We start from the raw sequence: 114486 nt of genomic DNA, 5'->3' as shown, positions 1-114486 counted from the left end.
CACCCGAGGTGGTCGCGCTGCGCGTGCTCCAGGAGGAGGCGGACCTGTCCGGCGTGCCGGACGTACTGCGGCTGATCGTCAAGCGGGCCTCCGACAAGGAACCGCACTACCGGCCGCACGCCCGCGAGTTGCTGGCTTCGGTCACCCACGTGTGGCGCGGCGCGCTCGGCAACGCGGCGGCGCCCTCACTCGACCCGGTCGCCGATGCCACGTCGCTGATCGGGCAGTTGTGGACCACGCCGGCGTCCGGCGGCGGCCCCTGGCAGGTGCAGCAGAACCAACAACAGGCGCCGCAGCCCCCGCAGCCGCGGGTGTACGAGCCGCCGCGCGGTCCCGCGCGCTCGGGCGGCACCGCCGCGTTCGGCGCACCGGCCGTACCGCCGCCGCCGGGCCCGGGCCGACCCTCGCACGACCCCTACGGCGCGTCCCCGACCCAACCGCCGCTGTACCGCGACACGCCGACCTCGGGCGCGCACGGCGTCCCGCCGCAGTCCTCCGGGCAGTACGGGGCGCCCTCGGGCCAGTACGGCGCGCCCTCGGGCCAGTACGGCGCACCGTCCGGTCAATACGGGGCGCCCTCGGGCCAGTACGGCGCGCCCTCCGGTCAGTACGGCACCGCCGGACAGGGTCACCCGACGAATCAGCACCAGGCGCCCACCGCCCACGGTGCCCACACCCCGCCGCCCACCGGTCGGGCGGCGGCTCGGCAAAGCGGGCCCGGTGGCGGCGCCGGCCGCAAGCGGCTGCTCGTCGTGGTCGGCGGCGTGGTGGCGGTCCTGGCGATCGGGGCCGGCGCCGTGCTCGCGCTGCGCGGCGGCGGCGACGAGGACAAGAAGAAGCCGGAGACGAAGAAGAGTCCGACCGCCGAGACGCCCAGGCTCTCCGGCAAGGCCGGCCCCTTCACCCAGGACCTCAAGGGGATGAAGTTCGCCGTGCCGGCCACGTGGGAGCTCAAGCAGGTCAGCGACACCGAGGTGTGCGTGCTCCCGAGCGCGACGCCGGCCGCGCAGCGCACCACGTGCGAGCGCGCGGGTCTGCGGATCTGGGTCGGCAAGAACAGCGAGCGCAAGGTCGACTTCAAGGATCAGGCGGGCTGGACCCTCGGTGCGACACCGACCTGTGTGCCCCGGACCGACGACGCGGTGGCGACCAGCAAGAGCGACGGGAAGAAGTACCCCGCACCGGGCAAGGGCAGCCTGACGTTCGAGTACGCGTCCTACAGCGTGACCTGCAAGAGCGGCGACTCGTTCCAGCCCCAGCTGTGGTGGTTGCCGCAGTCGATGATCTCGTTCTCCACGGCGGGGCTGTCCCGCGAGTACGACGCGGACCTGAACAAGATCCTGGCGTCGGTGAACGTGGCGGGTTACAAGAAGCCTGCCGCGTAACCCGCCACGCCGAGCCGGAAGGAGAGGCCGGCCGGCGCCTAGAAGTCGGCCGCCGCGGCGACCGGCAGGAACGGGTTCTCCGGTCCGGCCGGGAACGAACTCCAGCTCTGCTCCTCGTACAGGTTCATCAACTCGTGCTCGGACTCCTCGGTGTCCGGCCACTCGGCGTTGACGACCACGTGTACCGAGGGCTGGGGATACTGCTCCCACCACTGGACTATGTGGCCCTCGCCGTCCACGGGGACCGGGTGGTGCTCGACCCGGTGGACCATCATGTACGGACCGCCGGTCCACGGCCCTATGTGCGCGCCGCCCAGCGGGATCGCCGAGATCGAGTCGCCGCCGCGCGGCAGCGCCGGTCCGGCGAAGTCGCCCGAGAGCAACGAGCCCACGTACCCCGTCGGGGGACGGTCCGGTGGGACGTCCTGGTAGAAGTCCACCCGGACCCTGTACCGGATCACTCGCGTCCCCTCCGCTTCCACTTCGTGTCGTGCCCGCATCGAGCCCGGCCGGCTTGTTGCGATCGGTAATACGTATACCAGCCGGCGATGGTTCCGTTCCCACGATCGTGTGGGGGCTGGACTTCCCGACGGGGCGCGGGCAGGATCACGCGCACCGGAGGCGGCAGGCAGCGCCCGGATCTCTCCGTGCGCCCACGCTCGCCGGGACGACGCGGGGAGGCACGATGGGCGGCACCCGGGACGAGGCGGCACTCGCACGGAGCGGACCGATCGGCGACGATGTGGGCGCCTGGGTGCGCCGATTCACCGAGTGGACGATGGTGGACGGCGATCTGATCTGTCGGTACGTCTGGTTCAACCTGCCGGACCCCACCGGTGGCGCCGTGCGCTACACGGTGCCCGGCACCGAGATCGTGCGCCGGCTCGGCGAGGGTGATCGCGTCGAGACGGTGGGCGAGTTCCGCAACGGCGACGAAGCGGACGCGATGATCGCGCGTTGGCGGGCGGCGGGCGGCCCGGTCGCCGGGTACGACGGCGCGGAACTGCGCGGCATCGTCGGCTGGGCGCCGGAACCACTGCCGGTGCCGATCCCACGGGAGGAGATCGAGCGGGCCTTCGGCGACTTCGCGGCGCGCGTGGCCTCGGCCTCGGCCGGCGGCGAGTGGGCGCCGGTCGCCGCGGTGTTCACCGACAAGGTGCGCGTGCGCGACCACGCGGTCGGCTTCGTCGAGGGCAGGCACGCGTTGAGCGCGTACATCCGGGACGGCGTTCGGCGTTCGCCGTTCAGGCGCTACCGGGTCCGGCTGCGGATCATCGACGGCAACCGGGTCTCGACGGTGCTGCGCGCCGAGGGACCATCCGGTGGCCTGGACGTCAACGTGGTGCTGCACTACGCGGGCGGGCGTCGCTGGTCGTATGTGGAGATCGTGTACAACCCGCAGGAGATCGTTCGCCCCGGGGCCTGACAGGGTGTCGGTTCATGAACGACGTACAGCGGCTGCCGGCCCATGAACAGATCCGTCAACTCGCCGCGCGCTACGCGCTGGCCCTGGACAGCCGGGACCTGGACACGCTGTGCGGGCTGTTCGTGCCCGACGTGCGGGTGAGTCGCGAGGAGCGCGGACGCGCCGCGCTGCGGGCCGCGTTCGCGGCCCAACTGGCTCCGCTGGGGGTGACCATCCTCAATGTCGGCACGCACGTGATCGACCTGTTGGACGCGGAGCACGCGACCGGACACGTGTATTGCAAGGCCGAGATCCAGGAGGGACCGCGCTGGTTGCACCAGGCGATCCTGTACCGCGACGTGTACGAACGACGGGACGGCGTGTGGTACTTCGCGCGTCGTCGGCACGACCTGTGGTACGGCGCGAACGTCGGCGCGAACCCCGCGGGGCTGCCGCCGGCGAACTGGCCGGAGCGCTCCTTCGGCTCGGGCACGGTGCCCGAGATCTGGGAGACGTGGCGCGAGTTCCATCGATCCCCGGACGAGACGGGCGGATCGGGTTCCGTCGAGGCATGACGGGGCAGGCGAGGAGCAACCGGTTACTCGGCGGCAGACTGCCTGTTCCGCGGCAGGCTGCTCGGGCGGAGGCAGGAGGGTCGGCCATGGCGCGCGACAGGCTTCCGGACGGCGCGAGGAACGCGGCGGCGCGTACCGGCGTGCTCCTGGCGCTGACCATTGTCGCGGCGATGGTCGCGCTGCTCGGCGTGTGGGCGCACACCTGGTTCTGGGTGTGGGCGATGCTCTTCGTCGGCCTGGGCATGCTCGGCATGGCGTGGAGCGCGCTGGAGATCCTGATCGCGCTCCAGGTGGCCGAGGAGCAGCAGGACCGGGACCGGGGTGTCTATCAGGTCCGGCCGGTCGAAATGCGTCCTCGGCGGCGCACCGGCCGCTGATCGGGCCCCGGCCCCGGGCGGGCGCAGTCGGGGCGCGGCACCGGGGTCGGCGCCGCGCCCCGTGGGGTGCCCGTGGTCAGGGGACGATGCGTTCGACCGCGGCCGGCCCCAGTTCGGCCAGCCTGCGGCGGGCGTCCTCGATGTTCTTCTCGGTCAGGTCCTTGCCCTCCGCGAGCACCAGGTCCTCGGGGTCGACGGGGGTTTCGGCGCCACTTCGCAGGTCCATCCGCGGCCGGTCGCCCTCGGGGATCTCGTTCACGGGAATCCGCTCGTCACTCATCTCGCCGTCCTTCGTTCGGGAGTGGGGTCGGTGCCCCCGCACCGCACCCGACTACCCGCTGCGCCGGGAGCGGGAACGCGCCGGCCACGGCCAACATCGACTCGCGCCCGGCAGCGCACCCGACCACCCGCGCCGGGAGGGGGAATCCCGCGGCAAACTTTTTATACGAGCGTCCTAGACATGTGTCTTATACGCTCGTACAGTTCCTGTCATGACCTCCCCCACAGCCAAGGCCGGCCGCAAGGAATGGATCGCCCTGACGGTCCTGCTCCTCCCGCTCCTGCTCGTGTCGATGGACATGGGCGTGCTCTACTTCGCGCTTCCCTTCATCAGCGAGGACCTGGAGCCCACGGCTCCGCAGCAGCTGTGGATGATGGACGTCTACGGCTTCCTGCTCGCGGGCCTGCTGATCACGATGGGCGCGCTCGGCGACCGGATCGGGCGGCGCAGGCTGTTGCTCATCGGTGCGGCGGCCTTCGGGGCCACCTCGGTGGCCGCGTCCTTCGCGAACAGCGCCGAGATGCTGATCGCCACTCGCGCGCTGCTCGGCGTGGCCGGTGCCACGCTGATGCCCTCGACGCTGGCGCTGATCCGGAACATGTTCCACGACCCCGCCCAGCGGCGGACCGCGATCGGGGTGTGGACCGCCGCACTGACCGCGGGCGCCACCCTCGGCCCGGTGGCGGGCGGCCTGCTGCTCGACCACTTCTGGTGGGGCTCGGCGTTCCTGCTCAACGTGCCCGCGATGGTGCTGCTGCTCGCGGTCGGTCCGTTCCTGCTCCCGGAGTTCAAGGACCCCGCCGCCGGTCGGCTGGACCTGATCAGCGCCGGACTCTCGCTGGTGGCGGTGCTCACCGTGATCTACGGGATCAAGGAGATCGCGGCCGAGGGCGTCGCGCCGCTCCACGTGATCAGCATCGCGGTCGGCCTGGTCGTGGGCTTCCTCTTCGTCCGCCGCCAGCGCACCATCGCCAACCCGTTGATCGACCTCGAACTGTTCCGCAATCGGGCCTACAGCGCCTCGATCGCGGTCAACGTGATCGCGAGCATCGCGTTGCTGGGCTCCGCGCTGTTCAACACGCAGTACATGCAACTCGTGCTCGGCATGCGGCCGTTGGAAGCCGCCCTGTGGTCGCTGACGGTGATGCCGGTGATCATGGTCGCGCTCACCGTGTCCGGCATCCTGGCCAAGCGGGTGCGACCCGGATTCCTGATCGGTGCGGGACTGCTGCTCTCGGTGGCCGGTTTCCTGGTGATGAGCTCGGCCCGGCCGGGCTCGCCGCTGGTTCTGGTGCTGGCGGGCGCGGGTCTGGTGGCCGCCGGGGTGCTGATCGCGACCACGCTGACCGCCGAGATGGTCCTGACCGCCGCCCCGCCCGAGCGGGCCGGTGCGGCGGGGGCCACCTCGGAGACCGGCAGCGAACTGGGTGGGGCGCTGGGCATCGCGATCCTGGGCAGCATCGCGGACGCGGTGTACGGGCGGGACATGCGGGACGCGACCCTGGACGGAGTGCCCACCGACGCGGCGAACGCGGCGAACGACACGCTGGCGGCGGCGAGTGCGACCGCCGAGCGACTCTCGGGCCGGGCCGGCGACCAACTCCTGGACACCGCGCGGCACGCCTTCACGCACGGCATGCAGTACGCCACCCTGGGCGGCGCGGTCCTGCTGACGCTGGCCGCGGTCGTCGCCACCGTGGTACTGCGCGGGGTGCCCATCGCCGCCGACGCGGAGACGCGGGCGGAGACGGAAGGGGAGGCGGCGGCGGAGCCGGAGACGGACGCGCGGGTACGGGCGCAGGCCGCCGGGCTCGCCGTCCCGGTCGAGGTCGAGCCGGTCCCGACGCGCTGACCAGGCGTCCATCCACACCGCCCGTGGTGGAGGCGGGCGACACCCGAAGGCGACCCCGTCAGGGGTCGCCTTCGTGGTGAATGCGGGAAATGGCATCGGGCGGAAAGCGAATGGGTGTGCGGGCAAACGGATAAACGCGTCCGATCAGGTCGAATCAGCATTGATTCTCACCATTTCGGGCGGCGCGTTACGCCGAAAGCTCTTTGCCCACAAGTTTTCCACAGGATGTGGATCTTCCTTGTGGAAGATCAGCGCGCTGCCCGGCTCCGGCTGTGGATAAACGCCTCCAGCTCGAGGTTTTCGGCGTCCGAAAAGGCTCGGCGGGGAACGGTCACCGCCTGGGTGGGGCCGAACTCGAAGATCCACTGGGTGTCCACGCGGCGCACCTTGCGGAAGGTGTCCCACGGGGTCGCGCTGCGGCTGCCGCCGAGCGTGGTCACGAACTCCTCGTCGGTCAGCGTGACCTCACACGGAACTCCGTGCATGTGCTTGTTCTGCCGAGCCGCCTGGATCGGCGCCCAGAATCGCAGCGCGAGCATCGCCACACCGAAACCGACGAACGCGAGCGGCCACAACACGGTCGTACCGGACAGCAGCGCCTTCGTCACCAGGACGACGCCCAACACCGAGAGCACCGCCCCGGCCCCGAACAGGCCCCGGAAGAGGCCGCGCCGAAAGGCGAGCACGCCTTCCGCGATATCGGCCTCGGTGGGGACGTAGGTGGTCGAGATATGCACCCGGCCATGGTCGCATGCGGGCCGGCCGGGGCCGGCTACGGCTAGGACTCCCGGGGTTCGGTGGGCGTCGCCTCGGGCGGTGGTGGTTGCGGGGTGTCGCCGGGGCGGGCGTACCACGTGGGCGGGCCCAGCGGGCCGGCCTGCGCGGGCACCGCGCCGGCGGCCGACGCCGGCGGCGGACCCCACGGTGCGCCGGGCCGCGCTGACGGGTCGCTCCACGGACCGTTTGCCGCGTGCCGAGGCGGCTCCCACGCCGTGGGTGCGCCGTACGGCAGCGCGGGCCCCCAGGCGGGATGCGCGTCCGGATGCCGACCCGGCGGCGTCCACCCGGGCGGCGGCGGGCCGAACGGGCCCGGGCCCGGCGGCGGTCCCCAGCCGGCCGGTGCTCCGTACGGCGCGGTCCCGTACGGCGCCGTGCCCGGCGGGCCGAACGGCATCATCCCCGGCGCCCATCCGGGCGGCGGTTTGATGTAGCGCCACCTCGGCGACGGCATCGTGTGGTCGATGACCCGGGCCAGGATCGGCTTCGCGGCCCACACCCGGTCCAGCAACTCGCGCTCCTGCTCCGGGTACTCCGGCGCCGGACCCCTGCGCGAGCGGCTCGCCCGCCGGCGCAGTTCGGCGAGCAGCGTGGCGTCCGCCTGATACGCGCGCAGTCGCGCCGCCCCGGTCGGGCCGAGCATGGCCTTCGCGGTTCGCAACGCGCGGGAGCGGTCGGCCATCGAGGACAGCAGCAGCGGCTCGTGCGGTCGGAACCAGCCCGCCGCGACATAGCCCGGCAACTCGTCCTCGACCGCGCGCAACTGGTCGCGCCGCACGATCACCACGTACCAGACGAGCCCGCCCAGGATCGGCATCATGACCAGGAAGTACACCCCCAGGAAGGCCAGACCCTGGGTGGCCGAGCCGTTCCAGGCCGCGTGCAGGCCGACCGCACACACATAGCCGCCGAGCGGGAGCAGGATCCGCGCAGGTCGGGAGCGGACCGCCAACGAGAGGCCGAAGCCGAGACCGATCATCGAGGTGAACAGCGGATGGGCGAACGGCGACATGATGCCGCGGGCGATGAAGGTGCCCCACGTGGTGCCCAGACCGTTGCCACTGTCCTCGCTCGCGGCGAACTCGCGCCCGAAGTACAGGATGTTCTCGGTGAACGCGAAACCCGCCGCGCTGACCGCCGCCGGAATCAGTCCGTCCAGGACGCCGCGGAAGCTCTGTCGGATGGTCAGGAACAGGAGCAGGACCGCGAGCCCCTTGACGCACTCCTCGACCACCGGCGCCACGATGGTCAGGCCGAGCAGCTCGGCGTCCTCTTCCCCCTTGAGATCCATCAGCTTGTCGAAGGACCAACTGTTCGCGAGCAGCGCCACCAGCGCGCCCGCACACGAACCCCACGCGAACGCGAAGAGCAGGCTCTTCCACGGCAACGGCCGGACCCGGCCCAGCCACACGATCGCGCTCACCACCAGCGGGGCGGGCACCAGCGCCAACAACGCCCCGACGAGCAGTCCCTGTATCCCGATGGTGTCGCCGAGCATGACCGCGACGGCGACCGCACAGCCCAGCAGTGCGGTGACGAGCACGGTTATTCGCGTGGTCTGGTTCGCCGCGAGCGTGCGCACCCGCGACTTCTCGACCGGCCCGGGCTGGTACAGGGCGAACTCGTACGCGGCCCGGTCCGGGGGGACGGGACCGGCCGGCGCGTCGGGTCCTTGCGATGCGTCCATATGGGGTGACGATAACGCCGCGCGGTGGCGCGGTGCCCCTCTCTCGGGTCGGCTGTGACGTGGTCGGTACCGGCTGTCCGACGGGGTCGCGGCGGGCTGCCCCGGTGGGGGGAGACCGGGTTCGGGCCGCCGCCCGGCTCAGCGGCGCCGGAAGAGCAGATCCGCGACCTCGTGGCCCTTGTCCAGTCCCTGCCGTTCGAAGCGGGTGACCGGTCGCCAGCTCGGCCGGGGCGCGTAGCCCTCGACCGTGTTGATCAGTTCGGGCTCGTCGGAGAGCACTTCGAGCATCCATTGCGCGTAGTGCGCCCAGTCGGTCGCGCAGTGCAGAATTCCGCCCGGCACCAGTCGCGACGCGGCCAGCGCGGCGAACGCGGGCTGGATCAGCCGGCGCTTGTGGTGGCGGGTCTTGGGCCACGGGTCGGAGAAGAAGACCCGGATGCCGGCGAGGCAGGCCGGCGGCAACATGTCCCGAAGCAACTCGATCGCGTCGCCGTTGGCCACCCGTATGTTCGTCAGGCCCCGGCGCTCGGCGTCGTGCAGCAGGCTGCCCTGACCCGGGGTGTGCACGTCGATGGCGAGCACGTTGGTGCCCGGGTCGGCCTCGGCCATCGCCGCGGTCGCCTCGCCCATGCCGAAGCCGATCTCCAGCACCACCGGGCGGTCGTCGCCGAACAGCTCGCCGAGGTCGAGCCGACGGTCCGCGACGTCGAACCCCCACCGCTCCCACAGCCGATCCAGCGCGTCGCGCTGGGCGAGCGTGACCCGGCCCCGCCGCGGGGTGAAGCTGCGCACGGTCGCGAGATGACGGATCGGGCGATCGGTGGTCGAGACGCCGGAGGCGGTCGAGGCGCCGGGAAGAGGGGACATAAGACAAGGATTTTACGGCGAATCCCGGGGCCGGCCGATCGTCGGGGGAACAGTCGGCATCGCCGGCGGCGGGCCCGACGGCCCGGGCAGCGTCGATCCGGCGGGCACGGGCGGCGCTCCCGGCGGGCCCGTCGGCGTTGCCGGGCGCAGCCGGAACACCGTCCAGAACAGCACCGAAGCCATCAGGAAGGCGCCGAACAGCCACACCGCGCGCAGCCACATCTCGCGTGTGGCACCGGTGGTCACCCCGGTCGGGTCGAGCAGCGTGAGCAGGAACAGGAACACCGCGACCGCGTACACCGCCGCCCAGCCCCACCTGCTCCACCGCCACAGCAGGTGCCCGTCCAGGAAGCGGAGCGGCAACAGGCCGAAGACCAGACCGATCACCGCGGCGACATAGGTCTGGGTGAGCACGTTCTCGACCAGTACCCAGCCGAAGGCCGGCGTGTCGTCGCCGGCCGTCACGTGTTCGACCGGGATCCGCCACACCCAGGCGCTCACGCCCAACCCGGCCAGCGCCCACGCGCCCAGCGCGGTGGCCCGCCCGTCCTCGCGGGCGGACAACCGGCGCAGGCCGGCGTGGGTGAAGGCGAGGAACAGGCCGTAGACGTAGCCCGGCACCAGGTGCGCGAGCCGGGATCCGATGCCCAGGAGCAGGGCGACCACCAGGGCCCCGGGGACCAGATGCGGGAAGGCGCGGATCCGCGAGACGTGTCGGCGATACGCCTCGGACACACCCGCGTAGGCGAGCACGGTGAGCGGGATGGCGATCAGCAGGGACAGCGCGAGCGCGGACGTGCTCGTGTCCAGGGCCACGTTCGGCTCGACCGCGACGGTACCCAGTGTGGACAGCACGACGAAGGCGAGCACCTGCAGCCGCGGCGCCCGGGGCAGCGAGCGGGGTCGGGCCGCGCCCGGTCGCAGCCGGCGACGGATGCGCAGGCGGTTCTCCTCCACGGTTTTGTTGAACAGTTCGGCCGCGAAGCCCACCAGCGGGAGCGAGAGCACGGCACCGACGCCGGCTCCGGCGAGTGGTGCGGGGTGGTCGAGCAGGTCGCCGGGGGAGGGCAGGTCGAGCGCGGAGTCGGCGCGGTCGCCGGGCCGGCTCGCCAGGGCCGAAGTCGGATGCCGGGTGGGCAACACGGTGAACGCGAGCCGCACCTCGCCGTCCAGGCGGTCGTCGGCGCACGCCGCGATCAGGTCGGCCGGCCCCTCGGGCAGGCCGTCGGGCACGGTCAGCTCGGCGTCGACGCGACCGTCCGGGCCGACCGGCACCCGGGCCAACTCCCGGTCGCCGCGGCGGATCGCCAGCTCGGCCGGCGTGGCGCCGGTCGCGCCGGCGCAACCGATGAAGCCGGACCCGGTCGCGCGGATCCGGTCGCCGCCGCCGGCCCGCGCGGTGGACAGGCCGAACCCGACGGGCGCAAGCGTGAGGTCGGCGTCGAGGACGACGCCGGCGTCCACCACGCCGAACCCACCGGAATCGGCCAGGCAGGACACGGTGATCCGGTGTGTGCCGCGGGTGGGTGTCTGCGGGACGCGCAGGCGCAGCGGCTGGTACTCGACCAGCGCCTGCGGCCCGTTCGGCTCGGCCGGGGCGTAGAACGTGGTGACGAAGCGGCCGTCCCAGAAGAGCCCGCCGTTGTGCGTCGCGGTGGCCGGCCCGCAGCGCAGGTCCGTCCAGACGGTGACGATGCCGTCGGGTGTGGTCCGGGCCGGTTCGAGCACCAGTCGCCGGCTCGCCAGGTTCGCCGGCGGCGGACCCGGGGCCGGGAAGCCGTTGGGGTTGCCGGGTTCGGTCGACGGATAGTCGAACGTGGTCTGGGCCATCGGCTCCGGGAACACCTCTCTGCCCCGGTTCGTGCACACCGTGCGGAAGCCCTGAACGCCGACGAAGACGGGCGGGTCCAGGGTGAAGCGCACGGTGAAGCCGTGGTCGCGCGCGGGGTCGATCGGTACGTCCGCCGCGATCATCCGGTCGGTGCCCATCACGTTCGTGCGCAGTCGCGCGTCGTATGCGATCACGTCGACCCGACCGGTGGGACACCCGGTGTGCCCGGTTGCCCGGAGCGTGACCACGTCGCCGGGACGCAGCGGCCCGCTCGGCGAGATCACCAGCCGGGCGCCCGGGGTGTCGGCGCGGGCGGGCGCGATCCCGCCGAGCAGCGCGCACAGTACGACTACGGCGCCCACGAGCAGGACCCGCGGTACGACGGATTTCATGGCCACTGCAGTCCCCCGATCGACCGGCCGGCGACCATGATCGCGTGCCGGGTCAGCGGCCGGCGAGGGTACCCAGCCGGTCCGCGACCCGAGCGGCGATCTCGTCGCCGATCGGCAGCGCCGCGGTCGCGGCGGGCGAGGGCGCGTTCAGTACGTGGATCGTGCGCGGGCCGCCGGTGATCAGGAAGTCGTCGACCAGTTCGCCGTCCGGTCGGACCGCCTGCGCGCGCACTCCCGCCGGCGCCCGGACCAGGTCGTTCGCGGTGACCTCGGGCAGCAGCCGCTGCACCTCGCGCACCATCGCGGGCTTGGCCACCGAGCGCAGCAACTCGCCCGCGCCGTAGCGCCAGTGCCGGCGCGCGATGTGCCACATCCCCGGGTAGGCCAGAGTCGCGGCCAGCTCGCGCGGTGCGATCCGCGACCACGAGTAGCCCTCGCGACGCAGCGCCAGGACCGCGTTCGGCCCCACGTGCACGTCGCCGTGGATGCCCCGGGTCAGATGTACGCCCAGGAACGGGAAGGCCGGATCGGGCACCGGGTAGACCAGCCCGCGCACCAGTCCGCGTCGCGAGGGCACCAGCTCGTGGTACTCGCCGCGGAACGGCACGATCCGCACCGGCGGCGGATCGCCCGCCAGCGCGGCGATCCGGTCGCTGTACAGCCCCGCGCAGTTGACCAGGACCCGCCCGCGCAACTCGCCGAGCCGGGTCTGCACGACCACCTCGTCCGGGTGCACGGCGAGGTCGACCACACCCGCACCGGTGCGCAGCGCGACGCCGCGCTCGTGCAGCAGGTCGACCAGGGTGCGGCACACCTGGGCGTAGTCGACGATGCCGGTGGAGGCCACGTGCAGACCGCCGACGGACAACACGTGCGGCTCGCGTTCGCGGACCTGCTCGGTGGTCAGCTCGGTGACCGGCACGCCGTTCGCCCGCCCGCGCTCGAACAACGTGCGCAGCCGCGGGAGTTCATGCACGCTGGTGGCGACCACGAGCTTCCCGGTGACATCGTGCGCGATGTCGTGCCGGGCGCAGAAGTCCGTCATCCGGCGGGCGCCCTCGACGGCGAAGCGGGCCTTGAGGCTGCCCGGTCGGTAGTACAGGCCGGAGTGGATCACCCCCGAGTTGCGGCCGGTCTGGTGGACCGCCCACGAGGTCTCCTTCTCGACCACGGCCACGGTGCATCCGGGGTCGCGTTCGGTGAGCGCGTACGCGGTGGCCAGACCGACGATCCCGCCACCGATCACCACCACGTCGTAGGTCAACGTCATGAGCACACCTCCGGCCTCGAACCCACCCTAGGGCGTGCGACCCGGGCCCGGACGGGTTGCGCGTGCGCCGTCACCGGCCGCGACGCCACCGTGCCGGGGACCACCACGCGGTGGACGCGGCCGGGGGCGGGGTCGGGTCCACGGACGGTGCGGGTTCGGGCGAAGCGGGCGCGGGTTCGGGCGTCGGTGTCGGCGGTGCGGGAGCCGGCTCCGGACTCGGCGGCGGTGGCGGGGCGGGAGCGGGCCAGGGGGCGCCGCCGTGGATCGGGTCGTCGGGGCTGAAGGCGACCGGCAGTGTGGCGAGGGCGCGGATCCATGGGGACGGGCGCCACGTGAGCGCCTCCGGGGGGACGGCCAGGTGCAGGTCGGGCAGCCGGTCGAGCAGCGTGTCCACGGCGGTCTTGGCGATCAGTCGTGCGTGGTCCTGGGCGGGGCACATGTGCGGGCCGCCGCCCCAGGCCAAGTGGGCTCGGTTGCCCGCCAGTTCGGTATCGGCCGTACGGACCGAGGGATCGGCGTTGGCGGCTGCGATGCCCAGCAGCAGGAAGTCGCCGCGGCGAATCAGGGTGCCGCCGAGCAGGGCGTCCTCGGTGGCCCAGCGGCCGGCCGCGTTCTGCATCGGTGGGTCCTGCCACAGCACCTCGTCGAGCGCCTCGTCGGTGGTGCGACGGCCGCCGGTGAGGGACGCGTGCAGGGTGTGGTCGGTCAGCAGGATGCGCAGCGAGTTGCCGATCCAGTTGGCGGTGGGCTCGGTCGGGGTGATCACGAGCAGGTCCTCGATCACCTCGGCGTCGGTCAGCTCGGCGGGGTGCGCGATCATCCAGGATGTGACGTCCGCGCCCGGCGTGCTCCGCTTGGCCGCGACCAGGTCGGTCATCATCCGGTGGAAGACCGCCTGATGCGCGAGAGCGTCCGGGCCACCGTCGAACATCCCGTTGATCGCCCGGACCAGGTGCGGTCCGTCCGGGGCGGGCATGCCGACCATCCGACCCATCGCCAACAGCGGCAACCGCTGCGCGTACTCGGTGAGCAGGTCCGCCTCGCCCCGGGTGACGAACGTGTCGATCAGCGAGTCCGCCATGTGCTCGATCTCGCCGCGCAGAGCCCGCCGATCGACCCGACCCAGGCTGTGCGCGACGGCCGCGCTGCGCCGTCGGTGCTCGGGGCCGTCGGCGCACAGGATCGACGGGCGATACTCGACCATCGGTGACAACGGCCAGTCGGCCGGGACCAGACCCTCGATCCGGTCGCGCCACAACCGCGAGTCGTGCGAGAACCGGTCCGGATCGCGCAGCACGGCCAGCAGTTCGGCGTACCCCAGGACCAGCCACGCCCGCACGCCGCCGTCCAGCACGACTGGTGCCACCGCACCGTGACGTTCGCGCAGCTCGCGGTACACCCCGGCCGGGTCGCTCTCGAAGCGCGGGCCGGACAGGACCGCGAACGGACAGCCGGATCTCTCGGTCATCTCAGGACACATCCCGCTCTGCCGCTGCCACGGCTGTCGCCGGCGCACATCGGCCCACCCCGGTGGGCGGCCCGCCCCCTCTACGGCCCGGAACCATATCGTGCCCGCGGCCGTCTGCCACCGGTTCGAATCGGACACGAACGGCCTTTTCCCGTAGGGAAATCGATCCACGGCCCGAGTGCCTCGGCCAAGGGTGCGCGCTCGGGTTCGGCCGCCCCTCGCGGTAATTGGTCGTGGGCACGGCCGCGATGGCGTACAGTTGTGTCTACCGACGCGGGGTGGAGCAGCTCGGTAGCTCGCTGGGCTCATAACCCAGAGGTCGCAGGTTCAAATCCTGTCCCCGCTACTTGGATCACAGGCCCGACATGAAAATGTCGGGCCTGTGGCGTTTTTCCGAGGTTTTTCGCGGGCCGCGGGTCCGGTGCGGCTCAGGCGGTGATTCCGCCGACCAGCCTGGCCCGTTCGGTGAAGTCCTTGACCGCGCGCACGTCGGCGTACGGCTTGAGGCCGATCATCAGGTCGTTCAGGTAGGCCGCGTTGCGCGACGAGTGCACCCGGTCGGCGATCTCCAGCGCCTGCCTGCCGCTCGCGCACGCCGCCTCGATCTCGCCCGCACGCAGCTCGGCCTGCGCCCCCACGGCCAGTCGCAGTCCGTGCGAGCGCTGGTACGCCTCGCCGCGCAGGCCCGCGAGCGCCTGCACGGTGAAGTAGCGGGTGCGCTCGGGCACGCCCAGGTCGCGGTAGCACTCGGCGCCGTCCGCGCACAGCCGGTCCCAGGTGAAGAAGTCGATCCACTCCGGGTCGGCGTCGCCCGGGCGGGCCCGCTCCAGGTGCGCCTCGGCCGCGTTGAGCGCGCGCCCGCAGCCCGCCGCGTCGCCGGCGCGGGCCTGGGCGCGGGCCTCGACCAGGTGCAGGAAGCCGGTCACCCGGGAGGTCGCGATGCCCCTGTTCCGCTCGATGGCGGCCTGGGCCAGGTCGACCGCGATGTCGGGGTTGCCGCGGTAGGTCGCCTGCAGGCTCATCGACGCGAGCACGTAGCCGCCGAGCGGTACGTCCGCCGCCGCGCGGGCCAGCCGCAGTGCCTGGATGTAGTAGCGCTGCGCGACCTCGTGTCGGCCGGTGTCGAAGGCCATCCACCCGGCCAGCCGGGAGAGTTCGGCGGTGGCGCCGAACAGCCTGCGGCCCACGTCGTCGTGGTAGCTGCCCCGCAGCAGCGGGGTCGCGTCGCAGCGCAGACACTCCGGCACCATCGACGCCCGCCAGTCGCCGCCGCCGTACTTGCTGTCCCAGCGCCGGGCCTCCTCGGCCGCCTCGCGCAGCTTGGTCACATCGCTGTGTCCCACGTGCGGCCCGGCGCCGCGATGCTCGGCGCGGGCATCCGCGGGGGTGATCAACCAGCGGGCCATCGGGGTGCCGTAGGCGGTGACGGCGAACGTCCCGGCGAGCAACTCGCGTCGATTCACGTGGTCGTGCCTCCACAGGTCGGTGGCGGTGCGAACTGCCTCCCCGACATCGCGTGGGAAGGCCAGGCCGAGATCGGGATCCACCGGCTGACTGTCGTCAAGGCCGATCTCCTCCAGCGGCACCGGACGCCCGAGGCGTTCCGCGAGCACGGCCGCGATCAGGTGCGGCACGGGGCCCTGTGGAGTCATCCCCTTGCCGACCCAGCGGGCCACGGAGGTCTTGTCGTAGCGGAGGGAGAGACCGCGCCGGGCGCCCAGGTCGTTGACCCGGCGGGCGAGCCCGGCATTGCTGACCCCGGCGACGCCGAGCAACTCGCCGAGCCGGCCGTTGGGTCCGCGCTCGCGCGGGGACCGGGGGCGGGGGTCGGCGGGCTCCGGGGCCGGATGGTCGGCAAAGGTGTGGAGGGCGGTGGGGCGCTCGTGGGGCGCCTGCTCGGCGCCGGCCGGGAAATCGCCGAAGGAGCCGTCGGACCCGGCGCCGACGCCTCCGCTCACCACCCCCGGATCCGGGACCTCCCGGTCCCCGTCATCGGGACTCGAACGCCCCGACTGATCCTTCTTGGGACTGCCGCGCATAGTTTGCCCCCAAAGGCAACCCTCCGTCCGCCTCAGCGTAACCGGACCGGCCATCCGCGGTAAGGGAGATATTCGCCAATCCGGGGTCTCGGGCGACCCGATTTCACGGGTCGTTCCCGGCCGAGCCGTCGCCGGGGCAACCCTTGGCCAAGCCATCGCCAAGGCCGGCTCGCAATCATTGACAGAACGTACTTGACGCCGCGTCAGTACGCAGGCACGGTCAAAAGGAACCATGCGCCGGGTGTGTGTCCCCGTGCGCCGTCGGATGCGCTCTACTCAGGCTTGCCTAACCTTGGTTCCATGGAAACGTCGGAGCACGTACGGCCGATATCCATGGTGGTTTGCGCGAGACCGTAACCCGAAGGGGGTCGAGATGCGCTGGTTCGCAGGGACGTCCGAGAGCCGGAGCGTGGCCCGGCCGACCGGGGCCAGGACGCTGTGGGACGGCTCGGATCCGCTGTGGCTGGTGGGGAATTGGCCTGCGGACGAGGTCCGGGTGGTCAGCCGGGGCGGGATGCGGATGGCGGTGCTGGGAGTCTGCGGCGCCACCGACGCCGAGCTGGAGGTGGGCCTGGCGATCGCCCGAGGCGGCGCGCTGCGACACCTGACCGGGTGGGCCGGCAGCTACCACGTGGTGCTGCGTACCGGCCTGCGCACGGTGGTGCTCGGTGATCTCGCGGGCGTGCGCCAGGTGTTCCACACCGAGCCGGCCGACGGAGTGGTCTACGCCTCGCACGCGCTCCCGCTCGCCGACCTGACCCGGGCCGGCCTGGACACCGAGGCATTCGCGGCCCGTCTCGCCTGCCCCGATGTGCCCGAACTGGTGTCCGGTCGCTCGATGTTCGCGGGGGTACACCGGCTCGAACCCGGCCACGCCCTGGACGTGGCGCACGGCGTGGCCCGGGTGCGGCTCTACGAACAGCACCGCCCCCCGCTCGACTTCCCCGGCGCGGCCGACGCGCTGGGCCGGGCGCTGTCCGACGCGGTCGGCCGACGAGTGGCCGGATCCAAGCGCCCCGGCGCGGATCTGTCCGGCGGACGCGACTCGGCGGTGCTCGCGCTGCTGGGTGCCCGCTCGGTGTCGATGGCCAAGTCGCGCGACCTGATCGCGGTCACGTGGGCCGAGCCGTGCGCCCCCGGCGACCCGGAGTCCGCGGCCGACATCGTGGCCCGTTCGGCGCGGCTGCGCCACCTGGTCGTCCCCGGCGACGTCGACCACCTGCCCTACACCGGCCTGGAGGACGTGCTCAGCGGCGGGGTGATGCCCGACGAACCGGGCTTCTCACTGATCGGCATGGCTCGAACCACCCGTACGTTCAACGCCATTCGCGACGCCGGTATCGACATGCACATCACCGGCTACGGCGGTGACGCGGTGCTGGGCACCCCGCTCGCCTACCTCGCCGACCTGGCCATGGACCGTCGCCGGATGACCACCGCCCGGCACGCCCGCACCTGGGCGCGCAATCTGGGCATCCGCGGCCACGACCTGGCCGGCACCGCCAACCGGGTCGCCCGCACCACCTTCCCCCAGGCGCTCGACCAACTCGCGGAGGTCTTCGCGGGATCCGGCCGGGTGGACGCGGGCCCGGCCGCCGCGATCGCGTGGTGCACCGCGGCCCCCACGGCGGTCTGGACGACGCCGGACATGCGCCGCCGGCTCGCCGTGTTGCTGCGCCGCCTCGCGGGCGAGTCGGTGGTCTCCGCCGGATCCGTCGTCGCCGCGGACCCGGCGGTCCATGGTCGTCCGGGGGACCGCGCCGCATGGGTCGCGGTCCGCCGGGCGGCGGAACGCCAACGCGCGTGCCAACAACTCGCCGAGCGCATCGGCGTACGGATCCAGGCGCCCTATCTGGACACCGCCGTGGTGCGTGCCGGACTGTCCCTGCCGGCGTGGGCGCGGGACCGGGACGACGGGCCCAGGGCACTGCTCACCGCGGCCGTGCAGGGTCTGATCCCGCGACACACCCTCGGCACGGTGCACCGGGCCGACTACACCGAGGCCGAGCGACGCGGGCTGCGCCTGAACGCCCGCGTGCTGCGCGACCTGTTCGCCGACCCGCTGCTGGCCGAGTTGGGCGTGCTCGACCCGGTCGAGGTACGCAGCACCCTCGACCACGCGATCGGCGGCCCGAACCTCGGCAAGGGCGAACCGACCGCCCCCCGCCCCGATCTTCCCCTGGGCGCGCTCGCCGACATCGTCTCGGCCGAACTATGGCTGCGCGGCGTCTGGGAGGGCCGGGTGATGCGCTGGGACGCGACTCCGAGCTCGGCCCCGGGCGTCCGGATCGCGGCGGTCGCGTAGGCCGCGGGCACGGACCGACACCCCGAACCGGGCAAGCCCCGCGGCCACGCGGCTCGCCCGGTTCTCCGCGGCGGGCGGGCGGCGGCGCAGGCACGTCGGGAGGGGAGTCGGAGGGGGTCGGGGGGAGCCGAACCGCCGCCCGGGCGCGGCCCGGCGGCGGGCGCGGGCGCGGCGGGCCGGATCGGCCACCGGGTCCGAGTCGGTCGAGTCGAGCACGGCCGGGCCGACCGCGTGGCGGACGGTCGACACGGATGCGAAGCACCGGGCTGAAACCCCGGCCGCGGAGCGGATGTGCGACCCGCCGCACCACGACTCACCTGCGCCTCGGGGCCGGCAGGACCGGCGCCCGCTTCGCCGGTTCGGGTCAGACCCATTCCAGGAGCCGGGCCGCGTGTGCCCGCACCGGGCACGGTCCGGGCACGCCGCAGTCGCACCCGCCGGTGTCGAGCGGCCGGTGTCGGATCAGCGTGCGGGTGACGACCATGCGGTAGTCGAGCAGCGATTCCTCGACCGGGCGCGGGCCCCTCGGGCGCGGCGCGCGCAGGACGCGCGGGGCCGGCCTGGACAGGCCCGCGGGCAGCGGTCGGTCCAGCCGCTCGATGTCCGCGCGTTGCCTCGGAATGCGCACTCGCATGTGTCCGGTCCCCTTCTCGTCCGGTGTCCCGCCGTGGCGGTGCACCCGAGCGTGGCAGCGCTCGGGGCCCGCCGGTTCACTCCGTGTCCAGGCGCCCGCCCGCGTCCGGCTGGGATTCCTCGACCCGTGCCAGCATGCCGCGCAGGCCGGCCGCGAGCGCCTGCCGTTCGGCCGGACCCAGGTCCTGGAGCAGGCCGGCCTCGAAGACCGCGGCCTCGCGGACCACGCGCAGCCACACGTCCCGACCGGTGCCGGTCAATTCGACGATCACCCGCACCCGGTTCTGCTCGTCCCGGGTCCGGGTGACCAGTTCCTCGGCGACCATGCGGTCCAGCCGGTGGGTCATCGCCGCGGGCGTCAGGCCCAGCCGGCGGGCCAGGTCGCCGGGGCTGAGCCGGTAGGGACGGCCGACCAGCACCAGGGCCTTGAGCACCTCCCACTCGGCGTTGGTGATGCCCAGCGCGGTGAGTTGGCGGCCGTACGCGACGCTCATCCGGCGGTTGAGCTTGGACAGCGCCGCCACGATCGTCTCGACCTGCGGGTCCACCTCGGGGAATTCGCGCTGGAAGACGGCGAGGTACTCCTCGATGTCGCCTTCGTCCGCTGTTGCCTGCTCGGCCCCCTCTGTCATGCCGGGAAGTATCGCACCTCGCACCCGCCCGATCGTCGCCCTTGTGTCCTTGCCCCGCCGACGCCGTGGGACGCACGCCGTTAAGCATTGGACGGCGACGCTATAGATCCGTATAGTTTAGCTCTGAAGTCTTCAGGCTTGAGGACTCGGACTCATCGGATCAGGCACGGCAACGACGCCGGCGTGGGCCCGGGCACATGCCCGGCCGCCCCCGGCGCGCCCGCCTCGACGCGGATACAGGCGATCACCTCGCCGGACCCCGGCATGCCAGGGCGCCGGTACGGGTCGGGTCGGCCGCTTTCGCGCGCCTTCGGATGCCCGAGCCCGGCCTGCGGACCGATCCCCGCGGGCCGGAACGCCGGCCCGCGCGACCGGTAGTCGGGAGGTGTGTGGTGGCGACCCAAGGCGCTCTGCGTCGGATCCAGCTCGGTAACGCGCTCAGTGCGTTCGGCAGTGGATTCACGGTGCCGTTCCTGTTCGTATACGTGACGCGGGTGCGAAACCTGTCGGCCGGTCAGGCCGGCCTGATGTTCAGCGTGCTCGCCATCGCCGCGCTGTGCGCACTCCCGATGGTCGGTCCGGCGATCGACCGGCGCGGTCCGCGCCCGGTGGTCGCGGTCGGTTCGGTGGTGGCCGCACTCGGCGCGCTGACCCTGGGCCTGGCCCGCGGCGAGGCGCTGGTCATGGTGGGCGCCGCGCTGCTCGGGGCCGGTGTGGCCGCGATCCAGCCCGCGCTGGCGACGATGATCGTGCGGTGTACGACGGCGCTCACCCGCGCTCGCGCGTTCGCGCTCCAGTTCACCTTCAACAACCTGGGCCTGGGCATCGGCGGGCTGATCGGCGGCATGATCGTCGACCCGTCCCGGCCGGCCAGCTTCACCCTGCTGTTCGCCGTCGAGACCGCGATGTTCCTGGTGCTCGGCGCGGTGTGCGGCACGGTCCGGCTGCCGGCGGTGCCGGCCGCTGCGGGCGGGGCGGTGCCGGGCGCGGGTTTCCGGCATCTGCTGAAGAACCGCGCGATGGTCCGGCTGTGTGTGGTCAGCGCGGTCATCTTCTTCACCTGCTACGGCCAGTTCGAGTCGGGCCTGGCCGCGTTCGCGACCGAGGTCAGCCGGATCTCGCCGAGCATGCTGGGCGTCGCGCTCGCGGCCAACACCGCGGTGATCGTGCTCGGTCAGCTCACCGTGCTGCGGATCACCCAGCGCCGTCGGCGCAGCACGGTGATCGCGGCCACCGGCCTGGTCTGGCTGCTCGCCTGGATCGTGACCGCGCTGTCCGGTCTGCTGCACGACGACAAGGCCGCGGCGGCGGTCACCATCATCACCACGTTCGCGCTGCTCGGCGTGGGCGAGTCGCTGCTCGCGCCGACCCTGGGGCCGATGGTCGCGGACCTGGCGCCCGCGCACCTGCTCGGGCAGTACAACGCGGCCCTGTCGCTGGTGAAGCAACTCGCCATGGCAGCGGGACCGGCCTTCGCCGGTGTCATGGTCGGCGCCGGCCTGTACGGCCCGTACCTGGCGGTCCTGATGGCCTGCTCGGTACTGATCACCGTCCTCGGCCTACGCATGCGCCACACCCTGAACCCGACCCAAAACGGAGTCGTCATCGCCGAGTCGACCCCGCCCCGCCGGCCAACCCCCCAGGCCCTGACAGCCTGACCCTCCGCCGGCCGGGCCCCGGGCCCGGCCGGCGCTCGACGTCACCCGAGCCGAGCCGTACCCGGGGTCGAACAACACCGAGTCGGCCCGGCCGGCGCTCGAGGCCAAACCCCCCGTCATCCCAACGGGAACTCGCACCAGACCGTCTTGCCCTCGTCGGTGAGCCGACTCCCCCACGACTTGGCAATCGTCGCCACGATCGCCACGCCGCGCCCGCTCTCGTCGTCGGCCGCCGCCCGCCGCCGACGCGGGACGTGGTCGTCCGCGTCGGACACCTCCACGATCAGCCGCTTGTCGGTGCGCCGAAGGCGCAACCGCATCGGCGCGGCGCCATGCGTGAGCGCGTTCGCCACGAACTCGCTGACCGCGAGCACGCCCATCTCCCGCAGCTCCTCACCGACCTGCCAACTGGCCAGCACCCCCGAGGTGAACGCCCGCCCGCGCGCGGCCACCTCGCTGCCGCCCAGCAGGTCCAGCGACGCGGTCCGGAACAGCCGGGCCTGGGCACCGTCGCGGCGCGGCAGTTGCAGCACCAGCATCGCCATGTCGTCGTCGTGTTCCTCGGGCAACTGCATGTGCGCGATGAGGTGGTCGCGGACCGCCTCGGGTTCGCCCACCGACGACAGCAGCGCGGCGCCCAGCGTGTCGATGCCCTCGTCCAGGTCCTCGCCGCGGCGTTCGACCAGGCCGTCCGTGTACAGCACCACGGTCGAGCCCGGCTCCAGGGTGATCCGACCGGAGGTGTGCGGCCAGCTCGCGCCGGTGCCCAGCGGCGGCCCGTTCGCGTCGTCGAGCTTGTGGATCACGTCCTCGCCGTCGCGGACCAGCGGTGGCAGATGGCCGGCCGTCGAGTAGGTCAGCACGCCCTCGCCCGGGTCGTAGACCGCGTAGGCGCACGTGGCGATCTGGGTCGCGTCGATCTCCATCGCGGTCTCGTCGAGCAGTTGCAGAATCTCGTGCGGCGGCAGGTCCAGGCGCGCGTACGCCCTTACCGCCGTGCGCAGTTGACCCATCACCGCCGCAGCGCGCACACCCCGGCCCATCACGTCGCCGATCACCAGCGCGGTCCGCCCCGCGCCCAGGGTGATCACGTCGTACCAGTCGCCGCCGACCGCGGCGTCCGTGCCGCCGGGCAGGTACTTGGCGGCCACGATCAGGTCGTCGGGGTTCTCCAACCGCTGCGGCAGCAGGCTGCGTTGCAGGGTGACCGCGGCCTGCCGGTGCCGCCGCTCGCTCTCCCGCAGCCGGTCGGTGGCCTGGACCTGGTCGGTGACGTCGACCGCGAAGACCAGGACGCCTCGGGTGTCGCCGCCGCGGCCGGCCGCCTCGGGGCGGACCGGCGTGCAGACGAACGTGTAGTAGCCGTGCCTGCGCTCGCTCTCCGGCATGCCGGGGTAGGTCTCGCCGCGATGGTCGACCCGGCGGGCCCGCACGGTTCGCCCCCGTCCGGTCCGATAGACCTGATCCATCAGCGTCAGCAACCCGTGCTCGGCGAGTTCGGGCAGCGCGTCCCGGGCCGGAACACCCGACGTGCGCGCGCCGAAGACCGCCCGGTAGGCGTCGTTGACGTAACACAGCTCGTGGTTCGACCCTCGGGTGACCGCGATCAGCGCGGGCGCGTGGGCGAGCACGTCGCGCAACGGGAAGGTGTCGTTCGATTCCTGGCTGCGTGCCGCCGGCACCGAGCGCCGCCGGTCACCGGCCAGCCGGGCGCCCCACCGAGTGATGTTCAACCGCTCGCTTCCTGGAGAGTTCGTTCACGCAAAGCGCATGGAGGTTTACCGCAGGTGACATCACCAGTGTGGGCGAAAGTCGGCCATGAGGGAATCACGTCCCGTGACCGGGCCCCCGTTCGGGGTACCACAGGAGTGCGCTGTGGCAATGTACGGGACCCGGTCGCGACCCACTCGACCCTCGGGCAACGCTTCAGCCTACGAGCCCCCAGGCGGATCGTGACTACCCGGTGGGCTTGCGGGCGCCTCGGGTGGCGTACTCGAACTCGGCGCGCGGGTGTTCGATCGAACCGAGCGAGACGATCTCGCGCCGGAACATCAGGGCCAGGGTCCACTCCGCCATGATGCGCATCTTGCGGTTCATCGTGGGCACTCGGCTGAGGTGATACGTGCGGTGCATGAACCAGGCCGGAAAGCCCTTGGTCTTGATCCCGTAGACCTGGGCGACGCCCTTGTGCAGACCGAGCGAGGCCACCGAGCCCGCGTACTTGTGCCGGTACTGCTGCTGCGGCCGGTGGCGCAGACCGGCGATGATGTTGTCGGCGAGCACCCGCGCCTGGCGCACCGCGTGTTGCGCGCTGGGACCGGTGAACTCCTCGCCCTGCTTGGTCAGATCGGGCACCGCCGCGCAGTCGCCCGCGGTCCACACCCCCGGGACCCCCTCCACCTCCAGCGTCGCGCGCGCCTTGAGCCGGCCCTTGTCGTCCAGCGGCAGATCGGTGGACATCAACATCGGGCTGGGCTTGACGCCCGCCGTCCACACCAGCGTGCTCGCGTCGACCTCGGTGCCGTCGGAAAGCACCACGTGCCGGTCGCGGGCCGACTCCAGCCGGGTGTTCAGGCGTACGTCGATGCCGCGTCGGCGCAACTCGGCGACCGTGTACCGGCCCATGTCCTCGCCCACCTCGGGCAGGATCCGCGGCGATGCCTCGACCAGGATCCAGCGCATGTCCGCCGGAGTGATGTTGTGGTAGTACCGGCACGCGTAGCGGGCCATGTCCTCCAGCTCCGCGAGCGCCTCCACACCCGCGTAGCCGCCGCCGACGAAGACGAAGGTCAGCGCGTGGTCGCGGATCGAGGGGTCGCGGGTCGAGGAGGCGGTGTCCATCTGTTCGAGCACGTGGTTGCGCAGCGCGATGGCCTCCTCGACGGTCTTGAAGCCGATGCCCCACTCGGCGAGCCCGGGTATCGGCAGGGTCCGCGCGACCGAGCCGGGCGCGACCACGAGCAGGTCGTAGGGGGCGTCGTAGGTCTCGCCGCCGAGCAGCTCGATGGTCGCGGTCTTCTTCGCGTGGTTCACGTGCTCCACCGTCCCGGTGACGATGCGGCACTTGGGCAGTACCGAGCGGAGCGGGACGACCACGTGGCGCGGCGAGATGGCGCCGGCCGCGGCCTCCGGGAGGAACGGCTGGTAGGTCATGTACGACTGCGGTTCGACGACGGTCACGGTCGCCTCCCCCGCCTTGAGTTTCCGTTGCAGGCGAAGGGCCGTGTACATGCCGACGTAGCCGCCGCCGACGATCAGGATGCGCTCGGGCCGAGTCGAGGTCGTCATGCGTCCCACTCTGCCCCTTTCCGGCCGCCACATACAGATGTTCGGCGGGTTTGCGTGCCCCGCACGGGTGGTGACGAGAGGTCAGCGGTCAGCGATATCTTCACAACCGTGCTGTCGGATTCCGCTTCTGGGGTGGGGTCGGTTCGGGTAGTCTCGACGCCCTGGGCAAAGCGGGGTCTGGTGGGGGAATCGACACACTTGCCTTCCGGGGGAGACGCTATGAGCGGCGCTTCGCGTACGCGAACCACGAAGACGCAGGACACCGGCGGCGACGGCGTCGGAGGTCGACACGCGACGACGATTCCGCCGGCTCGCAAGCCGCAACGGAGCAGGCCGGCCGAGCCGTCGCCGCAGTTGCGCACCGATGCCAGGCGCAATCTGGAGCAGGTGCTCCGGGCGGCCCGCGAGGTGTTCGGCGAGCTGGGTTACGACGCTCCGATGGAGGAGATAGCCCGCCGCGCCGGCGTGGGGGTGGGCACCATCTACCGCCGCTTCACCGGCAAGGAGGCACTGGTCCAACGCATCATGATCGCCGAGACCAACCGACTGACCGCCGAGGCGGTCAACGCGCTGGACGAGGAACCGGACGCGTGGTCCGCGCTCGCCAGGTACTTACGCCGCGCGGTCGGCTCGGGTGCCGGCCGATTGTTCCCCGCGCTCAGCGGGCGGGTCCCGGTGACCGAGGAGATGAGTTCCTCGCGCGCCGAACTCAACGACGCGGTGGGCGTGCTGGTCGATCGGGCCAAGGCGTGCGGGCTGCTCAGGGCGGACGTCTCGGACGCCGACATATCGCTGATGATGTCGTGCCTGCTGCCCCCGTCCGGACTTCCGCACCCACAACGACTGACCATCGCCGGTCGATATCTGGAGATCCTGCTCGACGGCCTGCACGCGGGACACTCGTCCCCGCTGCCCGGGAAGCCGTTCACGCAGGACGAGTTGGACACGCTTTTCCTCAGTTGAACCGGGCCGAGGCCGAACCGGGCTCCGAGCGGACCGAAGCCCGAGTCGAACCGGGCCCGGGCTCGCCCCAGCCCGAGTCGACCACAGCCCGAGCCGACCGAAGCCCGGAGCCGAACCGCGCCGGCCGCAGGCGACCGGCACCGATTCAGCCGCGCACCACGAGCACCGGACAGGCCGCGTGGTGCACCACCGCCGTGCTGACCGAGCCGAGCAGCAGCCGGGAGAAACCGCCGGAGCCACGCGAGCCCACCACGACCATCTCGTGCCGCTCGGACATTCCGAGCAGCACCTCCGTCGCCGTCCCCGAATACACCTGGACCACGGCATGCCCGCCGAACGGCCGCTCGCGTTCGCCGTTCACCTCGGTCACCATGGTCTCGGTCCGGATCCGCAATTCGGCGAGCACCCGTTCCAGGTCCTCCTGGTAGTGCGGGCCGGGTGCGAGCACCGCGTATCCGGGGGTCGCGGGTTGCGCGGTCACCACGTACAGCGGCAGCCCGCGCAGCTCGGCCTCGGTCATCGCCCAGCCCAACGCCCGCCGGGCCGGCTCCGACCCGTCCACGCCGACCACGACGCCCTTCGGCTCAGTGTCGGCCATGGGCCCTCCTCGTCACCGAATCCGGATGTGGAGGGCCCCATACCACCCGGATGTCCCGCGCTCACCTCCGCGCGGGAACGCCACCCGGACGGCGGTCAGGCGTGCGCGAGGATCTCCTGCGCGCGATCGGCCAGCGCACGCAGACCGTCACCGGTGAACCGCCCGGCCGCGTCCTGTTCGCCCATCGCTCCCGCGGTGTAGCGATCGAGCACGCCGGCCAGGATGCAGGCGAGCCGCCAGCACGCGAACGCCTGGTACCAGCGGATCTGCGACAGGTCCCGACCGGTGGCCGCCGCGTAGCGCGCGGCGAACGCGGCCCGGTCGATGAAGCCCTCGCTCGCGGTGCCGTCGGCGGGCAACAGCGCGCCGTCCTCGCCCGCCTCGACCCAGTACATGAGCGTGGTGCCCACGTCGGCGAGCGGGTCGCCGAGCGTGCACAGCTCCCAGTCCAGTACCGCGCGCACGGAGCCGTCCGGGCCCAGGATGACGTTGTCCAGGCGGAAGTCGCCGTGCACGATCGTGGCACCCTGCTGCGCCGGGATTGATGCCGCGAGTGCGTCGTGCACGTCGTCGATCGCGTCGATTCCGGGCACTCGGGTGGCCTCCCACTGGCGGTGCCAGCGGCGCAACTGGCGCCCGATGTAGTCCTCGCGTCGGCCGAGCTCACCCAGGCCCACCGCGTCCACGTCCACCGCGTGAATCGCCGCGAGCACGTCCGCGAGCTGCTCGCCGGCCCTCTTGCGGGCCTGCGGCGTGAGCAGCGCGCCGGCGTCCTCGGCGGAGCGGAGCACATGCCCGTCGACGAAGTCCATCACGAAGAACGGCGCACCGTTGACCGCCTCGTCCGTGCACAGGCCGAGCACCGGCGGCACCGGCACGTCGGTCCGCCCGGAGCCCAGCGCCGCCAGGATCCGGTGCTCGCGCCCCATGTCGTGCGCGGTCGCGAGCACGTGTCCGAGCGGGGGCCGGCGCAGTACCCAGCGGCGCGCGTCGGCGTCCGAGACCACATAGGTGAGGTTCGAACGCCCGCCGAGCACGAGGTCGAAACGCAGCGGCGGGTGCACCGCGGTCCGCTCGGCCAGCCACTTCGTGATCGCTTCGGGCCGCAACGCCTCGGCCATGGGACTCTCCGTCATGTTCGCGCTCCGCTTCGGATGCCGAGGTTCGGATGCCTGGGTTCGGATGCCGACATTCAGATGCCGAGGGAGCGGCCGATGATTTCCTTCATGATCTCGTTCGTCCCCCCGTAGATCGATTGCACCCGCGTGTCGATGAACGCCTTGGCCACCGGGTATTCGAGCATGTAGCCGTATCCGCCGTGCAGTTGCAGACAGCGGTCGACCACGCGCTTTTGCAGGTCGGTGGTCCACCACTTGGCCTTCGAGGCGGCGACCGCGTCCAACTCGCCCGCGATGTGCTTCATGACGCAGTCGTCGACGTAGGTACGAGCGATGTCCAACTCGGTGTCCATCTCGGCGAGTTCGAACCTGGTGTTCTGGAACGAGCCGATCGGACGGCCGAACGCGGTACGCGTCTTGACGTACTCCAGCGTGTGCGCGAACACCGTCTCGGCGCCGGCGACCGCCGCACACGCGATGCCCAGGCGTTCCTGCGGCAGGTTGTTCATCAGGTGGTAGAAGCCGCGATTCTCCTCACCGAGCAGATTGTTCACCGGCACCCGGACGTCGGAGAAGAACAACTCGGCGGTGTCCTGCGCCTTCATCCCGATCTTGTCCAGGTTGCGACCACGCTCGAAGCCCGGCATGTCCCGCTCGACCACGATCAGGCTGATCCCCTTGCTGCCCTTGGCCGCGGGGTCGGTCTTGGCCACCACGACCACCAGGTCGGCGTTGATGCCGTTGGTGATGAAGGTCTTCGCGCCGTTGAGCACGTAGTGGTCACCGTCCCGGATAGCGGTCGTTCGCACCCCCTGGAGGTCGCTGCCCGCGCCGGGTTCGGTCATCGCGATCGCGGTGATGATCTCGCCGGAGCAGAAGCCGGGCAGCCAACGCTGCTTCTGCTCGTCCGTGGCCAGGTCGTTGAGGTACGGCGCGACCACCTCGTTGTGCAGCCCGAACCCCACCCCGGACGCGGCCACCCGGATCAGTTCCTCGGACAACGTCGCGAAGTAGCGGAAGTCGGACACCCCGCCGCCGCCGTAGCGCTCGTCCACGTCGATGCCCAGCAGCCCCTGCTTGCCGGCCTTGAGCCAGACCGAGCGATCGACGATGCCGTCCTTCTCCCACTGATCGTGGAACGGGACCACCTCACGCTGAAAAAACTCACGCGCGGATTCGCGAAAGGCGATGTGCTCGGGTTCGAGGTGCCGGTCCCTCATGTGTGCTCCCCCTGCGGTCAGCGGTGTCGCGGTGGACGGTGGATCGAGCCGGATCGGACATTCCTACCGGTCGGTAGGTTCCACGTGCTCGCATGCTAGGTCCGCACGGAAAGGGGATCAAGCCCCGGTCGCGGAGCGCACGGCCGAAACGACCCCGAGTGGGGGCGCGTGGGGACGCCGCCGGGGGCGGCCGAGCCCGCGGCTGGGGAGCGCCGGCCTGAGACGTCCCCGGCATGGGGTGCACGAGGGCCCCGCCGGGGGAGCGGCCGAGCTTCCGGGCCCAAGGCGCCTCGTGGTGCGGCGGGGCGAAAATCCGAGGCCGTGGCACCGAGCCCCGACTAGGGTGTCGCCCATGCACCACACCTGGGCCGTCTGCCCGCCGCCCCGCCACTGAGCGGGGTGCCCCCGGGTCCGATCCGGTAAGCCCGGGTCGCGACCCCTGATCGGCCTGGCCCGAACCGGGTGCCGCCCCGCTCCGACGTTGTCCTGTAGGCGTCGAAGTCGGAGCTTTCGCATGTCTGTTCGTACCTTTCTGCACGCTGCCCGGAACACCCGATCCGGGCTCGATCTGTTCGTTCTCGCCGGCGTCCTGTGGGGGACCGGCGGGATCGCCGGTTCGGTCCTGGCCACCCGGGCCGGGTTGCACCCGGTGGCCGTCGCGGCCTATCGGCTGCTCGCCGGCGGTCTGTTCGTCACCGCCTACGCGCTCGCCTCCGGGCGGCTGCGGGTGCGCCGCCCGAGTCGGGCCGAACTTGCCCGGATCGCAGGCACCGGGGCGCTGTTCACGGTGTTCCAGGCGGCCTATTTCGCCGCCGTGGCCGCCACTTCGGTGAGCCTGGCCACGCTCACCACCATGGTCGCGGTACACATCCTGGTCACCACCGGCTCGGCCGTGCAGGAGCGGCGCCGACCCGGGCCGACCGCGATCGCGAGCCTGGTCGTGGCCGCCCTGGGCCTGGCCCTGCTGCTCGGCTCACCCGCCGGCGGCACGCGCGGCGCACTCGTCGGCATCTGCTTCGCGCTGGTGGCGGCCGGCGGGTTCGCCGTGTTGACCCTGGACACCCGGCCGACTCTGCCCACGCTCGACCGAGTCGCCGTCACCGGGCTCGGATTCCTGTGCGGCGGGTGCATGTTGCTGCCCGCCGGGCTCATGGTCGGGATGGCCGTGCCGATGCGCACCGACATCCTGGGCGCGGTGCTCTTCCTCGGTGTGGTGCCCACCGCGGGCGCGTACGTCGCCTACTTCAGCGCGCTCGGCCGAGGGCACGCGGGCGGCGGCATCGTGGCGGTGCTGCTCGAACCGCTGACCGCGACCGTGCTCGCCGCGTTCCTTCAGGGTGAGCGGCCGGGCCCGGAACGGCTGCTCGGCGGGGTCTTGGTGCTCACCTCGATCGCCGTGCACCACCGCGCGGCCGGCACGCCCGCGCGCGGCTGAACCCCGCGGCCCCGTCGGCCCTTCGGGCGGAAACCGTCCCGAACCACCCGTTCCGACCGCGAATCTCGGCTAGCGTGCGGCGCACAGCGGCACATGGCCGGCAGACAGAGGAGGTGCGCATGAGCGTGTCCGAGGGGATCTTCGACGGGGCCGCGTATTCGCCGTTCGACCCGACCGCGCTACCGGCGACCGGGGGCTACTACAAGAAGCTGCCGCCCACGCCGTGCACCTACGACACGGTGCCCCTACCGATCGAGGCGGTCGACGGCCACCCGATCGTCTGCAAGAACCGCGCGTGCAGGTACTACCGCAAGTCCGACAAGGTGGAATACAAGTCCGGTCCGCGCGCCTACCGTTGCGAAGAATGCATGACGTGGACGGACTGATCGATGCGAACGGCATCAACAGGGCCATGCCGCCCCGCACATGGTGGGTCGGGCCGATCGCCGGGTCACCGTACGGCCACGCGGCGACCAGGCCCGGCCACGATCAAGGGGCGCCCTCGACGAAGGTGCGCACGCACATCATTCCCCGTCCGGGAGCCGCTGATTCCGCTTCGGGGCAGGTGAATCGGGTGATTCGGCGCCGGCCGCCCGCGCGGCCTTCGCCGCGGCCCGGCGCAACCACCACCAGAACACCCATCCCACCGCGACCAGCAGGATCATCACCACGAAACCGAACGACACCCAGAACGCGGTGGGGGAGGGCAACTGTCCCGGCGGGGTGTCCGGCCACGCGTGCGGCAGATCGTCGGGGTCGCCCAGCATCGAGCGCATCGCCAGGGCCGAGTGGTGGTAGGTGACCTCGTCGGGCCAGTCCTTGCCGCTCGCCAGCGCGGCCAGCCCGGTGGCGAGCCAGATCACCGCCGTGCCCGCTATCAGCAGCACCAGGCCCGCGATCAGCAGGCCGTCCGGGACGCCCTCCGAGGGCGCCCGGCCCGGCGTGGGCTCGCGCGGCTGCGGCGGGCGTCCGTAGGACCCCATCTATGCCGCCGGATCGTCGGCCAACGCCGCCTCGGCACGCACTCGTTCCTCCACCGCGTCCTCGGTCATCGCGCGGTCGGTGTAGACCATCGGCCGCTCGGTGTCGGTGATCAGGTGCTTGACCACCTGCACGTTGCCGTTGACGTCCCAGACCGCGATGCCCGGGGTCAGGGTCGGGATGATCTCCACCGCCCACCGGGGCAGACCGAGCACCTTTCCGGTCGCGCGTGCCTCGTCCGCCTTCTGCATGTACACGGTTCTGGTCGAGGCCATCTTCAGGATCGCCGACGCCTCCTTGGCCGCCGCGCCGTCCACCACGTCGGAGAGGTGGTGGACCACCGCGACGAAGGACAGACCCAGACGCCGGCCGAACTTGAGCAGGCGCTGGAACAACTGGGCCACGAACGGGCTGTTGATGATGTGCCACGCCTCTTCGACCAGGAAGATCCGCTTGACCCGGTCCGGCCTGATCCAGGTGTGCTCCAGCCACACGCCGACGATCGCCATCAGGATCGGCATCGCGATCGAGTTCCGGTCGATATGCGACAGGTCGAAGATGATCAGCGGCGAGTCCAGGTCGATGCCGTCCGTGGTCGGCCCCTCGAACATGCCCTGGAGGTCACCGTCGGTGAGCCGGTCCAGGACCAGTGCGACGTCCAAGCCCCAGACCCGGACGTCCTTGACATCCAGACTGAGCAGTTCACACGACTCGGGGGTCGGATTGCGCAGCGCCTCGACGATGTCCGGGAGGATCGGCTGCCTGCCGTGCACGGTGCGCATCACGTGCGTGTGCGCGGCCTTGAGCGCGTAGCCGGCCCGCTCCTGGAGCGAGTGGCCCATCGCCACCTCGATGATGGTGCGCAGCAGCGCCAGTTGGCCGGTGACCGCGATCGCCGGGTCCAGCGGGTTGAGTCGCACCGCGTCGCCGGAGAGGTCGTTGGGGTCCAGCCGGACCGGCTTGACGCCCAGCGCCTCGGCGATCAGGTTCCACTCGCCGACGCCGTCCTCGCCCTGCGCGTCCAGAACCACCACCTGGCGGTCGCGAAAGCGCAATTGGCGCAGTACGTAGGTCTTCTCCAGCGCCGACTTGCCGTTCCCGGACTCGCCCAGGACCAGCCAGTGCGGCGCGGGCAGTTGCTGGCCGTACAGCTGGAAGGGGTCGTAGATGTAGCCCTTGCCGGAGTACACCTCGCGGCCGATGATCACGCCCGAGTCGCCGAGCCCGGGCGCGGCCGTGGGCAGATAGATCGCCTGGGCCTGTCCGGTGGATGTGCGCACCGGCAGCCGCTGGGTCTCGCCCCGGCCGAAGATGATGCCGGAGAAGCCCTGGGTCAACGTGGACATCAGACCCGACACGTGATCACCTCATCCGTCCCGTCCGCGGCGGTGACACCGCCGACGCTCACTTTCGAATACCCGTCGCGAACGGCAGCGTGTTGACGAACGCGCGGTGTTGCTCGCGGTCGCACCACTCCAGCTTGAGGAAACACTTGCCCGCCGAGGCGCGGATGGTGCGCTTGTCCCGGGAGAGTTGGTCGGGATTGCGCGAGGAGACCGTGATGTAGCCGACGATGTTCACCCCCGCCGCGCCGCCCGCCAGGTCCTCGCCGCGCTGGTCGACCCGGCCGGTGTGGGCCATGTCGCGCGGGTCGACCACGCGGTTCATCTTGGCCGCGCGGGCCGCGTCCGCGTCGTCGTTGGTCTTCTCGGTGAGCATGCGCTCGATCGCGATGTCGGTGGGCTCCAGGTCCATCGTCACCGCGACGGTGCGGATCACGTCCGGGGTGTGCACCAGGAGCGGGGCCAGGAAGTTGACGCCGACCGGGGTCAGCGGCCACTCCTTGATCCACGCGGTGGCGTGGCACCACGGCTCGGCCGAGTCCGACTCGCGGGTCTTGGCCTCCAGGTAGTTGGGGTGCGTCGCGTCCAACTCGGCGGGCCACGCGTAGCGCGCCTGCATGCCCTCGAACGCGTCGATCTGATGCTCGGGGTCGTACATCGAGTGGATCAGCGAGGCCAGCCGCGCCTCGTTCAGCGGCTGCCGGACCCGGATGTCCGCCTCGGTCAACCGGGCGCATACGTCGGTGAGTTCACGCGCCATCACCACGCCGATGCCCTTGTCGCCCTTGCCCATCACAATGGCCTCGGCGGCCAGTTCACGGGTGTAGTGCATGCACGCGATCAGATAGGCGCGGTGCTGCTCCGACGAGGTGGACACCATCGACTGGAGCTGCTCGTACGAGTCCTGGACCCACATCGGCGCCTTGTGGTTGCCGCGCCGGGCCACGTCCTTGGCGTGTGCGTCCGGATCGGCGGGCAGCGTCCGGGCCAGCACCTGGAGCCGGGTGACGAAGCCGTCGCCGTTGGCCACGTGCTTGAGCAGCGTGCCGAACCGCTCGACCAGCGCCTCCTGGTCCTCCGAGTCGCGCAGCCCCACGCCCGGGCCCTCGATCTCGATCGCGGCGGTGACCGTGCGCCGTTCCAGGTGCAGCAGCACGGTCAGCTCGTCCGGGCCGAACGGCACGCTCGACCAGGCCACCCGACCGACCCCGGGCGGCGCGCCGACCGCGACACCCTGCCCGGTCAGTTTGGTGCCCGCCTCGGTGACCGCCGATCGGTACGTGGCGCCGCGCTTGATGGTGCGCTTGTAGGTGCGGTTGATCTCCCACCACTTGTAGAACGTGCGCTTTTTGTACGGCAGGTACACGGCGGCGAACGCGAGCAGCGGGAAGCCGACCAGGCCGGCGATGCGGATCACCAGGATCGGCATCAACAGGCCCCACAGCAGGGCGAGTCCGCCGGCCGCGATGATCAGGAAGATCTCGCCGGGCTCGCGGTTCTTGCCGATGACCGCCGTGGGTTTGGCCTTGCCGATCAGGAAGGTTCGGCGTCGGGCGACCGGTTGCGTAGTCATTACTCTTTACCGTTCCTCGCGTGAGGCGTTGCCGCGGGATTGGCCGGAGGCGATGGTGCCGGCGTCGGGGCGCCGCCCGAACCTCCGCCCCTGGTGCCATGGGCCGCAATGCCCGACGATACGGCGTTCGCGGTCACCGGGGCAGAGCCGGAACCGGTCGATCCCCGCGAGGCGTGTGCCTGGATGCCCTGCTTCATATACGTGGCCGGACCGTTGACCATCGAGGCCGGACCGGCCGACTGCATCGCCTTGCGACTGCTGTGCAGCGCGGCCATGTCGTCGCCGATGCTGGGCACGAATCGGTAGATGAGCACGCTGGCGAAGATGGACAGGAACAGGATCGCCAGCCCGGAGAGCACCGAGGAGAACGCGTCGTTCTTGCCGCCGGAGGTGACCGCCGTGGCCAGCCCGAGCACGATCACGATCACCGGCTTGGCGAGCAGCACCGCGATCATGAGCCCGGCCCAGCGCCGGACGTGGTGCCACATCGCCTTGTCCACCAGGCCCGAGTACACCGCCGTGCCCAGGATCGCGCCGACGTACAACATCGCCGCGCGGACCAGGAGTTCGACCCACAGCACGGCCGCGGCGGCCATCGAGAGCAGCGACACGAAGATGAGCATCACCGGCCCGCCGCCGAGGTCGCCGGCGGGATCGAGCGCCTTGGAGAAGCCGCCGAGGAACTTGTTGGTGTCCTGCTGGGTGCCGGTCGCGATGGCCGCGGTGATCGCGTCGGTCATCGAGACGGCCAAATACAGGATCAGCGGGGTGAACGCGGACGCGATCACCGCGAGCCACAGGTAGCCGATCGCCTCGCTGATCGCGGTGCCGATCGGGACCCCGCGCACGGCGCGTTTGGTGACGGCCAATATCCACAGGATCAGGGTCAGGAACGTGGACGCGGCGAACACCACCGCGTACTGGCGCAGGAAGCCGGGGTTGGTGAAGTCCACCTGGGTGGTGTCGTTGACCGCGCCGGCCAGCTTGTCGATGATCCAGGTCGCCGCGTCGGCACAACCCTTGGCGATCGAGCCGAGCGGGTCGGTGACGGTGCCCAGTGTGCCGGTGCCCGGGGCGCCGGGGCCGCCGTTGTTGCAGATGTCCTTCGCCGGGCCGGTGAGCAGTTCGCACTCCGGCTTGTTCGCGGGTGCGGTCGCGCTGGGCGTGGTGGCGGGCGGTGTCGTGGCACCGGGTGTGGGCTCGGCCCATACGCGTGTGGCACCGAGCACGACGACGGCCTGAACCGCGGTCAGTGCCCCGCCGAGGGTCAGGAATCGGTTGCGAAGGCTGCGGCGTTCCCGGTCAGCGTGCATGGCGCAATTCCCCGAACTCTCCGTCGGCCTTGGCGATGTCGTTGGCGCTGGACGGATCCTGCAGCCCGGAGATCGGAGTCGGGCCCTCCTTCTGGCTGAACTCGACCAGCTTCCAGTCGCCGGCCACCCACGACAGTTTCATCGTGGTGGTGTTCCACGCCTCGGCAACCGGCTTGGTGGAGCCGGTCCCGGCGAGGCCCACCACGCCCACGCTCCAGACCTCCACGGTTGCCGAAGTAGGCGTGAAGGCAACAGATTTGGTGCCCATCGGCACGGCCCGACAAACGAAGGTCTGCCCCTTGGGCGGGTTCCCGTCGGGCTGTAGGCCGAATGTCGTGGTCTGCGCGCGGAACGCCTGGTCGACGCGCGCGAGCAGACCGTCGCGGATCGCCGGGTCGGTGATCGCGGTGATGATCGCGGCCCGCGGCTGGGCCTGGAACATCCGGTCCGAGCCGTACGCGACGACGAAGTTGGCCGCGGCCGACTGGGCGCCCTCGGCGGTCTGCGGGTAGCCCACCGGCACGCCCGACTCGGTGCGTTCGGGCAACTGCGCGGCGGACAGCGGCGGTCCACCGGGTGTTCCGGTGCCGGCCGCGGAGGTCTGTCCGGCGTCCTTGGCAGGCGAGCCGCCGTCGTCGGAGCGGTTCGCGGCGAACAACAGGGACACGATGACCACGGCGATCACCACGACGACGCCGATCCCGGACAGTATGGGGTTGCGCCTGGGCTCCGGACTCTCCGGTGAGGAGGTGGGTCTGGGCAGGCGGGTACGCGTGGCGGGTTCCTCGTCGCTCATGGCCTGTCCCCCTTACCGCGGCAGGCCGGAAGATACGGACGACCTGCGCGCACAACACTGTTCCCGGGGGCGGAGCGCCGCCGGGTTCGGTTGCAGCCGGAACGATCTTCCCAGACGGGAAGTCATTCCGGTGGCACGGCGCTGTTGTGTGAACACAGGCTCGATTGTCCGGTAAAGGTGCCGGAATTGCTGCTTTGCCTCGCATGCGGAATGGGGCATTCCGCTTTCGGGGCGCACGGCGCACCGAAGTGCGCCGCGCCCGGGACAAAACACCACGGGATTCGCCACCTTGGGGACGGCAGGGTGCGAATCGGTCTAGATCGCCATTCCGTACACAATCGTGAACAGCGTCCCGAGCGATCCGATGATGAAGACGCCGGTCAGGCCGGCGATGATGAGGCCCTTGCCCTGCTCCGCGCTGAACGTGTCGCGCATCGCGGTGGCGCCTATGCGCTGCTTCGCCGCACCCCAGATCGCAATGGCCAGGCAGAGCAGCAGGGCCACGGCCATGATCACCTCGACCATGATCCGGGCTTCGCCGCCCAGCCTTGCGAACGGGCCCCAGTTCGGAGCTATGCCGCCGATGATCGTATTGATGTCGCCGTTGCCGTTGCCGTTGCCTTCGCCAAGAAACACGTTGTTCACCGCCCCCGAGGTCGGGCTTTTGGTTGCCTCCGGTCACATTCGACAGGAGGAGTGGGTCGTTCGTTTATTGTGCTGTGGGGAAGCCGATCGGGCTACCACCTCGGCAAGTGTGTCTGCTCACTGTGTGTATCACGGGTGATTGCGCTGAGCAATCGTGGCGCGCACAATGTGCTCGGAGTGTCCGTCGCGACCCGTCCCGGTCGCGGAGAAACGGGGGTGCCTGCGATGCGCAAAGCCTGGGTGGCCGGTGGCATCGCATTCGCGATCCCCTTCGGTCTGGTGGGTCTGCTCACTGTAGGCGTCGGCGCGATGCAGTCCGCGTCCGGCAGCCAGACCGGCCTCGGCGGCACGATGGCACTCGCGCCCGGCACCGTGCCGGCCGCGTACGCGGCTGCGATAGACAAGTGGGGTCGGCTCTGCCCGGAGATCTCGCCGGCGCTGTTGGCCGCGCAGCTCTACCAGGAGAGTGGATTCGACCCGAACGCGGTGAGCAACGTCGGGGCCCAGGGCATCGCCCAGTTCATGCCCACCACGTGGCCCGAGTGGGCCACCGACGGCAACGGGGACGGCAAGGCGAGTCCGTGGGATCCCGCCGACGCGATCCCGGCCGCGGCGCGCTACGACTGCTCGTTGGCCAAATATGTCGCCTCGGTGCCCGGCGACCGGACCAACAACATGCTCGCCGCGTACAACGCGGGCGCGTACCGGGTGATGCAGTACAAGGGCATTCCGCCGTACACGCAGACCCAGGATTACGTGAAGTCGATCCGCTCGCTGGAGCAGAGCTTCGGCGTGGTGCAGACCCCGCTGCAGCCGATGGCGCTCGCGGCGGGGGCGGTCAACTGGGCGCAGACCAAGCTCGGTACCGAATACCTGTGGGGCGGTGAGGGCACCGCGGCCGACGGCGGTCGGTTCGACTGTTCGGGGCTGACCCAGGCCGCCTACGACACCGTGGGCATCAAGTTGCCCCGGGTGGCCAACGACCAGTGGAACGCCGGCCGGCATCCCTCGCGCGACCAACTGCTGCCGGGTGACCTGGTGTTCTTCGCCACCGACCTGCGCGACCCGCGCAGCATCCACCACGTGGGGATGTACGTCGGCAACGGCCAGATGATCCACGCGCCGTACACCGGCACGGTGATCAAGTTCGGCCCGATCGACAAGCCGGACTACATCGGCGCGACCCGGGTCACCCCCGAGGGGGCGAAGTCGCTGCCGGATCGCAGCCCCGGTTCGGCCAACAACGACTCGGGGGCGGGCAGTCCGGCCGCCGACCCCGGTCGGTCCACCGCCGCGGGCGCGAAGGTGCCGGCCCGACTGCCCGCCGCGGCCGAACCGCGCGCCGCGAGGACGGGCGGCGCGCGGGGGCGCTGACCGCCGGCGCGCTCGGGCACGTGTGCCGGGGCGGACCGCGTCGGGTGCGCCGGGTGCGGGTCGCGGTCGCCGACCGGCGATGATGGGGCCGGTTCGCCCGCGACGGCAGAAAGGCCCCGCCACATGGCGATGATCCCCGGCACCGGCAGGTTCACCATGGTGGTCGGCGTCCTGGCGCTCGGCTTCGCGCTCGCGGTGGTGAAGGTGACCGGGCCCTACGGGTCGCCCCCGTATCACGCTCCGACGTCGCCGATCGGGATCGAGACCCTGGCGCCGCGGCCCGGCACGACCGGTGCGGTGATGCAGGTGGTCGCGCATCAGGACGACGACCTCTACTTCATGAACCCCGACGTCGACCGGGCGGTGCGCACCGGCACGGACAGCGTGACGGTCTTCCTCACCGCCGGCGAGGCGGACGGACGCAACGGCCCCGGCGGGCGCCCGGATCCGCAGGCGTACGCGGCCGCGCGCAACAACGGCTCGCGCGCCGCGTACGCGTTCATGGCGCTGGGCGACCGCGCGGCCCGATGGGAGCGGCACAGCGTGCGGTTGCGCGACGGCGCGCACGCCGAGCTCGACCACCTGGTGGACGCCCCGAACATCAAGCTCGTGTTCCTCAACACGCGCAAGGAGGAGGGCATCGGCGCGCACGGGCGGCTGCGCACGTTGTGGAACGGCAGCGAACGCGAACTCGACACGCTGGCGGCCCGAGACGAGCCGGCCGGCGGGCCCTACTCGTACACCCGGGACGGCCTGATCGACTCGCTCGCGGACCTGATGCGGGCCCAAGCGCCGAGCGTGGTGCGCACACTCGACCCGGACCCGGATCGACAGCGGCACGACGGGGCGCACCCCGTGCACGCGGACAACGGCGGCGTCTCGGACCACCAGGACCACACCGCCGCCGCGCGATTCACCTGGGAGGCGCTGCGCCGGTACAACGCCGCGCGGCCGGCCGCGAGCGCGGCGGCGATCGCCTACCGGGGCTATTACAACGAGCGTTGGCCGCACAATCTCGCGCCGGCGGCCCGCGAGCGCAAGGACGAGATCACCCGGGTGTACGGCTGGACCGACCGGGTGCACCACTGCCCGGGACGGGTGGATTGCGGCGACCTCAAGGTGCGCGACACCGCCGCGCGGACCAACTGGCCACAGAGCACCACGTATCGCTTTCCGGACGCCGGGCCCCGGCCGGTGCTCGGCGCGGACGGCCGGCTGACCGCGTGGGCCGTGCTCGGCGGCCGGGTCACCCGGTGGACCCAGGAGGGCGTCGGCACCCGGACCTGGTCCCCGGCGCAGTCGATGCCCGGTCCCGGCGACGGCGAACTCGCCCCGGGGCCGGCCGCGGTGCGCACGGCGGACGGCCGGATCGCGGTGTTCGCGCTGCGGATCGGCGGCGCCCGGCGCTCCGATCGGGACCGGTTCGAGATCGTCACCGCGACCGAGGCGACGCCCGGCGGCGCCTTGGGCCCGTGGCGGGGGCTGGGCGGCCCCGACGACGGCGGGCGTGGGCCGGGCACACCGGTGGTCCAGGCCGACGGGGCGGGCGGACTGCACCTGTTCGTGCGCAATCGGGACAAGGGGCTCAGCACCCGCTTTCGGCCGGCCGGCAGCGAGGTGTGGTCGGCCTGGCAGGACCTCGGCGGCGGCGAGATCGTCGAGGGGCCGAGCGCGGTGACCCGACCGGACGGCCGGGTGACCGTGTTCGGCACGGCCCGCGAGGGCATCCGGTACTGGGACTTCGCCGGCGACCGGACGGGGCCGCCCGGCACCATCGCGGCCGAACGGCCGGTGGGACCACCCGCGGCGGCGGTGGGCGCCGACGGCCGGGTGAGCGTCGCCTACCGGCGGGCCGGCACGGCGGAGATCGCGAGTGCGGTCGAAGTCGGGCCCGGCGCCTGGGCGTCGGGGGGCACACGCGGCGCGGGGGAGGGCTACGAGGCGCTGTTCCCGCTGCCCCGCCCGGACGGCACGACGGCCGTCTGTACCCGGGACGCCGTGGGCCGCCCGGTCGTGGTCGGCGCGGCCGGCCCGCCGATCGTGCTGGACGAGCACGCGGTCGCGGTCGGGCCCACCGGTGCGACGGACGGCGCCGGGCGGCCGGTCGCCCTGTGGCTCGGGCCGGACGGCGCGCTGCGCACCGCACCTTCGTCCTGACGACGCGCCGCGCACCGCACGCCGTGTCGACGACACGATCCGGCCGGCCGCGCGGGCACCCGCCCGGACACGCGAACGGCGGGCGCTCCCCGAAGGGAACGCCCGCCGGACGGCGCGGGAGTGCGGTGGATCAGACGCTCACGCCGTGGCTGCGCAGCCACGTCATCGGGTTGACCGCCGAGCCGTAGTTCGGCGTGGTGCGGACCTCGAAGTGCAGGTGCGGGCCGGTCACGTTGCCGGTCGCGCCGGAGAGCGCGATCTTCTGGCCGGTCTGCACCTTCATCCCGGCCTTGACCGAGATCGAGGAAAGGTGCGCGTACTGGGTGTACTTGCCGTCCGCGTGCCGGATGACGACCTCGTTGCCGTACGCGCCGCCCCAACCTGCCGACACGACGGTGCCCGAGGTGACCGCGCGCACCGTGGTGCCGGTCGAGACCGCGAAGTCCTGGCCGGTGTGGCTGCCGCTGGACCAGCGCGAGCCGCCGGCGCCGAAGCTCGAGGTGAGCGTGGCGCCGGAGACCGGGGCGACGTACGAGCCGGACGCCTTCTCGGTGCTCGCGGCGGGCTTGGCGTCGGACTTGGCGGCCTCGGTCTTGACCGAGGTCTTCGGCGCGGCCGGCTTGGTCTCCGCCTTCGGGGTCTCCGGCTTCTGCACCTCGACCTTGGGCGCGGCCTCGGTCTTGGCGGTGGTCGGCGCGACCTTGCCGTCGACCGTGAGCTTTTGGCCCGGGAAGATCAGGTCGGGGTTCTCGCCGACGACGCTCTTGTTGGCCTCGTACAGCTTCGGCCAACCGCCGGGCACGTGCGCGGCGCCGGCGATCTTCGAGAGCGTGTCGCCGGCGACCACGACGTAGGACGACGTCGGGGTGGAGTCCGCCTTGGCGACCGGCTCGGTCTTCGGGGTCTCGGTCTTGGGTGCCTCGGCCTTGGGGGCCTCGGACTTGACCTCGATCTTGGGCTCGGCGACCGTCTTCTTCGGGGTCGCGGCCTTGGGAGTCTCGGTCTTGGGCGCCGTCTTCGGCGCGGTCTTGCCGGCCGAGGAGCCGGTGTCGACGTCGGGGGTCCCGCCGCCGCGAGTCAGACCCGCCTTGATCGAGCACACCGGCCAGGCGCCGGGGCCCTGGCTCTTGAGCACCTTCTCGGCGATCGTGATCTGCTGACCCTTGGTCGCCAGGTCGGCCCGCGCGGCGTACTGCGTGCCGCCGAACTCGTTCCAGGTGCTCTGGGTGAACTGCAGGCCACCGTAGAAGCCGTTGCCGGTGTTGATCTGCCAGTTGCCCGTGCTCTCGCACATGGCGACCTTGTCCCAGGTGCTCACGGAGGCGGCCTGAGCCGTGCCCGCGCCGATGATCGGCATGGCGACGCCGACTCCGGCGACACCCGCCGCGGCGATCAGACGCGTGGTCCTACTGGTGCTGCGACGGCGATGACGCCCGGTTCCGGACAGCATGGCTGGATCCTCTCCCACGCCTACGAGGTGAGCTGTCGGATTCGGGCCGGAGATCGATAGCCCGGCCACATCCCGAAGGACGTGGCTTCACCCCAAGCCGTTCGCGGCGTCCGATCGTTGTGATCGGGGCCGTTCACGGCGGTTCACCTGTGGTTCCCCCGCTCCTGTCGTGTGGTGCTCGTCAGCCTCCCGAACGGCCGGCGACAGGATTCGGCGTACCGGCGATCGGGGTCCGTGTGGGATACGGACGGATCGAACGCTAAGCAGGCCCGGACGTAGATCACAAGTCCGTGTCGGATAGACGTCGAATATCCGATTTGCGGATGAGCGCAATGTAGATGATCCCTTACGGAAAGGACCGTAGTTGGCGTTCCGTGGTGGATGCGTCGGAAATGCGTGACAGGGGCTCCCGGTTGCCGTGCAGGCGGATCGTCCGGAAACGAACACCTACGCCCCGCTTGTCACATCGGCATCGCGCGTAGCGTCGCGCGGGGGCGCTCATGCCCAGCCGGGCGGGCATCCGCACTCGCGGCCGGCGTGATCTACCCCACACATGAAATGCCGCATGTCCGATTCGTCCCAGGCGACTTCGTGCCCGCCGACCTCGGCCCGAGCGGCCCCGGCGGCTCGAGAAACCCCGGTCCGCCGCGCCGACGGCCGACGACCCACCGGCGCGGCGCGCCGCACTCGCCTCAGCCGCGCAGCGCCTGCCAGCCGGCCCATGCGCTCTGCACCATGTCCGACGTGCCGTACCGGGCCTTCCAGCCCAACTCGGTGGTGATCAGGTCGGCGCTCGCGACCACCCGGGCCGGGTCGCCCGCGCGCCGCGGGTGGTGCTCCGGCGCGGCGTCGGGCAAACCGGTGACCTCGCCGATGAGTTCCACCATCTCGCGCACCGACGTGCCCTCGCCGCGCCCCACATTCAACACCAGGCGCGCGTCCGGGTCGGTCGCGAGCCGACGGGTGGCGGCCACGTGCGCCTCGGCCAGATCCACCACGTGGATGAAGTCGCGCACGCACGTGCCGTCCGGGGTGTCGTAGTCGTCCCCGAAGATCACCGGCGCCTGATTGGCCGTCAATTTCTCCAGCACCATCGGCACGAGGTTGAACACGCCCTTGTCCGCGAGCTCCGGCGCGCCCGCGCCCGCGACGTTGAAGTAGCGCAACGAGGCGTACGAGATCCCGTGCGCGCGCGCCGTGGCCTTGATCATCCACTCGCCGACGAGCTTGCTCTCGCCGTACGGGTTGATCGGCAGACACGGGGTGTCCTCGTCGACGAGGTCGACGTCGGGCATGCCGTACACGGCGGCGCTGGAGGAGAACACGATGCGGGTGACGTCGGCCGCCACCACGGCCGCGAGCAGGGTGCGCAGACCCTCGACGTTCTCCTCGTAGTAGAAGAGGGGGCGCGCGACCGATTCGGGCACCTGCTTGCGGCCCGCGATGTGCACCACCCCGTCCACGGCGTGCGCCCGGAAGACCTCGTCGAGCAGCGCCCGATCCAGCACCGAGCCGACCACCAGCGGCACCCCTTCGGGAACCCGCTCGCGCGAGCCCGAGGACAGGTCGTCGACCACGACCACGTCCTCGCCGACCGCGAGCAGCGCCCGCACGACATGCGTCCCGATGTATCCGGCACCGCCGGTGACAAGCCACTTCATGGATTCAGCGTATCCGCCGAGCCCGCCTCCCGGGACGAGGCCGGGCCGATCAGGACACAGGTGTCGAACGGGACTCGGAGACGCGGGGCTGCGGTTCCGTGCCGGGGATCATCACCTTGCGCGAGACCACGAACGTCACCGGGATCGCCGCGGCGGCGGCGACGAGCGGCGCGATCCGCTCGTCCATCGACACCCACGACACCAGCGCGTACACGCCGACCGTGGTGATCACGAAGTTCGTCACGTTGGTCAGCGGGAACAGCAGGAACTTCTTCCACGTGGGCTTCACCTTGTAGGTGAAGTACGTGTTCATGAAGAACGAGCCGATCATGCTCAGGATGAAGGCGGTGATGTGAGCCACCAGATACGGCACCACATGACGCAACCCGAGGTAGAGCAGGTAGTAGGTGCCGGTGTTGACGACACCCACCAGCGCGAACCGGATGGCCTGGCGCAGCATCAGCGACCAGCCCCCCGCGCGGACATGTCCGCGGACGTCTCCCGGATCGAGACGGTCGCGGCGGTCTGCGGCACCGGGACGCGGTGGTCCTCGGCGCTCTCGCGAACCAGGTAGTGCGGCCGGTTCTTGGTCTCGTAGTAGATACGGCCGATGTACTCGCCGATCAGCCCCAGCATGGTCATCTGCAACCCGCCGAGACCGGTCACGGCCGCGATGATCGTGATGTAACCGGGCGTCTGGACACCTTGGACGATGGCCATGCCGACCAGGACCATGGTGTAGACGAGTGACAGCGCCGAGAGCATCAGACCGAAGTAGATGGCCACGCGCAGCGGGCGGTTGTTGAACGAGATCAGACCGTCGAGCGCGTAGTTGAGGAGCTTGCCGAAGCTCCACTTGGTCTGTCCGAGTTCGCGCGTGACGTTCTTGTACTCGAACAGGACCGAGTCGTACCCGATCCAGGAGTAGAGCCCCTTGGAGAAGCGGTTGTACTCGCGCATCGACAACAGCGCGTCCAGCGCCTTGCGCGACAGCAATCGGAAGTCGCCGACGCCGTCCACGAGTTCGACGTCGACCCAGCGGTTGACGAGCTTGTAGTAGGAGCTGCTCAGGAAGCTGCGGAAGCGCTTGTCGCCCTCACGGCTGCGCCGCGCGATCACCTGATCGTGACCCTTGAGGTGCAGGTCGAGCATGCGCGGAATCAGCTCCGGGGGGTGCTGGAGGTCCGCGTCCATGATCACGACCGCGTCGCCGGTAGCCTGTTCGAGGCCGGCGAGCATGGCCGCTTCCTTGCCGAAGTTGCGGCTGAACGACACGTACTTGGCGGCCGGGTCCTTCGCGGCCAACTCGCGCAGGATACGAAGGGTGCCGTCCGAGCTGCCGTCGTCCACGTAGCAGATCTCGACGTCGGCACCGATGTCCTTCAGTTCCTCGCGGATCGTCTCGTGGAATGTGGAGAGGACGGCTTCTTCGTTGAAGCACGGCACCACGAGAGACAAGAGCATCGACTTCACCGGTTTCTCGTCTGAAGACACAGGCCGCGCCCTGGTCGCAACCATATGGTCGGGGAGCCTACCCACCCCCGGGGTGACCTCGGGAGGAGGCGACGATGTTCGAGACGCGCGCCTGCCCGAGCGTCGATCATTGTTGCATGATTCGGCCGCGATCCGGGTCTGGGAAGACCGCCTGAAAACCCGCTCATCAGCCGATCGGCGCCTGGGTCCAGGCACCGAACGCTGCTGCCGCGCCCGCTCGTTCCTGGCGGGCGGAGGACATCCTCCCGTCGGGGCCGAGCACGGTGATCAACACCCGGCCGGCGGCGTCGGCGGTCACGGCGGGCAGATGCACGGACTTGCCGCCGAGATCGGTCCAGGTCGGCGCCCCGGTCGGGGTGGACGGCAGGCGGGCCACGCTGACCCCCAGACCGTCGTTGCGGTGCGCCAGCAGCACGCCCTCGACGCCCTGTACGCGCAGCGCGGCCGGTGCGCCGGTACCGCCCTGCCCGCCCAGATCGATCGGATCGGTCTTGGCCCACGACGCTCCGGGAGCACTCTGCCGGTACAGCAGGATGCGCCCGGAGTCGACCTGACGGGTCAGTAGCGCGACGCGACCGTCGGCCTCGGCGTACGCCGTCAACGGTCCGCCCGGTGCGGGGTAGGGCATCGACGAGTCCAGGGTGAGCGGGTCGCCGCCGCGCGACTGGCTCCAGCGGGCGATCCCGGTCCGAGTCGAGGCGTAGACCTCGATTCGACCGTCCTTGAGGGCCACCGCGGACACGCCGTCCTGGATCTCCGTCCCGCCCAGCGACCGCCAGGGCTGCCAGGTCCCGTCCGTATTCTGTACCCGCTCGCTCAGGCTGCGGACCTTGTTGCGGGCGAACAGATGCAGCCGGCCCGCTCCGTCGGCGATCACCGTGGGCGACCCGGTCTCGCGGACGGCGACCGGATCCGCCTCGTCCGGTGCACCCAGCGAGGTCCACGAGCCGAACGAACCGCCCGCGTTCTGCACGCACGTGACGATTTCCCGGCGCTGCGCGGCCGGGTCCGCCGCGAGGTTCATCCGCAACGAGAACAGCTGGAGTCGACCGTCTCCCCGCTTGAGCACCTCCAGTCGGGGCGCGAGCAGGCCGCCGCCGAGGGTGGCGGCCTTTTGCCATGATCCGTCGGCGCCGGTCGCCCAGACGACGGCCTGCCCGTCCAGCACCGCGAACGAGTAGAGCGCCCCATTGGGGCCGGCCTGCGTCCAGTTCGCCGTTCCGGGGTAACGCGGGTAGGTGCTTTCCGCCCAGTTGTAGACGGCGACGTTCGAACCGACCTTGCGGTCGCCGCACCCGATCGGATCACCGCAGTCCCACGCGTCCACCCAGCCGTAGGTCTCCAGCACCTTCTTCTTGCGGCCGAAGCCTTCGGAGCCGAGGTTGTGCGGCCAGTGCGCGTTGCAGTACGCCCGGTAGGACTCGACGACGGTGGGCGGACGGCCCGGCGCGCCGCCCTCCTGATAGCGGCGCAGCGCCTCCAACGCGAACAGAGCCGCAGCGGTGTGGTCCTGATGGTCGTCGGGGGTCGGCACGTGATCGGGGCCCTGCGGGCTCGTCTCCGGATCCGGGTCCAGGGTGCGCAGCAGGGTCGGCCGGAAGTGGCCCATCAGATCGGTGAGGGTCTCCAGCAGCGAATCGCGCGTGAACGAGGACGCGGTGGTCACCAGGCCGCCCTTGGCGGGGAGCGTACCGAGGCGGGGCAACGTGTTCTCCCAGAGCGCACGCAGGCTGTTCCGGCTGAAGGCCGTGATCATTCCCGCCTCGTGCATGCTCAGGAAGACGAGTTGCACGCCGGGTGCGTCGATCAGGGTGTTCAATTCGGCGACGGCGCCGCGGGTGTCCAGTCGCTCGCGTTTCCAACGCGCCGTGCGGTCGCCCAGCGCCATCAGGGCGTAGGCGCCCCGCGCCCCGTTCTGCCGGGCGCCGGTGAAACCGGCCCGGTCCGGAGCTCCTTTGGTACGTCTGGGGTCGTCTCGTCCGAAATTGCGCCCGTCCGACTCGCCGGCGGTGAGTACCACTGTCACGCTGCGCGCGTCGGGGCCCAACGTGGCCAGCACGTCCGGGTTCATGAAGTAGAGGTCGTCGTCGGCGTGCGCGATCACGTGCATCACCGAGGCGGGGACCTTCGCGGGTGCGGGTGTCTTCGTCGCGATGTCCTGCGCCCGGCGGTTGCGCCGGGGTTCGTCCCGCCGGTCCAGTCCCCACCAGGTCAGCGGTGCCACCGCGGCGGCGAGCACGCCACCGGCGGTCACAAGCAGCCCCCGTCGAGTCGGCGACGGCATCGGCATGGGTGGCACCCTTCCTTCCGGGAACTCGTGTCATCACACGCGCGGAACAACCCCATCGGTTGCGCGCGGTACGCGGCGCCGGGCGATCGGCCATGTCCGCGCGGGGCTGCGGCGACCGAAACCGTCGATGCGCCGGGGCTCTACAGTATGACCTTGGAGAATGGTGGCTCCGGCACGGGGCGCCGGCCCGCCCCCGGCGGTGTGGTCACGCGAGGTTCCACCGGTACGCGACATGTCTGAAAAGGGAACAGAGGCTTTGACGCACACCGCAGAAGTCGATCAGGACGGCCAAGCGGCCGGAAGCGGAGAGGATCTCGTCGACACCGCCTCCGGCAATGACGGCCGATTCCCGGGTCCGCGGCTGCGCCGGTTCGCGAACGCCGGGCGAGGACCGCTCCTGGCGGCGTTTCTCGCCTTCGCGTCCTACTGTGCGGCCTGCGCGGTGCGCGGCACGTCCCCCTTCGGATCCCGCTCCCGGGCGATCAACGACTTGGCGAACCAGTTCGTCCCGTTTCACGCGCACTTTTGGGACCTGGTGCACGGCCGCACCTCCGGAGACCTGTTCTTCAACTGGGACAGCGCGTACGGGACCGGTTACCTGCCGGACTTCTACACCTACCTGATGAACCCGTTCTCGTGGCTGGTCGCGCTGTTCCCGCGGGACCAGATCGACTTGGCGGTATTCCTGATCACCCCCTTGAGCATGGCGCTCGGGGCCGCGCTGATGACGCGCTACCTCGGCATGATCTCGAACGGACCGTGGTGGCAGCGCGCCGTGCTCGGCGCCGCTTTCGGGATGTGCGCGTGGGCGCTGGACGACGCCTCGCCGGACCCGATGTGGATGTGGGGCCTGGCCTCGTTCCCGTTGATGTGCATCGCCGTCGAGTGGAGCCTGCAGGGGCGCCGATGGGTCTGGGCGACGCTGTTCGTCGCGTTCTCGTGGGGTGGCAACTTCTACACCGCGATAATGGCGACGATCGGTGCGGGCGTGCTCTTCACCGTCCGCGCCATGGCCGAGGACGTGACCTGGCGACACCGTGCGGAGCGCGCGGTCCGGGCGATGTCCTCGGTCGGCGTCGGGGTGTTGCTGACCCTGCCTCTGCTCGTGCCGTCGTATCTCGCCAGCAAGGATGCCCAGCCGGCGCCGATGTCGATGTTCAAGGCGATCCCGGGCGACGTCTACGTCACCCAGATGTTGCCGGCCACCCGTCCGCTGGTGACCGCGCCCAAGTTCTTCGTCGGCACGTTCGCGTTGCTCCTGGTGCTGACCATGCCGTTCAACAAGGCGCTGGCGAAGCGGGTGCGGGCGAGCTGGAGCATCGCCCTGGTCCTGGTGGGCGCCTCCTACGTATGGGAGCCCACGCAGAAGCTCTGGCACGGGATGGACATCCCGAACGGCAGCCCCTATCGAGCGATGTTCGTGCTCAGCGGGTTGATCGTGATCGCCGCCTGGTTGTCGTTGTCGCATCGCCCCGGTCTGTTCGCCGTGCTCGGCGCGGGCGCTGTCGTGCTGGCGGTCGCGTTGTACGCGAGCGGCGTCAAGGACGTGCAGATGGAGTACACGTGGTGGGCGCTGCTGATCGGTGGCCTCGTGGCGCTGGTGGTGCTGATCGTGCCCAACCTGTCGGTGGGTCGGATCGGCGGCGGAGCCGGCCGCGCACTCGGAGCCGGGCTCGCGGTACTCCTGGTCGGCGGATTCGCCACGGAGGCCACGATTTCCGCGGTCGCGGTCGACGACTACCGCAATCGCCTGGACTTCTTCGAGCCCAAGCCCGAATGGAACTCGTCCTACGCCGCCAAGTACGCGGCGACACGCGAGGCGGACGGCTGGCCGGCCTATCGCACCGACACCGCGCCGAACTCCTCCGTCAACAACGACGTGTTGTTGATGGACGGCCAGAACGCGCAGTACTACAGCAGCTACGTGACGTCCCGCTCGGCGACGGTCCTTCAGCGCTTCGGCTACCCGTGGTGGATCAACGGACGGTACCTGGACTCGGTCGAGAACCCGGTCACCGACGCGATCTTCAGTGTTGGCGCCCGGGTGCTGGCGCCGGAGAAGGGGACGTCGGTCTCCCGCGTCGACCGCTACTCGGCGCCGCCTCTGGTCACGGTGCAGCCCAAAACCGCGACCTCGGTGCGCGGCAGCGCGTTCGCCTGGCAGAACGCCGCGCTGGGCACGGACGTGTACACCGTGCCGCAGGTGCGCGTGTCCGGCCTGGAGACCGCGAAGTCGCACAGCGGGACCGATCCGGTCCGGGTCGTGCCGGTCAAGGGCAAGACCAACGTGCGCCTGGACGCCCAGTGCACGCCGGGTTCGACCGCCTACCTCTACGCACCGTGGTTGTCGGCGACCGTGTCCGCGTTCGACAACGAGTCCAAGATCTCCGGGCGGGCGCCGGGCACGAGTGCCCCGGTGATCCCGCTGGGCACGGTCCCGACGTCGGGCGCCGTCTCGGTCGTGCTGAAGCCGAGCGAGACCGGCAACGTCCCGCGTGAGCCGATCGGCTGCCTGGACAACGCCCGCCTGAACCAGGCGGTGGCCGGACTCAAGGCCACCGGTGCCCGGTCGTTGTCCGTGGGCGGACACGACGTCAAGGCGAAGCTGCCCAAGGGCAGCACCGGTACCGCGGTGGTGGCCACGCCCGCCAACAAGGGCTGGACCTGTGAGCGCGACGGATCCTCGGTCAAGGCGACGAACCGCTACGGACTGCTTGCGGTGCCGCTCGGATCCGGGGCCTCGGAGATCTCCTGCTCGTACACCCCGCCGGGCTTGGCGAAGGGTGCCGTCGCGGGCGGTGTGGGCTTCGTGGCGTTGCTGGCGATTCCGCTGATCGGCCGCTGGATGCGGCGCCGGGCCGAGACGTCCGCAGCCAACCTGCCGTAGGCCGACACATCGCCTTGCCACGAAGGCGGCGGCCGCCCGGAAACCGGGTGGCCGCCGCCTTCGTGTCGGGTTTGCTCAGCTCTTCTTGCCCGGAGCCTTCCGTCGCTTCATCCGGGCCGATGCCACCGCCGCCGCACCCCGCGGGCCGTCCGCCACGCGCACGCCCAGCGAATGGCTCGACGTGCGGTACGGCTGGACCAGCAGCACGCCGCGGCGCAGGTCGGGCACCAGGTGTCGACCGAGTCCGGAACCGCCGCCGGCGCGCACCCGCACCTCGCGGAACGTGCCGTCCCGGAACGAGATCCGGGCCCAGATGTCCCACGTCGCGAACGCCTCCAGGCCGCGCAGCGTGCCGCCCTCCAGAGTCGCCTTGCCGTGCAGGAACCCGTCTCGGGCCACCGTCTCCAACTGCGCGGCCCGGCGCCGCTCGGCACGACCGTGCCGATCCCGCAGGATGATGTCCGCACCGACCGCACCGGCCCTCGAAAGCAACCCGTACAGGTCGGCCACCCGCAACACCAACGCGAGCCGGGGCCCGCTCATCGTCACCGCGGCCTCGATGTTGATGGGCAGCCGATCGGGCGACTCGGTGGTCAGCCCGGTCAGTGGCACCGACGGCTCCTCGTCGTCCCACAGGGGACGGTTCGGCGTGCCGGCGTACGGCGGGACGAGTCGCGCGGGCTCGGCGGCCAACTCGGCCAGCCGAGGCAGGGCGGTCGGTTGCCCGCGCAGCGCGATCAGTGCCGAGATCCAGCGCATCGGCGCGTTGGCCGTCTCGATCCCGCGGTAACCGAACGTGTCCAGATGTGCGCGCGTGGCGTCCCACCACTGCTGCTGGTAATCGGCGTCCTTGGTGTGCAGGTCGCGCAGGTACAGCGCCAGATCGTGCTCGACGAACTTGCGTTCGGCGGCGTCCACGAGCCGGGTCTCGCCGGTGGCGCGCATCGTCTTCAGGACGTGGGTATGCGCCTTGAGCCGGTCCTGCCAGTTCTTCAGCTGATCCCGGCGCAACGAGATCGACGGCGCGGCCGAGCGACGCCGCACGTTCCAGGTGTAGACGTGATCCGGGATCACCGCGAAGCGGGTCGCCGCCGCGTACACGTCGGCGGTGAAGACGAAGTCCTCGTAGTGCTCGTCGCCGTCCGGGAACTGGATCTTGTTCGCGGTCAGGAACGAGCGCCGGTAGAGCTTGTTGACCGCCAACGTGTCCCAGAGCGTCTCCGGGCGGAGGGCCAGCGAATACACGCCCCGGTTCGTGAACAGTTCGCGCTGCCACGGTACATCGCGATTCTCCGGGAGTTCGTGCCGCACGCACGCGCCGACGGCGAAGTCCGCGTCGGCGGCCTCGGCCGCGGCCAGCAACTTCTGCACCGCCCCGGGGGGCAACACGTCATCGCTGTCCAGGTAGAGCACCCACGGGGCCCGCGCGAACGCGGTTCCGTCGTTGCGGGGCGCCCCACACCCACCGCTGTTCACGGTCCGTCGCACCACGCGCACCCGATCGCGGGGCCAGCGTCCGAGGACCTGGGGAGTGTCGTCGGTCGAGGCGTCGTCGACCACGACGACCTCGTGCACGATCTCGCCTTGGGCCAGTGCCGACTCGATGGCATCCGGTAGGTGCACGGCGTCGTTGTACGTGATGACGACGACGCTCACTGCGTCCTTCGCTGCCATCCCTCACCCAATCGTGTCCACCCCTGCCGGGGTCTTCCTGTTCCTGCGTTGTCGCAACCATACGGTGGCGGGTACGGCGAGGACGGCCAGGAGTGCCGCACCGCCGCCCGCGAGTCCGGCACGCAGCCCGGGCGGGGTGAAGGAACACGCGATGCGAGTGGTCCCCGGTTCCACCGGAATGGCGATCAGGCCGTACCGGTTGTCGGGCTTCTTCATCGCGCCACCCTGTCGCGAGCACACCCAGCCGTCGGTGGCGGTCGTGGCGATCACCGCGGTACCGGTGCTGCCCGCGGGCAATCGGGCTTCGATCGAATGCCCGCCGACGGACACCGCCGTCGCGCCTGTCGTGGTGAGCTGTCGCACCGACTTCGCCAGCAGTCCGGGGTCGAGACAGCCGATCGGGCGAGCCGGGATGTCGGCGTCGGCCGTGGTCGACACCTTGACCTCGACGATGCCCGAAGCGGGCACCGTGCCCACCGGGACGACACCGGCCTGGGCGTCGCCGGTGCTGCCTTCGCTCAGGGCCTCCGCGCCGTTCTGGTTCACCGGGCCGTACAGGGTCGGGCTGTACCAGTAGACACCGTTGCCCGGCGTGCATTTCGCGGTGAAGGTGAGCGTCGTTCCCGACTCGCGCGGAGCCAAGCGGTACGGCCCGGTACCGGTGACCGAAATCGCGGTTTCCTGGCCGGACACCACGGGAGTGGGCACCTGGTAGACGGTGCTTCCCAGGACGGCTTCCTGCCGTGCGTAGACGCTGTCGAAGGCGGTGCCGGTGGGCGCGTTCCCGCCGGGGTGGACCGTGACGAGCGGAGTGGTCGAAAACCGCGACGCCTCGAAGCGGGTGGCGGCGGCGTTGGTCGGGCGAACGCGTGCGCCGACCGAGAAGATCGCGTCGAGCACCGGATTGTCCGCACCGAAAATGGTCCGCCCGCCGTTCATCCAGCCGTATCCCAGCGGAGCGAGCGCGTCGAAGGTCACCTTGGGCGTGTAACTGCTGTAGTACTCCGGACCCTCACCGCGCATGCGCAGCGGATCGTTGTACGCGAAGTACTGGGTGCCGGTGTCGGTGCGGTACCGCGGCCACCCGTCGGCTTCCCCGGTCGCCCGGAACTTGTTGTCGAAGGCCGTGCCGGAGGTGGCGACCGGCCAGGCCCATCGCTCGCGTCCGCGACGCACATCGGCGACGGCGGTGGCCATCGCCGACTCGGCGACCACCACGCCGACCATCAGGACGGTGGCGACGATCATCAGAAGGGGTCGGCCGCGGTCCCTTCGGTGCATTCTGCCCACGTTCATGTCGGGGCGGGACAACTTGAGCAACCACAGCGCGAACACCGAGATGCCGCCGCCTCCGAGCACCGCCCACCAGGTGTACCGGCCGAAGTCGTCGACGTCGCGGACCAGGAAGGTGAGCAGGACCAGGGACAGGGCCGCTCCCGCCACCGGCAACATCCCGGGCCGGTTGGCCAGGCACATCCAGGCCAGCATCGCCAGCATCGCGCTGAAGACGAAGGTCTCGCGGTAGGGGTTGCCGTTGGGCACGGCGAGCCCGTGCCAGAGGTACTGGGTGGGCGACCACTGGAAGGACGCGGCCAGCAGGACCATCGCGCCGCCCCACACCGCTCGGGTGCGTGGTGCCACCGCCCGATTCGCCAGGAAGGCGAGGGCGAGGATCATGCCCAGGCTCGCGATGTACAGCTTCGGGCGGCCACCCCAGAGATGCGTCGCCGGAAGCATCGACGCGAAGAAGATCTCCGAGCGCTCGGCGACGAATTCGCCCGCCTCGGTCGGCTGGGACGCCTTGCTCGACAGGTACGACGGCAGCAGCAGCGGCAGGGTCACCGCGGCTCCCAGCATGAAGGCGCTGCCCGCTCGCACGGTGGCGTCCACCCGTCGGCGCCAGTCGACGTCCAGCGTGGCGAGCCGGATCAGCAACAGGATTCCGCCGGCGAGGGTGGCCATGATCGCGGTGTAGTAGTTGCCGGTCCAGGCGATCGCGACGAACGCGGTCGCGCCCACCCAACGGCGACCCTGGATACACCACTCGACCGCGAGTCCGATCAGCGGAAGCGAGACCAGGCCCCATGTCCACATCGGGATGTAGGAGGCGTCGCTCACCGACCATCCGCACAGCGCGTACGCGACTCCGAGCGCGGCGCGCATCCACCGCGACCCGGGTGCCAGATGTTTGAGGTAGACGGTCATTGCCGCCGCCGCGATGCCCATGGTCAGTGGACTCACCAGGTAAACGGCGAAGTCGACGTGCTCACGCGGGACGAGGATGGCGATCAGCGATACCGGATTGCCCAGATAAGTATGGTAATCGGAGAGGAATTGCTGGCCGAAGCCGCTGCGCCAATTGAAGAACGGATCGCCGGCGGCCTGTCCGTGCGCCAGATCCCACAGGTTCTGGTGGAAAGGCACGTACTGGTTCGCCAGGTCGTTGACGCCCCGGGGTATGTCGCCGAACGGATAGACGCCACGGGCCACCCACGCGGTGCAGTAGGCGGTCACCGTGGCGACGAAAGCCAGCAGCGGCCCGGAGAGGCGGATCGCGAAGCGCCGCAGCCGAAAGCCCCGGCGAAGCCCCGGCCCCGCCGGTTCGCCGGGATCACCGATGTCGGTCACTCCGGCCGGCGTACCATCGGCGACTTTCTGCATGCACAATCCTGTCCGGTGCCCCGGAGCGGCGTCCGGCAACTCGAATGGTGTTCGAGATCCTCAGCGGTAGACGAACTCGAAAAGTTGTTCCCAGCGCTGGAGGATCGAACTGGGAGCGTACCGTTGCACGTCCTTCAACGCCTGCTCGCCCAGCCGGTCGCGCAACTCCGCGTCCGCCATGAGCGTGCGCACGGCACCCGCGAAGCTTTCCGTGTTGCCGCGCGCGACGAGCAGTCCGTTGTTCTCGTGGGAGATGATCTCACGAACGCCCGGCGCGCAGTCGAAGGCCACACACGGAATGCCCATCGACATCGCCTCCAGCAGCGACATCGGGAAACCCTCCGCCCGTGAGGACAACGCGAAGATCGCCCCCTCGCGCAGCGCACCCTCGACGTCCGCCGTCGGCCCGGGGAACTCAACGCTCCCGGCTACACCCAAGCGCAGCGCCTGCGCCCGCAGCGCCGCGTCCTCGGATCCGCCGCCGTACAGGCGCAGCTTCCAGTCCGGGTGCTTCGGCGCGATCTCCCCCCACGCCTCCAGCAGCAGGTCGTAGCCCTTCTCGTAGGAGAAACGGCCCAGACTCACCACGACCTTGTGGCGACGGTCGGAGGAGGTGGTCGGGTCGATCGGCAACGGGTTCGGCAGCGCGCCCGTGTTGTTCATCCCGGCGCGCGCCCACGCCTCGGCGTCCTCGCGGGTGAGCAGGAGCAACCGGTCGACATCGCTGAAATAGCGCTGGACCCGGGCGAATCGGGAGGAAGCCTTGGACGCCTCGAACGACTCGTGGCTCATGCCGATCACCCGCAGCCCGGTGGTGTCGGCGAGCGCGACCCATTCCATGGCCCACACCTGGGGCACGATCACGATCGCACCGGGTCGGGCCGCGCGGAACATCTCGGTCAGCCGGTCCGCGACCTCGTGTGCCTCTTCCCGGCGTCGGGTCTCGCGGACCCGGGCCGGGACGTTGGCGTGATCGCGCAACCGCTTGGGCGACCACGCGCTCGGCGGGTGAACGTCGTACAGGACACTCGTGCGGTACGAGTGCCCGGGCTTGAAGTCGTGCGGTTCGTTCGGGTGCACGATGCCCACGAGATGCACGTCGTGGCCCTGCCCGGCGAGCAGGCCCGCGGTGTGGTGCGCCCAGCGCTGCAGGCCGCCGAGCTCCTCGATGTTGTTGCAGACGATGAAGATGTCACGTCGTGCCTTGGGGCCGGGCACGCTGTCACGGGGCTTCACGCTGTTCCTCCGGGTCCGAAGAAGCGTTCCACGATGGCCTTTGCCGCCGTGCCGGTGTCGTATTCGCCGAACTCCTCGACGAATCGCTGCCGCCGGTCCGCGTGCGCGAGCTGGGTCGCGTCGAGATCGTCCAGCACCTCGAACAGGGCGTCCTCGTCGTGTACGAGCGGGCCCGGGGCATGCTCGGCCAGATCGAAGTACGCCCCGCGGGACTGGCCGGTGTACTCGTCGTAGTCGTAGGTGAAGAGCACCAACGGTCGCGCCAGCAGGGCGTAGTCGAACATCATCGACGAATAGTCCGTGACGAGGGCGTCCGCGAGCAGGAGCAGCGGCGTGATGTCGTGGACCCGCGAGGCGTCGCGCACCACGGCGGCCAGCGACGGCGGGACCTCGACGGTGTTGCGGTAGTGAGTGCGGATCAAGAGTACGTACCGGTCGCCGAAGCGCTCGGCGAACCGTTCCAGGTCGAACGGCATTTCGAACGGCATGATCGATCCCTCCGGCGCCTGCCGGAAGGTCGGGGCGTAGAGCAGCACCCGCCGAGTGTCGTCCGCGTCCAGTCCCAATTCCGTGCGCAAGCGGGTGAGTTCGTCGTCCATGTGCGACGGGTCCACCAGGGCGTCGTTGCGCGGGTAGCCCACTCGAAGGATTTCGGCGCGCAGTCGATACGCGGCGACCAGCGTGCGCACGTCGTGCTCGGAGCGGACCACGAAGTGGTCGAACCGGTCGACGGCGGTCTGCAGCCGGTCGCGTTCGGCCTCGCTCGCCTGCTTCACGGTCGGGATGTCGAAGCCCATCCGCTTGAGCGCCGAGCCGTGCCAGGTCTGGATGTAGGTGGTGCCCTTGTTCTTGACCGCGTCCGCGGGGAAGCCCTGATTGTCGATCCAGAACTCGGCCTGCGCCAATGCCTTGTAGTAGGCCCAGGAATGACGCTTGACCAGTTTCGCGTCCTTGGGGAAGCCCTCGGTGCTGCCGGAATACGACCAGATCGCATTGATCTCGATCCCGGAGCGGCGCAGTTCCTCATAGATGTACTTGGGATTGTCGCTGTACTGCTGTCCCAGGTGGCTCTCGAAGACGATCGTCCCCTTGTGCACAGGCAACTGGGAGAGGGTGCGCTTGCCCAGATCGAGAATGCTCTTCTTGCGCGCCTTGCCCTGCTTGAGCTGGTCCTTGAGCGAACGGATGGCCTTGTGCCCGAGCGGACTGTGCGCGGAGCGCAACATCAACTCCTGGCTCTTGCGGGCCAGTTCGCTCTCGCTGACGACGGCGAAGGCGAGATGCCCCTTGGAAGTCAGGTGCGGCAGCAGGTTGTCGCCGGCCAGCCGGCTCAACCGCGGCCGGATCGGAATGGAGGTGGTGCCTTCCGGCAGCGAGGTCGCGAACAGTCGGGTCGAGGTGATCTCGCCGTCCACGCGCAGCTGTAGGCGGACGTCCCACACCGGGTCGATCAATCCGATCGGCCGAACGTGCTCGGCGAGGTCGAACTCCGAGGTCCAGGTGAGGACGGAGCCCTCGTGTCGCACGGTAGTGACCGGGACGCGCACGGCGATCTTGGCCAACTTCTTGCGACGGGCCCGGAATTCCAGGGTCGCCGCGATGGCCGACTGCGGATCGAGCCGCCCCAGCGCATTGTTGATCTCTCCCGACATCGTCAGGACCGAGCCGGAGCTGCGGAACGAGGTGAGTCGGTTGCCGAACCATGTCTGGAAGAGCGGCTTCGACCACGGCAGTGTGTCCGTGACGTCGAGGACCTGTCGACCGAGCTCGTCGTCGAGGTGATCGGCGCACCAGTAGACCCGCTCGCCCTCCCGATGCAATTCGGTCGCCAGCTTGTTCGGGTTGAGCACCGTGTCCAGTGCCGGGAGCAGGTTGTCCCAGTCGTCGCGCATGATCAGGTACGCGGCCAGAGCGGGGATCGGTTTGCTGTCCAGGAACGCGCTGCGATCGAGCGTTTCCACGTAGGGCTTCGCGAGGGCGAGAAACTCCCGACGGTAGGTCTCGTCCTGGAACGGAAGACCCCACAGATACAGGACGAGGTCGTGCTTGACGAACTTCTTGTCCTTGTGGACCTTGAGCAGGTGCGCTTGCTCGGCGGGAAGACGTTCGACCAGCTGTCGGTCGATCAGTTTGTGGATCCGAATGCGGTCCACGAAATTTCCGATCTCGTCCCGGCGATTCGAGATCGACTTGGCGTCCGTCTTGTCGATGACGTGCCAGTAATAGACCGTATACGGGACCAGTGCGATGCGCTCGGCAGCCAGATATGCCTGTGCGGAGAACAGCAGGTCCTCGTAGTGATACCCCTCCGGAAAACGCAGCGCGTTATCGTTCAGGAAATCCCGCCGATAGCATTTATTCGTCGACAGGGTGTCGTAGAGAAGGTCCGGCTGCTCGCTCAGGGACTCGTACACCGCATGCTGTTCATAAAGGTGCGGGTACCACTTCGTCATCTTGTTCTGCTTGTCCACGTGCAGTCGAACACACAAACCGGAGACCAGGTCCGCGCCGGTCTCCTCGGCGGCAGCCAACATGTTCTTGCAGGCGTGGCGGTCCAGAGTGTCGTCGCTGTCGAGGAACATCACATAGGTGCCGCGGGCCGCGTCGATTCCCACATTGCGGGGTCGGCTGCAGCCACCACTGTTCTCCGGGAGGCGCATGGCCGAAACCTTGTCCGGGTTTTGCGCGGCCAGGCTTTCGGCGACCGAGAAACTGTGGTCGGTGCTGGCGTCGTCCACGATCAGGACTTCGATATTGTCGAGCGTCTGAGCCAGCAGCGAGTCCACCGCTCGGGGCAGGCGGTCCGCATCGTTGTAAACGATGACGACGATGCTGACGTCCGGTGCCGGCGTCATGGACAAGCGGCCACCTCCAAAGGCAAGGATCTCGAAGTCGTATGCGGCGCGAGAGACCTCCGCCGCCGGCCGTGGGCCAATCCCCGCGTGTCGCGGACGGTTTTGCCACAGGGCTCGGACTCGAACGTGAATCGTATCGACTGTATCAATCACAGTATGGCCTCGGTCAAAGCGCTCGAATCGCCGACGCGCGGGATCTGCGCCCATCAGGACGCGCAGCCGGGTCCGGTCGGTTCCGTCGCCGGCCCACTGGCTCCGTCTTCGAGAGTCGGCCCGCCCGCCCGCTCGCTCGGGGGCGGAGGAGCGTGTTCCGGCGGCGGTTGATCGGCTAGCCTGTCTCGTTGTTCAGGGGCTCGGCCCCCGATTTCTTCCTGCGCCAGGGCGTCGCTGTGGCGGACGCCGATAAGGAGTGATGGCGCATGTCCACGGCTCTGGTGATTACGGTGCTCTCGCCGTCCTCCGGGACAACCGTGACCGATTGCGCACCGCTGCTCGGCGATCTCGCCGGGCTGACCCGTAGCGTGCCGGAGATCCGGAGCACGACGAATCGGGCACTCGACCTTCTCGACGGGGACGACCAGCGGATCGCTCTCGTCGACGAGCGGTTCGTCGGGCATCGGCACGCGTTGCGGCTGGCGATCGCCGACACGCGCTTCGCGGCCACCCACGTTCCGGGCGTGCTCGTCGTGGAAGGTGAGGCGCGGGCCGCGGCCGCGCGTATCGCGGCCGCGCTGCGGCCGGCCGACGAGGACTGTCTCCCCGACCTGATCGCCGAGCGCCTGGTCGCCGCCGGTGTGACGCTGCGCGAGGTGCCGTTGGGCGACCTGGTCGCCGCGGTCCCGCGTGATCGTGCCGAACGCGAGCACGCGCTGGCCGCGGTGGCGGCCGTGGACGAGGAACGCATCCGGCTGGATTCGGCGGTCAAGGCCCGTGACGGGTTCTTCACCACCTTCGCGGTGAGCACCTGGTCGCGCCATCTCGCGCGTTGGTGCGCCCGCCGGGCCCTGACGCCCAACCAGGTCACCGTCGCCTCGCTGTTCGTCGCGCTCGCCGCGGCCGCGGGCGCCGCCACCGGTACCCGGGCGGGCTACATCGGTGCCGCCCTGGGCCTGTACCTGTCCTTCGTGCTGGACTGCACCGACGGCCAACTCGCCCGCTACGCGGTGAGTTACTCGCGGATCGGCTCGTGGCTGGACGCCACCTTCGACCGGGCCAAGGAGTACGCGGTCTACGCGGGCCTGGCCCTGGGCGCGGCTCGGCACGACGACGACGTGTGGACCCTCGCGCTGGTCGCCATGGTCGTGATGACCACCCGACACATCGTCGACTTCGCCTTCAACGAGACCCGGCGCGGCATCGGCGGCGGGGACGACGACAGCGCCGACGGCGGCGCCGGCGCCAAGCTCTCCGGCAAGCTGAACTCGGTCGGCTGGACCGTGTGGGCGCGGCGGATGATCATCCTGCCGATCGGCGAGCGCTGGGCGCTGATCGCCGTGCTCACCGCGACCACCACGCCGCGGATCACCTTCGTCGTGCTGATCGTCGGCTGCGTGCTGGCCGCCTGCTACACCTCGCTGGGCCGGATCCTGCGCTCGCTGCCGCGCCGCACGGCGTTCGTCCCGCAGGTGGGCGAACACCTCGCCGCGCTCGCCGACAGCGGCCCGCTCGCCGAGGCGGTGGCCCGACTGCGGCTGCGGGTGCCCGCTCCCGCCGCGGCGCTGGCCGGCACCGCCGCACTGCTTGCCGTACTGCTCGCGGGCGGCGCGGGCGAGTGGTGGGGCCTGGCCGGTGCCGGTGTGTACGCACTGTGCGCCGGCGTGGCGATCGGCCGGCCGCTGGTGCGTCGGCTCGACTGGGTGGTGCCGCCGGTGTTCCGGGCCGCCGAGTACGCCGCGATCACCATCCTGGCCGCGAAGGTCGCGCCCACCGCGGTGGCGGCGGCGTTCGGCTTGGTCGCGGCCACGGCCTACCATCACTACGACACGGTGTACCGCCTGCGTGGCGGCTACGGGGCACCGCCCCGGGCACTGGTGTGGCTGGTCCTGGGTCACGAGGGGCGTGTGCTCCTGGTGACCGTGCTTGCCGCACTGGGTTCGGGGACCCTGCGCACCGGCCTGATCGTGACGGCCGTCGTGCTCGCGGCGATCGTGCTCACCGAGAGTGTCACGTTCTGGGTGCGCGGTGCGCGCCCGGACATCGAGGACGCGACTCCGGTGGGTCCGGCTCCCACGGCCTCGACGCCGTCGTACCGCCCCCTGGAGGCCGCCGCGGCGGCCTTCGATCGAACTGGAGACCTTTCATGATCGGCCTCGTTCTCGCAGCCGGCGCCGGCCGCCGGCTGCGCCCGCATACCGACACGTTGCCCAAGGCGCTGGTGCCGGTGGGCGCGCCCGGTGCGCCGGACAGCGAACGGTCGATCCTGGAGGTCACGCTGTCGCACTACGCCTCGGTCGGGCTGACCGAGGCCGCGATCGTGGTCGGCTACTGCGGCGACGCGATCCGCGAGCGGCAGAGCGTGCTCGAGCGTCGGTACGGCCTGAAGCTGCACATGGTCGACAACGACAAGGCCGAGGAGTGGAACAACGCCTACTCCCTGTGGTGCGCGCGCGAGCACCTCGCGGACGGCGTGCTGCTGGCCAACGGCGACACGTTGCACCCGGTCTCGGTCCAGGAGACCATGCTGGCCGCTCGGGACGGCGTCAAGGGCATAATCCTGGCCCTGGACACCGCCAAGCCGCTCGCCGACGAGGAAATGAAGGTCACCCTCGGCGAGGACGGCCGGATGAGCCGGATCACCAAGCTGATGGACCCGGCCGACGCGGCCGGCGAGTACATCGGCGTCACGCTGATCGAGGGCCACGCGGCGCCCGCGCTGATCGAGTCGCTCCGGGTGACCTTCGAGCGCGACCCGCAGCTGTACTACGAGGACGGCTACCAGGAACTGGTGAACGGCGGCGGCCGGGTCGACGTGCAGCCGATCAGTGCGCCGGACACCCGGGTGCCGTGGACCGAGATCGACACCACCGAGGACCTCATGGTCGCGCGGGAGATCGCGTGCCGGTACTGACCCGACTGGTTCCCACACCGCTCACCGTCGACATCCGCGCGGGCGCGGTCGACGACCTCGCGGCCATCCTGGCCGACCGGCGGGTCTCCACCTCGGGCCGGATCGCGGTCGTGGTCAGCGAGGGTTCCGGCGCGCGGCTGCGCGAACGGTTCGCGCCGCAACTGCCGGGCGCCGAGTGGTACAGCGTCGCCGGCGGCACGCTGACCGCCGCCGTGGACCTGGCCGACCGGATGCGCGGCGGGGCCTACGACGCGGTGGTCGGCCTCGGCGGCGGCCGGGTCCTGGACGCGACCAAGTACGCCGCCGCGCGCGTGGGCCTGCCCATGGTCGCGGTCGCCACCAACCTCGCCCACGACGGCATCGCCTCGCCGGTGAGCATCCTCGACAACGACGCGGGCCGCGGCTCCTACGGCGTGCCCACGCCGATCGCGCTGGTGGTGGACCTGGACCTGGTCCGCGCCGCGCCGCAGCGCTTCGTGCGCTCGGGCATCGGCGAGTCGCTGTCCAACCTGTGCGCGGTCGCCGACTGGGAGCTCTCCCAGCGGGAGACCGGCGAGCCGGTGGACGGCCTGGCGGTCGCGCTGGCCCGCACCTCCGGCGACTCGATACTGCACCGCCCCGGCGGCATCGAGGACGACGACTTCCTCGTGGCCTTGGCCGAGGGCCTCGTACTCTCCGGCATCGCGATGTCCGTGGCCGGCACCACGCGCCCCTGCAGCGGGGCCTGTCACGAGATCTCGCACGCGATCGACCTGCTCTACGGCGAGCGCGACGGCCACGACGGGCTGCACGGCGAACAGGTCGGCCTGGGAGCCGCGTTCGCCACCCACCTGCGCGGCGACGTCGAGCTGACGAAGCTCTTGACGAGCACCCTCGATCGGCACAAGCTGCCGGTCGTGCCGGAGCATCTCGGCCTGACCATCGACGAATTCGTGGCGGCGGTGAGTCACGCGCCCCAGACCCGTCCGGGACGCTTCACCGTCCTCGAACATCTCGACCTCGACAATGACGCCATCCGGGATTCGGTGACCGAATATGTCCACACCTACGGCGGCTGAGCTTCGCTCGGTCGTACACCCCGAGGGCCTGCTCGACCGGCGCAGTGGCGAGCACTGGGCCGGACGCATCTACATGCGGCAGATCTCCCTCCAGGTCACCCGACGCATCGTCGGGACCCGGGTGACGCCCAACGGGCTCACCTACATGATGATCCTCGCGGGCATCGCCGCGGGCGCCGCGCTGATCCTGCCCGGGATCGCCGGGCCGCTCGCGGCGCTGATCCTGGTGCAGCTCTACCTGCTGCTCGACTGCGTCGACGGCGAGGTGGCCCGCTGGCGTCGGCAGACCTCGGTCACCGGTGTCTACCTCGACCGGGTCGGCCACTACCTCTCCGAGGCGGCACTGCTCTCCGGCGCCGGCCTGCACGCCGCGGGCGTCCTGGACGGCGGCGGCTTCAACGGCTACGCGACGCTGGGTGTGGTCGCCGCGCTGGGCGCGATCCTGATCAAGTCGGAGACCGACCTGGTCGACGGCGCCCGGGCCAAGAGCGGCCTGCCGCCGGTGCAGGACGCCGCCGCCGTGCCGCGTTCCTCGGGTGCGGCATCGGCCCGCAAGCTGGTCGCCTCGCTCAAGTTCCACCGCCTGGTCGGCGCCGTCGAGGCGTCGATCTTCCTGCTTCTGGCAGGCGTGCTCGACCTGGTGGCCGACGACGGCGGCCTGCTGTACAGCAGGATCGCGGTCGGCGCGCTCGCCGCCATCGCGCTCCTGCAGACCGTGCTGCACCTGGTCAGCGTGCTCATGTCGAGCAGGCTCCGGTGACCGCCGAGGCTGCCGAGGGGCAGCGCGCCGGCGACGTCGCCGCGGCGGAGCGCATCACACTCGGCGCGGTCGTGTTGACCATGGGCGACCGCCCGGTCGAGCTGGACCGGCTGCTGCGCTCGGTCGCCGACCAGGTCGGCGACCCGATGGCGGTGGTCGTGGTGGCCAACGGCGGTCCGCTGCCGGAACTGCCCGAGGGCGCGGTGGGCATCCCCCTGCCGAAGAACGTGGGCATCCCCGCCGGCCGCAACGTGGGCACCGCGGGCCTGCCGGCCGGCACCGACGTGGTGCTCTTCCTCGACGACGACGGCCGCCTCGGCGGTACCGACGCCGGTCGGCTGTTGCGCGAGGCGTTCGCGGCGAACCCGCGCCTGGGCATCGTCAGCTTCCGGATCGTGGACCCGGAGAGCGGTGAGACCCAGCGCCGACACGTGCCCAGGATCCGGGTCGGCGACCCGCTGCGCTCGGGCCCGGTGACCACCTTCCTCGGCGGCGCGAGCGCGGTCCGTGCGGCCGTGCTGGAGGAGGTCGGCGGGCTGCCCGACGACTTCTTCTACGCGCACGAGGAGACCGACCTCGCGTGGCGCGCGCTCGATGCCGGATGGGAGATCGAGTACCGCGCGGACATCGTGCTGGAGCACCCCAAGACCAGCCCGGCGCGGCACGCGGCCTTCTTCCGGATGAACGCGCGCAACCGCGTCTACCTGGCCCGCCGCAACCTGCCGTGGCCGATCGTGCCCGCCTACCTGGGCACCTGGGTCGTCCTGACCGCCGCCCGCCGGCCGTCCAGGGAGAACGCCCAGGCGTGGCTGGGCGGCTTCCGCGAGGGGTGGAAGACCCCGAGCGGCCCGCGCAAGCCGATGTCCTGGCGGACCGTCTGGCGGATGACCAGGCTCGGCCGTCCGCCCGTCATCTGACAGGCTGGAATTCTCGTACCGTTTCGATTTCGATCCGACGCAGACGAAAGTGTCAACGTGGCCAACAGCGCGCAGGCCGACACCCTGAGCCCACAGGGGACGTCGGCGCCCCCCGGTTCGTCCGAACCTCTGGCGGATCTCGCCGCCCGCTACAAGCTGACGGTCAGCGGCGCCCGACCGGGGCTGCTCTCGTACACGAAGCAGCTCTGGGCCCGGCGCCACTTCGTGGTGGCCTTCGCCAACGCCAAGACCCGGGCGACCTACAGCACCGCCAAACTCGGCCAGGTCTGGCAGGTGCTCACCCCGCTGCTGAACGCGGCCGTGTACTACCTGATCTTCGGCTACCTGGTGAAGACCAAGGGCGGCATCGACAACTACGTCGCCTTCCTGGTCACCGGCGTCTTCGTGTTCACGTTCACGCAGAGCGCGGTCCTCGCGGGCAGCCGGGCGATCAGCGATCAGCTCAACCTGATCCGCGCGCTGCACTTCCCGCGCGCGTGTCTGCCGATCTCGTTCACCATCGTGCAGCTCCAGCAACTGCTGTTCTCCATGGTCGTGTTGTGCGCGATCGTGTTGGGCACCGGTGAGCCGCTTACGCTGAAATGGCTGCTCATCCTGCCCGCGCTGATGCTGCAGTTCGTCTTCAACGTCGGCCTGAGCCTGGTGCTGGCCCGCATCGGCGCCGTGATGGTGGACATCAAGCAGCTGCTGCCGTTCATCCTGCGCACCTGGCTCTACATCAGCGGCGTCTTCTACAGCCTGGACAACTACACCAAGACGGCGCCGTCCTGGGTGGCCCGCGTGCTGGAGGCGAACCCGGGCGCGGTGTACATCGAGCTGGTGCGCGACGCGCTGATCGACAGCCACACCAAGGTGCCCCCGCACACCTGGGCCTACGCCATCGGCTGGGCGTTCGTGATGGGCTTCGGCGGCTACGTGTACTTCTGGAAGGCGGAAGAGAGGTACGGCCGTGGCTGAGCAGCCGGCAATCATGAGTTGGAGCGAGGTCACCGAGAAGCCCGAGGTCGAGGTGCCCGAACAGAGCCAACCGCACGAACCCGAGCAAGCCCCGAAGCAGGAGGAGGTCCCGCCGACCGTCGTGGTCGACGACGTGCACCTGATCTACCGGGTGCACGGTGCCTCCTCGGGCAAGGGCAGCGCGACCTCCGCGCTGTCCCGGCTGGCGTTGCGCAAGAAGGCCACCGGCGTCACCGAGGTGCACGCGGTGCGCGGCGTCAGCTTCGTCGCCTACAAGGGCCAGGCGATCGGCCTGATCGGCCGCAACGGCTCCGGCAAGAGCACGCTGCTCAAGTGCATCGCCGGCCTGCTGCCGCCCACCAAGGGCAAGATCTACAGCGACGGCCAGCCGTCGCTGCTGGGCGTCAACGCCGCGATGATGAACGACCTCACCGGTGAGCGGAACATCATCCTGGGCTGCCTGGCGATGGGCATGACCCAGCGGGAGGCCGAGGAGAACTACGACGAGATCGCCACGTTCTCCGGCCTCAACAACTACAACGGCAAGGACTTCACCAAGCTGCCGATGCGTACGTACTCGTCCGGCATGGCGGCCCGGCTGCGGTTCTCCATCGCCGCCGCGCGCACGCACGACGTGCTGATGATCGACGAGGCGCTGGCCACCGGCGACCGTGAGTTCCAGCTCAAGAGCGAGGCCCGGATTCGCGAGCTGCGCAAGGAGGCCGGCACGGTCTTCCTGGTCAGCCACAGCATGAAGTCGATCCGGGACACCTGCGACCGGGTGATCTGGCTCGATCAGGGCGTGATCAAGATGGACGGGCCGATGGCGGAGGTCGTCAACGCCTACGAGGGCAAGTAGCGACACCGCTGCACGGCACCACCCGCACCACGCGCACCACCCGCACCACAATGCACCACGCGAAGGGGTTCACCGGTGTCCTTGCAGGTCCTGGCGGAGAGTACCGACGACAATCTCGACATCGAGGTCCTGCGGGACGTCAACGGGCTCACCGAACACACCTCATGGGCACACGGGGGCATGGAGTTCATGGGCGAGTACGGCATGTTCGCCGTACTCGCCGTACTCGCCCTGCTCGCGTGGTGGCGGGCCCGGAGTCGGGCCGACCACACCGCGGCGATGGCCGGCCTCGTGTGGGCTCCGCTCGCGGCCCTGGTCGCCGAGTTGGCGAACGCCCCGCTGCGCGACTGGGTGGACCGGCCGCGTCCGTTCCTGAGCCACGACGGGCTGCATGTGCTCGTCGAGGGCAAGACCGATCCGTCCTTCGCCTCCGACCACGCGCTGACCACGATGGCGCTGGCGGTCGGGATCCTGCTGGTGGATCGCCGGATCGGGATCCTGGCGGTGCTCGCGTCGGTGTTCACCGGTTTCTCCCGGCTGTACGTGGGTGTGCACTACCCGACCGACGTGCTCGCCGGGTTCGCGCTGGGCGCGCTGGTCGCCCTGGTGGGGTCGCTGTTCATGGGTCGTGTCCTGGAACCGGTGGTGCGGCTGGTCGAACGCGGACCGCTGCGTCCGCTGGTGACGGCCGAGCCGCGCCCGGCGGGATGACGGCGACGCGGCCGAGGGGGCGGACACGATGGGGACGGACAGCGAGGGCGGCCGCGACGCCGGACGCCTGGGCGAGCGGCTGAGCCTGCGCGAACAGGTGGCGCGCGCGGTCCGGGCCGCGCTGGTGGCGGGCCGGATGCAGCCCGGCGTGGTCTACTCGGCGCCCGCCCTGGCCACCCGATTCGGGGTGTCCGCGACGCCGGTCCGCGAGGCGCTGCTCGATCTGGCCAAGGACGGTCTGGTCGAGCCGGTCCGCAACAAGGGCTTTCGGATCCGCAGCATGTCCGCCGCCGACCTGGACGACATCCACGACCTGCGCGAACTCCTGGAGATACCGATCATCGGGCGGATCGCCCGGGACGGTTGCGCGCACGCGTTGCCGGCCCTGCGGGCACTGGTCGACGAACTCGCCGACGCGGTCGCCCGCGTCGACGCGCCGGCCTACGTGGACGCCGACGATCGTTTCCACGCCCACCTGCTCGGCCTGGCCGGCAACGCGCGCCTGGTCCGGATGGTCGCCGAACTGCGGGCCCAGGCCCGGCTGCATGGTCCGCACCCGCTGGCCGACCCGGCCGACCGGAGCCGGATCGCCGCCGAGCACCACCGGTTGCTCGACCTGATCGAGGCCGGTGATCGGGCCGGCGCCGAGGAGTTGACCCGGCGGCATCTGGCCTGGTCGCGCCGCCCGGCCCCGGACGTGCTGCCCGCGCCCGCCGACCCGCCGTCCCCCGAACGGCCGTAACCCGGCGTCGCCTCGCTCGTTGTCCCGTCGAGCCGCCGCCGCGTGGCCGGCCGTCACGCGAGGATTCCGAGCATCCGGGAGAACCCCACATGTTGGTCCGTACCGCGCTCACGGGTGTCTGCTGTGCGCTCCTCCTGGCCGGGGCCGCCGGCTGTCAGGGCGACGACGTGCAACCTCAGGGAGCGCAGGTCAAGGGCAGCGCCGGGGCATCGAACGGCCCGCCCGCAGCGGTCCTGGCGGTCCGCAGGGCGGCCGATGTCACGACCGGCGCGAAGAGTTCGCGCACCCGCACCACGATGACCATGCAAAACGCCGACCGGGTGGTCAAGCTCACCGGGCAGGGCATGTTCGACTACGTCCGGCACATCGGCTCGCTCACGGTGGACGCGCCCAAGGACTCCGGCATCGCCGGCCCGCTCCAGGAGATCCTCACCCCCGACGCGCTCTACATGAAGAACGGGTCGCCGGGCGTGCCCAAGGACAAGTGGGTGCGGCTGGCGATCGACGGGCTGGCCGACGGCAACCTGGTCAGCGGCGGTGCGACCGACCCCGGGACGTCCTTCGAGATACTGCGCGGGGTCAACGACGACGTGGTGCTCGTGGGGACCGAGAAGCTGGGCGCGGACACGGTGCGGCACTACAAGGGAACCCTCGACATCCGCAAGGCGCACGACCTGACCGCGCCGGAGGTGCGCGGCCCGCTGGCCGCCGCGCTCAAGACCTTCGACGGCGCGCCGATTCCGTTCGACGCCTACCTCGACGACGCCGGGCGGCTGCGCAAGGTCGAGGAGTCGTTCGCCTTCGCGATGGGCCCGGATCAGGGCAAGGCGGCACCGACCGCGAAGGTGCTCTCCGCGGCGGAGCTGTACGACTTCGGCGTGGTGGTCGACGTCAAGCCGCCCGAGGCCAAGGACCTGTACGTCGCGCCGAGCCCGTCCCGGACACCCGCGCGACGCGGCTGAGTCACTCGCGCGGAGTCGTTCCGGGCGGTCCCCATATGACCCAGGCGTGCCATGTCGGCGCCGCGGAGCCACCCCTACGCTGGATGGGCCGAGGCCCGTCCGGGGTGCGCACGAGGAGGTGATGTGGGTGTCACGATTCTCCGATCGCGGTGTGCACGACCACGTCGTCCTCGACGAGATCGAGCTCTACGGCGACCTGATGATCGCGGCGTCGGCGAGCGAGGGTCCGCTCACGCAGGCTCAGATCGACGCCGTGCTCGGACTCGTCGGCGGCTGGGGGACAGGGACCCACACCCGGGCCGGCCCCCGTCGCCGCGGCCTCAGGAGCGCACCAGGCGTGCGATCGCCTGGGACGCCTCCTTGACCTTTTCGTCCGCTTCCGGGCCGCCCTTTTCCACCGCGTTCGCGACGCAGTGCGCCAAGTGTTCCTCCAGCAGGCTGAGCGCGAACGATTGCAGCGCCTTGGTGGCCGCCGAGACCTGCGTCAGGATGTCGATGCAGTATTCGTCCTCGGAGACCATCCGCTGCAACCCGCGCACCTGCCCCTCGACCCGGCGCAGCCGCTTGAGGTGCTCGTCCTTGCGCCCGCTGTAGCCGTGCCCGTGCCCCGATGCGCCGTGCGCCGCCGTCGTATCCGGCTTCTGCGGATCCTGTTCCACCGTCGTCTCCCGTATCTCTGCGGCCGTTCCCCACGTGTCCATGGCCCGATGGGTGACCGTCCATTATCCGAATTTACCCCCGGGGGGTATATCCGGCAAGCATTGCGATTCCGCGCCGGTGGTGTCGGTCGCTCGCGCCCGTCTCAGGTGCGAACATCGCGGCCGATCCCTCGGATTCGTTCATGTGATGTGGACGACATGGATCGAGCCTAGGTCGCACTGTCACTCGAATGCCGCCCTGGCCCATACTCTGGCCGTGTGACGGGCGTCCTAGGCGGCGGAACGGGTGGTTCCGCATGCCCGTTCGTCGCTGTGAGCGCGCGTCTCGTTACCGCCGGGTACGGTCGCGGTTCGCGTCGACTCCCCGGCTTGCGTGCACGACCGCCGGAGCGCCTAGCATCGACGCCGACCACTTTCATTATCCCGGAGACCTCCAGTGCGATTGCGTCTGACCCCCAGGGAGACGAGCTTCTACGACATGTTCGCCGCAGCGGCGAGCAACCTGGTCACCGCATCCAAGCTCCTGACGGAGTTGCTCGGCGCAGAGGTCTCCGCTCGTCCGGAGATCGCCGAACGGATGCGCGCGGCCGAGCATGCCGGTGACGACACCACGCATGCGATCATGCGCCAGCTCAACGCCTCCTTCATCACCCCGTTCGACCGCGAGGACATCTACGCCCTCGCCTCGCAACTGGACGATGTCATGGACTACATGGAAGAGGCCGTCGACCTGGTCGTGCTGTATCAGCTCGACGAGCTTCCGCCGCAGGTGGCCGATCAGATCGAGGTGCTGGTCCGGGCCTCGGAGCTGACCGCCGAGGCGATGCCCCGGCTGCGCACGATGAAGGACCTGACCGAGTACTGGATCGAGATCAACCGACTCGAGAACCAGGCCGACCAGATCCACCGCAAGCTCCTGGCCCATTTGTTCAGTGGCGCGTACGACGCGCTGACCGTGCTCAAGCTCAAGGGCATCGTCGACGTGCTCGAAGAGGCCGCCGACGGGTTCGAGCACGTGGCGAACACGGTCGAGACGATCGCCGTCAAGGAGTCCTGACCCAGTGGAACTCACTGGTCTGATCATCGTCATCGGCGTCGCGCTCTTCTTCACCTACACCAACGGCTTCCACGACTCGGCCAACGCCATCGCGACCTCGGTGTCCACTCGGGCACTGACGCCGCGGGCGGCGCTGGCCATGGCCGCGGTGATGAACCTCGCGGGCGCCTTTCTCGGCGAAGGCGTCGCCAAGACCGTCAGCGAAGGGCTGATCGCCACCCCCGAAGGCAAGGATGGCCTGGTCATCCTGTTCGCGGCGCTGGTCGGCGCGATCTTCTGGAATTTGCTGACCTGGTACTTCGGACTGCCCTCGTCCTCGTCGCACGCGCTGTTCGGTGGCCTGGTCGGCGCCGCGCTCGCGGGCTCCAGCACCGTCTACTGGAACGGTGTGCTCGACAAAGTCGTCATCCCGATGTTCCTGTCGCCGGTGGTCGGCCTGGTCGCCGGCTATCTGGTGATGGTCGGGATCATCTGGTTGTTCCGTAAGTCCAACCCGCACAAGGCCAAGCGCGGCTTCCGGCTGGCGCAGACCGTCTCGGCGGCCGGCATGGCGCTCGGGCACGGTATCCAGGATGCCCAGAAGACGATGGGCATCGTGGTGATGGCGCTGGTGATCAGCGGTCATCAGCAGGGCGACGGCATCCCGGTGTGGGTCAAGCTCGCGTGCGCCATCACGCTGTCGCTGGGCACCTACGCGGGCGGGTGGCGGATCATGCGCACGCTCGGCCGCAAGATCATCGAGCTGGACCCGCCGCAGGGTTTCGCGGCCGAGACCACGGCCGCCTCGATCCTGTACACCACGGCTTACGTCTTCAAGGCGCCGATCTCCACCACGCACATCATCACCTCGGCGATCATGGGCGTGGGCGCGACCAAGCGGGTCAAGGCGGTGCGCTGGGGCGTCGCCAAGAACATCCTGATCGGCTGGTTCACCACGATGCCGGCCGCCGGGTTGGTCGCGGCCGGCGTGTACTGGATTGCCCACCTGATCGTGGGCTGATCCGCGGACCACGCGCCGCGTACGTAATGCAGGACGTACGGGGCATCCGGCCCGCGGGCGAGACATCGAACGTGAGGGCCCACACCCGTCCCGGTGTGGGCCCTCACGCATGTCCATCGCCGCCGTCCGTCGACGCTTCCGCGCTCAGCCGAACCGGCCGGCGATGTAGTCCGCCGTCGATTCCTCGGTGGGTGCCGAGAAGATCGTCTCGGTGTCGCCGATCTCCACCAGCCGACCGGGCTGACCCGGACCGGCGAGGTTGAAGAACGCGGTCTTGTCCGAGACGCGCGCGGCCTGCTGCATGTTGTGGGTCACGATGACGATCGTGTACCGCTCCTTGAGCAGCGCGATCAGGTCCTCGATCGCGAGCGTGGAGATCGGGTCGAGTGCCGAGCACGGCTCGTCCATCAGCAGCACCTGCGGCTCGACGGCGATCGCCCGCGCGATGCACAGTCGCTGCTGCTGGCCGCCGGACAGGCCCGCGCCGGGCTTGTTCAGCCGGTCCTTGACCTCGGTCCACAGGTTCGCGCCGCGCAGCGAACGCTCGACGATCGCGTCCAGGTCGCCCTTGCGCTTGATCCCCGCGAGCTTGAGCCCGGCCGCGACGTTGTCGTAGATCGACATGGTCGGGAACGGGTTGGGCCGCTGGAAGACCATGCCGACCGTGCGGCGGACCGCGACCGGGTCGATCTCGCTGCCGTACAGGTCCTGACCGTCCAGCGCGACCGACCCGTCCACCGAGGCGCCCGGAATCAGCTCGTGCATGCGGTTCAGGGTGCGGATGAAGGTGGACTTGCCACAGCCGGAGGGACCGATGAAGGCCGTGACCGAACGCGGCTCCATGGTCATCGAGATGTCCTCGACGGCCTTGTGCGAGCCGTAGTAGGCGTTGAGTCCGGAAACTTCGATGCGCTTGGTCATTCCTGCCTCTGGATCGGTGCGGATGTCGGTGCCGCGGTCGGCCGTTCGGGTCGTCGTCGCCTTCATCGGCCCGCCTTCGGTGCCTTCCAGCGGGCGATCAGCCGCGCCGCCAGGTTGAGGATCATGACGATGACGATCAGCGTGAGCGCCGCGGCCCAGGCCCGGTCCTCGGCGAACTGGTTGCCGGCGTGGTTCTGGTCGAACACGTACAGCGGCAGCGCCGATTGCCACCCCGAGAAGGGGTCGGTGTTGATCGACTGGGTGAGTCCGACGAGCAGCAACAGCGGGGCGGTCTCGCCGATCACGCGGGCGATGGAGAGCATCACGCCGGTGACGATGCCGCCGAACGCGGTGGGCAGCACCACCTTGAGCACGGTGCGCCACTTCGGGATGCCCAGCGCCAGGCTGGCCTCGCGCAGCTCGTTCGGGACCAGCTTGAGCATCTCCTCGGCGGAGCGCACCACCGTCGGCAACATCAGGATCATCAGCGCCAGCGACCCGGCGAAGCCGGAGGCCTGGAAGCCGAGCATCATGATCCAGAAGGCGTAGATGAACAGACCCGCGACGATCGACGGCAGACCGGTCATCACGTCGACGAAGAACGTCACCGTCTTGGCCAGTCGACCGCGCCCGTACTCGACCAGGTAGATCGCGGTGAGCAGACCGATGGGAACCGCGATCAGGGCGGCCAGGCCGACCTGCTCCAGGGTGCCGATGATCGCGTGGTAGATGCCGCCGGTGTCGTCCCGGGCGCCCACGCCGCGCATCGAGTGGGACAGGAAGTACGGCGACAGCTTGCCGTAGCCGCGCTGGATCGTGTAGCCGAGCACCGACACCAGCGGCAGCACGGCGAGCACGAACGCGGTGGAGATCAGGCTGGTGGCGAACCGGTCCCGGGCCCGGCGGGCGTCCTCGAACCGCCACGAGACGGCGGACAGGACGCCGATGAAGATCACCCCGGCGAGGAAGACCGCGAGTGCCCAGTTGTCCAGGGTCAGCTTGAACACGATCGTCAGCAGCACGCCGCCGCCGGCGATCGCCCACGGCACCTGGCGCGGCAGGGTCCGGCGGGTCAGCGACGCCGCCCGCGGATCCGCCAGACCCGCGCGACCGACCTCGACCGCGTCCGTACCGATGCCCGGGCGCTTGTCGCCCGTGTCCAGGACGGTCATGAGTTCGCTCCAGAGAACGCCTTGCGCCGGTTGATGACGACGCGCGCGGCGCCGTTGACGAGCAGCGTCATGATGAACAGGACCAGGCCGGAGGCGATCAACGCGCCGCGGCCGATCTCGTTGGACTCACCGAACTGGTTCGCGATGTTCGCCGCGATCGTGGTGTTGCCCGGGTCCAGGATGTGGATCGAGAGGTCGAAGCTGGGCGAGAGCACCATCGCGACCGCGATCGTCTCGCCGACCGCGCGGCCGAGGCCGAGCATCGACGCGCTGATGATGCCGGGCTTGCCGTAGGGCAGCACCGCGACCCGGATCATCTCCCAGCGGGTGGCGCCGAGCGCGAGCGCGGCCTCCTCGTGGGCGCGGGGCACCTGGAGGAAGACCTCACGGGTGACCGCCGCGATGATCGGCAGGATCATGATGGCCAGCACGATGCCGACGGTGAACAGCGTGCGCGCGGTGACGCCCGCCTGCTCCTTGTCGAACACCGGGATCCAACCGAGGTAGTCGGACAACCACGAGTGCAGGCCGAGCAGTTTGGGGGCCAGGAAGATGTAGCCCCACAGGCCGTAGACCACGCTGGGCACCGCGGCCAGCAGGTCGATGATGTAGCCGAGTGTCTGGGCGATCCGCCGGGGGGCGTAGTGCGTGATGAACAGCGCCACCCCCACCGCGACCGGCACCGCGATGAGCATCGCGATGGTGGCGCTGACAACCGTGCCGAACACCAGCGTGACGACACCGAACGCGGGCTTCGCCGTGTTCGGGTCCCAGCCCTGGTCGGTCAGGAAGCTGCCCTGGTTCTTCGACAGTGCGTCCGTCGCCTTGACCACGAGGAAGATCGCGATCGCGGCCATGATGGCGAGCAGGCTGATGCCGGCGCCGCGGGCGGCACCGGAGAAGATCCGGTCGCCTGGCCGAACCTTGGTGCGCTTGGCCGCGGGAGCCTTGCGCTCGGGTTCCGCCGGTGCGGTGGGAGTGGTGGTGGACATCTCTCTCCGTACGAGTCGGTCGCTCAGCGGGCTCGGACTAGGACAGACCGGCCACGGCGGCGCGAACCTTGTCCGCGACCGTCGTCGGGAGCGGCGCGTAGCCGATGCCCGCGAGGACCTTCTGGCCTTCGGCGCTGGAGGTGTAGTTGAGGAAGGACTTCAGCAGCGGGAGCTTGTCCGCGGCGGTGCCCTTCTCACAGACGATCTCGTAGGTGACCAGGATGATCGGGTAGGCGCCCTCGGCCTTGGTCGCGTAGTCGACCGACAGCTTCAGGTCGTTGCCCTGGCCCACGATCTTGGCCGCCTCGACGGCCTTGCCCGCCGCCTCGGGAGTGAGCTTGACCGGAGCCGCCGCACCCGTGTTGATCTGCGCGATGCCCAGGCCGGAGTTCTCCGCGTAGGACTGCTCCATGTAGCTGATGCCGCCCTGCGTCGACTTCACGATGGAGGCGACACCCTCGCTGCCCTTGGCACCCTGACCGCCCGGGGCCTTCCAGTCCTGGGCCGCGTCGAAGGTCCAGTCGGCGCCGGCCGCGGCCTTGAGGTACTTGGTGAAGTTCTCGGTGGTGCCCGAGGCCTCGGAGCGGTGCACGGTCTGGATCGCGGTGCCGGGCAGCTGTGCGTTCGGGTTCAGCGCCTTGATCTCGGCGGCGTCCCACTTGGTGATCTTGCCGGAGAAGATGCCCGCGATCGTCTTCGCGTCCAGGGTCAGGTCCTTGACGCCGGAGACGTTGTACGCGATCGCGATCGGGCCGGTCACCATCGGCAGGTTGATCGCCTGGCCGGGGGCGCACGCCGCGCCGGCCTTGGCGACCTCTTCCGGCTTGAGCGCCGAGTCGGAGCCGGCGAAGGTGACCTGCTTGTCGAAGAACGACTGACGGCCGGTGCCCGAACCCGAGGACGCGTAGTCGATCGAGGCACCCGAGCACTTGGCCTGGTACGCCTTGATCCACTCGTCCATCGCGTTCTTCTGGGCGCTGGAGCCGGCGGCGGCGAGCTTGCCGGTGCCGCAGTCACCCTTGGGGGCCTCGGCGCCGGGGGCCGCCGCGGCCTTCGTCGACGACTTCTTGTCGTCACCCGAGCTGTTGTCGTCGGAGCCACACGCGGCCAGCGTGAGCGCGCCGGCGAGTGCCAGGCCGGTGAAGCCGATACCGCGACGGACACTGCGGGGCCGAATGGTCACGGCGCTCCCTTTCGATCGAACTCAACTCGTGGTGCGGCGTCCCGAACGGGCGCCGTCTCCCATGAAGTTAGGCCGTGAGAATGAAGCGATCCGCCGCGCAAAGTGAACCGAGGGTGAACTCGAACGGTCGAGTCAGATAAGCCGACCGCTGGATGAATTGTCCGCTCATGTGCGCATTTACTACCCGTGAACTGGGGCTTTGTCGCGCAGGCCGAATTTTGTTCATCCGATGTTCAGATGCACGCAGTGTGACGTTGGGCAAACCGTGACAACGGCTTGACCAAGTGCTCAGCTTCCCGTCGGGTAGGGAGCGTAACGGCCCATGGCCACGACTCGACCCGCCCAGGCGTGCAATACGACGAACTCCCCGGGCAACAGGGGTTCGGCGGCCAGCCGGGTGGCACCGACCCCGGGGGCGGCGCCGGGCAGGTCCGGAACGGGTGCGCACAGCAGGGTCGGCCGGCCGCCGCGCAGCGCCTGGGCCACCGAGCACGAGGTCGCCCACACCCGCGCGCCCACGGCCGTGACATAGGGCTCGACCGTCGCGGCGGCGGCCGGCTCCGCGCAGCCGTACACCTCGACCGGTCCGAACGCGGCCAGCATCGGCACCAGGTCTCGGGCGAACGCCGGGCCCGCGCGCAGCACCAGAACCGGCACCGTCGCGGGCGGCGGCCCGGTGCGGAACGCGTCGGTCAGCGACGCGGTGTAGTCCGGGGTCCCGGTCAGCGTCGCGGCCTGCTCCGGCGGACCCCACCACATCCGGTCCACCTCCCGGTTGGCGACGAACTCGCCCGCGACCGCCTCGGCGACCCAGTAGCGGTTGACCTTGAGTCGATCGCGCGAGCGCAACGGATAACTGCGCATGCCCAGCTCGCGCCCCAAAATGGCCCGATACCCGGTCTCCTCGGCGATCTCGCGGACCGCGGCCACCACCGCGGGCTCGCCCGGCTCCAGCTTGCCCTTGGGGAAGGACCAGTCGTCGTAGCGCGGCCGATGCACCAACCCGACCTGCACCGCGTCCCCCACCCGACGCCACAACACCGCGCCCGCGGCGAGTACCGGGTGGTGGTCGGGGTGCGTGACCCGAGCAGGGTCATCCATCGAGCCACGCCCGCGCCTCCGGGGCGCCCGCCCTGGGCCACACCCGGGTGAACGCGTACCGCTGAGCCGTGGCGACCCGCCGCTCGTGCGCGTACAACTCGCCCAGGACGAAGGCGGCGGGCCCGCCGACCCGGGGGCCGGCCGCGAGTGCGGCGACCGCGTCGGCGGCGATGGTCGCGTCCTGGTGCACGCCGAGCACCTCGGTCACCGCCTTGAGCCGCCTGGCCAACCGAGCGGCCGGCGGGCCGAACGCGGGCACGCACATGTCGGCCGCGTAGCGGGCCCGCTTGGCCAGGATCCGCACCCGGTGCCAGGCGTCGTCGTCGGTGCCCGCGTAGGGCGTGAACCCGGCGCGGTCCGCCGGATAGGGCTCGCCCGCCGCCGCCAGCGGCAGCGCGTCGACGGCGCGGTCCAGCCGGCGCAGCGTCCGGGCGACCAACCCGGGCACGAGTTCGGCGCCCGGCGCCGCGGCCCGCTTGGTGAACGTCAGGCCCAGAGCCGGCTCCACCAGGTCCGCGGACAGCGTGGTGAACACTCCCGAGCCGAGCGCGGTCAGCGCGCGGGTCCGCCCGGCGCCCAGATCGCCGCGCAGTCGGCGGGTGACGATCGCCCGGGCCCGGGCCGAGCCGGGGCGCTCCGGCAGCGTGTCCAGGTCGGCCGACAGTCGCTCCAGCAGCACCTCGGCGTCCCGCTCGCCCGCCAAGGCGTCCGCCGCCTCGCGCAGCCGAGCGCGCAGACGCGCGGCGGGCTCCGGCTCCAGCAGCGGCCCGCACGTGGCCAGCGCGCTGCGGATCCGCCGGGCGGCCACCCGCGCGTTGTGCGCGGCCTCCTCCTCGCCCGCGCTCAGCCGGGGCAGTTGGTCGATGAACGCGCCGGCCTCCCCGACCAGATGGGCGAGCAGGATCGCGCCGGCCGAGGTGTCCTCGGCCGCCGCGCGCTGCCGAGGAATACCGGTCGTCTGCTCAGTCCGGCCCACGTCTGCGCCTCCGGGTCTCGATGAGGTGCTCCTGCACGTCACGAAGCCGGCTGCCGTCGGCAGCGGTTGCGTGCCTGGTCCAGGTGCCGTCCCGGTCCAGGTGCCAGGACGCGGTCTCCGCGCTCATCCCCAGGTCCATGAAGGACGTCATCTCGTCGCGGTGTCGATCGCCGCGCAACCGCACCGCCGCCTCGACCCTGCGGTCCAGGTTGCGGTGCATCAGGTCGGCACTGCCGATCCACACCTCCGGTTCGCCCCCGCCGGCGAACACCCACACTCTGGAGTGTTCCAAAAATCGGCCGAGAATGCTGCGCACTCGGATGGTCTCGGACAGACCGGGAACGCCCGGGCGCAGCGCGCAGATGCCCCGGATCCACAGATCGACCGGGACGCCGGCCTGCGAGGCACGGTAGAGCGCGTCGATCACCAGTTCGTCGACCAGCGAGTTCGACTTGAGCCGGACGTACGCCGGCAGCCCCTGCTCGTGGTTGGCCGCCTCGCGCTCTATCCGTTCGACCAGCCCGTTGCGCAACGAGTGCGGGGCCACCAGCAACCGCCGAAACGATTGCGCGCGCGAGTAGCCGGAGAGCCGGTTGAACAGGTTCGACATGTCCTCGCCGACCTGCGGGTCGGCGGTCAGCAGGCCCAGGTCCTCGTAGAGCCGGGCCGTCTTCGGGTTGTAGTTGCCCGTGCCGATGTGGCAGTAGCGGCGCAGCGTGTCGCCCTCCTGGCGGACCACCAGGCACAGCTTGGAGTGCGTCTTGAGCCCCACCACGCCGTGCACGACATGGCAGCCGGCCTGCTCGAGCTTGCGCGCCCAGGTGATGTTGGCGTGCTCGTCGAAGCGGGCCTTGAGCTCGACCAGGACCAGTACCTGCTTGCCGGACTCGGCCGCGTCCACCAGCGCGTCCACGATCGGCGAGTCGCCCGAGGTGCGGTACAGGGTCTGCTTGATCGCGAGCACGTCCGGGTCGGCCGCGGCCTGCTCCAGGAACGCCTGGACCGAGGTGGCGAACGAGTCGTAGGGGTGGTGGACCAGGATGTCGCGCTTGCGCATCGCGGCGAACACGTCGGCGGCCTGCGCGGTCTCCACCTCGGCCAGGTCGCGATGGGTGCCGGCGACGAAGCGGCCGAACTTGAGCTCGGGCTTGTCCAGGTCGGCGATCGCGTGCAGACCGGTCAGGTCGAGCGGACCGGGCAGCGGGTAGACCTCCTTCTCGCCCACGCCCAGCTCGCGCACCAGCAGGTCGAGCACGTGCGGGTCGATGGTCTCCTCGACCTCGAGCCGGACCGGCGGGCCGAACCTCCGGCGCATCAACTCCCGCTCCAGCGCCTGGAGCAGGTTCTCCGCGTCGTCCTCCTCGACCTCGAGGTCCTCGTTGCGGGTGACCCGGAAGGCGTGGTGGCCCAGCACGTCCATGCCCGGGAACAGGTCGCCGAGGAATTCGGCGATCACCTCCTCGAGCGGCACGAAGCGGGCCGGCGAGGTCTCCACGAAGCGCGGCAGCAGCGGCGGCACCTTGACCCGGGCGAAGTGCTCGTTGCCCGAGCGCGGATTGCGCACGATCACGGCCAGGTTCAGCGACAGGCCGGAGATGTACGGGAACGGGTGCGCCGGGTCCACCGCCAGGGGGGTGAGCACCGGGAAGACCCGCTCGCGAAAGAGCGCGTACAACGACTGCCGCTCGCCGTCGGTCAGGTCGTCGAAGCGCAACAACTGGATGTCGGCCTCGCCGAGCGCGGGCAGCACGTCGTGGTGGAAGCACGTGGAGTGCCGGGCCATCAGTGCGCGGCTGCGCGACCAGATGTTCTCCAGCACCTCGCGCGGCTGTAGGCCGCTGGCGGCGCGCACCGCCAGACCGGTGGCGATCCGGCGCTTGAGACCGGCCACCCGGACCATGAAGAACTCGTCGAGGTTGGACGCGAAGATGGCCAGAAATCGCGCCCGCTCCAGCAGCGGTGTGCTCGGGTCCTCGGCGAGTTCGAGCACACGTTCGTTGAACGCCAGCCAGCTGCCCTCCCGGTCCAGAAACCGGTCCAACGGCAACCCGTCCTCCGATCGCGGCGGGGCCGCGGCGACCGGGTTCGTGCCGCCGGCCTTCGCGGGCGGCACGGCCACGGTCAGGTGTCGGGAGGATCGAGCGGCGGGGTTCTCGGCGTTCATCAGACCATTGTCTTTTCGCGGCGGTCTATGCGCACCTGTGCGGCCGCGACCCGAAACAGATGTTCGCCAGGTTTCACACCGTGTTCAGCGCCGGTACATCACATCGACGGTATGCACGCGAAAGCCCAAACGGGCGTACACCTTGACCGCCGCCTCGTTGTCCGCGTCCACATAGAGCAGGATTTCGGCGAGCGGACGGCCCTCGACGGTGCGCCGGGCCAGGTGCCGCAGACCCACCGAGGTCAGCAGCGCGCCGAGCCCGCGGCCCTGCGCCGCCGGGTCGACACCGACCACGTACACCTCGCCCAGCGGGCCCGAGTCCGCGGTCGCGGGGTGTGTCTTGGTCCAGTGGAAGCCGAGCAGCTCGCCGGTGTCGGTGTCCTCGGCGAGGAAGAAACCGGCCGGGTCGAACCACGGCTCGGCGAACCGGCGGCGCAGGTCGTCCGCCGTCCACGCGCCCTGCTCGGGGTGGTGCGCGAAGGACTTGGCGTTGAGCGCGAGCCAAGCCTGGTCGTCCACGCCCGGACGGAAGGTGCGCAGTCGCACGTCGGCGGGCAGGTCCAGGTCGGGCACCGAAGTGGCGGCCGCGCGGCGCATCTGCCACAACTCGCGGAACGCGGCGAAGCCCAGCGCCGCGGCCAGTCGCTCGGCCGCGGGCAGCTTGCCGTGCGCCCACACCCGCAACCGGCCGGCCTCCTCGATCCGGGCCGCCTCGCTCACCAGCGTCTCCAGCAGCGCCCGGCCCAGGCCCGCGCCGCGCGCGGCCGGCGCGACGAACAGTTCGGCGGACGGGCCGTCCACGAGATCCGAGCCGTCCAGGTGCGCGAAGCCGACGATGGCGGCGCCGTCCCGGGCGAGCACCTCGCGCGCCGCGGGCGCGCCGTGCCGTAGCTCGAGCCGGGACTGTTCGGACAGCGGCGAGGCGCCGTCGACGCCGGCCGCCGCCTCCGCGAGGGCCGATACGGCCGAGGCGTCTTCCGCCGAGGCCCGATTCACCGTCTCGATCGACACATCCGCGAGGTCCATGGCCTCCACGGTACTGAGCGGCGCCGGCGGTCGTCGCGCGGCCGTCAGCCGCAGCCGCAGCTGCGGCGGACCACCAGCGTGGACGGGAAGGTACGCACCCGCGGGTCGCCGGCGGCGGCCGGCTCGCGCTCCAGCGCCAGCTCCACCGCGGCGCGGGCCATACCCGGGCGGTCGGAGGTCACCGTGGTCAACGGCGGATCGGCGATGGCCGCCTCGGCGATGTCGTCGAAGCCCACCACCGCGAGGTCGTCCGGTACCCGCACACCCGCCTCCCGCGCCGCGTGCAGGACACCCATCGCCTGGTCGTCGGTCGAGCAGAACAGCGCCCTGGGCCGATCCGGGCCGGTCAGCAGCGACAGCGCGACCTGGTAGGCGCCGAACCGGCCGAAGGGCGCCTCGTGCAGCAGACCCTCGGTGGGCAGCCCGCGCTCGGTCATCGCCCGCCGCCAGCCGGTCACGTGGTCGGTGACCGGGTCGCCCGAGTCCGGCGTGCTGGGTGGACCGCCCAGGCAGTCCACCCGGGTGAAGCCGTGGGTGTCGAGCAGGTGGCGGACCGCGGTGTAGGCGCCCTCGACGTCGTCCAGGATGACCGCGTCACCGCCGAGCGCATCGGGCTGACGGTGCATCAGCACCACCCGCACGTCCCGCGTGGCGATCTCACGCGCGGCGCGCTCCGAGGGGCCCTGGCTGACCAGCACGAGCCCGGACACCTGCATGCCCAGGAACGCGCGCACGTAGTGCAGTTCGCGGTCGTCCTCGTAGTCGGAATTGCCGATCAACACCAGCCGGCCCTGCTCGAACGCGGCCTGTTCGACGGTGTGCGCGAGTTCGGCGAAGAAGGCCTGCCGGGCGTCGGGCAGCACCAGGCCGATCAGGTTGGTCCGGCGGCTGGCCATCGCCTGGGCCACGCTGTCGGGCCGGTAACCCAGCTTGTCTATCGCGGCGAGCACACGCTCGCGCGTGGCCGGCGCGACCGGGCGCGGGCCATTGTTGACGACGTAGGAGACCACCGCGGTGGAGGTCCCCGCGAGGCGGGCGACGTCGTCGCGGGTCACTTTGGGCACGCGGTCATTGTAGGGATGGAGACCGGTGCGACTCACGGGAGTTCACAACCTGGACGCGGGACGAGATGGTCCTCCGCGTTCCTCCGGATAAGTCTGCTTTGTACTGCTGCGTAAGGGATGTGACGCTCCGTCGGCTCCACCGGCCGGACCGGCGCGGAGCGACGGGTCACCTGGGCACGGGGCACATGAGCAAGGGTCACGTACGCACGACTCACGTATGTACGACTCACGTACGCTCGGCGAGCGCGGGCTCGCCGACGCCTCGATCGGGCACCACGAACCGGTAACCGACGTTGCGCACCGTACCGATCAACGACTCGTGCTCGGGCCCGAGTTTCGCCCGCAGGCGGCGCACGTGCACATCCACCGTGCGGGTGCCGCCGAAATAGTCGTAGCCCCACACCTCCTGCAACAACTGGGCTCGGGTGAAGACCCGGCCCGGGTGCTGCGCGAGGTACTTGATCAGTTCGAACTCCTTGAACGTCAGGTCCAGCACTCGGCCGCGCAGCTTCGCGCTGTAGGTGGCCTCGTCGATGCTCAGGTCGCCGTTGCGGATCTCGGTGGGCTCGTCCTCGGCCCCCTGCGCCGCCTGGAGCCGGCCGATCGCCAGCCGCAGCCGCGCCTCGACCTCGGCGGGCCCGGCGGTGTCCAGCAGGACGTCGTCGACGCCCCAGTCCGCGGTCAACGCGGCCAGCCCGCCCTCGGTGGCCACCAGCACCAGCGGGGCGCCGACCCCGGTGGTCCGCAACACCCGACACAGGCTGCGCACCTGCGGGAGGTCACGCCTACCGTCGACCAGGATGACGTCCGCGGCCGGCGCGTCGACCAACGCGGACGCCTCCGCCGGGGCCACGCGTACCTGGTGCAGCAGCAGACCGAGCGCGGGCAGCACCTCGGCCGACGGCTGGAGCGCGTTCGTGAGCAGCAGCAGTGCACTCAACGGGACACCTCCCAAAACAGGCACAAAACACGAAAGGACCCGGGGCATCGTCGCCCGGATCCTTCATTGGTCGCCGACTCGTCCGATTCCGTAACCGTTCGGGAACCACTTCTGGGGTCCTTGGGGTGTGCCCGTCATCGGAGGTGAGCCTGCGGAGTCAGGATAGCGAACATGTCTCCGGGAACCGACCTACCCGGGGATCTTCCCGCACTGCGGACACCCCACGGCCCCGACTTTCACCGGAATGCCTGCACCCGAACCCGCATCCTCATCGCGCGGACCAGCGGGGGCACCCCCGAAAAGCCGATCAGGACCCACCCGACCAAGCCCCCACAACCTCCACGGGTTCACCGGTTCGGGGCACGACCCGCCGCGTGGGCAACCCGGCAGGGGCGCAACCGGTTGCCCGTCCCCTCCGCGGCCACCGCGAGCCGGTCGCCGGGCGCCGGCTCACACCGTCCGCTCCGCGGCCGGGTCGAGCCGGTGGTCCGAGGGCGCCCGGGCCGAATGGTCGGTGTGGAGGCGTCATCATGGATGCTGCACACTTCGGCGCCGCCGGCGCCGGAGGCCGCGACGTACACACGGACACACGGGAGGGCGCGCGATGGCGGTCGGCACCATGCGGTACTGGGCCGCGGCGAAGGAAGCCGCGGGCACGGCCGAGGAGCCGTACGACGCGGCCACTCTCGCCGAGGCGCTGGGGCGCGCCCGGGAGCGGCACGGCGACTCGATCCGCTTCGGCGCGGTCGTCGCGAACTGCTCGTTCGTCGTGGACGGCGACCCCGTCGGACGGCGCGACCACACGGCGATCATCCTGACCGAGGGCGGCACGGTCGAGGTCCTGCCTCCCTTCGCCGGCGGATGAGCGGCCGGCGCGGGCGCCCGACGGGCGACCGATACGAGGAACCGGGCGGCTACGACCCCGCGGCGATCCACCCCGGCGAAGCGCCGCTCGACCCGGGCCCGCCGGGGCCGGGTTACGGCGAGCAGGCGTTCGCGCCGCCCGGCGAGTACTACGGCGAGCAGTACGGCACACCGGCCGCCGAGTCGTACGACGGACGACTCGGCGGCTACGCCGAGCCCGGGCAGTACGCCCAGCCGCCCGCCGACCAAGGCTCGTACGGCTACCCGGCAGCGCCGTATCCGCCGGAAACCCGGCCACACGAGCCCTACCCCCAGGACGACTACGCCCAGGGGTCCTACCCACCCGAGTCCTACTCGCAGGAGCCCTACCTCCAGGACTCCTATCCGCAGGGTCCGCAAGCCCCGCAGGCTCCGCACGCCTCGCATGCCCTCCAGCCGTACGCCGAACCGCTCCCGAGCGCGCCCGCGGCCGGCGGATACGGCTACCCGGACGCCACCGAGATGTTGCCCGCGCTCGCCGAACCCGGGCGGGATGGTTACGACTCGGGGTACGCGGACCGGGACGGTGCGACGAGCGTGCTGCCGGCCGTCGTCGAGCCGGTTCCCGAGTCCGAGCCGGATTCGTACGGTGGGTATCGCCCCGAGGATGCCCATCGGCGGGACGAGTCGGTCGACCACGCGGCGTTCGACCACGAGCAGGACCACCCCGAGTTCGCCCACGACTTCACCCACGCCCACGACCACCCGAACGACGCGCCCGCCGATGACGACGCCCCCGCCGACTCCCGCCGCCGCCTCGCCCGCGTGCCGGCCCAGCGCACCGGTGAGGCGTCCGCGCGCTCGGCCCGGACGCCGATCTGGGATCCGCCGGGCATGCTGCCGGCGCTGTGCACGGTCGGTCTCGCCGCCGTCTTGGCGGTGACCGCGATCGCCGGGAAGCCGGCCCTCGTGCTCGGCGTGGCGTTCCTGCAAGTGCTCACCGCCGCCGGGTGGTTCCGGCTCAACGGCATGTGGCCCGCGCGCCAGGGCATAGCGCTGGTCGTGGTGGCCGCGTTCGGTACCGACATCGCGGTGTACGCCAAGGGCGAGCAGGGCCTGGCGAGCGTGCCCGCCGTGCTCGCCGCGACGTTGCTGGTGATGCTCGCGCTCCAGGCCCGGAGCGGTGCTCGGCCGGGCGAGTTGTTGCCCGCGCTCACGGTGACCACGTCCGCCGCGCTGATCACCGCGTTCGACGTGGCCTACCTGGTCGCGGGCGAACTCCACGGCGGCCCGATCGACGCGGGCGCGGCCGTGGTGTCCGCGGTGCTCGCGGCCGGTGTCGCCACGCTGGTGCGGGCGGTGCCGCTGCCGCCGGCCGTCGCGCCGATCCCGTCCTGGCTGCTCGGCACCGCCGCCGGCGCCGCCGCGGGCATCGCGCTCGGCGGCGAAGCGCCGTACGCCGCGCTGCTCGGCGCCGCCGCCTCGGCGCTCGGCCTGCTCGGCCGCCGGGTCGCCGGCTACGACCATCCGTCCGGGTTCGTTCACTTCACCGCCGGTGTATCCCTGCCGCTCGCACTCGCCGCTCCGGCGGCGTATCTGCTGGGCAGGGTCATGATCGGCTGATTAACCGTGCGGCGGCGGCTCCGCCACGGGAGGATGCGGCCATGCCGTGGATATACCGCCGGTCCCGTCCCGGGAGCCGGGATGAACCGCCGGACCCGCCCACCCGTGCAGAGGGTGTGGCGCAACGTTCGGAACTGCTCGGTGCCGAGGCCCAGGCGGATCCGGCGGCGGCCCGGGCCTTTTTGGCCCGGCCCCCCGCCGGCGACGAGCGGCCCGCCGCCGACCCCCTGCACTCGGCCTCGCGAATATCGACCGCCGACGAGGCGGTCATCCGCACGCTCTACCTCGAACACGGCGGCCCGCTCCTCGGGTTCGCGTTGCGCCTGACCGGCGGCGATCGGGCCTGGGCCGAGGACGTGGTCCAGGAGACGCTGCTGCGTGCCTGGCGCCACCCCGAGGCGCTGGACCCGGCCCGGGGCTCGGTGCGGGGCTGGTTGTGCACGGTGGCCCGCAACGTGGTGATCGACGTCGGCCGGGCTCGTCGGGCCCGACCACCCGAGACCGGCGACGCGGTGCTGGCGACGGTGGCGGACGAGGGCGCCGAGGCCGAGTTCGACCGGGCCGTGCTCGCGTGGGACGTCGCCGACGCGATGGCCGCGCTCAGCCCCGAGCATCGGGCCGTGCTGCTGGAGACCTACTACCGGGGCAGTTCGGTGGCCGACGCGGCCAAGACGCTGGGGGTGCCCGAGGGCACGGTCAAATCACGGACGTATTACGCGCTGCGAGCGCTGCGCGTGGCCTTCGAGGAAAGGGGGTTGGTCCCGTGACGGACACCGGGGACGAGAACGCGACGGCGAACGGCGCCGCTCCCGACGCGCATCCGCCGAAGCCGGCGGGCCCGCCCGCACGGCTGGGCTGCGCGGTGGCCCGCCTGGACCTCGGCGCGTTCGTGGTCGGCGCCCTCGACGAGGACGAGGCCGCGCGAGTGCGGCAACACGTGGCCACGTGCCCGCGCTGCCGGGCCGAATACGAGGAACTCGCGGGCCTGCCCGCCCTGCTCGCCCGGCTGACCGAGGCCGAGGCGCAGGCCAGCGGTGTGGCCGCGAGCGGCACCGCGCCCGCACGTGTGTTGTCCGCCGCGGCCCGGCAGGCGGATCGGCGCCGCCGGTCGCGCCATGCGGTGGCCGCCGCGGCGGCCGTGCTGATGATCCTCGCCGGGTTCACCGGTTGGGCGCTGGGCGACTCCTCGGACACCGGGGACACGGCCGCCGCGCCGCCGACCACGGCCGCCCCGGGCCGGCCGTCCGCGACGGCCGGGCCGGCCGGTACCGCGACACCGCCCGGGCCGGCCGGTCGGATCGCCCGCGGCGGCGACCCGCGCTCCGGTATGGGCGCCGAACTGCGCTACGCCGCCACCGCGTGGGGCAGCAGCGTGGATCTGTCGCTGTCCGGCATCCGGCCGGGCACCCGCTGCCAGTTGGACGTCTACGGCACCCGGGGCCGGGTGGAGACGGCGTCCTCGTGGGTGGTCCCGAACGGCGAGTACGGACCCGGTGATCCGATTCGGGGCGCGACCAGCATTCCGGTCGGCGAGATCACCCGGTTCGCCGTCAAAACGGTCGGCGACGGCGAACAACTACTGGAGATCCCGCCCGCACAACCATGACAAATCGGTGCCAATTGTCCGCCCATCTCAATGGGCGGACAATTTTGTCTCACATCATGGGCCACGCATGACACGGGTGGCCCAGGCTCCCTACGATCGATGGTGTGAAGCGACAGGCGGATGACCTCACCAAGCGGCGCGCAGTGGACCTGTGCCGCACGCAGACCTGCCTGTGTTGCGCTGACTGACTTGCCGACAGTCGTCGATCGGCGATGCGCCCGAGGCGGATCGCGACCGGCCGTCGGACCCGGGACCCGAACCGCGTGACGACGCGGTGGAACGGCCCCCGGCCCCCGCGTAGCAACCACGGACACACCCACACCCCGCCTGCCGCGGCGCCGCGGCACGCCCGGGTGTACCCCGAGACCGCGTACCCCCACATCCGCGGCAATCCCGCGCACTTCTGCACCGGAGGTATCCCCATGAGCCGCTCCGACGTTCTGGTAGACGCCGACTGGGTCCAGGCCCACCTGGACGACCCGAAGGTCGTGCTCGTCGAGGTCGACGAGGACACCAGCGCCTACGTCAAGAACCACATTCGTGGTGCGGTGCGCATCGACTGGCGCGACGACCTGCAGGACCCGGTCAAGCGCGACTTCGTCGACGAGGCCGGCTTCTCCGCGCTGCTGTCGGCCAAGGGCATCTCCAACGACGACACCGTCGTGCTCTACGGCGGCAACAACAACTGGTTCGCGTCCTACGCCTACTGGTACTTCAAGCTCTACGGCCACGGCGACGTCAAGCTGCTCGACGGCGGTCGCAAGAAGTGGGAGCTCGACTCGCGCGAGCTGGTCGTCGAGGTGCCCGAGCGCGCCGCGACGAACTACGTGGCCAAGGAGCAGGACACGTCGATCCGCGCCTGGCGCGACGACGTGCTCGCCGCGATCGGTTCGCTGAACCTGGTCGACGTGCGTTCGCCCGACGAGTTCTCCGGCAAGCTGCTCGCCCCGGCGCACCTGCCGCAGGAGCAGTCGCAGAAGGCCGGCCACGTGCCGACCGCGAAGAACATCCCGTGGTCGAAGGCCGCCAACGACGACGGCACCTTCAAGACCAACGAGGAACTCACCGCGCTGTACGAGGGCGAGGGTGTGGACCTGACGAAGGACACCATCGCCTACTGCCGGATCGGCGAGCGCTCCGCCCACACCTGGTTCGTCCTGCACGAGCTGCTGGAGCAGGGCAACGTCCGCAACTACGACGGCTCGTGGACCGAGTACGGCGCGCTGGTGGGCGTGCCGATCGAGCTCGGCGACGGCAAGTGACCGACGGCTACACCACCTACCCGACTTCAGGGAGCAAGAACGATGTGCGGTGCGAAGGCCGGCGGCCCGGATCTGGCAGGAGTTGACGTGGCGAAGGAAACCATCATCCAGGGGGCGGTGACCAAGGGCGGGCAGCCGATCAACGGCTACGTGCGCCTGCTCGACGCGGGCGGCGATTTCACCGCCGAGGTGCCCACGTCCGCGACCGGTCAGTTCCGGTTCTTCGCGGCGCCGGGCAACTGGACCGTGCGGGCGCTCGTCCCCGGCGCGACCGTGGACCGCAGCGTGGTGGTGTCCGAGAAGGGCACCGTCGCCGAGGTCGAGATCGCGGTCTGACCCCGACGGGGGCGGGTCTCCTTCGGACGTACACCCTCGGACCCCGCGACCCGATCGGCGGCAAAACGGCCCCACCCCTCCCCACGTGCTCGGGGGAGGGGTGGGGTCGTTGCCGGTGTGTGCCCCGGGTCGCAGGGGCAGAAAGGTTTCCGTATCTTCGGTGGATCTGCCGGGGGCAGATCTTTCGGGGTGTGGGGACACCGGAAGCAGCGCGCGACGCCGGGAGGCAACACGTGGCATGGATGATCGTGATCATCGCGGGAATCCTGGAGACCGGCTTCGCCATCATGCTCAAACAGAGCCACGGATTCACCCGGTTGTGGCCCACGATCGGCTTCGCCGTGTGTGCGCTGGGCAGCTTCGGGCTGCTCACCTACGCGCTCAAGTCGCTGGAGGTCGGCCCCGCGTACGCGGTGTGGACCGGAATCGGCGCGGCGGGCACCGCGCTGGTGGGCATCTGGCTCCTGAACGAGGGCTCGTCGCCGCTCAAGCTGATCTCGATCGGCCTGGTCCTGCTCGGCGTGATCGGCCTGAACATCTCCGGGATCAGCCACTGATCCCGGGCCCGCGCGGGCGGGTGGTCAGTACACCAGCGCCTGGGCGTCGTCCGCGAGCGCTTCCTGGACGAACACCTGGGCACCGGCGATCCGGATTCCGGGCAGTACGTCGTCACCGGTGATCTCCCGGCGCGCCGCGCACTGCGTGCACAGGGTCACCCGGCCGCCCGCGATCAGCGCGTCGAGCAGGTCCGGCAGCGGCGCGGCGTGCGGCAGCTCGAACTCGGCGGCGCGCCCGGGCAGCGCGAACCAGGACGACTCGCCGGTGAGCCACAGCGACACGTCCACACCCGACGCGAGCGCCACCGACGCCACCGTGAATGCCTGGGAGCAGCGCTCCGGCGCGTCCTGACCTGCGGTGACCTTGACCACGAGAGATCGCTTCACGGCCCGCAGCCTATACACTGAGGCCGTTTGGCACCCGGCCAGGTCGACCTGGCCCACCCGTACGAAGCACGAGGAGCACCCTGGCGATGCACATCTTCTTCATTGCGCTGCTGGCCGTGGTCGGCGTCCTCGTCGCGTGGTTCGCCGCGCTGACCGTGTCCAAGCTGTACAAGGGCCAGAACTGACGCCGAGCCCGGTAGGCTGACCCGCCGTACCCGACCCGGAAGCGGCCGCCCCACCATGATCGAAATCCCGGACGACCTGCACTTCGACGCCGTCCCGCTCGCGTTCCTGCTCGGCACCTGGGAAGGCGCCGGTGTCGGCGACTACCCGACCATCGAGGCGTTCCGCTTCGGCCAGCAGGTCACCTTCGGCTACATCGCGAACAAGCCGTTCCTCACCTATACCTCGCGCACCTGGCTCCTGGACGACGCGGGCGAGCGGGTGCGTCCGCTGGCCACCGAGACCGGTTTCTGGCGCTCGAAGCTGGACGGCTCGGTCGACGTGACGCTCGCTCACCCCACCGGGATCGTGGAGATCTGGCTCGGCAAGGTGGACGGCCCGCGGCTGGAGATGCGCACCGACGTGGTCGCGCGCACCGAGGACGCGAAGGAGTACACCGCCGGTCACCGGCTGTACGGCCTGGTCAAGGGCGAGTTGATGTACGCGTACGACATGGCCGCGATGGGTCACCCGCTCCAAGCCCACGTCTCCGCCCAACTCAAGCGCGTCGACGCGGACCTCGCGGCCGAATAGCGCCGGACCGCGCCGGACCGAACGCGACCGCGTCGAGTGACCCCGGGGACCGGTCCGCCCTCGTAAACTTCCGTTCGTGAGCACTGACTGGAAGCACGAACTTCGGGAGAAGGGCTACCGGCTCACGCCGCAACGCCAACTCGTCCTCGAAGCGGTGAACACCCTGGGCCACGCGACGCCGGACGAGATCCTGGTCGAGGTGCACAAGACCGCCGGCGGGATCAACATCTCGACCGTCTACCGCACCCTCGAACTGCTCGAACAGCTCGACCTGGTCACCCACACCCACCTGGGCCACGGTGCGCCGACCTACCACCCGGCCGACGTCGGCGGCCATCTGCACCTGGTCTGCCGGGACTGCCGGCGGGTGATCGAGGTGGGCACCGAGGTCGCCGCCGCGATGGGCGAGCGGCTGCGCGCCGAGCACGGTTTCGACATCGACCTCGCGCACTTTGCGATCTTCGGCCGCTGCGCCGAGTGCACCGCCGCCCGGCTTCGCTGAGGCAGCGGCAGCGGTGTCGGCCGAGCCGGTCTCGTACTGTGGGGACATGTCCACGAGCCCTTTGTTGTCCCTGCCCGGCGCGGTCGCCGCGGAAGCCCCCGACGCCGGCGTCGCCGCGCACTACGGCGACCCCCTGCGTGAACAACGTCGGCTGGAAGCGGGCGAGGGCTTCGTCGACCTCTCGCACCACGACGTGATCAAGGTGAGCGGTCCGGACCGGCTGAGCTGGCTGCACTCGCTGACCACGCAACACCTGACCGGGCTGAAGCCGCACGAGGCGACGCTGACCCTCGTGCTGAGCCCGCACGGGCACATCGAGCACGCGCTGTACGGGGTGGACGACGGCGAGGCGTTCTGGGCCCACCTGGAGCCCGGTGAGGCGCCGGCCCTGGTCGAGTTCCTGGACCGGATGCGCTTCATGCTGCGGGTGGAGGTCGCGGACGTGTCCGCCGACTTCGCGATCGTGCACGAAGCGGGCACGGGCGGCGACACCCCCGAGGACGTGCTGGTGCGCGAGACCGCGTACGGGCGCGAGTTGTTCCTGCCGCGCGAGCGGCTCGAGCGGTACGGGCGAGAGCACGCGCACCCGGCGGGCATGTGGGCCTACGAGGCGCTGCGGATCGCGGCGTACCGGCCTCGACTGGGCCTGGAGACCGATCACCGCACGATCGTGCACGAGCTGGGCCTGATCGACACCGCGGTGCACCTGGACAAGGGCTGCTACCGGGGCCAGGAGACGGTCGCGCGCGTACACAACCTGGGTCGACCGCCGCGCCGGCTGGTCTTCCTGCACCTGGACGGCACCCCGGAGGCGCTGCCCGAGCACGGGGCACCGGTCGAACTCGCGGGTCGTCAGGTCGGCTTTGTCACCAGCTCGGTGCGCCACCACGAACTCGGCCCGATCGCGCTGGCGCTGATCAAGCGCAACACCGCGGTGGACGCCGAACTCTTGGCCGGCGGTGTGCCGGCGACCCAGGAGGTCGTGGTTCCCGCGTGAGTTCGGGGCCCGCGCGCGGGCTCTTCGACCCGGCCCCGGCCTCGACCTAGCGGATCTCGCGGCGGCGGATGCGGTGCAGACGCCGCCGCTGCGAGCGGTCCAGGGCGAAGTAGGCGACGACCGGCAGGCCGATCGCGACCGCCACGATGGTCCAGGCGATCCACGAGGGCAGCACGATCAGCGCGATGATTGCGATGACGATCCCGGCCGCGATGTACGGCCCGCGGTGCGACATGGTCCAACCCCTTCGGTCGGTGTACCCGACGCCCATTCTCCTTCCCCGTTCCGCCGCGGAACATGGGGAGAACCCCCGGAACCGGTGAATCCCGGGCGGGATCTCGCATCCGCCCCCGGTTCACATGTCCACGACGAGGGTCATCGGGCCGTCGTTGACGAGCGCGACCTTCATGTCGGCACCGAAGACGCCGGTGGCCACCTCGGCACCGAGCGCGCGCAGCGCCGCGACGACCTCGGCCACCAGGGGTTCGGCGACCGGGCCCGGCGCGGCCTCGTTCCAGGTCGGCCGACGACCCTTGCGGGCGTCGCCGTACAGGGTGAACTGGCTGATCACCAGCAGCGGCGCGGACAGGTCCGAGCAGGATTTCTCGCCGTCCAAGACGCGCAGGCTCCACAACTTGGCGGCCAGTCGGCGGGCGATCTCGGGAGTGTCGGTGTGCGTCACGCCGACCAGGACGCACAGGCCCGGGCCCACGATCGAGCCGACCACCTCCCCCTCGACGGTCACGGATGCTTCGGTCACGACCTGCAGGACGGCACGCATGGGCCCATTCTGCACACCCGTCCGGACCGATTCCGCGCCATGTGGCACGCGGTGGTCTGCCCGACATGACACGATGCGTCTCATGGTGGATCTTCCCGACGGAGTGGCCCCGGAGGCCATCCGCGCACTCACGCTGAGTCGGGTTCGCGAACTGATGCGCGACGCCCAGCGCGAGGAGAACGATCTGTCCTATCTGCGGAGGCTGCTCCAGGGGCGGATCGACATCCTGCGCGCCGAACTGGCCCGGCGAGCCGGCCGGGACGGCGCCGAGCCGACCTCGCCGGTGGTGGGCCGGCTGCCCGAGATCCTGTCCGAGTCCAGACCGCCCACCCGCGGCGCGCGGCACGTCAACGTCCAGCCGCCGCGCACCGATCGCTACCGCAGCTGGATCGAGCAACTGCTCGCCGACGTGGGCCTGTCCGACCTGGCCGCGCATACCGACGCGGAGCTGGGCGAGGCGCTGGACAAGCTCGGCGCCCACGAGCAGGAGGTGTCCTCGCGTCGGCATCGCCTCCAGCGCACCGCCGACGATTGTGCCGCCGAGATCACCCGCCGCTACCGCGAGGGCGAGGCGAAGGTGGATGACCTGCTGTCGGGCAGATGACCTGCTGTCGGGTCGGCGACCGCCTCGACGGTACCTGTCCGATCCGATCGCCCCGACCGATTTCACCCGTTCGTCGCCTCTTCGCATACGGCTGCTAGCACTGTGCTTGCAATAGCAAGCATGGTGTGTGCATGCTGGAGCCATGGCTGGTCTGAACGTCGGTTCGCTGGGTGAGTACATCCGGGAGCAGCGCCGCAACGCGCAATATTCGCTTCGGCAACTCGCCGAGGCGGCCGGGGTCTCGAACCCCTATCTGAGCCAGATCGAGCGCGGTCTGCGGCGGCCGAGCGCGGAGATCCTGCAACAGATCGCCAAGGCGCTGCGCATCTCGGCCGAGACGCTGTATGTGCAGGCGGGCATCCTCGACGAACGCGAGGAGGGTGACCGTGAGGTGCGCACCGCGATCATGGCGGATCCGGCGATCAACGACCGCCAGAAGCGGGTCCTCATCGAGATCTACGAGGCATTCCGCAAGGAGAACGCGCAGGACGGCGCCGTGCGCGACGAGCGGGGCGCCGCCGACGGAACCGAGAACGGCAAGGCCGGCCGGGCCGTAACCGACACCTATCTCGAGTAGTTGGGAATGAACACCATGGCTATCGCCACGGAACTGAAGAAGACCCTGACCGACTCCACCCCGCTGTACGCCGTCGCCGGCGCCGGCGACCTGGTGGTGGAGAAGCTGCGGGAGCTGCCCGAGCGCTTCCGGGCCGAGGTCGTCACCGACCCCAAGGTGCTTCGCGAGCGCCTCCAGACGCTCCCCGACCGCACCCAGACCTTCGCCAAGTCCCAGGTGGACAAGGCCAAGGAGCTCTACGAGGACCTCGCCGCACGCGGCGAGAAGCTGGTCAAGCGGGTCGACCGGCAGGAGAGCACCAAGCAGGCCAAGGTGGCCGTGCGGACGACCGAGAGCAAGGCCAAGGCGGCCACGACCGCCACCAAGCGCGGGGCGGCCAATGCCAAGATCCAGGCCAAGGCGGCGGCCACCGCCGCCGGCAAGGCGGCGGACGCGGCGGCCGGCGCCGTCGAACAGGCCGCCCGCAAGGTCGGCGACTCGGGCAACAAGCCGGCCGGCGGCTCGCACGGCTGATCCTCGGCACATCGATCCGTCAGGTGCCGCCTCGGTGACCCCCGAGGCGGCACCTGCGTCGTGCCGGGCGCGGCGGCGCAGGGAAAGTCGCCGGGTGCGGCGCCGGGCATGCCAGACTGGAAGCCCGCACGACGTGGCGGCACGCGGCGGCCGCGCAGAGGAGGATCGATGGAACTGGCCATGGCCGATGGTCTGCTGACGGCCAAGTTCGACCAGGTGCTGACCTGGCTCTTCCTCGGCATTTTGCTGCTCAAGGTGTTCTGCCTGTTCGACGCCGCCTTCCGGCGCGAGGACGCGTACCGCGCGGCGGACAAGAAGAAGAAGTCCTTCTGGCTGATCCTGCTGGGCGTCGCGGTCGTGGTCGACGTGCTGCCCACCGGCCTGGGCCTGATGCTCATGCTCGCCGGCCTGGTCGCGGCGATCGTCTACCTCGTCGACGTGCGGCCCGCGCTCAAGGAGGTCGCCGGCGGCCGCGGAGGCGGTCGCAACATGGGGCCGTACGGCCCCCGGTGAACCGCTTCGCCGCGCTCAGCGGGTGGGCAGCTTGACCACCGAGACGAAGAACTCGTCGATGTGCCGCACCACGTTGATGAACTGCTCGAAGTCCACCGGCTTGGTGACATAGGCGTTCGCGTGCAGGTGGTAGCTGCGCAGCACGTCCTCCTCGGCCTCGGACGTGGTCAGCACCACCACCGGGATCCGGCGCAGATCCTCGTCCGCCTTGATCTCCTCCAGCACCTCCCGGCCGTCCTTGCGCGGCAGGTTGAGGTCCAACAGGATCAGGTCCGGGCGGGGCGCGTCGGCGTACTTGCCCTCGCGCCGCAAAAATGCCACCGCCTCGACGCCGTCGCTGACCACATGCAGGGTGTTGCGCACCTTGTTGTCCTCGAACGCCTCGCGCGTCATCAGGACATCGCCCGGGTCGTCCTCGACCAACAGGACCTCGATGGCTCCCGCGACAGGATGGGTCATGCGTTGCTCCCTCGTACCGCTTCTTCTTCGGCCGGTCCCCGGGACTGCGGCTCGGACGTCTTCGGTTCCCGACCCTGTGCCGACTCCGGCATGTCCGGGGCCGTTGCCCAAGCGCGCGGCTCCGGCAGTGCGGCGGGCGGCGGGCCGGGCAGGGTCCAGCGAATCGTGGTGCCGCCGGTGACCTCGGCGTCCAGCCAGATCCGGCCGCCGTGGTACTCCACGATCTTCTTGCACATCGCCAGGCCGATACCGGTACCGCTGTAGGCGTCCTTGGGGTGCAACCGCTGGAAGATCACGAAGATCCGGTCGGCGTACTGCGGTTCGATCCCGATGCCGTTGTCGGCGCAGGAGAACTCCCACTGCTCGCCGTCCCAGCGAACCCCCAGATGTACGCGCGGGACCTCCTCGGCGTGGAACTTGATCGCGTTGCCGACCAGGTTCTGCACCAACTGGCCCAGCAGCAGCCCGTCGCCGGGCACGGTGGGCAGCGGGTCGGCGGTGATCTGCGCGCCGCCCTCCTCGCGCGCGACGGCCAGCGCGTGCAGCGCGTGCTCCAGGCACTCCCGCATGTCGACGTCGCCCTGCTCGGTGTCCAACCGGCCCACCCGGGAGAACGCGAGCAGATCGTTGATCAGCGTCTGCATGCGCTTGGCGCCGTCCACCGCGAACGCGATGTACTGGTCGGCGCGCTCGTCCAGTTGGCCCTTGTACCGCTTCTCCAGGAGCTGGCAGAAGCTGGCCACCTTGCGCAGCGGCTCCTGCAGGTCGTGCGAGGCCACGTAGGCGAACTGCTCCAACTCGGCGTTGGATCGACGCAGATCCTCGGCCTGCTCGTCGACCAGCGCCCGGGCCGCCTCGGTGCTGTGCAACTCCTCCACGATCCGGTCGCGCATCGAGTTCACGTCGTGGGCGAGCGCGATGATCTCGGCCGGTCCCCGGCCGGTCAGCACCTGGCCGTAACGGCCCTCGGTGACCTGGCGGACCTGCTCGCCCAGGTGCTCCAGCGGGCGGGTGACCATTCGCCGAAACAGCAGCGCTATCAGCAGGACCAGCGCGGCGAACAGTGCGGCCACCGCGATCAGCGTCGCGGTCAACATGGTCGCGTCGCTCGCGAGTTCGTCCCGGGCCTCGGCCCGCTCGCGGCCCAGATCGGCCTGCTGGGCCGCGGTCGCCGCCCGCACCGCGTCGAACAGTTGCTTGCCCTGATCGGGCATCGCGCCCGCGGCGGTGGCCGCCCGGTCGGCGAGCGCGGGTTCCGCGTAGGCCGAGCGCCAGGCTCGCGCCCGGGCGCCGACCTCGGCCAGGTCGGCCCGCAGCCGGGCACCCTTCGCCGAGTCCGGCAACAACCGCTCCAGGCTCGCGTACGCCCGGTCCTCCTCGACCCGGCCCTGCGCATACGGCTCGCGGAAGCTCGGGTCGCCGCTGATGATCCAGCCCCGGACTCCGGTCTCCTGGTCGATCAGCGCGTTCTCCAGCCGCAACGCGGAGTTCGCGGCCGGTTCCAGGCGGTCGAGCACGGTGTGCCGAGAGTCGTTCAGCCGGGATATCGCCAGCGCGCCGACCACCGCGGAAATCACGATCACCAGCGCGAGCAGGCCCAAGCCCAAGGCGACGACCTGGCGCATGCGCGGCCCGCCCTGTCGCTCCCGCGTGCGGTCTTCGCTCACGCCGTATCGTCCTCACCCGTCGTCTGGCCCGGCAGCACCGGATGTTCGCCCTGCACCCCGTACAGCGGGCGCTCCGGGTCGTGCCGCAGCAGCAATACCGCCACGTCGTCGTTGAGACTGCCCCCGTGCAGGTCTTCCACCGCGGCGACCGCCGAATCGATCAGGTCGTAGCCGGAATGGCCGGCCGCCAGCAGCCGGCCGATCAGCGGCAGCAGGCCGTCGGTGCCCAGTCGCTCCGGGCCCGGGCCGATCCGGCCCTCGATCAGCCCGTCGGTGTACAGGAGCAGCGACCAGTCCGTGCCCAGCTCCATCGACTCGTGGCTCCATCGGCCGTCCGGGAACAGGCCCAGCGCCGGGCCGGTGGCGCTCTCGGACAGCGGCGCGATGCCCTTGGGCGTGAGCAGGAGCGGGGCGGGATGGCCCGCGAGGTAGACCCGGCCGCGCCGCCGGTCGGGCTCGATGATGGTCATGCACAACGTGGCGAACATCTCGTCCGAGCGCCGTTCGTGTTCGAAGATCCGCTCCAGCGTGGTGAGCAACTCGCCGCCGGTGAGACCGGCGAAGATCAGCGATCGCCAGGCGATCCGCAGGTTCACCCCCAGCGCGGCCTCGTCCGGGCCGTGGCCGCAGACGTCGCCGATCATCACGTGCACGCGCCCGTCGGCGGTCTGCACCGCGTCGTACAGGTCCCCGCCGAGCAGCGCGCGCTGTCGCCCGGGTCGGTAGCGCGCGCGAAAGTCCAGCGACGGGTCACGCAGGATCGGGGCGGGCAGCAGCCCGCGCTCCAGGCGGGCGTTCTCCTGCGCGCGCAGCTCGGACTCGACCAACCGGCGCTGCGACTCGTCGGCCCGCTTGCGCTCCAGGGCGTAACGGATCGCCCGGGACAACAACGAGCCGTCGATCTCCTGCTTGACCAGGTAGTCCTGGGCGCCGGCGGCCACCGCGGCCGAGCCGCGATGTGCGTCGGACAGGCCGGTGAGCACGATCACCGCCGTCCGCGGCGCGAACAGCAGCAGCCGGTGCAGCCCGTTGAGCCCCTCGGCGTCGGGCAGCCCCAGGTCCAACAGGACACAGCCGATGTCCTCGCCGAGCTTGACCATGGCCTCGGCCATCGACCGGGCCCAGACGATCTCCATCGGATCCGGCGAGTCCGCGAGCAGTTCCTCGACCAGGAAGGCGTCCCCCGCGTCGTCCTCGATGAGCAGGACGCGCAGCGGATACGCGGCGGCCGGGTCCGATGCCGAGGGAGCCGGCACCGGTACCGCGCGGTAGTCGGTCCGTTCGACCGCTCCGCCGTCGCCGCCGTACGCGGGGCGCACGCCACCACCTCCGGAATTGATGTCGCCGCACGAATCGTTGTCGTTCGGCAATCGAAAAAGGACGATAGCGCGGCCTGGTGTGAGGCGGTAACCGAACGAGGCTCGAACCGAGCCCGACCTAATCCCGGCCGCCCGCCCGATGTGCCGCGTCGCGCAGCACCGCGAGGGACCGCACGAGCGAGTCCAGGTCGTCCGCCTCCAGATGTATCAAGATTTTGGCCAGGGCCTGTCGTCGAGCCGATCGCAGCTCCTCCACGAACCCGACCCCGTCGGGCGCCAGCCGCAGCACCACCTCTCGGCGGTCGGTCGCGCTCAGCTCGCGCACCAGCAGGCCGGCATCCTCCAAGCGGTCGCACAACCGGCTCGCCGAGGACGGGATGGCCCGCAGCCGGGCGGCCAACATGTTCAGGTTGATGCCGTCGTGGCCGGCGATCACGAGCAGGGCCCGCAGCTGGGACGGCGACACCCGCCCGCCCAGATCGCCGTGTGCGTGGGCGCGCACCGCGGCCATCCACTCGCACAGTGAGTCCACACGATCGAGCAGCTCCGCGGGCAGGTCCCCTTCTCCTCGGGCCACGGACATCCGACCACTGTGCCGGCCAATCGAGTGGGAGCGCCACGTTCGGGCCGGCAGGCTGATGTCCATGACACCGATAACGCTGGTCCGCGGCGACATCACCGAGCAGCGCGCGGACGTGATCGTGAACGCGGCGAATTCGTCCCTGATGGGCGGCGGAGGGGTCGATGGGGCGATTCACCGCAAGGGTGGCCCGGAAATCCTGGCCGAGTGCCGGGCGCTGCGTGCGGCGAAGCTGGGCCGCGGCCTGAAGACGGGCGCGGCGGTGGCCACGACCGCGGGCCGGCTTCCGGCGCGGTGGGTCGTGCACACGGTGGGGCCGGTGTACAGCCACACCGAGGACCGGTCCGAGCTGTTGGCGTCCTGCTACCGCGAGGCGCTGCGGGTGGCGGACGAGCTCGGCGCGACCTCGGCGGCGTTCCCGGCGATCTCCGCGGGTGCCTATGGCTGGCCGCTGGAGGACGCGGCGCGGATCGCGGTCGAGACCGTGCGGGCGACGCCGTCCGGGTTGGCGCAGGTGTGTTTCGTGCTGTTCGAGGCGCGTGCGTACGTGGCGTTCGAGCAGGCGCTCGCGGCGCTGTAAACCCCGAACACGCGGGTGGGCCGGACCCGAAGGCCCGGCCCACCCGCATGTTCGGATCTCGTCAGGTGCCGGTCGAGGTGGCCTTGGCGCTGCCCGACGCGGAGCCCGATTTCGAGGTGCTCGGCGTGCCGGTGGACGGCGGCGTCGAGGTGGGCGGCTTCGAACTCGGCGGCGGCGTCGTGGGCGGCTCGGTGGTCGGCGGCGGCGTGACCGGCGGAGTGGTCACCGGCGGCGTGACCGGCGGTGTCGTCACCGGCGGGGTGACCGGCGGGGTGACCGGCGGGGTGACCGGTGGCTTGGCCGGCGGCGGGGTCGGGACGTTGGGAATCGCCGGGGCGTTCACCGTGCCCGCACCCGCGTCGGGACGCACCACGCCGAGGATCGGCATCGAGCCGGCGTTGGCCACGGTGATCGTGCGGCCCGGTCGAGGCGCGTGCACGATCTTGCCGTTGCCCAGGTACATGCCGATGTGGCTGGCGTCGGAGTAGTAGACGATCAGGTCGCCCGGGCGCATCTCGGCGACCGGCACGCGCGGCAGCGACGCCCACTGTTCCTGGGAGGTGCGGCGGATCGGCACGCCCGCGAACGCCCACGCCTTCGAGGTCAGGCCGGAGCAGTCGTAACCCACCGGCCCCACGCCGCCCCAGATGTAGGGCTTGCCGATCTTGTCGATCGCGAACGCGATGGCCAACGCGGCCTTGGGGGTGGTCTGTTGGTCCGGCTTGCCGATCAGGGTGTTCAGCTGGGCCTGGCCGGCCTCCGCGGACAGCGCCTCCATCCGGGCCAGTTCGGCGAGCTGCTCGGGAGTCAGGCCCGCCAGTATCTTCTCGGCCTCGGCGATCCGGGTCTGGATGTCGGTCCGGGTGGTGGCGGCCTCCTGCTCGAGCCGACGGCTCTCGGCGAGCTGGGTGTCCGCGCTCTTTTGCATCGCGGTGAGCTGGAGTTCGGCCTGCTTGGCCCGGGTGATGGTGTCCAGTTGCGTCTGCGAGATGTGCTCGTATGCCGGCGCGTCGCGCAAAAAGCCCTGCGGGTTCGAGGACAACATCAGGGTGAGCAGCGGGTCCATCCCGCGGGTGGTGTACTGCAACCGGGCCAGCCGGCCGAGGTCTTCCTTGGCCTTGTCGACGTTCTGCCGGGCCCACACCACGCCCGCGTTCACGTCGTTGACCTTGACCTGCGTGCGGGCGAGCTGTTCGGTGGTGGCGTTGAAGCGCTCGGTGGCCTGCTCGGCCTGGCGGTACAACTCCTGCACCCGGGCCTGGGCGGCCAGCAGGTCCTGCACGGAGGTGATCGCGGTATTCGCCGGCGGTACGGGCGGGACGCCGGGGTCCGCCCACGCGTTGCCGCCGAACAGGACCGCGCACAACAGCGCCGCGCCACAGCTGGTCACAGCCCGGGTTCGCAGGCCGATTCGGCCCCCGAGTTTCACCATGCTTTCGCCCTTTCGGAACTCGATGCTCGCCTGCGACGTACGGGCCGATTCCATCCGACGACGTCGATTCGAACCGGAATCGGTGCTCTCGGACGGCAGTTCCCGAGGACCGACTCAGCGTCGGATCCTTGCATGTTCCGGCGACGATGGGCAGAGGAGAATTCGCGATCGTCCGGTTATCGGAACGGACTAATCATGCTATTCACGGATGACACGCCGAGTTGAACCACGGTCAAGTGAACGTGGTGTGCTCAAGATTTCATGCGCCGTTCCGGATCGGACACGAGTCACCGGAATGTATCAATGACGCCGGCCGATATCTCGGCCCCGCGCGGGGCCACCGCCGACCACGCCACGGTCACCTCGCCCTGCCGCCGACGGGCCGGCCGATCGCATACCGGCCAGTCCCGGGCCAGGGTGTCGGTCGCCGCGAGCCAGCGCTGGCGGGCGCCGAACGCGGCCAGCGGCGCGTGCAGATCCCAGGCCCGGTCGAACGCCGCCAGGAACGCGTGCACCGGCTCGCCCGGCACGTTGCGGTGGATCAATGCCTTCGGCAGCCGCTCGGCCAACTCGGACGGGCGCCCGAAGCCGGCCAATCGGGTGGCGAAGGTGACCGTGCGCGGCCGCGCGTCCGACCCGATGCCCAGCCACACCGCCCGCCGGCCCAACTCGTCGCACGTGCCCTCGACGAGCACCCCGTTCGGGGCCAGCCGCGCGCACATCCGGGCCCAGGCCGCCGGCACCGCGTCCTCGTCGTACTGCCGGAGCACGTTGAACGCCCGAATCGCGGTCGCCGACCGACCGGCCGGCAGCGGCACCTCGAACCCGCCGCGGGCGAAGCTCAGCCCGCCCTCGGCATGGGCAAGCGCCGCGGCGACTCGCTCCGGATCGATCTCGAACCCGACCACCGCGACGTCGGCGCGCACCGTGCGCAGCCGGCGAAGCATTTCCAGCGTGGTCACCGGCGACGCGCCGTAGCCCACGTCGACCACCAGCGGATCGGCCGCGCCGCGCAGCAGTCGCCCGTGCACCCCGGTCAACCACCGGTCCACCCGGCGCAGCCGGTTCGCGTTGGTGGTGCCCCGGGTGATCACCCCGCTGGGTCGCGTCCGGGACGCGGCTCTACCGCCCGCTCCCGGGGTGCCCAATCCCGACATGCCGCGCGTACCCATGCTCGCAGGGTAAGGGAACGCCTCCACCGGCCCCCGCGAGCGGTCCGGATCACACTCCGCCGGGGAATCCCCTTCCACCACGATGGGTTGGTCCTTGAGTTGGGCCGGCGACGATGGACGGGCGGCCGACACGATCGGTAGTAGCTCTGTACAACTGGTAGCTCTGTGTACACGTGGTAGCTCTGTACACCGGACAGCACGACACGGGGCCGGCCTGGGAGGTCAACGAGTGAGCCACCACGTCCAGCGCGCGATCACATTGGGAGCGCGCCGGGGGGCACCTCGTCGAATCGCGACGCTGAGCGTTCACACCTCCCCGCTGCATCAACCCGGCACCGGCGACGCCGGTGGCATGAACGTGTACATCGTCGAACTGAGCAAGCGGCTGGCCGCGCTCGGCATCGAGGTGGAGATATTCACCCGCGCCACCGGCAGCGACCTGCCGCCGGTGGTCGAGATGGCACCGGGGGTCCTGGTCCGGCACGTCACCGCCGGACCGTACGAGGGCCTGTCCAAGGAGGACCTGCCGGCTCAGCTGTGCGCGTTCACCTCCGGGGTGCTGCGCACCGAGGCGATGCGCGACCCCGGGCATTACGACCTCGTGCACTCGCACTACTGGCTCTCCGGCCAGGTCGGCTGGCTGGCCAAGGAACGGTGGGGTGTGCCGCTGGTGCACACCATGCACACGATGGCCAAGGTCAAGAACGCCTCGCTGGCGGGCGGCGACGCCCCCGAACCCCGGGCCCGGGTGATCGGCGAGTCCCAGGTGGTCGAGGCGGCGGACCGGCTGGTGGCCAACACGATCGAGGAGGCCGATCAACTGATCGACCTCTACGACGCGGCCCCCGAGCAGGTCGCGGTGGTCAACCCCGGCGTGGACCTGGAGACGTTCCGCCCCGGTGACATGGCCGACGCGCGCCGCCGGCTGGGGGTGCCGGTGGACGCCACGGTGATCCTGTTCGCCGGTCGCATCCAGCCGCTCAAGGCCCCCGACGTGCTGCTGTACGCGATCGCCCACCTGTTGCAGGCCGATCCCGCGCTGCGCGACTCGCTCGTGGTCGCGGTGGTCGGCGGCCCCAGCGGCAACGGCATGGCGGCGCCGGAACACCTGCACAAGCTGGCCGCGACACTGGGCATCCACGACGTGGTCCGATTCCAGCGGCCGGTCCGCCAGGACGTGCTGGCGGACTGGTACCGCGCGGCCACCGTCGCGGTGGTGCCCTCCTACAACGAGTCCTTCGGCCTGGTGGCCATCGAGGCCCAGGCGTGCGGAACCCCCGTGGTCGCGGCGGCGGTCGGCGGCCTGCCCACCGCCGTGCGCGACGGCGTCTCCGGCACCCTGGTCCGCGGCCACAACCCGGTGGACTACGGCCTGGCCCTGCGCGATCTGATCCGCGCGCCCCGACTGCGCGAGGACTACTCCGACGGTGCGATCCGGCACGCGGCGGCCTTCGGATGGTCCTCGGCGGCCGCCTCGATGGCCGAGGTCTACGCCGACACGCTGGCCCGCAGCGCGGCCCCGCGTGGGCGGGTCGTGGGCGGGCAGTAGCGTCGAGGCGTCGAGACGAATGGGGTGGGTCGTGGAAGCCGAGAAGGATCGGGCCGCGGAGACCGTCCGCGCGGCCCTGAAGGACGCCGGCATCGAATGGGAGCAGCCCGCGCCGACCACGTTCGTCGCGGTGCTGCCGGGCACGCGCAAGCTCAAGACCGCGGTCTCGCTCACGGTGGGCGCACACACCCTGGCGGTGAGCGCGTTCGTGATCCGGCACGCGGACGAGAACCACGCGGCCTTCTACCGCTGGCTCCTCGAGCGCAACGTGCGGATGTACGGCGTTGCCTTCGCCGTCGACAACCTCGGCGACGTGTACCTGAACGGCCGGCTGCCGCTGGCCGCGGTCAGCGTCGACGAGGTGGACCGGATTCTGGGCGTGGTGCTCCAGGCCGCCGACGACAGCTTCAACACGCTCCTGGAGATCGGCTTCGCCGCCTCGATCCGCCGCGAATGGGACTGGCGCGTCGAACGCGGCGAATCCCTGAAGAACCTGGAAGCCTTCGCCCGCTTCGCGGCCCCGGAGAACCGCTCCGATCGCCTGGATTAGGCTCCTGGGCATGGCTGATGCTCTCTACAAACTGATCCTTCTGCGGCATGGCGAAAGCAAGTGGAACGAAGCCGGACTTTTCACCGGCTGGGTCGATGTCGACCTGACCGAAAAGGGTGAGAAGGAGGCCGCGCGCGGCGGGCAATTGTTGCTCGACGCGGGCGTGCTGCCGGACGTTCTGCACACCTCGCTGCAGCGCCGCGCGATCCGCACCGCCCAGCTCGCGCTGGACGTGGCCGACCTGAACTGGCTGCCCGTGCGTCGCTCGTGGCGGCTCAACGAGCGGCACTACGGTGCCCTCCAGGGCAAGGACAAGAAGCAGACCCTGGAGGAGTTCGGCGAGGAGCAGTTCATGCTCTGGCGTCGCTCCTACGACACCCCGCCGCCGCCGCTCGCGGACGACGACGAGTACTCGCAGTTCGCCGACCGCCGGTACGCGTCGCTGCCGCAGGAGATCCGGCCGCGCACCGAGTGCCTCAAGGACGTCGTCGAGCGCATGCTCCCGTACTGGTACGACGCGATCGTGCCGGACCTGCTCGCCGGCGACACCGTCCTGGTCGCCGCGCACGGCAATTCGCTGCGCGCCCTGGTCAAGCACCTGGACAAGGTCTCGGACGCCGACATCGCGGGTCTGAACATCCCCACCGGCATCCCGCTGCTGTACGAGCTGGACGCGAACCTGCGCCCGCTCACCCCGGGCGGGCGCTACCTCGACCCGGAGGCGGCCGCGGCCGCGATCGAGGCGGTCAAGAACCAGGGCCGCAAGTAGGTACGAACATCGGGTGAACATCCCATCGGCTCCGCACGGGGCGCCCACCTGTCACGGAAGGGGTCGGGCGCCCCGCGCGCGCCGGGCTCGTGGACCCGAGCGCCGGTTCAGCGACCGCAACTGCCCCCACAATTGCATGCGGAACCGGACTTACAGCCACAGCCGCAGCTGGACGGGCAGTTGCAGCCCGGCGTGGGGGCCTGCGGCTGGGGTGGGGTCTGCGGGTCGGGCATGACGACCTCCGAACGATCACCGGTGACAGGCGTGGCGCACGGATGAACGACACATGAAGATCTGCACGATGGACCCTCTGGACGGTTTCACCCGTTCGGAGCAGCTCTACCCTGGAACATGTGGACGTGAACGTTGCTGCTGCCGCTTTGGCCGCTGTATCCGGATTGGCCGTGGGTGTGGCCGGCACCCTGGCCTTCCGCTGGAGTGAGCGGGCCCAGGGCAGAGGCACGGCCGCGGCGGCTGCCGCGGCCCCGTCGCTGCCGCCCGGAGTGGCCACGGTGCTGTCCGTGCTGCGCTCCTCGGCGGTGGTCCTGGACGAGTTCGACACCGTCGTGAAGGCGAGTTCGGCGGCTTACAAGTTCGGCCTGGTCCGCGGGGACCAACTGGTGCCCGCCGATCTGCTCGCGATGGCGAAGGAGACCAGACGCGACGGCGAGATAAGGCAGCGGGATCTGTTGTTGGCCCGCGCCGACGGGGAGGCGCACGAGTTCGAGGTGTCCGCCCGGGTCGCGCCGCTGGGGTCGCGGCTGGTGCTGCTGCTGGTCGAGGACCGTACCGAGGCCCGCCGGGTGGACGCGGTGCGCCGCGACTTCGTGGCCAACGTGAGCCACGAGCTCAAGACCCCGGTCGGTGCGCTGTCGTTGCTGGCCGAGGCGGTCATGGACGCCAGCGACGACCCCGAGGCGATCATCCGCTTCGCGGGTCGCATGCAGATCGAGTCGGCCCGGCTGACCAACCTTGTGCAGGAGCTGATCGATCTGTCCCGGGTGCAAAACGATCATCCGCTGCATCACGTGGGCCCGGTGCCGCTCGACGAGTTGGTGGCCGAGGCCGCCGACCGCTGCCGACAGGCCGCCGAATCCAAGCAGATCACCCTGGCGATCGGCGGAGATCGCGAGCTGATCGTGCCGGGGGACCACAATCAACTGGTGATGGCACTGGGCAACCTCGTGGAGAACGCGGTCAATTACAGTCCCGCGCGGACGAGGGTCGACATCGAGGTCAGAGCCGAGGCGCGGATGGCCGTCATCACCGTTTCCGACCAGGGGCTGGGCATTCCCCAGCGCGACCTGGACCGAATTTTCGAGCGGTTCTACCGCGTCGATCCGGCCCGTTCGCGGGCCACCGGCGGTACCGGCTTGGGTCTGTCCATCGTCAAGCACATCGCGGCGGGCCACGGGGGAGAGGTAACCGTGCGCAGCCTGGAGGGTGTGGGATCCACCTTCACCCTGGTGCTGCCCTTCAAGTCCAGTACCTCTCAATCGATGTCGATGACATCGTCGACCCCATCCATGGAGGCTTCACGATGACCCGTGTGCTCGTCGTCGAAGATGAAGAGTCCTTCAGCGACGCGCTGTCGTACATGCTTCGCAAGGAAGGCTTCGAGGTGGCCGTCGCCGCCACCGGACCCGAGGCCCTGGAGCTGTTCGACCAGGGCGGCGCCGACCTGGTGCTGCTCGACCTGATGCTGCCCGGCCTGCCCGGCACGGAGGTGTTTCGCGGGCTCAGGGCCAAGTCCAACGTGCCGGTCATCATGGTGACGGCCAAGGACAGCGAGGTGGACAAGGTCGTCGGTCTGGAGATCGGCGCCGACGACTACGTCACCAAGCCGTATTCCACGCGCGAGCTGATCGCCCGGATCCGCGCCGTGCTGCGGCGCCAGGGCGGCGAACCCACCGACGAGCCCCGGGCGATCGAGGCCGGGCCGGTGCGGCTCGACGTGGAGGCGCATCGGGTCACCGTGGAGGGTCGGCGGATCGACCTCCCGCTCAAGGAGTTCGACCTGCTCGAAGTGCTGCTGCGCAACGCCGGCCGGGTGCTGACCCGGATGCAGCTGATCGACCGGGTGTGGGGTGTCGGCTACGTGGGCGACACCAAGACGCTCGACGTGCACGTGAAGCGGCTGCGCGCCAAGATCGAGCCGGACCCGGGCGCCCCGCGCTACCTGGTCACGGTGCGCGGTCTCGGGTACAAGTTCGAGCCCTGATCGGGCCGGGGGCGGCACCGCCTCTTGCATACGACGGCGCCCGTGCCACCCACCGGACAACGGTGGGTGGCGCGGGCGCCGTCGTATGTGTCCGTCGCGCGGATGCCGGGTGCGGTCAGCCGCCGGCCGGGGCCGACGAGCTGTTGCGCGGCGGCGTGCTGCCGGCCGCACCGGTGTTGCCCGTCGCGGGCGTCGTCGCGTTGCCCGTGCTGTTGGCGGGAGGCACGGTGGCGGCGCCCGTGACCGGTGCCGCCGAGGTCGGCGGGGCCGGCGGCGGCGGGGTGAACGCCGGGGTCGGCTTGAGCTGCGCGTAGTAGCTCGTGGGCGAGTGCACCGACACGTCCAGCGAGGTCTCGCCGGCGGTACCGAACGCGAAGGTCACCCGGCGGAACGAGCCGGCCTCCACCTTGGCGGCGTCCGGGAAGACCAGCGGGCCGAGGAAGGTCTTGCCCAGCGGGCTGTCCGGCGCCACGTCCTTGGGCGGGTTGACCATGTACACGGCGCCGCCGGCCGGGATGGTCAGCGGACCGCCCAGAGCCTGACCCGCGCCGTCGACCGTCACCTTGGTGATCGTCTCGGGCTTGGTGCCCTCGTTGAACAGCGCACCACCGAGCGCGACCAGGTGCTTGCCCGGGTCGCCCGTCACCAGCTGAACGTTCTGGATCTTGAGCGAGCCGAACGCCGTACTGGCGGTGTCGGGCTTGATCTCGTTGGTCTCGGCGTCCTTGCCACTGGCGCAGCCCGCGGCCAGGGGAAGGACGACGGCGATGGTGGCGGCGAGGGCGCCGCGTCGAAGGCTGCGGCTCACGGCGGCGGCATCTCCTTGAAGATCTTGGATCGAGGACCGGTCAGGACGACCGGGGACAGCGTACTCAGCCCGCGCTGACGACTTGTACGCGGCTCACCGCGCCGGCGCTCGGCTTCGACCGGGTCGAGTCGGCCGGATGATCTCGAACAAGGGACCGACACCGCTGGGGCCCGTGTGACATATGGGTCGTCGGAGAGTGGTCGGCTCGCGACCGGGAGGAGTTGTATGTCCTGTTTGTTCGAGTCCTGCGGGTGTGGGGTTCCCTGTCCCAGCACGGCCACGGGCCCGTTGTCAAGCCCCGACTAAGGCTCTGACCTGCGCAAACGTCATTCAGTAGGGGCGTGTCCCGTGTTACCCTAGAAAGCCACGGAAGGGGTACCTGTCACATGACGTTCAAGGTTGGCGACACCGTGGTCTACCCCCATCACGGGGCCGCGCTGATCGAGGCGATCGAGCAGCGCACGATCAAGGGTGTGGACAAGACCTATTTGGTGTTGAAGGTCGCCCAGGGTGATTTGACCGTCCGCGTGCCTGCGGACAACGCGGAATTCGTCGGTGTTCGGGACGTGGTGGGCCAGGAAGGGCTCGACCGCGTCTTCGAGGTGCTGCGCGCTCCGCACACCGAAGAACCGACGAACTGGTCACGACGTTACAAGGCGAACTTGGAAAAGCTCGCTTCCGGTGACGTTATCAAGGTCGCGGAGGTCGTGCGCGATCTATGGCGCCGCGAGCGTGACCGCGGCCTGTCGGCAGGCGAAAAGCGCATGCTGGCGAAGGCTCGGCAGATCTTGGTGAGCGAGTTGGCGCTCGCCGAGAACACGAACGAGGACAAGGCCGAGGCCATCCTCGACGAGGTTCTGGCTTCCTGAGCCGTAGGATCCGCCCGTCGATGACGGACGAATCCGCCGGTGCGGTGTCGACGCCATGTGGCGTCGGCGCCCGGGTGGTTTGAGGGGACTTCGTTGAACGCTGCGGTCCTTGTGCCCGCTGCAGGGCGTGGTGAACGGCTCGGTCCCGGTGCGCCCAAGGCGTTGCGTGAGCTTGGGGACATCCCGATGCTGGTGCACGCCGTCCGGTCGCTGTTGGCCGCCCGCGGGGTAACCGCGGTCGTGGTCGCCGCACCGCCGGACGGTGTCGCCGGTGTCCGGGATCTCTTGCGTGCGCATTTGCCGGCGAAATCACCCGTACGGGTGGTCGCAGGCGGTGCGACACGCCAGGAATCGGTGCGATTGGCGCTCGCTGCCGTGTCGCCCGAGTACGACGTCGTGCTCGTGCACGACGCCGCGCGGCCGTTCGTGCCGGCCGAAGTGGTGGAGGCGGTGATCGCCGCCGTCGCCGACGGGGCCGACGCGGTGGTGCCCGCGTTGCCCGTGGTGGACACGGTCAAAGAGGTTGCCTCGGCCGACGGCGCGGAGACGGTGGTGCGCACCGTCGACCGGTCGCTGCTGCGCGCCGTGCAGACCCCGCAGGGCTTTCGCCGCGCCGTATTGGCGCGCGCGCACGCCGAGGCCGGCGGGTTCGGCGGGGAGGGTGCGACCGACGATGCGGGCATGGTCGAACGCCTCGGCGGCACGGTCGTGGTGGTGCCCGGTTCCGAAGAGGCGTTCAAGGTGACCCGTCCGTTCGACCTGTTGCTCGCCGGCGCGCTCCTGGCCCGCCGCGCGCAGGCGGGGGACGAGCCGGCGATCGGCGCGGAGAGTACGGAGATCGACGTTGCCCGGTGAACACACTCCCCGTGTCGTGCTGCCCCGCACCGGCATCGGGGTGGACGTGCACGCCTTCGAGGAGGGCCGCGAGTTGTGGGTGGCCGGTCTGCACTGGCCCGGGGAGACCGGGCTGGCCGGCCACTCGGACGCCGACGTGGTCGCGCACGCCGCGTGCGACGCGCTGTTCTCGGCGGCCGGGATCGGTGACCTGGGCGCGCACTTCGGCACCTCGCGGCCACAGTGGTCGGGGGCGTCCGGGGTGACCCTGCTGACCGAGGCGGCGCGGCTGGTGCGCGCGGCCGGGTTCGAGATCGGCAACGTCGCGGTGCAGGTGATCGGGGTACGGCCGAAGGTGGGCCGGCGCCGGGCCGAGGCCGAGGCCGCCCTGTCGGCCGCGGTCGGCGCGCCGGTGTCGGTGTCGGGCACCACCACCGACGGACTCGGCCTGACCGGGCGGGCCGAGGGAGTGGCCGCGATCGCCACCGCGCTCGTGGTGGCGACCTGAGTCCACCGGCGATGATCGTTGTCCGAACCGAGGGATAACGGGGAACGCCACGCCGCCGCGACGCTCTAAGCTTGCGCGTGTGAGCATGCGCCTGTACGACACCAGCACCCGCACGGTCCGGGACTTCGTGCCGCTTGTCGAGGGACAGGTCTCGATCTACTTGTGTGGTGCCACCGTGCAGGCGCCGCCGCACATCGGGCACATCCGATCGGGGCTGAACTTCGACGTGCTGCGCCGGTGGTTCGCCCACCGCGGCAACGACGTCGTGTTCTGCCGCAACGTCACGGACATCGACGACAAGATCATCGCGAAGTCCTGCGCGCAGGAGATTCCGCACTGGCAGCTCGCCCAGACCAACGAGCGCGCCTTCGCGGACGCCTACACCGCGCTCGGCTGCCTGCCCTCGACGGTGGAGCCCCGGGCGACCGGGCACATCCCCGAGATGATCGCGATGATGGAGCGGCTGATCGCGACCGGACACGCCTACCCGTCCGGTGGCGACGTCTACTTCGACGTGTCCTCGTTTCCCGCCTACGGCGCGCTCTCCGGGCAGAAGCCCGACGCGATGCGCGAGGCGGAGGACGCGGGTGCGGGGGCGGCGGGCAAGCGGGATCGGCGCGACTTCGCGCTGTGGAAGTCGGCCAAGCCCGGCGAGCCCTCGTGGGAGACGCCGTGGGGGCTCGGTCGTCCCGGGTGGCACCTGGAGTGCTCCGCGATGGCGCACAAGTACCTGGGTCCCGCGTTCGACATCCACGGCGGCGGGCTGGATCTGGTGTTCCCGCACCATGAGAACGAGATCGCCCAGTCCAAGGCGGCGGGCGACCCGTTCGCCAACTACTGGATGCACAACGCCTGGGTCACCCTCAGCGGTGAGAAGATGAGCAAGTCGCTGGGGAACTCCGTGCTCGTGACGGAGATGCTCAAGCGTTGGTCGCCGCTGGTCCTGCGGTACTACCTGGCCACCCCGCACTACCGGTCGATGATCGAGTACAGCGAGGAGGCCCTGCGCGAGGCCGAGGTCTCGTTCGGGCGGATCGAGGGTTTCCTGGAGCGCGCGGGCGAGCAAACCGGGGTGATCGAACCGGCGGCGCGGGTGCCGGCGGTGTTCGCGGCGGCGATGGACGACGACCTGGGCGTGCCGCAGGCGATGGCGGTCGTGCACAACACCGTGCGCGACGGCAACACCGCACTGGCGGCGGGCGACAAGGACGCCGTCGTGCGGCATGCGGCGGACATCCGGGCGATGCTGGGCGTGCTCGGCATGGACCCGCTGTCACAGCAGTGGACGGCGGGCGCCTCGGCCGGCCGTTCGGACGAGCTGCGCGGGGTGGTCGACCACCTGGTCAAGCTCGCCCTCCAGCAGCGCGAAGCGGCGCGGGCCCGTAAGGACTACGCCGCGGCGGACGCGGTCCGGGACAGCCTCACGGCTGCCGGGATCGTGGTGGAGGACACCCCCAACGGCCCCCGGTGGACGCTGCACCGGGACTGAGCAGGCAAGGGCCCCAGCGCCCGACGAGAACGTGCCGTACGGCCGGATCGCCACGAGGTGGCGGGCCGGCCGTACGGTTGTAGTGGCGGTCGCCCTCCGGAGCGGCCGGGATCGCAACGAAGGGATGTACCCGTCATGGCCGGCAACACGGAGCGCCGTAACAAGCGCAACGAGGGAAGCAAGAAGGGGCCCTCGGTCGGTACTGGTGGGCACAGCCGCCGGGCGCTCAAGGGCAAGGGGCCGACCCCGCCCGCGGAGATGCGCAAGGGGCACGCCAAGCAGCGTGCCGCCAACGCCGCGGCCAAGCGCAAGGCCGCCGCGCCGGCCGCCCGCCGGGCCCCCGGCGGCCGTCCCGGGCGCGGCGGCAAGAGTTCGAACGAGCTGGTCGCGGGCCGCAACTCGGTGCTCGAGGTGCTGCGCGCCGAGGCGCCGGCCACGTCGTTGTTCATCGCGCAGTACATCGACAGCGACGACCGGGTGCGCGAGGCGATGAAGATCGCCAACGTCCGGGGCATCCCGCTGATGGAGATCCCGCGTCCCGAGCTGGACCGGATGACCGACGGCGCGATCCACCAGGGTCTGGTCCTGCAGATGCCGCCGTACGAGTACGCGCATCCGGACGACCTGGTGGTCGAGGCGCACGACCGGGGCGAGACGCCGATCATCGTCGCGCTCGACAGCGTCACCGACCCGCGCAACCTGGGCGCGGTGATCCGCTCCGCGGCCGCCTTCGGCGGTCACGGCGTGGTCGTGCCGGAGCGGCGTGCGGCCGGAATGACCGCGGGCGCCTGGAAGTCCTCGGCGGGTGCGGCCACACGGGTGCCGGTGGCTCGGGCGGCCAACCTCACCCGCGCCTTGGAGGCGTACAAGAAGGCGGGCCTGACCGTGGTCGGCCTCGCCGCCGACGGCGACATCTCGCTGGAGGAGTTGGCGGCGGCGACCGACCCGATCGTGGTGGTCGTCGGTTCCGAGGGCAAGGGCCTGGGCCGGCTGGTCCAGGAGACCTGCGACATCACCGTGCGGATCCCGATGGCGGGCGGCAACGAGTCGCTCAACGCGGGTGTCGCGGCGAGCATCGTGCTCTACGAGGTGGCCAGGCGCCGCGCAGTGTAGCGCTACGCGGGGGCCGGCCGGCCCCGCATCGGGTAATACGCGAAGGACCGCATCCTCGGGGGACCTCGCGCGGTTATTGATGCGTGGACACCAGAACGGAAGGCAGCTTCGGCGGTGCTGTCGGGCTGTTGCCCTCGCCCTCGGCAGTGCGCGACCCCGGCGATCCGGCGTCGGTCGCCACCCCTTCGAAGACCCTGCGAGTGGTGATCGCCGGTCCCGGGACCGGCGGCGCCGGCAGACCCGTGCCCGGAGCGCGTGGGCCGGCGGACGACGTCACCACGCGGTTGCCGGCGATCCGGGACGACGGCTCCCGGCGGCGGGTGCCGCCCGCGCGTCGCGACCCGGGCGCCGGGCGCGAGCGGGACGGCACCGCGACGCCGGCGCACGGGCGCCGGGCGACCCTCCAGGGCGGCACGGTGCTGTTGCCGCTGCGGCTGTTCCTGGGCGGGGCGTTCCTCGTCGAGGGGCTGCGCAAGCTCTACGCACCGGGCTTCCTGGACCCGGGTTCGACCGACTCGTTCGGGCATCGCATCGGGGTGCTGCGGGACGGCAGCCTGTCGCCGTCGGTGATGGACCTGGCCGCCGACCACGCGATCGGGGCCGGCCTGCTGTTCGCGTTCGGGCAGGTGGTGGTCGGCTTCGCGGTCGTGCTGGGGCTGTGGACCCGGCTCGCGGGTCTGCTCGGCATGCTGCTTTCGCTGGGCGTGCTGATCGCGGTGGGCACCGGCTCCTCGCCCTATCACGCGCCCTACGTGGTGTTTCTGGCCGCGTTCAGCCCGTTGGCGCTGGCGGGAGCGCCGATGTACTCGGCTGACGCGTGGTTGTCCTTGCGCACCTGGCGCGGCCCGATCATCACTCCCGTACGGGCCCGGCGGCGCAAGCTCGGCTACGGCTCGATGCTCGCCTGCGCCGGGGTCGGTACGACGCTGCTCGCGGGCTCGTTGCTCGGCGGCGGTCACCGGCACCTCGACGAGTCGGACACCGGCCGGATCGTCGACCGGGAGCCCGCGACCTCCACCGCTTCCACCGCCCCGGTCGCTCCCGAGGCCGCGCAGCACGGCGATGCGGTGGCCACCCAGCCGCGTCCACCGATGACCGAGCCCTCGGCGGCGGCCGTGCCGGGCAGGGAGAACGCACAGCCGCAGAGCACGCCGCGCCCGACGACCACTCCCTCGCCCACCACCAGGACCGGCTCGGGCGAGGCCAAGTCGGCCTCGCCGGAGGCCGGCACGGAGAAGAAGTCGGCCCGGCCCTCGACGCCGGCCGCCGGATCGGCCGGCTCCACGAGCTCGACGGCCGGTTCCCCCGGCGGCGCGCGCGGGCCCGCCGGCAGCGCCGGCAGGCCACTGGGCGGCCTGCTCGGCTGACCCCCGGACGTCCGACGTGCCGCAGGGCCCGCACCATGTGCGGGCCCTGCGGCACGTCCTGCCGCGTCGCGGTCGTTTCAGCCGGTGATGTTCCGATCCGCGACCACGTGGTGGATGTGCACGTGGACGACCTGTTCGCCGTCGACCGGCTCGCGATCGATCACCTTGTCCGCGCCCATGTACCGCGCGGCGATCCGACTCGGCCAGATCCTCAGGTCGTCCGGTTCGGCCGAGATCCGGGCCTCGCCCTCGACCACGACGTACGCGTACGGCGGCCGGTCGTCGTCCACGCACAGGCTCACGCGCGGATCGTTGGCGAGATTGCGGCCCTTGACCGAGGACGCGAACGTGGTGAACACGAGTTCGACGGTGTCCCCCCGATCGTCGAGGTCGAACCAGATCGGCGTCACGTGCGGTCGGCCGTCGGGGCGTACGGTGGCAAGCTTCCCGGTGCGGGGACCGGCCAGGAGGAAGGCCCGCCATTGGGTCTCGGTCATGCGTTCCATGCTCCGAGTTTGGCTGCTTTGTTGGGCGACTTCGTCGCCGGCTCGCGAGGCACCACTTTTTTGCTCCCCCGCTTCGCTCCTCC

At 70.8% G+C, this 114486-nt stretch carries 105 protein-coding genes, 1 tRNA gene and 1 riboswitch (1 of these 107 only partly in view); of the genes, 53 read left to right on the top strand and 53 right to left on the bottom strand.

Features of this window, described 5'->3' with window-relative positions:
- Positions 1 to 1385: the 3' portion of a serine/threonine protein kinase gene (locus tag A3IC_RS62530; protein ID WP_052173709.1), read on the top strand. It extends 670 nt beyond the left edge of the window; the window shows 1385 of its 2055 coding nt (coding positions 671-2055); its start codon lies beyond the left edge, outside the window; it ends in the stop codon at positions 1383 to 1385.
- A gap of 38 nt (positions 1386 to 1423) precedes the next feature.
- Here A3IC_RS62530 and A3IC_RS0122575 read toward each other — a convergent pair whose 3' ends face one another.
- Entirely contained in the window at positions 1424 to 1846 is a 423-nt protein-coding gene (locus A3IC_RS0122575; RefSeq protein WP_026218597.1) for a hypothetical protein, read from the bottom strand.
- Between the two features lie 224 nt (positions 1847 to 2070).
- Here A3IC_RS0122575 and A3IC_RS0122570 point away from each other — a divergent pair, with 224 nt between their 5' ends.
- The 3 genes from A3IC_RS0122570 to A3IC_RS0122560 all read left to right on the top strand — a co-directional run bounded on the left by A3IC_RS0122570 (position 2071) and on the right by A3IC_RS0122560 (position 3742).
- Positions 2071 to 2811: a nuclear transport factor 2 family protein gene (locus A3IC_RS0122570; protein ID WP_020552329.1), complete on the top strand. Its 741-nt coding sequence runs from the start codon at positions 2071 to 2073 to the stop codon at positions 2809 to 2811.
- A gap of 14 nt (positions 2812 to 2825) precedes the next feature.
- On the top strand, positions 2826 to 3365 hold the full coding sequence (locus A3IC_RS0122565) for a nuclear transport factor 2 family protein (protein ID WP_020552328.1): 540 nt from the start codon (positions 2826 to 2828) through the stop codon (positions 3363 to 3365).
- An 86-nt stretch (positions 3366 to 3451) separates the two neighbouring features.
- Positions 3452 to 3742, top strand: a complete 291-nt coding sequence (locus tag A3IC_RS0122560; protein ID WP_020552327.1) for a hypothetical protein — start codon at positions 3452 to 3454, stop codon at positions 3740 to 3742.
- A gap of 76 nt (positions 3743 to 3818) precedes the next feature.
- On the opposite strand, the gene A3IC_RS0122555 is transcribed toward A3IC_RS0122560, so the two are convergent.
- Entirely contained in the window at positions 3819 to 4022 is a 204-nt protein-coding gene (locus A3IC_RS0122555; protein WP_020552326.1) for a hypothetical protein, read from the bottom strand.
- 211 nt (positions 4023 to 4233) lie between these two features.
- On the opposite strand from A3IC_RS0122555, the gene A3IC_RS0122550 reads away from it, so the two are divergent.
- The gene (locus tag A3IC_RS0122550) at positions 4234 to 5874 is read left to right on the top strand and encodes an MFS transporter (RefSeq protein ID WP_020552325.1); all 1641 of its coding nucleotides are present in this window, start codon (positions 4234 to 4236) and stop codon (positions 5872 to 5874) included.
- A gap of 248 nt (positions 5875 to 6122) precedes the next feature.
- Here A3IC_RS0122550 and A3IC_RS0122545 read toward each other — a convergent pair whose 3' ends face one another.
- From A3IC_RS0122545 to A3IC_RS55930, 6 genes are all read right to left on the bottom strand, one after another.
- A complete protein-coding gene (locus A3IC_RS0122545) occupies positions 6123 to 6611 on the bottom strand; it encodes a YcxB family protein (protein WP_020552324.1) in 489 nt (162 codons plus the stop codon).
- A gap of 41 nt (positions 6612 to 6652) precedes the next feature.
- Positions 6653 to 8338, bottom strand: coding sequence for a PrsW family intramembrane metalloprotease (locus A3IC_RS55935; protein ID WP_020552323.1), 1686 nt, complete (start codon positions 8336 to 8338; stop codon positions 6653 to 6655).
- Positions 8339 to 8476: 138 nt separating this feature from the next.
- Positions 8477 to 9205: a tRNA (guanosine(46)-N7)-methyltransferase TrmB gene (trmB, locus tag A3IC_RS0122535; protein WP_020552322.1), complete on the bottom strand. Its 729-nt coding sequence runs from the start codon at positions 9203 to 9205 to the stop codon at positions 8477 to 8479.
- A 12-nt stretch (positions 9206 to 9217) separates the two neighbouring features.
- The gene (locus A3IC_RS0122530; RefSeq protein ID WP_020552321.1) at positions 9218 to 11428 is read right to left on the bottom strand and encodes an FGLLP motif-containing membrane protein; all 2211 of its coding nucleotides are present in this window, start codon (positions 11426 to 11428) and stop codon (positions 9218 to 9220) included.
- Positions 11429 to 11480: 52 nt separating this feature from the next.
- Positions 11481 to 12698 (bottom strand): L-2-hydroxyglutarate oxidase, encoded by a 1218-nt coding sequence (gene lhgO / locus A3IC_RS0122525; protein WP_020552320.1) that lies wholly within the window; start codon positions 12696 to 12698, stop codon positions 11481 to 11483.
- A gap of 70 nt (positions 12699 to 12768) precedes the next feature.
- On the bottom strand, positions 12769 to 14166 hold the full coding sequence (locus tag A3IC_RS55930; protein WP_020552319.1) for a cytochrome P450: 1398 nt from the start codon (positions 14164 to 14166) through the stop codon (positions 12769 to 12771).
- A gap of 272 nt (positions 14167 to 14438) precedes the next feature.
- On the opposite strand from A3IC_RS55930, the gene A3IC_RS0122515 reads away from it, so the two are divergent.
- Positions 14439 to 14512: transfer RNA gene (locus tag A3IC_RS0122515), tRNA-Met, on the top strand.
- Positions 14513 to 14594: 82 nt separating this feature from the next.
- Here A3IC_RS0122515 and A3IC_RS0122510 read toward each other — a convergent pair.
- Positions 14595 to 16127, bottom strand: coding sequence for an NsdA family TPR-like regulatory protein (locus A3IC_RS0122510; protein ID WP_020552318.1), 1533 nt, complete (start codon positions 16125 to 16127; stop codon positions 14595 to 14597).
- A 451-nt stretch (positions 16128 to 16578) separates the two neighbouring features.
- Between A3IC_RS0122510 and A3IC_RS0122505 the strand changes: the two genes are divergently transcribed.
- Complete coding sequence (locus A3IC_RS0122505; protein WP_026218596.1) at positions 16579 to 18510, top strand: asparagine synthase-related protein; 1932 nt, start codon at positions 16579 to 16581, stop codon at positions 18508 to 18510.
- 364 nt (positions 18511 to 18874) lie between these two features.
- Here the strand turns inward: A3IC_RS0122505 and A3IC_RS0122500 are convergent, their stop codons facing one another.
- Positions 18875 to 19144, bottom strand: a complete 270-nt coding sequence (locus A3IC_RS0122500) for a hypothetical protein (RefSeq protein WP_026218595.1) — start codon at positions 19142 to 19144, stop codon at positions 18875 to 18877.
- 76 nt (positions 19145 to 19220) lie between these two features.
- A complete protein-coding gene (locus A3IC_RS0122495; RefSeq protein WP_020552315.1) occupies positions 19221 to 19775 on the bottom strand; it encodes a MarR family winged helix-turn-helix transcriptional regulator in 555 nt (184 codons plus the stop codon).
- Between the two features lie 389 nt (positions 19776 to 20164).
- Between A3IC_RS0122495 and A3IC_RS0122490 the strand changes: the two genes are divergently transcribed.
- Positions 20165 to 21433: an MFS transporter gene (locus A3IC_RS0122490; RefSeq protein ID WP_020552314.1), complete on the top strand. Its 1269-nt coding sequence runs from the start codon at positions 20165 to 20167 to the stop codon at positions 21431 to 21433.
- Between the two features lie 116 nt (positions 21434 to 21549).
- Here A3IC_RS0122490 and A3IC_RS0122485 read toward each other — a convergent pair whose 3' ends face one another.
- The gene (locus tag A3IC_RS0122485) at positions 21550 to 23166 is read right to left on the bottom strand and encodes a SpoIIE family protein phosphatase (protein ID WP_020552313.1); all 1617 of its coding nucleotides are present in this window, start codon (positions 23164 to 23166) and stop codon (positions 21550 to 21552) included.
- Positions 23167 to 23389: 223 nt separating this feature from the next.
- Complete coding sequence (locus A3IC_RS0122480) at positions 23390 to 24721, bottom strand: NAD(P)/FAD-dependent oxidoreductase (RefSeq protein ID WP_020552312.1); 1332 nt, start codon at positions 24719 to 24721, stop codon at positions 23390 to 23392.
- Positions 24722 to 24940: 219 nt separating this feature from the next.
- On the opposite strand from A3IC_RS0122480, the gene A3IC_RS55925 reads away from it, so the two are divergent.
- Positions 24941 to 25684, top strand: a complete 744-nt coding sequence (locus A3IC_RS55925) for a TetR/AcrR family transcriptional regulator (protein ID WP_020552311.1) — start codon at positions 24941 to 24943, stop codon at positions 25682 to 25684.
- A 145-nt stretch (positions 25685 to 25829) separates the two neighbouring features.
- Here A3IC_RS55925 and A3IC_RS55920 read toward each other — a convergent pair whose 3' ends face one another.
- The 3 genes from A3IC_RS55920 to A3IC_RS0122460 all read right to left on the bottom strand — a co-directional run bounded on the left by A3IC_RS55920 (position 25830) and on the right by A3IC_RS0122460 (position 28620).
- The gene (locus A3IC_RS55920) at positions 25830 to 26282 is read right to left on the bottom strand and encodes a universal stress protein (protein WP_020552310.1); all 453 of its coding nucleotides are present in this window, start codon (positions 26280 to 26282) and stop codon (positions 25830 to 25832) included.
- Positions 26283 to 26377: 95 nt separating this feature from the next.
- Positions 26378 to 27418, bottom strand: a complete 1041-nt coding sequence (locus A3IC_RS55915; protein ID WP_079026606.1) for a phosphotransferase family protein — start codon at positions 27416 to 27418, stop codon at positions 26378 to 26380.
- 56 nt (positions 27419 to 27474) lie between these two features.
- Positions 27475 to 28620 carry an acyl-CoA dehydrogenase family protein gene (locus A3IC_RS0122460; protein WP_020552308.1) on the bottom strand — a complete coding sequence of 382 codons (1146 nt, stop codon included), beginning with the start codon at positions 28618 to 28620 and terminating at the stop codon, positions 27475 to 27477.
- A 514-nt stretch (positions 28621 to 29134) separates the two neighbouring features.
- On the opposite strand from A3IC_RS0122460, the gene A3IC_RS0122455 reads away from it, so the two are divergent.
- Together A3IC_RS0122455 and A3IC_RS0122450 are read left to right on the top strand one after the other, a co-directional pair.
- The gene (locus A3IC_RS0122455) at positions 29135 to 30055 is read left to right on the top strand and encodes a DMT family transporter (protein ID WP_020552307.1); all 921 of its coding nucleotides are present in this window, start codon (positions 29135 to 29137) and stop codon (positions 30053 to 30055) included.
- A 119-nt stretch (positions 30056 to 30174) separates the two neighbouring features.
- On the top strand, positions 30175 to 30441 hold the full coding sequence (locus A3IC_RS0122450) for a hypothetical protein (RefSeq protein WP_020552306.1): 267 nt from the start codon (positions 30175 to 30177) through the stop codon (positions 30439 to 30441).
- A 138-nt stretch (positions 30442 to 30579) separates the two neighbouring features.
- Here the strand turns inward: A3IC_RS0122450 and A3IC_RS0122445 are convergent, their stop codons facing one another.
- The 6 genes from A3IC_RS0122445 to A3IC_RS0122420 form a co-directional block, all read right to left on the bottom strand.
- The gene (locus A3IC_RS0122445) at positions 30580 to 31038 is read right to left on the bottom strand and encodes a hypothetical protein (protein WP_020552305.1); all 459 of its coding nucleotides are present in this window, start codon (positions 31036 to 31038) and stop codon (positions 30580 to 30582) included.
- On the bottom strand, positions 31039 to 32382 hold the full coding sequence (locus A3IC_RS55910) for an ATP-binding protein (protein WP_020552304.1): 1344 nt from the start codon (positions 32380 to 32382) through the stop codon (positions 31039 to 31041).
- A 58-nt stretch (positions 32383 to 32440) separates the two neighbouring features.
- Positions 32441 to 33952: an SCO6880 family protein gene (locus A3IC_RS0122435; protein ID WP_020552303.1), complete on the bottom strand. Its 1512-nt coding sequence runs from the start codon at positions 33950 to 33952 to the stop codon at positions 32441 to 32443.
- Complete coding sequence (locus tag A3IC_RS0122430; protein WP_020552302.1) at positions 33952 to 35265, bottom strand: hypothetical protein; 1314 nt, start codon at positions 35263 to 35265, stop codon at positions 33952 to 33954. The genes A3IC_RS0122435 and A3IC_RS0122430 overlap by 1 nt, the downstream gene beginning before the upstream one ends.
- A complete protein-coding gene (locus A3IC_RS0122425; protein ID WP_020552301.1) occupies positions 35255 to 36061 on the bottom strand; it encodes a DUF8175 domain-containg protein in 807 nt (268 codons plus the stop codon). The genes A3IC_RS0122430 and A3IC_RS0122425 overlap by 11 nt, the downstream gene beginning before the upstream one ends.
- A gap of 315 nt (positions 36062 to 36376) precedes the next feature.
- Entirely contained in the window at positions 36377 to 36697 is a 321-nt protein-coding gene (locus tag A3IC_RS0122420) for a hypothetical protein (protein ID WP_026218593.1), read from the bottom strand.
- A 234-nt stretch (positions 36698 to 36931) separates the two neighbouring features.
- Between A3IC_RS0122420 and A3IC_RS0122415 the strand changes: the two genes are divergently transcribed.
- Both A3IC_RS0122415 and A3IC_RS55905 read left to right on the top strand, forming a co-directional pair.
- A complete protein-coding gene (locus A3IC_RS0122415; RefSeq protein ID WP_020552299.1) occupies positions 36932 to 38080 on the top strand; it encodes a C40 family peptidase in 1149 nt (382 codons plus the stop codon).
- Between the two features lie 123 nt (positions 38081 to 38203).
- A complete protein-coding gene (locus tag A3IC_RS55905) occupies positions 38204 to 40237 on the top strand; it encodes a PIG-L family deacetylase (RefSeq protein ID WP_020552298.1) in 2034 nt (677 codons plus the stop codon).
- Between the two features lie 130 nt (positions 40238 to 40367).
- Here A3IC_RS55905 and A3IC_RS0122405 read toward each other — a convergent pair whose 3' ends face one another.
- From A3IC_RS0122405 to A3IC_RS55900, 5 genes are all read right to left on the bottom strand, one after another.
- A complete protein-coding gene (locus A3IC_RS0122405; RefSeq protein ID WP_020552297.1) occupies positions 40368 to 41687 on the bottom strand; it encodes a transglycosylase family protein in 1320 nt (439 codons plus the stop codon).
- Between the two features lie 2 nt (positions 41688 to 41689).
- A riboswitch (cyclic di-AMP (ydaO/yuaA leader) is annotated at positions 41690 to 41874 on the bottom strand.
- A 505-nt stretch (positions 41875 to 42379) separates the two neighbouring features.
- Positions 42380 to 43348: a UDP-glucose 4-epimerase GalE gene (gene galE, locus A3IC_RS0122400; RefSeq protein ID WP_020552296.1), complete on the bottom strand. Its 969-nt coding sequence runs from the start codon at positions 43346 to 43348 to the stop codon at positions 42380 to 42382.
- A gap of 49 nt (positions 43349 to 43397) precedes the next feature.
- The gene (locus tag A3IC_RS0122395; protein WP_020552295.1) at positions 43398 to 43808 is read right to left on the bottom strand and encodes a GtrA family protein; all 411 of its coding nucleotides are present in this window, start codon (positions 43806 to 43808) and stop codon (positions 43398 to 43400) included.
- Complete coding sequence (locus A3IC_RS0122390; RefSeq protein ID WP_040877026.1) at positions 43808 to 44812, bottom strand: glycosyltransferase family 2 protein; 1005 nt, start codon at positions 44810 to 44812, stop codon at positions 43808 to 43810. The genes A3IC_RS0122395 and A3IC_RS0122390 overlap by 1 nt, the downstream gene beginning before the upstream one ends.
- Positions 44813 to 45008: 196 nt before the next feature.
- Positions 45009 to 47132: a DUF8189 domain-containing protein gene (locus tag A3IC_RS55900; RefSeq protein WP_052173707.1), complete on the bottom strand. Its 2124-nt coding sequence runs from the start codon at positions 47130 to 47132 to the stop codon at positions 45009 to 45011.
- Between the two features lie 256 nt (positions 47133 to 47388).
- Here A3IC_RS55900 and A3IC_RS55895 point away from each other — a divergent pair, with 256 nt between their 5' ends.
- The gene (locus A3IC_RS55895; RefSeq protein WP_052173705.1) at positions 47389 to 50019 is read left to right on the top strand and encodes a YfhO family protein; all 2631 of its coding nucleotides are present in this window, start codon (positions 47389 to 47391) and stop codon (positions 50017 to 50019) included.
- 75 nt (positions 50020 to 50094) lie between these two features.
- Here the strand turns inward: A3IC_RS55895 and A3IC_RS55890 are convergent, their stop codons facing one another.
- From A3IC_RS55890 to A3IC_RS0122360, 4 genes are read right to left on the bottom strand one after another with little or no spacing between them, the layout of a single operon-like run.
- Positions 50095 to 51693 (bottom strand): glycosyltransferase family 2 protein, encoded by a 1599-nt coding sequence (locus tag A3IC_RS55890; RefSeq protein WP_040877007.1) that lies wholly within the window; start codon positions 51691 to 51693, stop codon positions 50095 to 50097.
- A 3-nt stretch (positions 51694 to 51696) separates the two neighbouring features.
- Positions 51697 to 54354: a YfhO family protein gene (locus tag A3IC_RS0122370; protein ID WP_106668976.1), complete on the bottom strand. Its 2658-nt coding sequence runs from the start codon at positions 54352 to 54354 to the stop codon at positions 51697 to 51699.
- Positions 54355 to 54414: 60 nt separating this feature from the next.
- Positions 54415 to 55590 (bottom strand): glycosyltransferase family 4 protein, encoded by a 1176-nt coding sequence (locus A3IC_RS0122365; RefSeq protein WP_020552290.1) that lies wholly within the window; start codon positions 55588 to 55590, stop codon positions 54415 to 54417.
- On the bottom strand, positions 55587 to 58445 hold the full coding sequence (locus A3IC_RS0122360) for a bifunctional glycosyltransferase/CDP-glycerol:glycerophosphate glycerophosphotransferase (RefSeq protein WP_020552289.1): 2859 nt from the start codon (positions 58443 to 58445) through the stop codon (positions 55587 to 55589). The genes A3IC_RS0122365 and A3IC_RS0122360 overlap by 4 nt, the downstream gene beginning before the upstream one ends.
- A gap of 419 nt (positions 58446 to 58864) precedes the next feature.
- Between A3IC_RS0122360 and A3IC_RS0122355 the strand changes: the two genes are divergently transcribed.
- The 10 genes from A3IC_RS0122355 to A3IC_RS55880 all read left to right on the top strand — a co-directional run bounded on the left by A3IC_RS0122355 (position 58865) and on the right by A3IC_RS55880 (position 68499).
- Positions 58865 to 60748, top strand: a complete 1884-nt coding sequence (locus A3IC_RS0122355; RefSeq protein WP_079026603.1) for a DUF5941 domain-containing protein — start codon at positions 58865 to 58867, stop codon at positions 60746 to 60748.
- A complete protein-coding gene (locus tag A3IC_RS0122350; RefSeq protein ID WP_020552287.1) occupies positions 60745 to 61512 on the top strand; it encodes a phosphocholine cytidylyltransferase family protein in 768 nt (255 codons plus the stop codon). Before A3IC_RS0122355 ends, A3IC_RS0122350 begins: the two co-directional genes overlap by 4 nt.
- Entirely contained in the window at positions 61500 to 62570 is a 1071-nt protein-coding gene (locus tag A3IC_RS0122345; RefSeq protein ID WP_020552286.1) for an iron-containing alcohol dehydrogenase family protein, read from the top strand. The genes A3IC_RS0122350 and A3IC_RS0122345 overlap by 13 nt, the downstream gene beginning before the upstream one ends.
- Positions 62548 to 63330, top strand: coding sequence for a CDP-alcohol phosphatidyltransferase family protein (locus tag A3IC_RS0122340; protein WP_020552285.1), 783 nt, complete (start codon positions 62548 to 62550; stop codon positions 63328 to 63330). The genes A3IC_RS0122345 and A3IC_RS0122340 overlap by 23 nt, the downstream gene beginning before the upstream one ends.
- 80 nt (positions 63331 to 63410) lie before the next feature.
- Positions 63411 to 64247 (top strand): glycosyltransferase family 2 protein, encoded by an 837-nt coding sequence (locus tag A3IC_RS0122335; RefSeq protein WP_052173718.1) that lies wholly within the window; start codon positions 63411 to 63413, stop codon positions 64245 to 64247.
- Between the two features lie 57 nt (positions 64248 to 64304).
- Entirely contained in the window at positions 64305 to 65225 is a 921-nt protein-coding gene (locus tag A3IC_RS0122330) for an ABC transporter permease (RefSeq protein ID WP_020552283.1), read from the top strand.
- Positions 65226 to 65238: 13 nt separating this feature from the next.
- Positions 65239 to 66084 (top strand): ABC transporter ATP-binding protein, encoded by an 846-nt coding sequence (locus A3IC_RS0122325; RefSeq protein WP_020552282.1) that lies wholly within the window; start codon positions 65239 to 65241, stop codon positions 66082 to 66084.
- Positions 66085 to 66159: 75 nt separating this feature from the next.
- Positions 66160 to 66795, top strand: a complete 636-nt coding sequence (locus A3IC_RS0122320; protein WP_106668975.1) for a phosphatase PAP2 family protein — start codon at positions 66160 to 66162, stop codon at positions 66793 to 66795.
- A 28-nt stretch (positions 66796 to 66823) separates the two neighbouring features.
- Entirely contained in the window at positions 66824 to 67537 is a 714-nt protein-coding gene (locus tag A3IC_RS55885; RefSeq protein WP_020552280.1) for a GntR family transcriptional regulator, read from the top strand.
- A gap of 89 nt (positions 67538 to 67626) precedes the next feature.
- On the top strand, positions 67627 to 68499 hold the full coding sequence (locus A3IC_RS55880) for an SCO4651 family lipoprotein (RefSeq protein ID WP_020552279.1): 873 nt from the start codon (positions 67627 to 67629) through the stop codon (positions 68497 to 68499).
- Positions 68500 to 68819: 320 nt separating this feature from the next.
- Here A3IC_RS55880 and A3IC_RS0122300 read toward each other — a convergent pair whose 3' ends face one another.
- Complete coding sequence (locus tag A3IC_RS0122300; protein ID WP_020552277.1) at positions 68820 to 69200, bottom strand: metal-sensitive transcriptional regulator; 381 nt, start codon at positions 69198 to 69200, stop codon at positions 68820 to 68822.
- 394 nt (positions 69201 to 69594) lie between these two features.
- On the opposite strand from A3IC_RS0122300, the gene A3IC_RS0122295 reads away from it, so the two are divergent.
- Together A3IC_RS0122295 and A3IC_RS0122290 are read left to right on the top strand one after the other, a co-directional pair.
- Positions 69595 to 70215, top strand: coding sequence for a DUF47 domain-containing protein (locus A3IC_RS0122295; protein WP_020552276.1), 621 nt, complete (start codon positions 69595 to 69597; stop codon positions 70213 to 70215).
- A gap of 4 nt (positions 70216 to 70219) precedes the next feature.
- Positions 70220 to 71215 (top strand): inorganic phosphate transporter, encoded by a 996-nt coding sequence (locus A3IC_RS0122290; protein WP_020552275.1) that lies wholly within the window; start codon positions 70220 to 70222, stop codon positions 71213 to 71215.
- A gap of 144 nt (positions 71216 to 71359) precedes the next feature.
- Here A3IC_RS0122290 and pstB read toward each other — a convergent pair whose 3' ends face one another.
- The 10 genes from pstB to A3IC_RS55865 all read right to left on the bottom strand — a co-directional run bounded on the left by pstB (position 71360) and on the right by A3IC_RS55865 (position 82754).
- A complete protein-coding gene (gene pstB / locus A3IC_RS0122285) occupies positions 71360 to 72136 on the bottom strand; it encodes a phosphate ABC transporter ATP-binding protein PstB (protein ID WP_026218585.1) in 777 nt (258 codons plus the stop codon).
- A gap of 62 nt (positions 72137 to 72198) precedes the next feature.
- Positions 72199 to 73308 carry a phosphate ABC transporter permease PstA gene (pstA, locus tag A3IC_RS0122280; protein WP_020552273.1) on the bottom strand — a complete coding sequence of 370 codons (1110 nt, stop codon included), beginning with the start codon at positions 73306 to 73308 and terminating at the stop codon, positions 72199 to 72201.
- Positions 73305 to 74300, bottom strand: coding sequence for a phosphate ABC transporter permease subunit PstC (gene pstC, locus A3IC_RS0122275; protein WP_020552272.1), 996 nt, complete (start codon positions 74298 to 74300; stop codon positions 73305 to 73307). The genes pstA and pstC overlap by 4 nt, the downstream gene beginning before the upstream one ends.
- 37 nt (positions 74301 to 74337) lie before the next feature.
- Positions 74338 to 75483 (bottom strand): phosphate ABC transporter substrate-binding protein PstS, encoded by a 1146-nt coding sequence (pstS, locus tag A3IC_RS0122270; protein ID WP_020552271.1) that lies wholly within the window; start codon positions 75481 to 75483, stop codon positions 74338 to 74340.
- A 288-nt stretch (positions 75484 to 75771) separates the two neighbouring features.
- Positions 75772 to 76584: an NUDIX hydrolase gene (locus A3IC_RS62525; protein ID WP_020552270.1), complete on the bottom strand. Its 813-nt coding sequence runs from the start codon at positions 76582 to 76584 to the stop codon at positions 75772 to 75774.
- A complete protein-coding gene (locus A3IC_RS0122260; RefSeq protein WP_020552269.1) occupies positions 76577 to 77560 on the bottom strand; it encodes a CHAD domain-containing protein in 984 nt (327 codons plus the stop codon). The genes A3IC_RS62525 and A3IC_RS0122260 overlap by 8 nt, the downstream gene beginning before the upstream one ends.
- Positions 77547 to 79724 carry an RNA degradosome polyphosphate kinase gene (locus A3IC_RS55870; protein ID WP_020552268.1) on the bottom strand — a complete coding sequence of 726 codons (2178 nt, stop codon included), beginning with the start codon at positions 79722 to 79724 and terminating at the stop codon, positions 77547 to 77549. The genes A3IC_RS0122260 and A3IC_RS55870 overlap by 14 nt, the downstream gene beginning before the upstream one ends.
- An 84-nt stretch (positions 79725 to 79808) precedes the next feature.
- Positions 79809 to 80750 carry a mycothiol synthase gene (gene mshD / locus A3IC_RS0122250; RefSeq protein ID WP_020552267.1) on the bottom strand — a complete coding sequence of 314 codons (942 nt, stop codon included), beginning with the start codon at positions 80748 to 80750 and terminating at the stop codon, positions 79809 to 79811.
- A gap of 44 nt (positions 80751 to 80794) precedes the next feature.
- Complete coding sequence (locus A3IC_RS0122245; RefSeq protein WP_026218582.1) at positions 80795 to 81814, bottom strand: LacI family DNA-binding transcriptional regulator; 1020 nt, start codon at positions 81812 to 81814, stop codon at positions 80795 to 80797.
- Between the two features lie 226 nt (positions 81815 to 82040).
- Positions 82041 to 82754, bottom strand: a complete 714-nt coding sequence (locus tag A3IC_RS55865; protein ID WP_020552265.1) for a winged helix-turn-helix domain-containing protein — start codon at positions 82752 to 82754, stop codon at positions 82041 to 82043.
- Positions 82755 to 83358: 604 nt separating this feature from the next.
- Here A3IC_RS55865 and A3IC_RS0122235 point away from each other — a divergent pair.
- The 8 genes from A3IC_RS0122235 (at position 83359) to A3IC_RS0122205 (ending at position 88981) form a co-directional block, all read left to right on the top strand.
- A complete protein-coding gene (locus A3IC_RS0122235) occupies positions 83359 to 83619 on the top strand; it encodes a MoaD/ThiS family protein (protein ID WP_020552264.1) in 261 nt (86 codons plus the stop codon).
- Entirely contained in the window at positions 83616 to 85220 is a 1605-nt protein-coding gene (locus A3IC_RS62520) for a chromosomal replication initiator protein DnaA (protein ID WP_020552263.1), read from the top strand. The genes A3IC_RS0122235 and A3IC_RS62520 overlap by 4 nt, the downstream gene beginning before the upstream one ends.
- Positions 85221 to 85336: 116 nt before the next feature.
- Positions 85337 to 85987 carry a sigma-70 family RNA polymerase sigma factor gene (locus A3IC_RS0122225; protein WP_020552262.1) on the top strand — a complete coding sequence of 217 codons (651 nt, stop codon included), beginning with the start codon at positions 85337 to 85339 and terminating at the stop codon, positions 85985 to 85987.
- Positions 85984 to 86826 carry an anti-sigma factor family protein gene (locus tag A3IC_RS0122220; RefSeq protein ID WP_020552261.1) on the top strand — a complete coding sequence of 281 codons (843 nt, stop codon included), beginning with the start codon at positions 85984 to 85986 and terminating at the stop codon, positions 86824 to 86826. Before A3IC_RS0122225 ends, A3IC_RS0122220 begins: the two co-directional genes overlap by 4 nt.
- Positions 86827 to 86930: 104 nt before the next feature.
- On the top strand, positions 86931 to 87014 hold the full coding sequence (locus A3IC_RS73580) for a putative leader peptide (protein WP_360319360.1): 84 nt from the start codon (positions 86931 to 86933) through the stop codon (positions 87012 to 87014).
- Positions 87015 to 87248: 234 nt separating this feature from the next.
- Positions 87249 to 88088 carry a sulfurtransferase gene (locus tag A3IC_RS0122215; protein ID WP_026218580.1) on the top strand — a complete coding sequence of 280 codons (840 nt, stop codon included), beginning with the start codon at positions 87249 to 87251 and terminating at the stop codon, positions 88086 to 88088.
- A gap of 42 nt (positions 88089 to 88130) precedes the next feature.
- Positions 88131 to 88424 carry a DUF1416 domain-containing protein gene (locus tag A3IC_RS0122210; RefSeq protein ID WP_020552259.1) on the top strand — a complete coding sequence of 98 codons (294 nt, stop codon included), beginning with the start codon at positions 88131 to 88133 and terminating at the stop codon, positions 88422 to 88424.
- A gap of 233 nt (positions 88425 to 88657) precedes the next feature.
- A complete protein-coding gene (locus A3IC_RS0122205) occupies positions 88658 to 88981 on the top strand; it encodes a DMT family transporter (RefSeq protein WP_020552258.1) in 324 nt (107 codons plus the stop codon).
- A gap of 24 nt (positions 88982 to 89005) precedes the next feature.
- Here the strand turns inward: A3IC_RS0122205 and A3IC_RS0122200 are convergent, their stop codons facing one another.
- On the bottom strand, positions 89006 to 89368 hold the full coding sequence (locus A3IC_RS0122200) for a DsrE family protein (protein WP_020552257.1): 363 nt from the start codon (positions 89366 to 89368) through the stop codon (positions 89006 to 89008).
- A 240-nt stretch (positions 89369 to 89608) separates the two neighbouring features.
- Here A3IC_RS0122200 and A3IC_RS0122190 point away from each other — a divergent pair, with 240 nt between their 5' ends.
- The 3 genes from A3IC_RS0122190 to ygfZ all read left to right on the top strand — a co-directional run bounded on the left by A3IC_RS0122190 (position 89609) and on the right by ygfZ (position 91623).
- A complete protein-coding gene (locus A3IC_RS0122190; protein ID WP_020552255.1) occupies positions 89609 to 90124 on the top strand; it encodes a heme-binding beta-barrel domain-containing protein in 516 nt (171 codons plus the stop codon).
- A 76-nt stretch (positions 90125 to 90200) separates the two neighbouring features.
- A complete protein-coding gene (locus tag A3IC_RS0122185) occupies positions 90201 to 90626 on the top strand; it encodes a Fur family transcriptional regulator (protein WP_020552254.1) in 426 nt (141 codons plus the stop codon).
- Between the two features lie 46 nt (positions 90627 to 90672).
- Positions 90673 to 91623 (top strand): CAF17-like 4Fe-4S cluster assembly/insertion protein YgfZ, encoded by a 951-nt coding sequence (gene ygfZ / locus A3IC_RS0122180; protein ID WP_040877006.1) that lies wholly within the window; start codon positions 90673 to 90675, stop codon positions 91621 to 91623.
- Positions 91624 to 91669: 46 nt separating this feature from the next.
- On the opposite strand, the gene A3IC_RS0122175 is transcribed toward ygfZ, so the two are convergent.
- Together A3IC_RS0122175 and dtd are read right to left on the bottom strand one after the other, a co-directional pair.
- The gene (locus A3IC_RS0122175; protein WP_020552252.1) at positions 91670 to 91858 is read right to left on the bottom strand and encodes a hypothetical protein; all 189 of its coding nucleotides are present in this window, start codon (positions 91856 to 91858) and stop codon (positions 91670 to 91672) included.
- 120 nt (positions 91859 to 91978) lie between these two features.
- Positions 91979 to 92404 (bottom strand): D-aminoacyl-tRNA deacylase, encoded by a 426-nt coding sequence (gene dtd / locus A3IC_RS0122170; RefSeq protein WP_020552251.1) that lies wholly within the window; start codon positions 92402 to 92404, stop codon positions 91979 to 91981.
- Positions 92405 to 92486: 82 nt separating this feature from the next.
- On the opposite strand from dtd, the gene A3IC_RS0122165 reads away from it, so the two are divergent.
- The 4 genes from A3IC_RS0122165 to A3IC_RS0122150 all read left to right on the top strand — a co-directional run bounded on the left by A3IC_RS0122165 (position 92487) and on the right by A3IC_RS0122150 (position 94611).
- Positions 92487 to 93008 carry an RsiG family protein gene (locus tag A3IC_RS0122165; RefSeq protein WP_020552250.1) on the top strand — a complete coding sequence of 174 codons (522 nt, stop codon included), beginning with the start codon at positions 92487 to 92489 and terminating at the stop codon, positions 93006 to 93008.
- A 142-nt stretch (positions 93009 to 93150) separates the two neighbouring features.
- Positions 93151 to 93585 (top strand): helix-turn-helix domain-containing protein, encoded by a 435-nt coding sequence (locus A3IC_RS55855; protein ID WP_020552249.1) that lies wholly within the window; start codon positions 93151 to 93153, stop codon positions 93583 to 93585.
- 15 nt (positions 93586 to 93600) lie between these two features.
- The gene (locus A3IC_RS62515) at positions 93601 to 94098 is read left to right on the top strand and encodes a hypothetical protein (protein ID WP_158696054.1); all 498 of its coding nucleotides are present in this window, start codon (positions 93601 to 93603) and stop codon (positions 94096 to 94098) included.
- 192 nt (positions 94099 to 94290) lie between these two features.
- A complete protein-coding gene (locus A3IC_RS0122150) occupies positions 94291 to 94611 on the top strand; it encodes a DUF2516 family protein (RefSeq protein ID WP_026218579.1) in 321 nt (106 codons plus the stop codon).
- A 15-nt stretch (positions 94612 to 94626) separates the two neighbouring features.
- Here A3IC_RS0122150 and A3IC_RS0122145 read toward each other — a convergent pair whose 3' ends face one another.
- The 4 genes from A3IC_RS0122145 to A3IC_RS55845 form a co-directional block, all read right to left on the bottom strand.
- Complete coding sequence (locus A3IC_RS0122145) at positions 94627 to 95070, bottom strand: response regulator (protein WP_020552246.1); 444 nt, start codon at positions 95068 to 95070, stop codon at positions 94627 to 94629.
- Complete coding sequence (locus A3IC_RS0122140) at positions 95067 to 96737, bottom strand: sensor histidine kinase (RefSeq protein ID WP_020552245.1); 1671 nt, start codon at positions 96735 to 96737, stop codon at positions 95067 to 95069. Before A3IC_RS0122140 ends, A3IC_RS0122145 begins: the two co-directional genes overlap by 4 nt.
- Positions 96734 to 98056: a PP2C family protein-serine/threonine phosphatase gene (locus A3IC_RS0122135; protein ID WP_106668973.1), complete on the bottom strand. Its 1323-nt coding sequence runs from the start codon at positions 98054 to 98056 to the stop codon at positions 96734 to 96736. The genes A3IC_RS0122140 and A3IC_RS0122135 overlap by 4 nt, the downstream gene beginning before the upstream one ends.
- A 118-nt stretch (positions 98057 to 98174) precedes the next feature.
- Positions 98175 to 98639 carry a MarR family winged helix-turn-helix transcriptional regulator gene (locus A3IC_RS55845; RefSeq protein WP_020552243.1) on the bottom strand — a complete coding sequence of 155 codons (465 nt, stop codon included), beginning with the start codon at positions 98637 to 98639 and terminating at the stop codon, positions 98175 to 98177.
- 61 nt (positions 98640 to 98700) lie between these two features.
- Here A3IC_RS55845 and A3IC_RS0122125 point away from each other — a divergent pair, with 61 nt between their 5' ends.
- Positions 98701 to 99216 carry an O-acetyl-ADP-ribose deacetylase gene (locus A3IC_RS0122125; protein ID WP_026218578.1) on the top strand — a complete coding sequence of 172 codons (516 nt, stop codon included), beginning with the start codon at positions 98701 to 98703 and terminating at the stop codon, positions 99214 to 99216.
- Between the two features lie 61 nt (positions 99217 to 99277).
- On the opposite strand, the gene A3IC_RS55840 is transcribed toward A3IC_RS0122125, so the two are convergent.
- A complete protein-coding gene (locus A3IC_RS55840) occupies positions 99278 to 100648 on the bottom strand; it encodes a C40 family peptidase (protein WP_158696053.1) in 1371 nt (456 codons plus the stop codon).
- 287 nt (positions 100649 to 100935) lie between these two features.
- On the bottom strand, positions 100936 to 101820 hold the full coding sequence (locus A3IC_RS55835) for a class I SAM-dependent methyltransferase (RefSeq protein ID WP_245599374.1): 885 nt from the start codon (positions 101818 to 101820) through the stop codon (positions 100936 to 100938).
- 229 nt (positions 101821 to 102049) lie between these two features.
- On the opposite strand from A3IC_RS55835, the gene mshA reads away from it, so the two are divergent.
- The 5 genes from mshA to A3IC_RS0122090 all read left to right on the top strand — a co-directional run bounded on the left by mshA (position 102050) and on the right by A3IC_RS0122090 (position 106909).
- Complete coding sequence (mshA, locus tag A3IC_RS0122110; protein WP_052173703.1) at positions 102050 to 103369, top strand: D-inositol-3-phosphate glycosyltransferase; 1320 nt, start codon at positions 102050 to 102052, stop codon at positions 103367 to 103369.
- A gap of 19 nt (positions 103370 to 103388) precedes the next feature.
- Positions 103389 to 103919, top strand: coding sequence for a type III secretion system chaperone family protein (locus A3IC_RS0122105; protein ID WP_020552238.1), 531 nt, complete (start codon positions 103389 to 103391; stop codon positions 103917 to 103919).
- A 10-nt stretch (positions 103920 to 103929) separates the two neighbouring features.
- Positions 103930 to 104688 carry a phosphoglyceromutase gene (locus A3IC_RS0122100; protein ID WP_020552237.1) on the top strand — a complete coding sequence of 253 codons (759 nt, stop codon included), beginning with the start codon at positions 103930 to 103932 and terminating at the stop codon, positions 104686 to 104688.
- Between the two features lie 353 nt (positions 104689 to 105041).
- Positions 105042 to 106232 carry a sensor histidine kinase gene (locus tag A3IC_RS0122095; RefSeq protein WP_079026596.1) on the top strand — a complete coding sequence of 397 codons (1191 nt, stop codon included), beginning with the start codon at positions 105042 to 105044 and terminating at the stop codon, positions 106230 to 106232.
- Complete coding sequence (locus tag A3IC_RS0122090; RefSeq protein WP_020552235.1) at positions 106229 to 106909, top strand: response regulator transcription factor; 681 nt, start codon at positions 106229 to 106231, stop codon at positions 106907 to 106909. The genes A3IC_RS0122095 and A3IC_RS0122090 overlap by 4 nt, the downstream gene beginning before the upstream one ends.
- Positions 106910 to 107024: 115 nt before the next feature.
- Here A3IC_RS0122090 and A3IC_RS0122085 read toward each other — a convergent pair whose 3' ends face one another.
- On the bottom strand, positions 107025 to 107717 hold the full coding sequence (locus A3IC_RS0122085) for a hypothetical protein (RefSeq protein ID WP_020552234.1): 693 nt from the start codon (positions 107715 to 107717) through the stop codon (positions 107025 to 107027).
- 386 nt (positions 107718 to 108103) lie between these two features.
- Here A3IC_RS0122085 and A3IC_RS0122080 point away from each other — a divergent pair, with 386 nt between their 5' ends.
- From A3IC_RS0122080 to A3IC_RS62510, 6 genes are all read left to right on the top strand, one after another.
- On the top strand, positions 108104 to 108586 hold the full coding sequence (locus A3IC_RS0122080) for a CarD family transcriptional regulator (protein WP_020552233.1): 483 nt from the start codon (positions 108104 to 108106) through the stop codon (positions 108584 to 108586).
- Positions 108587 to 108643: 57 nt separating this feature from the next.
- Positions 108644 to 109441: a 2-C-methyl-D-erythritol 4-phosphate cytidylyltransferase gene (gene ispD, locus A3IC_RS55830; RefSeq protein ID WP_052173701.1), complete on the top strand. Its 798-nt coding sequence runs from the start codon at positions 108644 to 108646 to the stop codon at positions 109439 to 109441.
- Positions 109431 to 109928 carry a 2-C-methyl-D-erythritol 2,4-cyclodiphosphate synthase gene (gene ispF / locus A3IC_RS0122070; RefSeq protein ID WP_026218575.1) on the top strand — a complete coding sequence of 166 codons (498 nt, stop codon included), beginning with the start codon at positions 109431 to 109433 and terminating at the stop codon, positions 109926 to 109928. Before ispD ends, ispF begins: the two co-directional genes overlap by 11 nt.
- Positions 109929 to 110007: 79 nt before the next feature.
- Positions 110008 to 111417, top strand: coding sequence for a cysteine--tRNA ligase (cysS, locus tag A3IC_RS0122065; protein ID WP_026218574.1), 1410 nt, complete (start codon positions 110008 to 110010; stop codon positions 111415 to 111417).
- A gap of 135 nt (positions 111418 to 111552) precedes the next feature.
- Complete coding sequence (gene rlmB / locus A3IC_RS0122060) at positions 111553 to 112530, top strand: 23S rRNA (guanosine(2251)-2'-O)-methyltransferase RlmB (RefSeq protein ID WP_020552229.1); 978 nt, start codon at positions 111553 to 111555, stop codon at positions 112528 to 112530.
- 83 nt (positions 112531 to 112613) lie between these two features.
- Positions 112614 to 113897 carry a TQO small subunit DoxD gene (locus A3IC_RS62510; RefSeq protein WP_052173699.1) on the top strand — a complete coding sequence of 428 codons (1284 nt, stop codon included), beginning with the start codon at positions 112614 to 112616 and terminating at the stop codon, positions 113895 to 113897.
- A 77-nt stretch (positions 113898 to 113974) separates the two neighbouring features.
- On the opposite strand, the gene A3IC_RS0122050 is transcribed toward A3IC_RS62510, so the two are convergent.
- A complete protein-coding gene (locus tag A3IC_RS0122050; protein WP_020552227.1) occupies positions 113975 to 114403 on the bottom strand; it encodes a PPOX class F420-dependent oxidoreductase in 429 nt (142 codons plus the stop codon).
- Positions 114404 to 114486: the final 83 nt, after the last annotated feature.

The sequence above is a fragment of the Embleya scabrispora DSM 41855 genome (assembly GCF_000372745.1).
Lineage (GTDB): Bacteria > Actinomycetota > Actinomycetes > Streptomycetales > Streptomycetaceae > Embleya > Embleya scabrispora.
This window is presented reverse-complemented; position numbering and strand designations above follow the sequence as displayed.

Coding starts and splice junctions, on each gene's coding strand:
- A3IC_RS0122570 (WP_020552329.1), top strand. CDS start 2,071: ATGGGCGGCACCCGGGACGAGGCGGCACTCGCACGGAGCGGACCGATC.
- A3IC_RS0122565 (WP_020552328.1), top strand. CDS start 2,826: ATGAACGACGTACAGCGGCTGCCGGCCCATGAACAGATCCGTCAACTC.
- A3IC_RS0122560 (WP_020552327.1), top strand. CDS start 3,452: ATGGCGCGCGACAGGCTTCCGGACGGCGCGAGGAACGCGGCGGCGCGT.
- A3IC_RS0122555 (WP_020552326.1), bottom strand. CDS start 4,022: ATGAGTGACGAGCGGATTCCCGTGAACGAGATCCCCGAGGGCGACCGG.
- A3IC_RS0122550 (WP_020552325.1), top strand. CDS start 4,234: ATGACCTCCCCCACAGCCAAGGCCGGCCGCAAGGAATGGATCGCCCTG.
- A3IC_RS55935 (WP_020552323.1), bottom strand. CDS start 8,338: ATGGACGCATCGCAAGGACCCGACGCGCCGGCCGGTCCCGTCCCCCCG.
- trmB (WP_020552322.1), bottom strand. CDS start 9,205: ATGTCCCCTCTTCCCGGCGCCTCGACCGCCTCCGGCGTCTCGACCACC.
- A3IC_RS0122530 (WP_020552321.1), bottom strand. CDS start 11,428: ATGAAATCCGTCGTACCGCGGGTCCTGCTCGTGGGCGCCGTAGTCGTA.
- lhgO (WP_020552320.1), bottom strand. CDS start 12,698: ATGACGTTGACCTACGACGTGGTGGTGATCGGTGGCGGGATCGTCGGT.
- A3IC_RS55930 (WP_020552319.1), bottom strand. CDS start 14,166: ATGACCGAGAGATCCGGCTGTCCGTTCGCGGTCCTGTCCGGCCCGCGC.
- A3IC_RS0122505 (WP_026218596.1), top strand. CDS start 16,579: ATGCGCTGGTTCGCAGGGACGTCCGAGAGCCGGAGCGTGGCCCGGCCG.
- A3IC_RS0122500 (WP_026218595.1), bottom strand. CDS start 19,144: ATGCGAGTGCGCATTCCGAGGCAACGCGCGGACATCGAGCGGCTGGAC.
- A3IC_RS0122495 (WP_020552315.1), bottom strand. CDS start 19,775: ATGACAGAGGGGGCCGAGCAGGCAACAGCGGACGAAGGCGACATCGAG.
- A3IC_RS0122480 (WP_020552312.1), bottom strand. CDS start 24,721: ATGACGACCTCGACTCGGCCCGAGCGCATCCTGATCGTCGGCGGCGGC.
- A3IC_RS55925 (WP_020552311.1), top strand. CDS start 24,941: ATGAGCGGCGCTTCGCGTACGCGAACCACGAAGACGCAGGACACCGGC.
- A3IC_RS55920 (WP_020552310.1), bottom strand. CDS start 26,282: ATGGCCGACACTGAGCCGAAGGGCGTCGTGGTCGGCGTGGACGGGTCG.
- A3IC_RS55915 (WP_079026606.1), bottom strand. CDS start 27,418: ATGACGGAGAGTCCCATGGCCGAGGCGTTGCGGCCCGAAGCGATCACG.
- A3IC_RS0122460 (WP_020552308.1), bottom strand. CDS start 28,620: ATGAGGGACCGGCACCTCGAACCCGAGCACATCGCCTTTCGCGAATCC.
- A3IC_RS0122455 (WP_020552307.1), top strand. CDS start 29,135: ATGTCTGTTCGTACCTTTCTGCACGCTGCCCGGAACACCCGATCCGGG.
- A3IC_RS0122450 (WP_020552306.1), top strand. CDS start 30,175: ATGAGCGTGTCCGAGGGGATCTTCGACGGGGCCGCGTATTCGCCGTTC.
- A3IC_RS0122445 (WP_020552305.1), bottom strand. CDS start 31,038: ATGGGGTCCTACGGACGCCCGCCGCAGCCGCGCGAGCCCACGCCGGGC.
- A3IC_RS55910 (WP_020552304.1), bottom strand. CDS start 32,382: ATGTCCACGTTGACCCAGGGCTTCTCCGGCATCATCTTCGGCCGGGGC.
- A3IC_RS0122435 (WP_020552303.1), bottom strand. CDS start 33,952: ATGACTACGCAACCGGTCGCCCGACGCCGAACCTTCCTGATCGGCAAG.
- A3IC_RS0122430 (WP_020552302.1), bottom strand. CDS start 35,265: ATGCACGCTGACCGGGAACGCCGCAGCCTTCGCAACCGATTCCTGACC.
- A3IC_RS0122425 (WP_020552301.1), bottom strand. CDS start 36,061: ATGAGCGACGAGGAACCCGCCACGCGTACCCGCCTGCCCAGACCCACC.
- A3IC_RS0122415 (WP_020552299.1), top strand. CDS start 36,932: ATGCGCAAAGCCTGGGTGGCCGGTGGCATCGCATTCGCGATCCCCTTC.
- A3IC_RS55905 (WP_020552298.1), top strand. CDS start 38,204: ATGGCGATGATCCCCGGCACCGGCAGGTTCACCATGGTGGTCGGCGTC.
- A3IC_RS0122405 (WP_020552297.1), bottom strand. CDS start 41,687: ATGCTGTCCGGAACCGGGCGTCATCGCCGTCGCAGCACCAGTAGGACC.
- galE (WP_020552296.1), bottom strand. CDS start 43,348: ATGAAGTGGCTTGTCACCGGCGGTGCCGGATACATCGGGACGCATGTC.
- A3IC_RS0122395 (WP_020552295.1), bottom strand. CDS start 43,808: ATGCTGCGCCAGGCCATCCGGTTCGCGCTGGTGGGTGTCGTCAACACC.
- A3IC_RS0122390 (WP_040877026.1), bottom strand. CDS start 44,812: ATGCTCTTGTCTCTCGTGGTGCCGTGCTTCAACGAAGAAGCCGTCCTC.
- A3IC_RS55900 (WP_052173707.1), bottom strand. CDS start 47,132: ATGCCGATGCCGTCGCCGACTCGACGGGGGCTGCTTGTGACCGCCGGT.
- A3IC_RS55890 (WP_040877007.1), bottom strand. CDS start 51,693: ATGGCAGCGAAGGACGCAGTGAGCGTCGTCGTCATCACGTACAACGAC.
- A3IC_RS0122370 (WP_106668976.1), bottom strand. CDS start 54,354: ATGCAGAAAGTCGCCGATGGTACGCCGGCCGGAGTGACCGACATCGGT.
- A3IC_RS0122360 (WP_020552289.1), bottom strand. CDS start 58,445: ATGACGCCGGCACCGGACGTCAGCATCGTCGTCATCGTTTACAACGAT.
- A3IC_RS0122355 (WP_079026603.1), top strand. CDS start 58,865: ATGTCCACGGCTCTGGTGATTACGGTGCTCTCGCCGTCCTCCGGGACA.
- A3IC_RS0122350 (WP_020552287.1), top strand. CDS start 60,745: ATGATCGGCCTCGTTCTCGCAGCCGGCGCCGGCCGCCGGCTGCGCCCG.
- A3IC_RS0122340 (WP_020552285.1), top strand. CDS start 62,548: ATGTCCACACCTACGGCGGCTGAGCTTCGCTCGGTCGTACACCCCGAG.
- A3IC_RS0122335 (WP_052173718.1), top strand. CDS start 63,411: ATGGGCGACCGCCCGGTCGAGCTGGACCGGCTGCTGCGCTCGGTCGCC.
- A3IC_RS0122325 (WP_020552282.1), top strand. CDS start 65,239: ATGAGTTGGAGCGAGGTCACCGAGAAGCCCGAGGTCGAGGTGCCCGAA.
- A3IC_RS55885 (WP_020552280.1), top strand. CDS start 66,824: ATGGGGACGGACAGCGAGGGCGGCCGCGACGCCGGACGCCTGGGCGAG.
- A3IC_RS55880 (WP_020552279.1), top strand. CDS start 67,627: ATGTTGGTCCGTACCGCGCTCACGGGTGTCTGCTGTGCGCTCCTCCTG.
- A3IC_RS0122300 (WP_020552277.1), bottom strand. CDS start 69,200: ATGGACACGTGGGGAACGGCCGCAGAGATACGGGAGACGACGGTGGAA.
- pstB (WP_026218585.1), bottom strand. CDS start 72,136: ATGACCAAGCGCATCGAAGTTTCCGGACTCAACGCCTACTACGGCTCG.
- pstA (WP_020552273.1), bottom strand. CDS start 73,308: ATGACCGTCCTGGACACGGGCGACAAGCGCCCGGGCATCGGTACGGAC.
- pstC (WP_020552272.1), bottom strand. CDS start 74,300: ATGTCCACCACCACTCCCACCGCACCGGCGGAACCCGAGCGCAAGGCT.
- A3IC_RS62525 (WP_020552270.1), bottom strand. CDS start 76,584: ATGGATGACCCTGCTCGGGTCACGCACCCCGACCACCACCCGGTACTC.
- A3IC_RS55870 (WP_020552268.1), bottom strand. CDS start 79,724: ATGAACGCCGAGAACCCCGCCGCTCGATCCTCCCGACACCTGACCGTG.
- mshD (WP_020552267.1), bottom strand. CDS start 80,750: ATGGACCTCGCGGATGTGTCGATCGAGACGGTGAATCGGGCCTCGGCG.
- A3IC_RS0122235 (WP_020552264.1), top strand. CDS start 83,359: ATGGCGGTCGGCACCATGCGGTACTGGGCCGCGGCGAAGGAAGCCGCG.
- A3IC_RS62520 (WP_020552263.1), top strand. CDS start 83,616: ATGAGCGGCCGGCGCGGGCGCCCGACGGGCGACCGATACGAGGAACCG.
- A3IC_RS0122215 (WP_026218580.1), top strand. CDS start 87,249: ATGAGCCGCTCCGACGTTCTGGTAGACGCCGACTGGGTCCAGGCCCAC.
- A3IC_RS0122210 (WP_020552259.1), top strand. CDS start 88,131: ATGTGCGGTGCGAAGGCCGGCGGCCCGGATCTGGCAGGAGTTGACGTG.
- A3IC_RS0122190 (WP_020552255.1), top strand. CDS start 89,609: ATGATCGAAATCCCGGACGACCTGCACTTCGACGCCGTCCCGCTCGCG.
- ygfZ (WP_040877006.1), top strand. CDS start 90,673: ATGTCCACGAGCCCTTTGTTGTCCCTGCCCGGCGCGGTCGCCGCGGAA.
- A3IC_RS0122175 (WP_020552252.1), bottom strand. CDS start 91,858: ATGTCGCACCGCGGGCCGTACATCGCGGCCGGGATCGTCATCGCAATC.
- dtd (WP_020552251.1), bottom strand. CDS start 92,404: ATGCGTGCCGTCCTGCAGGTCGTGACCGAAGCATCCGTGACCGTCGAG.
- A3IC_RS0122165 (WP_020552250.1), top strand. CDS start 92,487: ATGGTGGATCTTCCCGACGGAGTGGCCCCGGAGGCCATCCGCGCACTC.
- A3IC_RS55855 (WP_020552249.1), top strand. CDS start 93,151: ATGGCTGGTCTGAACGTCGGTTCGCTGGGTGAGTACATCCGGGAGCAG.
- A3IC_RS62515 (WP_158696054.1), top strand. CDS start 93,601: ATGGCTATCGCCACGGAACTGAAGAAGACCCTGACCGACTCCACCCCG.
- A3IC_RS0122145 (WP_020552246.1), bottom strand. CDS start 95,070: ATGACCCATCCTGTCGCGGGAGCCATCGAGGTCCTGTTGGTCGAGGAC.
- A3IC_RS55845 (WP_020552243.1), bottom strand. CDS start 98,639: ATGTCCGTGGCCCGAGGAGAAGGGGACCTGCCCGCGGAGCTGCTCGAT.
- A3IC_RS0122125 (WP_026218578.1), top strand. CDS start 98,701: ATGACACCGATAACGCTGGTCCGCGGCGACATCACCGAGCAGCGCGCG.
- A3IC_RS55840 (WP_158696053.1), bottom strand. CDS start 100,648: ATGGTGAAACTCGGGGGCCGAATCGGCCTGCGAACCCGGGCTGTGACC.
- A3IC_RS55835 (WP_245599374.1), bottom strand. CDS start 101,820: ATGGGTACGCGCGGCATGTCGGGATTGGGCACCCCGGGAGCGGGCGGT.
- A3IC_RS0122105 (WP_020552238.1), top strand. CDS start 103,389: ATGGGGTGGGTCGTGGAAGCCGAGAAGGATCGGGCCGCGGAGACCGTC.
- A3IC_RS0122100 (WP_020552237.1), top strand. CDS start 103,930: ATGGCTGATGCTCTCTACAAACTGATCCTTCTGCGGCATGGCGAAAGC.
- A3IC_RS0122090 (WP_020552235.1), top strand. CDS start 106,229: ATGACCCGTGTGCTCGTCGTCGAAGATGAAGAGTCCTTCAGCGACGCG.
- A3IC_RS0122080 (WP_020552233.1), top strand. CDS start 108,104: ATGACGTTCAAGGTTGGCGACACCGTGGTCTACCCCCATCACGGGGCC.
- rlmB (WP_020552229.1), top strand. CDS start 111,553: ATGGCCGGCAACACGGAGCGCCGTAACAAGCGCAACGAGGGAAGCAAG.
- A3IC_RS0122050 (WP_020552227.1), bottom strand. CDS start 114,403: ATGGAACGCATGACCGAGACCCAATGGCGGGCCTTCCTCCTGGCCGGT.